The sequence below is a fragment of the Streptomyces sp. NPDC006624 genome (assembly GCF_040611555.1).
Classification (GTDB): domain Bacteria; phylum Actinomycetota; class Actinomycetes; order Streptomycetales; family Streptomycetaceae; genus Streptomyces.
The window spans coordinates 54,510-169,852 of the sequence record NZ_JBEXOM010000015.1; the positions used below are offsets into that span (position 1 = coordinate 54,510).

A 115,343-nucleotide genomic window follows, 5' to 3' on the forward strand; every position below is an offset into this window, starting at 1 on the left:
CACGTACGGGTGATCGCGGCCGTGCTGGGTGATGAGGTGCTGGGTGGCGCGGCGGGCGGCCTGCTGCGCGGCGCGCCACTGCCCGGCGCGCTGGGCTGCTCGGACGGTTGCCAGCAGACCGGTTTCTTCGGGGATGCCCTGGTTCCAGAGCGGGTCGACGACATGGGCGCCGGTGGGCGGGTCCTGGTCGGCGTGGATCGTGCCGTCCTCGGTGATCTGCTGACGCTCGACGTGCCCGTTGGGGTGCCCGATGGACAGCTGGATCGGTCGGTTGTGCTGCGCGGCGGCGGCGCGCAGCGGTCCGCGTACGCGTTCGATGAGGGCCTCGAGCTGGTCGGGCGGGCCGTCGTGCAGGAGCCCTTGGGCATGGATGCCGCCGCGGGGCAGGACGATGAGGGTCTCGTGGATGTCGGTGGTGGGTGACGGGCCCAGGAGCATGGTGTGGCTTCCTCGGTAGGGGGCTGGCGGGGCGTGGGCCGTCAGCGGGAGTCGACCAGGGCGTAGCGGTAGTCGAGGATCTCCGGCTTGCCCTGGCGGGGCAGGTGGACGACGGCTTCACCTTGGAAGCTGTCCACCACCAGGGAACGCGGCGTCTTGTTGTAGACCGACTCCCGCTTGCCGGGGGAGATCTGCAGGCCGGCGTTCGTGACGAGGGACTCCTCCTTGTGGGCGAGAGCAGTGATCGCCAGGACCCCGGAGGAGGTGGTCAGGGTGTACGTCTTGTTGTGGGTCGGCGTGATCGGGAAGAAGTTCACCGTGGCCTTGGACCCGAGGTGGTCGCGGCGTTCCTTGTACGTCTTGAGGATGGCCTTGGCGTTGTCGTTGGCATGGGAGAGTTTGCTGCCGTCCTTGGTGCCGCCGGTGGTGAAGAGGTCTTCGATGGCGTTGGTGACGCCGCTGGGTGCGAGGTTGCCGACCGGGGTGTCCTGGTCGGCGGGGACGGCCAGTCCACCCTTGATCTGCGGAGCTGGAAGCGGTTGCTGCGGGAACAGGGAGATGACCTTCTTCCAGGTGCCGCCGGTGTCGGCGGACTTCTCGAAGATCATGAATGTGTGATTCGTGCCGTTGGTGGAGGCCGCGGCCGCGAACCAGTTGCCGGTGGGCGGGATGTAGAAGGTGCGCCGGGTGAAGTAGAAGGGGGTGCTGTATTCCTTCTTCTCCTTCGCGCTCAGGGTGTCGAACTGCTCGTAGTCGGCCTTGCTGCGGGCGTAGAGCTGGCCGGCCTCCACCGTGGCGAGGAGGCCCGCGTCGCGGGTCTTGTTCGCCTTGTTGTTGACCTCTTGGTAGTGGTCGAGGATCTGGTCGGCCTCGGCGCGGGTCACTGCGCCTCGGGGTGCCGCCGTGGTGGCGGGTGTGCCGGTCGGGCCGTTGTGGGCGCTGGGGCCGCAGGCGCTCAGTGCTGCTGCTGTCGCGGCTGCCGCGGCGAGCAGCAGGGTGGTGCGCTGGGATCGGCGGTGCTTCGGCAGGATGTGGACCATGGCCGGGGTTCCTTCCACGGGTGGTGCGGGTGGGCGGTGTGCGCCCACTGCGTGTTCCGGGGCGGGCTGTTCAGGCGGATGTCGGTCTAGGCAGCACCGGGCAGGCGGCGCACGCCGAGGGCCAGGTCTCGGGCAAGGGTGAGGGCGGCGCGGATGCCGTCGGGTCCCGGGTTGGCCTGGATGTGGCGGAGCAGGGCCGAGCCGACCACGACGCCATCGGCGTACTCAGCGGCCTGGTGTGCCTGTTCGGCATTGGAGATGCCGATGCCGACGCTGATCGGGAGCCGCGTGTATGCGCGCAGCCGGTCGACGAAGGCGGGAAGGTCTGGGGCGAGGGGGCCGGTGTGGCCGGTGACTCCGGAGGTGGCGGGGGCATAGATCATGCCGCTTGCTGCGGCGCAGATCCGGCCGAGGCGTTCATCGCTGGCGGTGGGCGGGGCAAGGGGAACTGCGTGCAGGCCGTGACGGCGGGCGGCGGCGAGCCAGGGACCGGCTTCTTCGAGGGGGAGGTCCGGGATGAGCGCGCCGGCTGCGCCAGCTTCGGCCAGTTCGGCGGCGAACCGGTCGGCCTGGTCGGCGACGGGCTGCCAGTACGTCATCACGAGCACGGCTGCCCTGGTGGCTGTCCGGATGGCGCGCACGGCGGTGAACAGGTCCTTCATACGGAATCCGGCGTCCAGGGCCTGGCGGGTGGCCTGCTGGATGGTCGGGCCGTCGAGGACCGGGTCGCTGAACGGCAGGCCCACTTCGACGACGTCGGCGTGCTGCGCCAAGGCTTGGAGGTTGACGAGGCTCTGCTCGACGGTGGGGAAGCCGACGGGGTAGTACGCCGCGAATGCGGCTCGCCGCGCGGCGCGGGCGGTGCGGAAGGCCCGGTCGAACGCGGCGGGGCCTGGCGTGAGGGTCATGGTGGTGTCCGTTGCTGTGGCGGCGTACGGCGAGTGGTGCGTGGTGTGAAGCGGCTGGGGCCGCGTGGCCGGGCGGGGGGTCTGCCCGGCCACGCGATCAGCGCCGTGCGGTGGGTGCGTCTGTAGAGGCGCGGTGGTTGTTGGCGCGGAGAGCGCTGGCGGTTACGCGAAGCCCCAGAAGTAGGCGCCGTACATCCAGCCGGTCCGGCCGGTGTTGGGGCCGCTGGTGACCTTGACCTGGTACCACTGGTACCGGGACTTGCCGTCCCACCAGAGGCACTTGGACGTGACACGGGTGCCCTTGCCGAGGACCCCGAGGGCCGTCGAGCTGGTGGAGTGGTTCGACCGGAGTTTCACGGCGGCCGTCGTCTTGCCGTTCTGCGTCCAGGAGTTGCACGAGGCCGCCGCCGCTTCCGGAGCGGTGGCCGCGGCCCCTCCCAGGGCGGCGATGGTGACCGCCGCTGCCGCGACGGCACTGCGGATCTTGTTCTTCATCATCTGATGAGCTGCCTTCGTCTTGGGTCATGGGCGGGTAGGGCCGGTTCCGGGGCGTGCGGCGCCCCAGAACCGGGCGGATCTTGGAAGGTCACGGCACCGGGCCGGTGCCGGGTGCGGGCCGGGCCCGCTACTTGGGGATGGGCGGGGTCGGCGCCGGGTTCGTGCCGTAGGGGTTGGCACAGCCGTAGGGCACGTAGCCGCGGATCTTGGCGCCGTCGCTCTTGCGGGTGACGGTGCCGCGCGTGTACCAGGCGCGTTCGCTCTTCTTGTACGCGAACTGGTCGTAGACGATCTTGTCGCCGCGGTAGGCGATGCCGTTGGCGGTGGAGTTCTTCGCCGGCTTCTGCCGGACCTTGGCGGCCTTGCAGCTGATCTTTCCGCGGCTGGAGTCGGCGGCCTGGGCGGCCGGGGCGATGGCCACGCTGGTGCCGAGCAGAGCGGCGCCGACGGCGCCGGCCGCCGCGATGCGGCCGAGGTGTCGCAGGGGGGTCATGTCAGCCTTTCCATCGGTGCTGGGTGGGTGGGGCGGGCGCTGGCCGGAGGGCCTCGGGGTCGCGGTGGATGGGTCATGGCGCCGGTGTCCTCGGCGAGGCGGCCGGGGTGAGGTGCGGGCGCAGGGCGGCGGCGAGCAGCAGGGCGCAGGCCGCGGCGGCGGCTGGGACGAGCCAGGAACCGTCGACCGCTCCGGCGAGGGCGGTCCCGGCGGCGGTTCCGATGCCGAAGGCGCTGACCAGCCAGCCGAAGGACTCGGTGACGGTCCCGGGGGCGGCGAGGACGTCGATGCAGCAGTAGGCGGTGGTCAGCAGCGGTCCGAAGGCCAGGCCGGGGAGCGTGGCGGCCAGCAGCAGGGCAGGCGGTGGTGCGGGCAGTTGGAGGGGCAGCCAGGCGAGGGTGAACGCGGTGGTGAACACGGTGAGTTGGGTGGACAGTGGGGCGGACCAGGCGTGTCGGCTGAACAGGGCACTGCCGGCGAGCGCGCCGAGGGAGAGGGCAGCCGGGACGGCGCCGCTCAGCCACGCAGCTCGATGGTGTTCGGCCGACGCCAGGGCGGCGACGTTCAGGGCGCCGAGTGCGGCGCCGACCGCGGTCATCGACAGCAGCAGGAGACGGATGCCGGACGGGCGCAGGGCTCCTGGCGCACCCGGGGTCCGTACTCCAGCGGGCCGCCAGGTCTTCGACGGCGCGGAGTGCGCGACCAGCAGTGCTCCGGCGAGCCCGGCGGCCGCAGTGACGGCGAGGGCGATGCGGGGATGAGCGAGCGTGGCGGTCAGCGTGGCCAGCAGCGGGCCGGCCACGTAGACGAGTTCCTGGCTTCCGCTGTCGAGCGCGTAGGCGGCGCGCAGGTGCGCGGGCGTGGGCACGATGCGGGGCCACAGGGCTCTGAGTCCGGCTTCCAGGGGCGGCGAGGTCAGTCCGGCGGCGGCCGTGACTGCGGCGGCGAGGGGAAGGTGGCCGGTCCCAGTCACGGCGAGGACGAGCAGAAACGTGGTGCTGACCAGGGTGCTTGCGACGAGGGGGCGGGTCTGTCCCGTCCGGTCGGCGAGTCGTCCCAGCAGCGGCTGGCCGATCGCGACACCGGCCCCGTACAGGGCGGCCAGGGCGGCGCCGGTGCTGTAGCCCAGCCCGTCGGCTCGGGCAGCGAGCAGGATGGCGACGGGCGCCATGCCGTGCGGAAGCCGCCCGGTCAGGGTCGCGGTGAGCAGCCGTGAGCAGTGCGGCAGGCGCAGCACGGACGACCAGGACACGGTCGTGGCCGCCGCTGCGGTGGCGGGTGCGGTCAGGGTGCTCGTCACCGGCTACCCGCCGAGCGGTGGAGGGACGGATGGGCCCAGGGGCCGTGGATGGCGCTGGCCGGCAGGGCCACCATGCGCAGGTCGTCGCCGAGCGTGGCGTGGAACTGGGCGAGGTCGTCGGCGGACGCCGGCGGGTGCGGGGCTCGGGCGGCGGCGGCGTGGAGGGCGGCCTGTGCCTGCTCGTCGAGGCCCAGGCCGGCACCGCACCAGCGCACGGCGAGTACGCCGTCGCCGGTGCGCTCGGGGGGCATCTGTTCCTCGGCCGCGTTGGCCCACAGCGGCATGGGGTCGAGGACCACCAGGGGGAAGGGCAGGCCCAGGCCGTGGCAGGCGGACTGGACCGGCGTGCCGGGCGCGGCCGGTGCGGGGAGAAGGGGTGGTGGCGTCATGCGGGGCTCCCGTACAGGCCGAGGTTTTCGGCGGCGCGGATCACTTGGTGGTCTTGGTTGATGGCGCGGCTGTCGTCAGCCACGAGGAGGAGCCATCCGGCGATCCGGCCCGCGTGTACGGGTGCGGTGGCGGTGAGCTCGCTGGTGGCTGCCACGGTCGGCAGGGTGGTGATGGTGCGCAGCAGTGCTTCGTCCAGGAAGCCGTCGTGCCGGGGCAGCAGGGCGACCTTGGTGACATGGGTGCGCCGGGGCTGGAGGGTTTCGTGGCGTCGGCCGGTGGCCAGCAGCAGGGCGGTGTCGCGGATGGGGTCGTGGTCGGTGGCCCGGCGCAGTACGTCGGAGGCGAAGTCGTCGTAGGGGTCGGTGCGCAGGGACAGCAGGGCCGGTCCGCGGTCGGGGATGTAGGTGACCGTGGCGTGGGCGGAGCCGTAGCGCACGCCCAGGGCGGTGAGGGCCCGCATCGTGTACAGGGCGAGGGCGCGGGCCAGCAGCCCGTGGCGGCTCAGCAGATCGGATCGGCAGACCAGTTGGTCGGCGGTGCGGATCTCGGACCAGATCGCGGTGATGGTGTGGTCGGGAGTGCCGTCGGCTCCGGGTCCGGTCAGGGTGTGGATGCGGTACTGCGTGCCGGCGAGGCCTTCGCGAAGCACGAGGGGTTGGCCGGTGGTGGTCTGGAGGCGGGCCCAGGCGTGGCGGATGTCGTCGGCGGTGCGGCAGAGGTAGGCGGGGTGCGGGTGCGAGGGGTCGGGGTGCTGGACGACGAGGTCGTTGATCTGGGTGAAGGCAGCCCAGGTGAGGGCGTCGGACAGGCGCGGGGTGCGGATGCTGCGCGGGGCGGTGATGCCGGCGTCGAGGAGTGCGGCGCTGGTGAAGGCGATGTCGCGCCGGATGTCCGCGGTGTCGGGGGCGTTGCCGGGCAGGTGGAGGCGGTCGGCGAGGCGGTCGGCGAGTTCGGTGCCGGCGGCTGATCCGGCGATGACGGCCTGGACGCCGAGCTGCTGCAGCTGCGCCGCGGTGCGGCGCAGGCTGCCGCGGTGCGTGATGTGCCGGAGGTAGCCGTCGCCCGGCGAAGTGGCGGCGGGCGTGGTGACTGCGACGGAGGCCCAGCCGTGCCGGGCCAGCACGGGCAGGTACCGGTCGCCGGGGCCGGCCGGGGCGATGATGGCGGCCGTGCCGCTTCTGAGTGCGGGCGGGGCCGCCGCGGGAAGAGGGGCGGCGAGGGCCATGATGCGGGGCTCCTGAGATGGGTCGGGGCGGGCGGGTCAGGCGACGCAGGCGGTGGTGGCGGTGTCGGCCTGGATGTGGATGCCGCTTCGGTCTTCGGCCGTCTGGAGTCGGCGAAGGCAGGTGTCGGGATCAGGGCCGGTGACGACTGCGAGGGCGGTCCGGTCGCGCACGGTGGCGCGGGGCGGGGCAGTGACGTAGCTGCCGGGTGCGGCGGTCCACTCGAAGCGGTCGAGCCAGGAGGCGAAGAGTCCGGTGTGCACGGCCGTGACGTGGCCGGTGACGGCCGGGTAGAGGAAGCGGACGGCAGCGCTTTGACTCTGGCTGGGGAGCAGTTCGGGGTCGGCGCCGACGGCGAGGTCGGCGGCGATCTGCGGCAGGTTGAGGCCGGTGGCCAGGTGGACCAGGTGCGGGATGAGATCGCCGCCGAGGCGGGCGTTGATCTCGACGATGCGCGGCCCCTGCCGGGTAAGGCGCATTTCGACGTGGAGCACGCCGTTGGAGATGCCGACGGTGGTGAGGGCGTCCAGGGCGACTTCCCGGATCCGGGAGTCGGCCAGGAGAGGATCGGTGGCGTCGACGAGGTGGCCGGTCTCCAGGAAGGCGGGCTCGTCACCGAGGAACTTGCGGGTGATCGCCGCGATGTGCACGTTGCCGTGGCCCAGGGCGATGCACTCGACGCTGATCTCGGGGCCGTCCAGGTACTCCTCGATGAGCACGCCGGAGGTTCCGGCGTGCTCCAGGCCGAACAGGCTGGCTGATTTGGCGCGGTGGAAGGCGGCGCGGACCTGTTCGGGGGTATCCGCGCGGTGGACGCCGGCACTGCCGCCCATGGAGCGCGGCTTGAGCACGACCGGCCCGCCGAGCAGTACGGCGTACTCGACGGCGGTCTCGGCGTCGGCCACGAGGTAGGAACGGGCGGAGGGGACGTGGGCGGCCGCGAGCAGGGAGCGGGTGAGGTACTTGTCCCGGCAGGCCTCCACGGCGGCCGGGGTGTTGCCGGGAAGTGCGAAGTGCTGGGCGAGGCGCGCCGCGAGCACGACGTGGTTTTCCGTGTAGGTGAGCACTCCGGCGACGCCGCGATCGACATCGAGGTCGGCTACGGCCTTGGTGACGGCTTCGCCGTTGGACAGGTCGGCGGTGATGGAGACGTCGACGTGCTCCTCGGCCCAGGCGGGCGGCTGGTTGTCGATGAGCGCGACGGGGTGGTGGGCGGCGATGTGCTTCAGTCCGTAGCCGCGGAAGGTGCGGTTGCCGGCGCCCAGGACGACGAGCAGCGGTGATCGTGAGGAGTGTGGTGTGACGGGCACGGGGGTGTCCTGACGTGGTGGGTGGAGACGGGGGGCAGTGGCCGGACTCGGTGGCCGGCCGGCAGCGGGCCGGGTAGTGGTCGTTGAAGACGCGGCAGCTCGGGCTGCAGTCGGGGGCCGGGTGCCGACCTTCACGGTTCAGACGGAGAACCGGTGGTGGTCGTCCTGAGTCGTGCGGGAGGGCGCGCCGGCGGGGTGGTCAGGCCTTGTTCCAGGCGCGGAGCACGTGCTGGTTGAGGCCGGTGTGCAGGGCGCCGAGGCGGCTGATGAGGTGGGGGTTGGGTCGTGTGAGGTAGACCGCGGAGGTCAGGGCGACCGGGAGCATCCCGAGGCGTGCCTTGTAGGCGTAGTTGCCGCGGCCGGCGTCGAGAACGCTCGCCCCGGTGGCGATGGCGTACTGGACGCTCTCGTACATCAGCCAGCCGTAGGTGTGCAGGTCGCTCTCGCGGGCCTGGTGGATGGCGGGGGCCCACAGGTAGAGCGCCGAGCCGTAACGGAAGGCGAAGAAGCCGCCCGCGAGGGTGCCGTCGGCGTGCTCGGCGAGCAGTCCCACGGCGCCGGGGACGCGGGTGAGCGGGGTGAGCATGTCGGTGCCGTACAGGGCCGGCCCGTGGCGTTCGCTGGTCGCGCGGGCCTGGGCGGTGAACTGCGGCAGATACGGCAGGAGCTCGGTGCCACGGGCGACCTTGAGGGTGAGGCCTGCGTCGGTGCCCCGTTGGTGCTGTCGGCGGAATTCTCGGCCGGCCTCGCTCGACGAGGGGAAGTTCGCGATGAACTCCTCGACCGAGGAGCCGACGCGGGCGCGGTGGGCCCAGGACAGGACGACCTCGGCATCGGGGGTGCGGGCCTCGCGCCACAGGCTGCGCTCGGCGGGCGGGATGTTCGCCATGACCAGGGCCTCGGTCCCCAGTTCCCGGGCGAGGTGGCGGCCTCGGTCGACGGTTTCGGCGAGCACGGGCACGGGCGCGCCGGGCAGTCCCCCGTATTCGCCGTAGATCGAGGGTCCGTACAGGACGTCGGCCTCGAAGGTGGGGCGGGTGACGCCGGCGTCACCCTCCATGGCGCGCCACAGCGGGCTGTCGCTGACCTGGTAGAAGGACATGCGGTGCTGGCGCGTGCCGTCCTGGAGGAAGAGGTGGTGACGGCCGCGGACGAGTTCGGTGCGCACCGTCTGCCAGGCAGCGGCCCATTCTCGGCTGTGGAAGGGAGTGGCGGCGCGGTGCACGGCGGGAAGGGCGGCCACCGAGGAGTGCCAGGAGCTTTTCACGGTGCGGGCGTTGGGGCGCAGGGCGGTCAGGGTCATGAGGGTTCTCCGGGCGGTTCAGGACGCGGCGGGCGCGGGGATGCGGGGTGTGCCGAGGGCCGGGCGGCGGGTGAGGCCGATGAGCGGCAGACCGATGGCGGCTCCGAGCGCTCCGGCGGCGAGGGTGGTCAGGGCGGCGAGGCTGTCGCCGCCCGAGGTGAGGGAGGCCGCTGCGAGGACGGGGGCGATGATCACGGCGACGGCGAGCGTGGAGCCCCAGATGCCGGCGTACAGGCCGCGGGCCTCGGGGGGTGAGATCTTGGTGACGATGTCGTTGGCGGCGATGAAGAAGACGATCTCGCCGGGGACAGCGGCCGCCACGGCGATGCTGTAGCCCGCGGTGGTGTCGGCGAGGCCTGCGCCGCCCATGCCGGCGCCCAGCAGGAGGGAGCTGACGGCGAGCAGGCCGGTGGTCGGCTGAGGTCCGTCGCAGCGGCGGCGCAGCCACGGGTTGAGCAGTGGGGTGAGCACGACGACGGCAGCGGCGTTGGCGACCTGTGTCCATCCGTAGGCGTCGGCGGAGAGCCCGTCGTCCTCCATCAGCAGCGGCAGCGCGGTGAACATGCCTGCGGCGCAGGTCAGGGCGGCCACGCTGGCCAGCCACAACAGCCACAGGCGTGTGTCACGGACGGCCGACTGCAGCGGACTCCGATCGGCGGAGGTGCCGGGGACAGCGGCGGTTGGGCTGTCGTCGTCGAGGTAGTGGCGGGCGAGCAATGCGCAGGCAGCGCATGCGGCTGCGTTGAACCAGAACAGCGCCGGGAAGCCGAGCTGCCCGGCCAGGAGGCCCCCGGCTGCGCCCGTGATCGCCGCGCCGATGTTCACCGCCCCGTGGCGCCAACCGTTGACCGCGGCGCGCTGCCCGTCGTCGGTGATGAGGTCCGCGATGGCGGCGGAGACGACCGGCCTCGGCGAGTCGTACACGATGCCGGCGATCAGGGCTCCGGCGCACACGGCGGCGAACGCATGCGCCTGGGCCATCACGGGCAGGCAGACGGCGGCCGTGAGCATGGCCGCCACGAGGGTGCGGCGCCGGCCGAGCCGGTCGGCGGCCCAGCCGGTGAGCAGCTGGCCGACGAGCCAGCCGATGCCGAAGACCGCGAGGGCCTGGCCGACGGCCTGGGTGCTGTAGCCCAGGTCCTTGAGGTGGTAGCTGAGGAAGGGATACGCGAAGCCGAAGCCGCGCGCGACCAAGGTGATGACGAGCAGCGCCCAGATCGCCGGCGGCCAGTGCCGCGGTCCGGACGGTTCGGGGTCCTTGGTGGTGGTGATGGGCAGGGTGGTGGCTGACACAGACGCTCCGGGGCAGGGCTGGGGCGAGACGTTCCTGGTGGGGCGGCCGGCGTCAGCTGGTTCGGGCGCCGGACGGGAGGGTGGGGCGGGCGGGGGCGTCGCCGTGGGCGGACGACGCCCCCGCGGGCAGCCGGCCCGTGCCGGTGCCGGAAGGGCACGGGGTGTCGCCCCAGGGGGATGGGAGCGAGGGGCCGGGCTGCGCCTGATGCCGGACCGTCGGGAGCAGTCCCGTTCGGCCGGGCTGTTCTGTGCGGTTACACCGTCGGGGAGGCGCTGAAGTAGGTGTTGCGGTAGCCCTTGCCGTCGTTGTTCCAGTCCAGCTGGATGAAGCCGTCGGCCAGGTACCGGCCCGAGCCGGCCTTGTACTTGATCGTCCCGGTGGTGTAGCTGCCGTTGCCGGCGGTGTTGCCGTGCTCGAGCTTGTACTCGAGACCGGTGTAGTTCGCCCACTTCACGACCGGGTCGGGTCCGGAGACGGACTTCTTGATCTGGAGGTGAAAGCGAGCGGCGTCGAGTACGTCGGTCTGGTTGACGTAGGAGACGGGCCCTTCGAAGTTCACCTTGGCGTAGGCGTAGATGTAGCCGCCGGAGCGCTTGGCGCAGAGCTTGACGTCGAAGTTGTAGTTGTCGGCCCACGGTCCGGAATAGGCCGGATTGTCGACCGAGGCGCTGCTCGTCTTGCAGCGGTAGTCCGCGGCGGATGCCGTGGTGGCGGTGGCGAGCGTCGTGCCGGATATGACGGCCGCGGTGATCAGCGTGGCTGCCATGGTCCGCTTGGAGCTGGGCATGACGGTGCATTCCTCCGTGCAGGTGTGAGCGGGAAGTTGCCGCTGGTGAAGGCCAGGGAACGGGGCTGCTTCAGGTGCCGGCCGGGGGCGAACAAGGCGCTCCGGCCCATGGGGGCGGCCGGTTACACGGTCGGGGAGGCGGTGAAGTGGATCGGGGCCTTGTAGTCCTTGCCGTCGCCCGACCAGTCGAGCTGGATGTAGCCGTCGGCGAGGTAGCTGGCGGCGGTGGCCTTGGTCTTGATCGTCCCCGTCTGGTACGAGCCGTTGCCCGTGGCGCTGCTGTTCTCGAGCGCGCGCTCGAGACCGGTGTAGTTGGCGTACGCCACGACCGGGTCGGTGCCGCGGACGCTCTTCTTGGTCTGGAGGTGGAACCTGGCCTTGTTGAAGGTGAAGTGGTTGTTCGTGCCGGAGGAGTAGGGGCCGTCCCAGTAGACGGTGGCCGTGGTGTAGATGTAGCCGCCGGATCGCTTGGCGCACAGCTTGACGTCGAACGACCAGTTGTCGGAGTCGGGGCCGTTGTACGACGGGTCGTCGAACGTGGGGCTGCTGCTGGTCTTGCAGTGGTAGCTCGCCGCCGCCGAGGCCGTGGTGGCGGTGGCGAGTGTGGTGCCGACGACGGCGCCGGCGGCGAGCAGGGTGACAGCGGTGCGCTTGAACGCGGGCATGCGGATGTTTCCTTCGGATCGGGAGAGGACGCCGGGCCGCGCGGGGGCCAGGCCGGTGACAGGGCGGACAGCGGTCGCGGGTCAGCCGCCCAGCTGGTAGAGGCCGTCGCTGCGCACCCATCCGCGGGTGCCCTTGGAGAGCCCGGACTTCGACCGCTTGGAGAGCTCGGTGTAGTCCCAGTTGCCTCGGCTGCACAGCAGCTTGACGGTGTCCCCGCGGTAGAGGAGGCCCCGGCTGGCGTAGCCGGTGGACGGGCCGGTGCGCAGGTTCCAGCCGTTCTTCGAGATCGTGCCGGTTTCGCCGTGGGACCAGTTCACGGTGCACTTGGAGTGCTCGCCGACGGCGTGGGCGGCGGGGGCGGCGGTGACGGCGAGCCCTCCGGTCACGGCGAGGGCGAGGGCGGCGGAGGCGGTCAGACGTGCGGGAGCGCGGAGTCGCATGGAAGTCCTTACGTCAAGGAATTGGGCAGGTCGGTGCCGGCGGCGGATGTGCCCAGAGCAGGCATGGGTGTCCGGCGCGGCGGGACTGCGGGAGCCGTGGGCGGCATCGGGCACGCGCGGGGGCCGCGGAGACGGGGATGAAGCCGCCGGGGCGGAGCGTGATGCGCGCGGCCAAGGAGGCGCGGGGGTAACGGGCGCCGAGCGGCGAGCGTCGAGGTATGTGCGGCGCGGCAGGAGCAGCTGCTGGGAGGCCGCCTAGCTCCTGCCGCGCGCCACTTCGCTCGGGGGAAGTGGATCCTTCTTCCCCGGGCGGGGGCCGGCCGCGGATCTGGTAATCCGTGGCTGGCTCGGACGCGCCGTCGGGCGTCGGCGGGTGCTAAGCGCCGGGCCCGGCTGCGCCGAGGTCCTGGATGCGGTCCGACTCCGTCTGGGAGAGGCGGCCGCGGGGAGCCGTCACCGCGGTGCGCGGTGTCGGCCGGTTCGTCAGATACCTGATGATCATGCTGTTCGCCCCGATGACTCAGGGGGCCTTGATGCCAGGACGAAAGCCAGTGGACGCGCTGTTGCAGCGGGCCGTGCTGGTCTATCCTGAGCTCCGCTGACGTGCGCTAACACGTCGGCGAAAGACCCCAGTGGTTCCTCAGATCTGCTGGTGGTGACTCTGCCGAAGAGTCGTTTTGCACAGGCCCGGTGCTCGGGCCTGGTAGTGCACTGGCGAGTGCGGGTGTCCGGCGGGGTGGCTCCACCCACTCCCCCGGCGCCCGCCTCCTGGTGGTCGCGACGGCTGTTGCCCCGTTCGCACCGCGCCTGCTCGCCGCAGGCGTTCTGCCTTCCCCGTCTTCCGAATCCGCCACCCGGCGGCGCTCCCATGGGCGAGAGCGTCCGGCCTGGTATGCGCCGTCGTGCCCGGCTACTGCCGTGCCCTACCCCGGAAGCTGGGTCTGGCTGGGCTTGCACGGGCAACGTTATGCATATGCCGAATGCACCACCATTACGCACATGCACAAACTGACCGGCATGTCCTATAGGTTGTGCACCACATCGGGCGATCACGGCCTTGAGGTGCACATTCCATAGCGATCCCCTATCGGGCATGCACACCGGTCGCACCAGTGGCGAGAAGAGGCTCTTGACATGCAGAGAGCACCAAAGAGTCCCAACCCCCTTATTAGATGCATTAATTGACGATTCGGACTTTGGCACCTCGGGGCGTACGGGGCGGCTACTGCGGTACACAGCACGGAAGTTGACGCTGCACGGCGGCAGCGAGCGGCGCTGCGTGGAGGATCGCCGGAGAGCGTCGCCAGGGCACCAGGACATCTCTCCGGGCGGGATCTGTCCAGTTCCGCCTCGCCCCGATGGCCGGGGCCGGGTAGGCGATGCGTGGGGCCTTCGGCCGGGGTGGCCGTGAAGCGCGGCAGCACCAACCGCGTGCACCGAGGCACCTGCCGGCCTCGAAGTATTACTGCGGCTCTTGCTGGAGCAGGGACGGAGGACGGTGCGGTATTGCACACCGCGGCGGGAGCTGCTCACCGTCGCGAAGGCCGGCGGCGTGCACCGCTCTGCGCTGGGCCCGCGCTGCGGGGCCTTCATGGAGAGAGCCGTCATGGCCGGGCCGAGGCGGCCGGGAGCGACCTCGTCAGGCGGCCGCGCACAGCTGCCGTCCGATGTCGCGGATGTTGGGCTCGCCTGTCACGATGTTCAGGGCGAACTGCAGGTCACGCATGCCGTTCAGTGATGACAGGTCGCGGGCCATGTGCGTTTCCAGAGCCCTGAGGTGAGTGCGGACAGTGACCTCGGACAGGCCCAGTGCGCGCGCAGTCGGTTCCAGGTGAGCGTCGAAGGTGAGCCAGGCCGCGGCTGTGGCGAGCAGGTTGCGGCGGTCTTCGCGGGCGGCGCTCAGCAGCGTCTCGGCCCAGGCCCGGATCTGGGGCGCGGCAAGCAACTGGTGCAGTGTGGGGACTTGGCCGCCGCGCAGGGCTGTCTCGGGAGGTTCCCGGTGGGTGACGAGCTCGAGCGCCAGGCCGACCGCGATCCGGTCCCCGATGGTGGTGAAGTCCATGTCGAGCAGCTGCGCGGCCCGGGCGACCCGGCGGGTGACGGTGTTGCGGTGCAGGTCCAGGCGCCGGGCTGCGACGGTGTAGGGGTAGGCCAGAGCGGTGGGCAGAGTCTCGCGCATCTGCTCCCACTGGACGTCGGACTCCATCAGGGGGTGCAGAAGTTGACGGGCCCAGCGCTGTGCGTCGTGCTGGCACAGCAGGCTGACCAGGTCGGTGTGCTGTACGGACAGGGCTACGGAGTCGGGCTGGTGGAGGGCGAACCGCTGGGCGGTTCCTGCCTCGTTGAGGGCCTCGCCGAGCAGGGACATGGAGTAGACGCCGCTGCCGCCCAGTGAGGAGACCGGTCCGGGTGCGGAGACCAGGCGGACGAGTTCCCCCGGCACGTTCTCGTCGGGCTCGCTTTCACGGACGGGCTGGATGACGACGACTCGGTTGCGCTCGCGCGGGTCTGCGACGGCCAGGGCGCGGCCGGCGGTGGCGGTCTCGCACAGGCGCACAGCGGTGTCCCGGTGGGCAGGTTCGGTCGTGACGACGAACAGACGGGCGGTCTCGGTGTCGAGCAGGCCTGGTGCCATTTGCTCCATGACCCGGCGTGCCTTGTCGACCTCGCCGTCCAGGAGCAGCTGGACGGCGGCGGTACGGACGGCACGAGAGGCGTCGGCCGCCACGTGGTACTCGCGGCGGGCCTGGTCGACGAGCCCGAGGAGCTTGGCGGCGTGCCGCAGCAGGCGGATCTCGGCCTCGTCGAACGGGGTGCGGCGTGCGACGGCGAGGACGGTGTCCGCGCCCGAGGTCGGGGCCAGTGAGATGAGCTGGGTGTGCGGGGCCGAGGGGCTTTCGGGGGCGCCGCCTTCGACGGACTGACGGATGATCGCCTGGGCGAGATGCTCGGCCGCGGTGGGGGGCGAGGCAGCCAGGACTCGGTCCGGCTCGCTGACGAGGACCTGGACGTCGAGGGCACGTGCGAGCCACGACGCGATGCGCTGCATGGCCTTCGGATCGGCAAGTTGCGCAGGCAACTGCTGGACCAGGGCGTTGAGTTGGCTGGCCCGCCGCTCGGCGATGGCGAGGCGCGCCTGCTGGATCGAGGTGTGCACGTCCGCCCAGCGGTCCGCTGAGGCGGTAGTCATCAGCAGCGGGATCTCGAGCAGGTCCGACATGTCGCGCAGGGACTGAGGGAAGGGCTGGGACACGCCTTCGGCCACGGTGACGACGAGCCCGACACATCCGTCGAGGGACATCTGCCGGAGCACCTCTTCGATCGCGACCGCGATGCGGCCCCGGATCCGGAACGGCATCGCGCCGGCCACGAAGATCAAGGCGCCCGCGTCCAGGCGGCGGGGCGCCCCGTTTTCCAGCAGTTCGTCCAGGCGCAGGATGGTCAGCCCGGTGACGCGCTCGCCGTGGTGGGGCACGGTGTTCCGCGGCCAAACGAACGTGAGTTCGAGGTCGGGGTGCTGTGTGGGCAACGAGCCAAGGGTCGGCATGTGCTCTCCTCGTTGCGGGCCCGTCGGCGGGCCGGCCCTGACAGGAAGTGGGAAGTGATCGGGTCCTTCGGGTGCGGCGTCCAGGAGTGAGCCGGGCGCGGGTCAGTGCCCCATGCCCGCACCACCGTCGACGGGGATGACGGCACCGGTGATGTAGGAGGCGCCGGGCGAGGCCAGGAAGGCGACGGTGGCGGCGATCTCTTCGGGCGCGGCCATGCGGCCCAGCGGGATCTGCTCGACAAGGGCGGCACGCTTGCCCTCGTCGAGCTGGCGCACCATGTCGGTGTCGGTGAGGCCCGGGGCGACGACGTTGACGGTGATGCCCCGCGAGCCGTACTCGCGGGCAAGGGACCGGGCGAGGCCGATCAGTCCGGCCTTGGAGGCGGCGTAGTTGCTCTGTCCTGCCTCGCCGCGCAGGGCGACGGCGGAGGCGATGAGGATGATGCGGCCGCCCTTGTTGCGCAGCATGCCCTTCAGGGCGCGCCGCGCGGCGCGGGCCGGTCCCAGCAGATTCGTGTCGACGACCGAGGTGAGGTCGGCGTCGTCCATGCGCATCAGGAGCCCGTCCCGCGTGATGCCGGCGTTGGCGACGAGTACCTCGACGGGGCCGTGCGCCTCTTCGACCTCCTTGAAGGCCCGGTCGACCTGTGCGGTGTCGGTCACGTCACACTGCACGGCGAGAACGCCGTCGGGTGCCTCACCGGTGCGGTGGGTGATGGCCACCCGGTCGTTCTGCTCGGCGAATCGGCGGGCTATGGCCAGCCCGATGCCGCGGTTGCCACCGGTGATAAGTACCGAACGGCTCATATCGTCCCACTTCCCCGTGCCCGAGTTGGTCTGTCGGCCCGCCCCTGGGCCGATCACTCGGCAGATCTCGAACTAATGAACGTGATGCTGTCAGCCAGCCACTTGTATGGTTACTGGCGCGTAGCGGGTCTTGCTGCAGGTCACCGGATACGCCCCGGGAGAGGGACCCCGGTGGCGGCCCGTCTGCAGCCCCCTGCGGAGTACAGGCATGCCGATCCGGTCCGGAGAGAAGGGAGTCTGGCGATGGCACATGGCGTCCAGCCGTTGCGGGCGACCGATCTGCCGCGCTCTTCGCTCTCCAACCGTGCGTCCATGAGGACGTCGTACCCCCTGCCCCGTTCGCGGAAGGAGGGCCCTTGCCGCTCTACCGATCTTTGCGGACCGGCAAGGGCTGATCTACGGCATTTTTTTTGCACAAATTCATGTCCCTCGCAGACCCGGGCGCGTTGCCGGCATCCTCAGGGAGGACATGTGGCGAAGAAGACGAGGAAGCGTGAACATCCTCTGGGACTGCTGCTGGCGCCGAAGCGGCGCTTGATAACTCCGGAATCGGTGGGGCTTCCCAAGCGGGCCAAGGGCCGTCCGGGCCCCAAGGCCGAAGGGCTCACGCAAGCCCACATGGACATCCTGCTCAACCGTGCGGACCGGACGTACAACCGGCTCGAGAGCGGTCGCTGGCCCAACCCTCCGGAGGAGTATCTCGTCGCAGTCGGCCGGCTGCTGAAGCTCACGCCGGACGAGTACCACCTGCTGTGGCTGCACACCCGCGGGCACCGGCCCGCCCATCCTCTCTATCCGGAGGCCGGCGTGCGAGCGGCCGAACTGTGGCAGGAGGCGTGCGACGGGCAACGCCACATGATGTACGTCACGGACCTCGCCTGGAATGTGATCGCGCACAACCCCGCCTTCGCGGCCATGTTCGTGGGCGGCAAGGCGCCGCAGAACACGGCCCGTTGGATGCTCCTGACCGAGGAGGCGCGCACCACGCTGATGGACTGGGAGACCAGCTGGGCTCCGTCACTGTCGTCCCAGTTGCAGGCCGCGCTTGCCGAGAACGCTCACAGTGAGGACCTGCGCGCCATCGACGCGGACGTGCGGGCCGACCCCGTTGCGGGCCCGATCTACACCGCGCCGGGCAGCCCGTCGATAGCGCCTGACGGCGTGGTGCGCCGACTGAACCACCCCTTGTACGGGCCGGGCATCGCGAAGATGGTCGCCTCGGCGCCGTACGCCTCCCCGCACGCGAGGGCGATCATCGTGATCTTCCATCCTGACGACGAAAGAGCGAATGCCTCAATAACAGGCCAAATAGGTCACACCGGCTAGACCACCCCCGGTGGCGTGTGCTCTTCTTCACAACGCAGCGATTCGCGGACCCGCACTGATCACAATGCGCACATGCATATCCCAACTGACCTTGCTGAGATCGATCCTTGTGTCTCCGCGTGGCTCCCTGAATTCCCCGGAACGTGGGGAATGGCGAACTGTGTTCTCGTTGCCTCCGACGAGGGGGCGCTGCTTGTTGACACGCCCTATACGGCAGAACTAACGAGAACCCTGACGGCGGCAGCACATCGCGTGCTGCCGCCGTCTGCTGCGATATCGACGGTCGTCAACACGCACGCCAACGGCGACCACAGCTACGGCAACAGTCTGTTCCCCGACGCGGAAATCGTCTCGACCGCCGCCAACCTCGAGCACCTGTGCGCCGAGCCGGCGCCCGAGCAGATGCAGACGCTGCTGGACCGGTGCCAGGCGGACGATCCGTTCCAGCGTTACCTGCTGGCCCACTTCGGACGCTACGACTACCGCGGGCTGCGCCTGACCCCGCCCACCCGCACCTTCAGCGAAAGGCTCACTCTCCAGGTCGGTTCCACTTCCGTCGAACTGATCGAGGTCGGGCCCGCGCACACGGTCGGCGACCTGATCGTGCACATCCCGGACAGCGGCGTGGTGTGCGCCGGCGATGTGGTCTTCGTCGGGGACGTTCCGGTTCACTGGGCGGGTCCGCTCGGCGGTGTTCTGGACGCCTGCCAGCAGATCCTCGACCTCGCCCCGCAGGTCGTTGTCCCCGGGCACGGTCCCCTCATCGGCCCGGCCGAAGTCCGCAGCTACATGGAGTTCGTCGGTGAGGTGCGCGACCGCATCCACTCGCTGCATGCCAGGGGACTCCCGGTACAGGAGACCGCCCAGGTGCTTCTGCGCGAGCACCGGCGGGCGGACCTGGGCCTGACCGAGCGGCTGGCCGTGCTCGCCATCACGGAGTACCGCCACCTCGACCAGGCGACGGCCCCGTTCCCGCTCGTCGACATGCTCAGCACGGCGGTACGTCTGGCTCCGGGATGCGTCCCGACCTCCATTCCCGAGCGTCACACCCTGCTCACCGACTTCGGCTCGCGCACCTGACCTGCGCCCGCCCCCTTATCCTTCCCGGAGCTTTCATGCCACCCGCGTACGTCAGCCGCCCGACCATCGCGCTGCCGCCGCATCAGGTCACCACCGACGAGATCTGCGAAGACATCCAGCGCGCCCATCCGACCCTCCCCCGTCTCGGCGTCATGCTGCGCTACGCCCGCCGCACCCAGGTCGCCACCCGCCGCTTCACCCGTCCCCTCGCCCACCGGGCGATCTCGGGCAACGCCCCCATCGCCGAACGCAACGAGATCGCGTTCACCGACGCGGCCGGCCTCGCCGTTCAGGCAGCCTGCCAGTCTCTGCAGGCCGCCCGTCTCACTGCGGCTGACGTCGACTGCGTGGTCACCTCGCACACCACCTCCTGGACGGTGCCGGGGCTGGACGTCCATCTCATCGAAGAGCTGGGACTGCGCCCCGACGTGCGCCGGATCCCGATGAGCACGCTGGGCTGCGTCGGCGGCGCCCACGCCCTGGCCCGTGCCGCCGAACACGTCGCGGCCCACCCCGGGAACACGGTCCTCGTCGTCGTCGCCGAGATGCTGAGCACCGTCTACTCCCATCAGGACACCAGCACCGAGTCCATGATCTACAAAACGCTCTTCGGCGACTCCGGTGGCGCGTGCCTGGTCACGAGCGAGCCCCTGGGGCCGGGCCTGCGCATCGACAGCGTGTGGGAGTACGTCCTGCCGGGCAGCCGGCAGCGCTACTCGGGCCGCTTGGACGCGCACGGGCTGCACTTCGACTCCGAGCGGTCGGCCACCGAGGCCGTCAGCGACATCATGCCGGCCCTGCACGGCCACCTGTCCGAACAGCGGCTGGAACAGGTCGAGTTCACCGTGCTGCATCCAGGAGGCCCGAGGATCATCGAAGACGCCGAGCGAGGCCTCGGCATCGATCAGGAGCCAGGCCTGGAGGACAAGGCCAAGGTGACCCGCCACACCTGGTCCACGATGCGCGAGGACGGGAACCTCGGCGGCGTAGGCGTCCTGTCCGTGCTCTGCCGCACCCACGACGACCCTCCTGCTGACGGCGCCCGCGGCCTGCTCCTCGGTGTCGGCCCGGGCTTCGCCGCCACCGCCGCCACCGCCACCTGGCGGACCTGAGCCGACACCGGCCCGCTCCGAGCCCCACCGCTCGCGACGGGGTCGCCCCACAGGCCCCGTCCCTCAACGCCCGACCGGCTCCGGCTCGACCGAGTCCGCGGCCCACGGCCTCCACACGCCGCGCATACAGCCACGCCCGCGCATCCGTGGACCGCCGGGAGAATCGTTCCAGCTCCAGGCAACTATCCGGTGGCTGCCGGAATCTGTGCCAGCTACGGCTGCCCGTGGTGAACGGTCGCGCGAGATAGGGCGGTTTGGGCGATATGGAACACTAGCGCGGCGGAGACAGTCCGGCCTTGTGTCGGTGCCCGGGAAGGAGGGGCGCCGCGGTGGCAGGCCGGGAGTTGCCGCCACGGTGCAGGCACACCCACGGCAGCTTGCGTCGCCGCGCCGGCCAGGCCGCGGGGCCCCTGTCGCCGGGAAGGTTGAGTGTGATGTTTCAGGGCGAGCGGCTCGCCGGCCGGTATGTGCTGCGCGAGGTTCTCGGCGCTGGTGGGATGGGCACGGTGTACCGGGCCGTCGACGAGCGGCTGGAGCGCGAGGTCGCCGTCAAGGTCGTTGCTCTGTCCGCGGCACCCGCGGCCCAGCGGCTCCGCTTCGAGCGAGAGGCTCGGGCGATGGGGCGGCTGCGCAGCGCGCACGTAGTAGCCGTGCACGATGTCGGCGAGGACCTCGTCGGCGGACACCGGATCGGTTTCCTGGTACTGGACCTGCTCCCGGGCGTGCCTCTGAGCACCGTGCTGGCCGGCGGCCTGCCGGCGGTGCAGGACGTGGTGGGGTGGGGACTGCAGCTGTGCCGAGGACTGCGCGACGCCCATGCTGCCGGGGTCGTGCACCGGGACGTAAAGCCGGCCAACGTGATGCTGTCGCCCGAGGGCACGGTCGTGCTTGTCGACTTCGGGATTGCCCGGCTCGACGCTGGCATGCAGACGGTCACGGTGATGGGCACGCCCGCGTACATGGCGCCCGAGCAGCTGCGGGGTGATGCGATCGATGGCCGGTGCGACCTGTATGCACTGGGGTGCCTGCTGTATGAACTACTCACCGGGCAGCCGCCGTTCGGGCGGTGCAGGGTGCGGGCCGAGGGTTCGGAGCCTGTGCCGTTGCGGCGAGTGCGGCCGGGGGTGCCGTCCGCGCTCGAGGAGTTGGTGCTGGACCTGCTGCGCGTAGATCCTGCCCGGCGTCCGGATGCGGTGACCGTCGAGCATCGCCTGGCCGCGGCCCTGGAGCCGGTTCCTCAGGTCGCGGCGGTGACGGAGACCGCCATGTGGGAGATGGTGACGCAGACGGCGCCGCGCCGCGGGAGCGCCGCGGCACCGCCCGCCGTCCCCTTGCCCCGGCCTGCTGCCCCCTCGCCGGGTCCAGCCTCTTCAGCCGCCGCACCACTGCGGCCTGCCGGGCCTGCGCGCGGGATGGGCGGAGGGTGGTCGGCGCTTTCGGGAGCGGCCGGGCTGTGGGGGCAGTTGTCGCTGTTCACCGGGATGCCCGGGTGGGTGGCGGCGGCTCTGGCCGCGGTAGTGGGCGTGACTCTGTGGGCGCTGTGCGGGCCGCATGCCGAGGAGGAGGCCGCCTCGGGCGGAACCGTGCTGATGGCTCTGGCGGCAGACGGCGTGCTGAGCGTGTACCTGGCGTTCTGGTCGCGGGCGCCGTGGTGGGTCGCGCTGACCGTCATGGTGGTCGCGGGCCCGGTGCTGCTCGGCGGGTGCACGCTGATCGGCAGGCTGATCTCCAGGTTGATCGCCGGCCAGCGGGCGCAGGTGGAAGCCGGCGTCACGGCGGGCATGGCCAACGCGGCGGTGCTGGTTGTACTCACGGGGCAGTTCCCGGTGGCCGCAACCGTGACGATGGGTATCGGGGTCTGGCTGCTGATCGCACTTGTCGCCGCGGCCCCGGGACTGCTGCCGCAGCCCGAACGACGAGCTGGACGAAGCAAGGCGGCTTGGCTGTAGAGGCGGCCGCGAGGCCGCGGCGAGGAGTACGACCCGCGAAAAGCACCGCGCCGGCTGCCGGCGATGGAGGTGGCGAAGCGGTATCCGCCGGCCCGAGCATGTGCTCTCTTCCGTCCAGAATCCGCCAAGTACCCAGCGGCAGATGCCCGGCCAAGGAGTGCGTGTCGGGAGGTACGGGGTCAGATGGGGGACACCATCGTGCGCTGCGCGTAATCGCGCAGGCCCGGCAAATCGGGGCGCAGCTCGGCGACCCGGCCGGTCAGCTCGCGCACCGAGGGCCGGCGGGCCTCCAGCGGAGCGGCAAGTTCGACGAGGCGCAGTTGAGCGAAGGCGCCCGCCGTGTCGCCGACGTCGAGCAGGGCGCGGGCGGTGTCGGTGGCAGCGCGGGCGCGGCGCTCGGCGGTGGGCAGACGGTCGGGGCGCAGTAGGCGGCTGTGGGCCAGAGCGGTGTCGAGGTCGCCAAGGTGGCGGTGGATCCCAATGCGGTACAGGGTGCACTGGCCAGCGGTCAGCTCCCGGAGGCGGTCGGCGGTGTGCGGGCGGCGGTCGAGACGGTGGGCGATCTGCTCCGCCTGGGCAGCGAAGTCGCAGGCGGTGGCAGCCCGCTGAGCCTGGGCGGCGGTATAGGCGGCGGTGAGCGCCGTCATGCCTGCCGCCTCCAGCTCGACGACTGTGGGACGGAGGGCGGACGTCAGGTGGGTGTGCGCCTCGTGAAGCAGGAGCAAGGCTTCGTCGGTGCGGCCGGTGCGGCGCAGCGGGGTCGCAGCCGCACGGGCGGCGGCGGCGAGCACCACCGGGTTGCCGGAGCGGCGGGCGGCCGTGCCGGCTTGTTTCGCATAGACACCGGCGGTCGCGGTGCGGCCCTGCTTGACGGCGAGCTGGGAGGCAAGCACCCACACGTCGGCGGCCCGGACGGCACCGGCTGTGCTCTGCTCGATGCTGGGCTCGGCGGCGGCCAGGAGCGACGGCAGCGTCTCGTCAAGCCGTGTATAGGCGCTGGCGGTGAACAGTCGGCGGGCCGCGGCGACGTCGGCGGCGGACAGCCGCGGCGCCGGAGCTGCCACTGCCGACACCGGGGCGGTGAAGAAGCCGGTCCCCAGGGCGACTCCCGCTGCCAGCATGCTCCGTCGCTTCACACCGGACCCCTCTCGTCCTTTGTCGCCGTCGATGGCCGACCGCGGCGTCGTCATGACGCTACGGCCAGAGAGACGGTCCGAGAAGGGCGCACGAGTCGGCCATGTGCGCCCCGTCGAGCCTGTGCGGGGATGGGCGGGGCCAGCCGTGACTAGTCGGTCGGCTCCTCATTGAGCGCTCGCCGCGTCCGGGACCGAGACCTACTCGGGCAGCAGGATCACGGCAGCGAGGGCTTCGGAGGTGAGGGGGATCTCTTCGAGGAGGCACTCGCCGCGGTCGGCCTTCCCCCGCGGTGTCCCACGGGCCGGCCGGCACTGTCGACTCCGGATCTATTGTTCCGGGATTCCGCGACTCGCTGGCCGCCCGGGGGCCGCACCTGCATGCTCGTCGGCAATCACATTTCCGGGGAGGCAACCAGTGCTGCAGATCGACCAGCGTGAAGCGCTCGCACGCTACGAGCAGGAACTTGTCGAGGAGCAGCGCCGCCGGAAGGAGAGGGAACGGGAGCTGTGGGAGCGGATCACCGCCGCGACGCCGTTCGACCTGACTGTGCGGACGGACACCCACTCCAAGCTGGACGCCCCCCTTCGGCACGCCGCAGCAGCCATCGACCTGCTCACCGGCGCCCGCCGACAGCACCCGGCCGGGCGGGCGCTCTGCGAAGGCATCACCCACACGAACCTCATGGCCCTGAGCGAACCCGTCGACGCCCACGCGACGTGCCACCGCTGCGTCCACGCCGCAGCGGTGGCCCGACCCGCCGACGGGCCCGAACCACCGACCAAGAAGGAGCGCCAGGAGCTTGAGAGAGTCGAGGCCGGAGCCGTGTTCACCGTCGAGCACTCCCAGGGGCGCGAGATACGGGACACCAGCGAGCAGAGCCGGAGCCCCGGCGGAGACTATGGTCGGAAGGTGACCGCCGTGATGAAGCGGTTGCACGCCCGAGGCTGGGTCGTGAGTGACGCCGAGACAACTGATTCCCCGTGGGGCGGCCGCGGTTGGCGGTGGAACCTGACGAGTCTCGGAGCTGCCGCACTCGCCATCCCCGCCGTGCCTCGGTGGGTGGAAGCTGCGCCGAGCGCGCCCACCGCAGCATAAGGTTCCCCTACCCCGCTGACACGCGGGTGGCGGTCGACGAGCTCGAGGACGATGCTGCGGATCGCGGGATGGTCCCGTACTTCTCCCGGGCCGACCAGCCTGGTATGCGACCAGCAGGCTTTCGAGCGGTCTACTCGCGCCGGCCCAGCGCGGTGATGCGACAGGCAGCAGCTCGAACAGCAGTTAGCAGCTTGCGGCACAGGGCGGTGGCCGGCGCGGCGGTTACGGCGCTCGCGCCGGGCCACACCGGCTTCCGCATCGGGGTGCGTGCCAAGCGCCCCGTAGAGTGCCGACGTGACTCCCAACGTGTCCCGTATCCAGCGCCTGGCTGGATTCTTGGAAGACGAGTGCCGCCGACGTGGGGTTGACCTTGTTCCCGGACAGGCCGGTCATGTGCTGCGCCATCAGGCCCGGGTGGTGGCTGCCGCACTGCACATCAGCGAATCGTGGGCCCTGCGTTCCTACCTTGATGAGGACGCGGTGCGGGGGCTGGCGGCGAATCTGGTCCGTGAGGTGAATGCCGCTCGCCCTGTGCGGGAGCTGGTGCTGGACGTCTTGGCGAAGGTCGGCGGCTGGGCGAGGGACGATCGCCGGGCACGCGATTGCGCCCACCCGCAGAGGCCGGCGGAGGGCCCTGAACTGGGACCGGCGATCGTCGCGGACCTGCGGGCACTGGCGTCGGTGGCGGCTCAGCAGATGGCGTGGGATCTGTACACGGACGCTGTGCGCCTCGGAGACCAGCCCTACGCCTACTACGCCGACGAGCGGGACGGTGTGCTTCTGCGGCTGCCGCGGGTGTGCGACGGGATGGATGCCAGCTGGCGGCTGCGGTTCGCCGGGATTCTTGAGCAGGTGGCCCGGCAGCTTCGAGCCGGCACCGAATTCGTCCCGGTCTGCCATGCCTCTACGGTGGCGCTCGCTCTCGCGGTGTCCGCGGCTCCCGAGCTGATGGACGACATGGACGACATGGTCGACTCCGAGGCTGCGGAGTCCGTAGGGCTTGGCGAAGGCTGGTCACCTCGGAGTGCGGACCTGCAGATCGGTAGGGCGCTGAGGGCGATCGCCTGGAACAGTCCGGCGTTGATCGCCTACGACCCGGAGATGACCTACAGCCTGGAGCCCTCCACCGATGGCATTCACGGCCGCGATGACCTTCGCCCCGAGGCCTGGTTCACGCCGTTCACCGATCTCGTGCCGGGGCCACCATCACCTCCTGATTGGGTGGTCGATGTCCTGGACGGCGGGCTTCCTGCCCGCGAAGACCCGCCGCCTTTCGGCGCAGACGAGGCGGAGCGTGCGGTGCTGGCCGACCTTGCGACCGGCATCGTCGAGCGGGAGGCCGCATGGGGGCGCCACTGCGACAACGCCGGTGGCGTGGAGGAGGAACCGGTAGAAGCCGTCGTCCTGCTGCGCCCACAGCAGCTGGATTACATGACGCGGAAGAGGGCCCGGTCGGAACAGCAGGCTCTGATTGTCGAGCAGAACGGGCGGCTCGTGGAGTCTGCCGCCGTGCGCTACCAGGTCGAGCACGACCTGGACGACGACCGCGACATGTTCGACCCGCTGTGGTTGCCTGCGGAGCAGGACGCGGCACCGCTGTGGGCGATCACGCTCACGCTGGAGGACTTCTCCGGCACGGCAGCGCTGCTGGAGCGGCTGCCGCGCCAGGGCCTCGGCAGCCCGTATGACGGCGGAAACGACTGGCAGTTCGCTTCTTCGGCCCAGATGGCCGACCGGATCGCGGGCGCCGCCTTCTCCCGGCCGGTCGAAGGCGTCATCGTGCACGCGCCGGAGAGTCACGGAGACAACATCCACGCGGCACAGGCCTGGGGGTTGGTCGTCACCCGCGGCGGCCACACCTTCTGCACAGCCTGCGCTCCGGGGGGAGTCGAGGCGGCCCATCGCGGCCTGATCACCGCGCTGACGCACGCACTGCCGCAGTCCTGAGGGGAACGAGTTGCGTTCGGCGCAATTCGCACCGTCGCGTTGCATCACTTCTGGCGCCCGCGGCCGTACGACGCGCCGCGGGGTTCGCCCCGGTCGAGGAGTCGCCGTACGGGGCGTGTGCCCGAGCCGCTTAGCCCGCGGCCTCCGGTGCTGTCAACTCCTCTTTTTCTTGCGGCAGTCGGCGCTCTACGCTCACGAGGTGACATATATGACCTGGTCGGACCTGCTGCGGCGGGGAACGGCGGACCCCACCTTGACGTTCGCCCGCGCCAAGTGGACGCAGGCGGGCAAATTCGTGTGGGTACAACCCCGGGCCACGGTCACGGCCCCGACCGGGGTCCAGTACCCGCTCTGCGCCACCGTGTACTTCAAGGACGTCGACGACGTCGTCAAGCCGTACTTTCCGAGCATGGACGGGATGACCGAGGCCGACGACTGGTATGTGGGGGTCTCCGGCCGGCCGCCCGAGTAGCCCCTCAAGCCGCCTGCCCCTCACCGGTGCCGCGCGAGTAAGACGCCAAAGGGCCGGACAGTACGGGTCACGTCTCACTAGTCTCGAAGGATGGTTGTTCACCAGCCCGAGCCCTTGTGGTGCTGTCCGCTGGGCCTGGTCGTGGGGGCGGCGTACGAGCGTGCGCGGGCCCGCTACGACGCCGCGGAACAGGCCGGGCGCGACCAGGACGTTCAGGCGGCTTATGCCGCCATGCTGGTCGCCTTGGTCAACTGGTGCGAGCACCAGATCGACGCGCACGACACGGACCCCGGGCCCGTCGAGCAGTGCCCGGACTGCACGCGCTTCGAGGAGGCCGCGCCCGTACAGACGGGATCTGCTGAGTCGCCGATGACTGCGGAGGAGTGGGCGTACGAGCGCCGCGTGCACCAGATCGCGCACCGCCTCGGCCCCCGGGTCGTGACGCCCGTGGGGACCGTCGCCACCGAGCCACCGGGGTCTGCGGCGCTGCGGCGGCACAGCCGGAGGTGAGTGAGTTGTCGACGGCAGCGTGAAACGGGACGGGGAACCCTGGCCGTAATGCCCCAGTCCCTTCGCCATGGTCCGCCCGGTATTCGCCTAGTCTGCCTGGCGGCCATTCACCCGTTCGGGTGTACTCGCCGGTGGAGTGCCGGTCGACGGTGGGCCCTGCGCCCTCATTGTGCCCGCGGCCAAGGCGCGCCACAGGAGGATCAGGAAGGACTCGCCTCTGCTCTAAGTGGGCGGTTCGTGAGCCTTTGAGCGGTTCTGCTGTCGCCTGATGGTGTGGCGGCGGGGCGGAATCCGCCGGTCCACGGGTGCTGATCTGGTGATGTGACCGGGTGAGTGAACGCAAGCCGTATCCGAGTGACTTGTCGGACGAGCAGTGGTCGTTGATCGAGCCGGTGATCACCGCGTGGAAGGACCGGCACCGCTCGGTCAGCGGCCATCAGGGCGCCTATGACATGCGGGAGATCGTGAACGCGATCCTCTACCAGGGGCGGACCGGCTGCCAGTGGGCCTACCTCCCGCACGACCTGCCGCCCAAGAGCGCGACCTACTACTACTTCGCCGCCTGGCGGGATGACGGAACCGATCAGGTCATCCACGAACTCCTGCGCTGCCAGGTCCGCGAACGCGCCCGCCGATTAGAGGACCCGACCCTGGTGGTCCTGGACACCCAGAGTGTCCACGTCGCCGCCGGGGTCCCCGCCACCACGAGCGGCCACGACCCGGCCAAGCGCGTGCCCGGCCGCAAGCGCGGACTGGCCGTGGATGTCCTCGGCCTGGTCATCGCAGTCGTCGTCCTCGCCGCGAACACCCACGACAACGCCGCGGGCATCGTCATGCTGGACCAGGTCGCCGAGCACGCCGGCGGAACCGTCCGCAAAGCGCTGGTCGACCAGGGCTTCAAGAACCAGGTCGTCGACCACGGCGCCGGCCTGGGCATCGACGTCGAGATCGTCGCACGCAACCCGCAGGTCAAGGGGTTCGTGCCGCAGCCGAAACGGTGGAGGGTCGAGCAGACCTACGGGATCCTGATACTGCACCGGCGCCTGGTCCGCGACTACGAGCACCACCCCTCCTCCTCCGCCTCCCGCGTCTACTGGGCGATGACCCACGTCATGACCCGACGCCTGACCGGCGCGAACGCCCCCACCTGGCGCGAGACGCAGACGGCGGCAGCATGAACATCCAGCCCCTGCTCGACGCCCTGGACCTCCAGGAAGACGCCGCCCGGGCCCTGGCCGACGACCTCCGCGCACAGATCGACGACCTGCAGACCCGGCTGCGGGAGGCCGAGACCCACCTCGAACACCTCGCGATCACCCGCACGACCGTCGCCGGCCTCGCCGACCGGCTCCCCGCCGGCCCGCCGGACCTGCCCGAGCACCCGGACTACCCCCGCATCCTCGACGCCTTCAACCACGCGACCGGACCATTACGGGCCAAGGACGTCTGCGAAGCCCTCGGCCACGAACTGCTGCCGAAGAACGTCGAAGGCACCCGCGCCAAGCTGAAACGCCTGGTCAAACTCGGGATCCTCACCGAGGCCGACACCGGCCACTTCACCAGGAAGCAATAACCGACGGAACCTCCACCAGCGGCCTTGCTTCAACCTCAGCCAGAAACGGACACCGCCTTACGAACCGCCCACTAAGGGCGGGGCGTTCGTCGTATTCTCGGCTGCCCGTCGGGGTGAGCTGCACGAGGGTCCGGTCTGGATTCATGGCCAGGAGTCCTAGGTAGGCATAGTCCAGCAGGACCCACGAGACCACCTCGTCGAATTCGATTCGCTCATCGGCGCGCTCCCCGCTGCCCTGGGTCTGCTCGATGGCGCTGGTGCCAGGTGTGGTCGTGTTCCAGAGCATGCCGGCCAGTTCGGAGACGACGAGGGACGTCTGCCGGTTGCGGGACAGTTCTGTCCACAGGGCGGCGAGGCGAACACGTCCGAGATCGGGGTGTTCGGCTTCAGGGGCTAGCGATGCTTGAGCGGAGTGGTGGGCGTTCGCTACGAGGAGGCGGCGGACACCTTCCGCAGTAGCTGCGTGCTGAGCGTACTTTTTGACCGGGATCAGGCGGCCCCGCTGGGTGCGCAGCAGCCCGGCGTCCACGGCCCCGGTCAGCAGGCTCTGAACGCCGGGGAGGTTGCGTGAGGAGGAGAGGCGACGCTGGCCGGCACCCCCATGTAGGTCGTCGCCGGTTCCGAGCAGTTTCACGAGTTCGACGCCGTCAGCCACGCGGAGCTGGCCGGTGATGGTCAGAGTGCGTCCGTTGCCGACCCATTGAACGAGCCGGTGGATGGCCGTGGCCCACGGAGAGATGTCGCCTTCGGTCACCGCGCTCATGATTTCCTCTCGCTGCTGGAGTCGTGCGTACGCGACTCGTTGATCTCGTTGGTCAGGTTGCCTGTTGCGCTGAGCGCAATTCGCGGGCGGCGCGGCGAGGTTGCTTTCAGGGCAGCCTCGGCGGTCTTGCCGTGAGCACCACTGCGGGGTCGGGCTCGGCGAACTGGAAATCCTGTACATCGTTCGGGATTTCCAGCCGGTGCCGTGCGACCGGGCCGCCGGTCAGCTGGGCACCGTGAACGGCTGGGCCGGAAGAAGCGGGCGCTGGTAGGCGGTGGGAAGGGCGGTGGCCTTCTCGGCGAGATCGTGGCGGCTGAAGCTGCGTTCGCCTTGCCCGAACCCGGAGGGGTCCAGACCGACGACAAGATCGTCGCCCTCGCAGCGGACGATGGTGCCGCGGTCGTGTCCGAGGACCAGACGGGTCCCGACGTCCCACTGGTCCGGTGCGGGCCGGCGGGCCGCCGCGTCGGTACGCAGGCGGGTGCCGGTGGTGATCGGGCGGTGAAGGTCGGTGGTCAGGTCGCCCCACCACAGCAGGTGCTGGATCACGGCCCGCACCATGGGCTGGGGCATCTTCTCGTGGGTGAGGCTCTTCTCGACTGCGTGGATGGGCAATTCCGCGTCGGCGCACAGGCCGAGGATGGGTTCGATCAAAGCCTGCTGGACCGGGTGCATGGGCCGGCAGAAGCCCCCCAGGGCCTTGATGTTGGTGTAGTGCTGTGCGTCCTTGGGGCCCGTCCACCACTCGTAGGTCCATCCCCGGGCGTTGACGACTTCCTCGGCCCAGTCCAGCACCCGCTCCGAGGGGCACAGCTCGCCGGCCGTCGGAGAGCTGTCGATGAGGGTGATCGTGCCGTCGCTGCTGATCAGCATCAGGTCGGGAATGTAGCCCGCTCTGCCGGGGCCTTGTGCGGCGCGGAGTTTGAACGGCTGGCCGATCATGGACCGCACGGTGGGGTCGAAGTCCGCCAGTTCCATGCGTTCCCAGATCCCGTCCGTGGCCACCGGATTCTGGCCGGTGCTGATCGCGGCATAGATCCCGAGGTCGAGTTGCTCGCCACGGTAGGTGAGGTGGCGCCGCCAGGGTTGTGCCCGGACCAGGTCGTGGACGTCGACGTCGGTGACGGGCATCCACTGTGCCGGTCGCCCTTCCTCGAACCGCAGTCCGATCTCTACGCCATCGAGCAGTTGGTGGGCCCTCGTTCGTGTCACGTTTTCATGCTGGCAGAGCCGGTTTTGCGCTGTACCGTGCTTTGCGGAATCCACGGTGCAGGGCTCTGCCCTTTCTCGGCCTACGCACGCAGAAGGTGCTTTCAGCGGCCCTAGAATCCGGGCATGAACGCCGAGACCGCCCACACCATCAATCCGTCGGCCGAGGAGGCGTGGCGCCTGGTCGGCCACTACCTGCACCGGCTGTCGCATGAGCTCCCCGAGCAGTGGCGGCTACGCGATCACGAGGCGTCGCAGTGCCGCGAGCGGGTGTGGTCGCTGCCCACCGAGAACGGGAACGACGCGCAGGTCGCGTTGTGGCTGCGGCTGTCCGACACCGAGGTGCCCTGTGACGATCCCGGGTGCGCGGCGCGCGAGATGTACCTGACGAGCGACGGCAGCGACAGTGTGCCGACGTCCGGCCCGCTGCCCGCGTTCGCCCGGCACGACGGATTCGGCTACTTCGAGTACCGGACGCACCCGCACCACAACGGGTGGGCCTGCAACATCGACCCGGTCTCGGTGACATGGATGTCGACGGCGCTGGCCCTGTACGGCGGGTACATGCGCATCAACTGGTTCGACATGGGCGGCGCGGACTCGATGGCAGCGGGGCACTCCCTGTGGGAGGTCTCCGCCCACCAGGTCCGTGAGATCAGCCGCTGGACGGCCATCGCCGGGCCCGACGGCGTCCACGACGAGGGGCCGACCAACCCGGGCACCACGCCCGTCCTCCCACTCCCGCCCGAGGTCGAAGTCAAGCTCAAGGCAGCCGCGGAAGCCCGCCGCTGACGCGTCCCCGGCGGGCGGGAGCGGGCATGTCGAATGGGAGATGCGCGACATCCGGCCTGAGGTGGTGTTCCCGGCCGCGGTGGCGACCGCGGATTTGCGGGACCCGCGATTCGCCACTGCCGTCCCCGCGACCGTGGCGGAGGCGCTCGTCCATGCCCGCCTGACGAGCGAACATGCGGTCACCTACGCCGAGCGCGGGCCACAGACGAGGTCCGGTGGGAGAACGAGCGCCCTCTGGCAGTCAGCACGCCCACTACACCGCGGCGCGTGCTCGCGGGCATGTGCGCGGACAGCGCTCGTGAGCATGTGCAACCCGGCCGCAGAGCCTGGTGCTGCGATGGATACTGCCGGGGTGCTGAACGATCTGAAGAGCGCCCTGGCCGCGCTGGAGGCCCACCGACCTGGCTCTCTGCTCGGCCTGCGCGAGACGCAGTGGCTCGACGCGAAGAGCGGCCCGTACCAGCTGGCGGACCCCAGGGCGGTCGAGGAGCTCACGAAGGACGTCTCGGCGTTCGCCAACGGGGGCGGCGGGGTCATCATCGTCGGCATCGCCACCCGCCTCGAGCACGACGAAGAGGTCCTGGATCACATCGTCGGCCTCGACCCGACCGCGGTGAACGTGGACCAGATCCGCAAGCTGATCCGCCAGCGGATCACCCCCGCTCCCCGCGGCGTGCGCGTCGGATGGTCTGGTGCCGACGGCGAGCGGGTGCTGTTCATCGAGGTCCCCGCGCAGGCTGCCGACACGCTCTTCGTCCTGCCGGCCCCGGTGGGAAAACCCGGTGCACCGCGCCAGGACACCGTCGCGGTGCCGATGCGGGACGGCGACAGCACGCACTGGCTGCCCCGGGCCGAGATTCAGCAGCTGCTCTCCGCCGGCATCCGCGCCTCAGGCATGCCCACCGCCCAAGCCCTCACCGAGCTTGTACGGCAGGCCGTTTCCGAAGCCGGACCCGGTGCTGGGCTGCGCGTCGGCCAAGGGCTGCCCGACCGTGAGCGGGAGATGAGGGCGGCCTACGAGCAGCTCGCCGACGCGGGGCTGGGGGAGCCGACCGGGGAGGCGTGGGCGCAGGGCGCGGCCGCGCTGCAGGATCTGCGGTACAAGGTCGACGGCGAGCCAGGCTGGGTGCTGTGCCTGGTGCCGGGGCGTCCCCCGGTCGCCGTCGCCGAGCCGGTCTGGCAGGCGATCGTCGAAACCGGCCGGCGGGCTCCCGGCGGTCAGGATCCGCTTGCGGCCGTCGGCTTCCCCCGCGCTCCCGCGGGCACGAACGCTCCGTGGGTGATCCCGGCCGACGCCCTGCGCGTGGACCTCGACGGCGGAGCGTGGGGTCCGGGCCTCTTGGCGTGCTCGGGGCGTGGCGTGTGGCGGTGGCAGCCACTCCCCCGCTTCAGCCTGAACCAGGGCCGCTCTGCCGACATCGGCACTGCCGGCCAGACGCCGGCGCTACGCCTGCGGGCGCTGGTGAACCTGCCCTGGGCCGAGGTGAGCACGCTGGAGATCAGCAAGTCCCGGCGTACGCAGCTGGAGCAGATGCTTCCGCACAGTGCGCTGGCGGGTGCGGTGACCCTGCTGTCCCGCCGTCGGGGCGCCGAGCTGCCCGCCGCTCTCTGGGAGCGGGGGCCTTTCGGTAACTCGGGCCGGTCGGCCGGATACACGTGCTCGATCGCCGGGCCCGACGGCGGCGCGGCTGTGAAGGCCTCCGTCATGCTCGCGCTGCCCACCACGATGGAGTCCACCGTCGTCGCCTGCGCGGACGTCCTGATCGAGAGCGCGGAGGCGTGGGCGGCCGCCATCGGACCCGGATGGGACACGCAGTTGGGTCTCGACGAGATCCAGGCCGTGCTGCTCGCCGCATGGGAGACGGCCGCCGAGCTGCTGCCCGAGGCCGTGGGCGACCCGGCCGCGCTGTCGTGGGCCGCCCCTCCCACGACCGAGCTGCGGATCACGTGCGAACAGCCCGATGACAACGGCGTCCGGCCAGCCCTGGACACGCTCGTCGACCTGAAGCCGCTCGGTCCGAACGACGGCGACTCCAGGTCGCAGCTGGCCGTCGCCATCACCGCGGCGCCGGCCATGGACCGCGCCGAGCGGCAGCGTCTGCTGCGGGAGGCACTGGTGCACATGGCCCACGCGTTCGGGTACGTCGACGCCGAGGTGGATCTGCTGTAGAGAGGAAGCCTCGGCCTGGTCTGCCAAGGGTTGTGGCGGAACCGTCCGTCGAATCAGCTGGCTGGGCCGGCCAGCCACAGCACCGGGGCGCGGCCGGTGTCCTGGGCCTTTGCGGGCGGCCAGTCGGCCGCGGGCTCCGCTCCGGCCACGACGGCCGCGTCGAACGGTGTCGTGCGACCGGAGGCCAACCAGTCGGCCGCCGCCACCCAGAAGGCGTTCTTCTGCGCGACCAACCGAGCCGCCTCGTCGACGGCACTGCCCGGTGAAATGTCCGGGAGCGTCTCCGTGCCGAGGACCGTGTCGATCCCTGCCTGGACAGACAGCACGGTTCGTCGGGCGGCCTCCGTCACGGTGCCGCCTTCCAGATGCAGGGGCTGGACGGGGATTCGGTCGAGGGCGGCGGTGGGGGCGACGTCCGGGGCGATGCGCAATTCGGCGCGCTGCTCTCGTTCGTCCCACTCCAGGTGGAGGAAGGCGCCCAAGGCGCCGTTGGGTGCCTCGGAGACGACGTAGAGGCCGTGGAGGGGCCAGCGCTGGGGCAGATCTGCGGGCATCCGGTCGCCCGCCTTCCTCAGCTCGAGGACCGTGGCGTCATGAATGTTGACCATGTGGCGTCCTGCGGCTCGCCATGCTCCGATCGCTTGCAGTCTGGCTGCATCGCCTGCTGCCAGAGCGGCGAGTCCCGGTCCGGTGGCGCCGGGGGCTCGAGTGGTGCGGTGGGGGTAGTGGTCGGTAAGGACCTGCTGAACGTGGGTCACAGGGAGCCAGCACCAGGTCGGGATGGTGTCACCGGCGGTGTCGCGCGCCTGGTCCAGGCGGTCGAAGACGCCGGGGAACTGTCGCTCGGCCTGCCTCTCGAGCTTTTCCAGCCGTGATGCGGCGGCCCGGTACATTTTGGGCACCCATCGGAACTGTTCGGCCAGTTCGCCGTCTCGGCGCTTGGCGAAGTTCTTGGCGTAGGTGTCGCGATCCATCACTGCCCTCGTGCTCGTGGCGGGGCGACGCCGACAACTGCGCCGCCCCGCCACTGTGCCGTACGCCGCTGACACTGGTGGTGGCTTTCTGCCAGGTCGCGGCTGTCAGCCGGAGGCCGGTTCCTAGGATGAGCGGATGACTCGCTTCAGCGTGGACCTCCCGGTCCCCTCGATCGACGGCGAGTGGGCTCCTGAAGCGGCAGCCGCTCTGGTCGGCACACGGTGGCCTCTCAAGGCAACCCTCGTCGAAGGCCAGGTGGTGAGCATCCCCGCGCGCGTGGTCGCTGCGCAGACGTCCCCGGACGGAGTGACGATGCGGCTGGACCTGGAGACGGATGTCTTGATGGAGGGCAACTTGTCCGTCAGCAACATCAGCGTGGACGACGACTGACGCTGCCGTGTCCTCCGTCTTTTGAGCCACGTGGCACCGGGCGGCGCATATGCTGCGCAGTCCTCCTCTCCGGTACGGGCGCGACGTAGGCGGTCGGAGCCCGGTACGTGGGCTGGCTCCGGCAGAGCTGTCCCGCGTGCGGTGGCCGCACGTTGGCGCGGTCCGGCGCCAGGGGGTCTGTTCGTTCGGGTGATGCTTGTGGCACCACGGCGCGGGCAGGCGACGTCTGACCGTAGGGTGCCTTGCATGCCCGACCTGACCGAACAGCAGACGAGTGAGCTGAGGGCGGCTGCCGCGGCCGCGGCCGTGCTCCCGTCCCAGCAGGCGGTGATTCCGGTGGTGTGCCGGATGGCCTCCGTGGACCCGGTGACCGGGCGGAAGGAGAACACCGCGTCGCTGCTGAAGCTCGTGCGGGGCGGTGAGGCGGACATGCGGGCCGCATTCGAGGTGGCCGGCCGGATGCTGGCCGGTGATGCCCGGCCTGATGGTCAGGTCGTACCCGTCGGAAGTGCCGCCGGTGATCCGATGATGACGCTGGCGTGCGACGTCATCCGGATGGGCATGCGCGGGGAGCCGGAGCGTGCATGGGCCCAACTCGAGCAGCAGCATCCCGCCCGGCGGGCGGCGGTCTTCTCCATTCTGATCTCCTTCCTCAACTACCACTTCGCCGGGCTCGACCCGCTCGCCCTGGCGGCTGCGGAGTAGGTCTTGCCGTGTGCGCGGCCGGCTCGGTCCGGGGATCCGCCGGGCGGGCGCGTGCCCGTGCGGGGCAGCCGAGGGTCGGCTGTGCTGAGGCTGTGGACTTTCCGGTGCAGGTGGCTGAGGCGGGGATGGCGAGCGAGCTGCCCGCCGGGGCGGGCTGGGCGTTCGAGTGGAAGTTCGACGGTGACCGGGTGGTCTTGTGGCGCGGAACTTCAGGGGTGCGGTTGCAGTCGCGCAGCGGGCGGGATGTGACGGCGGCGTGGCCGGATCTGGCGGCGGCCGGGATGGCTCTGCGGCCGGGCACGGTGCTGGACGGCGAGTGTGTGATCTGGCGGGGCGGCCGGGTGGATTTCGGTGCGGTGCGCTCGCGGGCGTCGTCCTCGCCTGCGCGGGCGGCCGAGCTGGCCGAGCGGCTGCCGGCGTCGCTGCCGGTCTGGGACGTCCTGATGCATCCGGAGCTCGGGGACGTGCGGGGACGGCCGTGGCGGGAGCGGCGGGCGCTGCTGGTGGATCTGGTGGCGGAGCTGGACGGGCCGCCGATCCAGGCCGTGCCGGTGACCGAGGACGCGTCCACGGCGCGGGAGTGGATCACCGCGCTGCAGCCACGCGGCATCGAGGGCGTGGTGTGTAAGCGGGTGGGATCGCCGTACCGGCCGGGCCGGATCTGGGTCAAGGTCCGGGCCTCAGTGCCGGCGGACGCGGTGATCGTCGGGTATGCGGGGCCGGTGACACGGCCGCGGACGGTCGCACTGCGGCTGCCGAGCGGCGCGGTGCGGTTCTCGCGGCCGCTGACGGCGGCGCTGTCGGCCGAGGTCGCCGCGCACGTCCGGCGGACGGGCGGGGCGCGCGGCCGCCGGGTCCTCGACGGGGTGCCCTACAGCGGGTGCGCGGAACTTGCCGCTGAAGTGGAGGCGGGCGCCACACGGCATCCGACGGTGACGGTGCGCCGAGTCCGCCCCGACCTCCTGTGACACGCCCCGCGCGAGATTTGGCCCCGAAATCGAACACCTGATCCACTAGGGGCATGCGCAACCAGCCGATCCCTGATGATCTTGTACGTACTCAGGTGGAGTGGATGTGCGCGTATCAGGCGCTCGCGCACGGCGAAGGGTCCTACGCCGCGCTGCGGCGCCGGCTGGTCACGCTGTCCGCGCGCCTGGACGCGCATCCGTACTGGGAGGGCCGCACTCCCCCGGCGGGCGCTCGTGCGCAGGTGCGCCGGCTGGCCCGTGAGCGGGTAAGCCCGCCGGCCGGGTTCCGGTCGTGAGGCGACGAGGACTGCCGGGTCGGCGCCGCGGGTTGTCGAGCGGTCGGAAGGTGACCGGCGCTGCTCCGCGTAAGAAGATCTGGCCTGGAGCATTCGCCCGCTGCGTCGCCCCGGCCGGGGTGCTTGCGGCCGGGCGGTCGAGCTGACGGGTTCAGCGGGTTCGGGCTCGGCCGAAGAGCAGCCGGTCGGTGGCGAGCGTGGCATCCAGGTAGGCGTCGATCCGCGCGGCGTCGGCGGTCTGCGGCAGCGGATCCAGCCCCAGAAGCAGGACCGCCTCTGCGTTGCGTGCGACCAGTTCGGTCCAGGGCCGGCGGGTGGGCAGCCGGAGCCGGCGAGAGACCCCGGGCACGTGCAGCAGCACCTGGTCGCCGACGATCTGCAGGCAGCGCTCCAGCTCCGGAATGACCTCCCGGGCGCCGGTCAGGCCTCCCAAGCTGGCGGACAACCGCCGCATCCCGGCCTCGGCCGTCTCGGCGGTGCCCGAGCCGGTCAGGGCGGGAGCGCGGGTGATCAGGATGTGCGCGGCCTCATGCCCGTCCGGGCGGGTGTCGGCCCAGGTCCAGGTGGCAAGGGACACCAGCAGTCGCAGATCAGGGGTTGGCGGCGTGAGCAGGACTGTCATGCTGTCGTGCCTCCCGCGGCCTTGAAGCAGCACCAGACGATCTTTCCGGTCGGGGTGCGGTCCTGGACTCCCCAGCCGTCGGCGAGCGCGGCCACGAGGATCAGGCCGCGTCCGGAGGTGTCGGTGTCGGCGGCCTGCCGGGCCTTGGGGTGCCGGCGGCGGCTGTCGTGCACTTCCATGCGCACGGTTTCCTCCTGGGCGTCGAGCTTGACCAGGAAGCCGTGTCCGGGAACGGTGCCGTGGACCATGGCGTTGGTGGCGAGTTCGGAGACGCAGAGCCGGATGTCTTCGACACGGTCCGGCAGACCCCAGTCGGTCAGGGCCTCGGAGGTGAAGGATCTTGCCTGGCTGATCGACTCGGGGCGGGCCTCGAAGAACTGTTGGGTCGTCAGGGCCATCGTGGTCCTCATGACTCGGCGTCCAGGACGCGGGCGGTGCCGGGGTGGCGGTGGCGGACGGGACCGGTGCGGGCGGCGGCGTGGTGCGTGGTCCGAGGCTTGCGGACCAGCAGCAGCCGTGAGCCGGCCGCCTCGATCCGCCGCCTGCGTTCGGCGGCTATGGCCTTCGGTCCCAGGTGCGACATGGCCGGGGCGATCACGCCGTAGACGTCCGGCAGCGCGAGCACGTCCAGCAGCCCGGTGAACGCCGCCGACGCGGCGCCCGCCGCCGTGTCCCGGTCGGTGAAAACGCCCGACAGCTGCAGTTCGTGACTGCGGCAGTACTCGGCGAGCGAGCCGACCAGCGCCTCCTGCCGCGCCGGGGAGACCCGCACCAGCCGCAGAAGGCCGTACACGACCGGGCCGTTGACCTGGCGCTGCTCGGTGAGGGGTTCCATGCTGGGGACCATCCAGAAGGCTCGACAGAGAAGTGACGCTCTGAGCGTGGCCGCTGTCCAACTTGTCGCCAACCACCCGTCGTTCTACTTCCGTTCCACTTCCGTCCCGCCGGCTGCACGGACCGTGCTTCGATGACGGGTGGAAGGGAGTGACGACGCGTGGCGACGGTGCACCACTGGACCGGCCTGGAGGCCAAGGCCCTGCGGGGCGCTCTGCGCCTGAGCGTGCGGGCCTTCGCCCAGCAGCTCGGCCTGGCCGTCGCGACCGTGTCCAAGTGGGAGAGCAAGCTCACCGACACCGCGCCCCGTCCCGACACCCAGGCCATCTTGGACACCGCCCTCAGCCGCGCGGACGCCGCCGTCCACCTGCGCTTCGAGACGATCCTGTCCGAGATGACCAGCACCGGGCCGAGCGCCGACCGGCCTCGCGTCACCGCTTCTGGTCCCAGAGCCTGGGAGTACGAGAGCTGGGCCGACGACCTCGACCGCGTCGTGGTCGCCCTGTCCAGGCAGAACTTCACCTTCGCCGACAGCCTCCTGAACCGGTGGCTCACCCGGTTCCAGGCGTCCGAGCTGGACGAGAAGGGCCTGTATCTCTTCGCCCGGTCCACCGCTCTGCTCGGCGACCTCAAACGCGACCAGGGCGCCGTCCTCGGCCCGCTCTCCGCCCGCCGCTCCTACGCCGACGCCCGCGCCATCTTCACCCAGCTCGACATCCCCCGCCGCGTCGCCCAGCTCGACCTGTCCCTCGCGGTCGTCACCGAGATGTCCGGCAAGCTGGAGCTCGCCGCCCGCCACTACGAAACCCTCGCCGTCGACGACCGGCTCTCCCGCCGCGACCGCGCCCGCGCGAGGCTGTGGGTGGGCACCTCACTGAGCAAGGACGGCCAGCACGACTACGCGACCCGCGTCATGCAGGCCGCCACCCGCGACTTCGAAGACCTGACCGAACCCGACGACTGGTCGGTCGCCCACCAGAAACTCGCCCTGGCCCGCCGCGGCGCCGGCGACCTCACCCAGGCCCTGCACTTCATCGACATCGCCCGCAGCAGCGGAACCACCGAGTCACCGATGCAACGCGTGCGACTGGACACCGCCCAGGGCCACATCCTGCTCTCCGATCCGGCGACCCGGGATGATGGACACCTCGTCCTCGATCAGGCCGCCAGGCAGGCCGCGCAGTACGGACTCGTGCACCAACTGCGCAGCATCGAGGGCATCAGGGCCATGAGCGAGGGGCCGACCGGCCCCCGGCAACGGTGACCAGGGAGAACACACGCGTGAGCAACGACCAGCAGGCCATCACCGAGGACCAGTGGCGCCGGGCCAAGCTGATCTGGGACTACCACCAGATGCACCACGAGTTGCGGCCCGTCGATGCGGCGATCGGACTGGGCAGCCACGACCTCGGCGTCGCCACGCACTCCGCCGAGCTGTACCGCGCCGGTTTCTTCCCCACCCTGGTGTTCACCGGCGGCAACAGCCCCACCACCGCCAAGGTGTTCCCCCGGGGTGAGGCCGTCCACTTCCGCGAGCACGCCATCGAGCTCGGCGTCCCCGCCGAGGCGATCCTGCTCGAGCCGAACGCGGCGAACACCGGGCAGAACATCACCCTCTCCCGCGAGGTCCTCGCCGCCGCCGGCATCCGCCCCGCGACGGTGCTGCTGGTCTCCAAGCCCTACATGGAACGGCGGTCGTTCGCGACCGCCCGCAAGCTGTGGCCCGACGTCGACATCCGGTGCGCGTCGGAGCCGCTGGAGTTCGACGACTACCTGAAGTCCATCGGCGACGAGAAGCTCGTGCTGGACATGCTCGTCGGCGACCTCCAGCGGGTCATCGAGTATCCGAAGCTCGGCTTCGCCATCGCCCAGGAGGTCCCGGAGGACGTGCATGCCGCGTACGAGTCCCTCATCCGCGACGGCTTCACCAGCCGCCTCATCGCGTGAGCTGCCCGCGCTGGGCGGGCTGTGCGCGATCCATCAGCCGAACATCTTTCCCCGGCTGAGCACGGTGGCCAAGCTGTTCGCGGCGGATACCTGGATCGTCCTGGATGACGTCCAGTTCACCCGCCGCGACTACCAGCACCGGGCCCGTCTCGCCGACCTCGACGACCCGGCCCGCCAGCGGTGGCTGACCATTCCCACCCGCCTGCCCAGCGGTCGCTCCACCCTCATCCGGGACGCGCTGATCGACGATCCAGTTCTCGCACGCCGCAGGACCGAAGGCATGCTGCGCCAGCACTACGGGAACAGCCCCCACTGGCCGGTCCTCGCCCAGGCTCTGGCTCCGGTGCGGGGCGCCTTCGCCACCGAACGGACCGCGGTCGTCGCCGAGACGTCCACCCGTCTCCTGCTTGACCTGCTCGGCTGGCGCGGGCAGGTCCTGACCAGCAGCGACCTGCCCGCCCGGCCGGGCCGCTCCCAGCGGCTCGCCGACCTGGCCGCCGCGACCGGTGCCCGCACGTACCTGTGCGGGACGGGCGGCATGACCTACCTCGACCCCGCGCCGTTCGAGGCACAGGACATCGCCGTCCTCCCGTTCCGGCCGCCGGCGACCGGTATCTGGTCCACCGGCCGGCGGGTCAGCGTCCTGTGGGCGCTGGCGGCGCTCGGTCCGCAGGCCGTGGCCGCCCGCTGCCGCGCACTCGCCGCGGCGCCCGAGGCCATGCTGGAGGTCTGACCCGGCCGCTCCCCTGATCCGAGGCGCGCGGTCCGAGGTGCCGGAGCGTCACCGGCCCCGTCTTTCGCCTGGTCCTGCCGGGGTGGCGTGGTGCCGGGCCGCAGCGGCGGTGATCACCAGCCGTCCGCCGGGTGCCGGGATGCGGCCGAGTGCGCAGAGGAGCGCAGCCTTGTCGATGCCGCCGCCGAGGGCGTTCACGCAGCGAGGTCCGCGGGCGCGGGCGTCGGGCGGGCCGGACTCCTTCAGCTCGGCAGCGGGGCTGTCCCTCACTCCGTCTCGGGGAGGAGCCTGGTTCCCCCCGCGAACATGATGTTGAGCAGCCGTTTGCCCTCAAGTCCAGCAGCCGCGATCGCCTCTTGTTCTGCATGGTCCAGATCGGCATACGGAACGTGGTCACGGACGACCACGATCTGAGGGTCCAGCCCTTCAATGCGGAGTTCGTCCAGCCACTTCCGTATCCGTGGGGAGGGGTGCTTGCGATGGCCGCCAAGGCGTACTCCCAGGGGCTGGACGCTCTGGCCGATGTACCGCGTCTCGTCGGTCCTCGGGTCCACCAGCGCGTACACCCTGCCGGTGCCAGCAGGAGGCCTCGTCCATCGCATAAGGCGATCCTGGTCTCTGCTGTGCGAGCGTGCATGTGTTGTGGGGTGAGGGAGGATTCCGCACTCTCGGCCGCCGGGTGGTGCTCCTGTCAGATCGGGCTCCGGATGCCTCTCCGGTGCGCAAGGATGGGCAGGGCGGTGACAGTCCCGCAGTCCCGCGCTTCTCCTCGTCCGATCTGATGGAGCTGCAGCAGTGGAGATCAGTCCGCGCGACGTCATCGCCTCGACTCTGGCCGGGGAAGTGGACATGTACGTCGACCTGTCCAGCGCGCCCCGGGCAATGCACCGCGATCTGAAGCCCTGGCATGTCGGGTTCGAGGGATGCCACAACGTGGTGGTCGTCGCCGATCCTGGTGACCTCGGCGATGACCCGTCGCTGGAGAGGTTGATCGGGGAGCTCCTTCCCGCGCCAGTACGGACCGTCGAGCGCGTCGGCTGGCGAGTGGAGAAGGGCTTCATCGTCTCTCCCCTGCCGGTGGACCCCGAGCTGGGGCTTGTCGTGCCCGAAGAAGACGATGAGCCGTACAGGTGACGTTGTTGCCGTGGTCCTGCTTCGCGTCGTGTACGAGCCGAACGCTCACACAGGCCGGGTCTCCGCCGGCCCGGGACGGGACGAGGGAAGATCGCCGCGGGCCTGGACATCGTGCAGCCGGGGGCGGCCCGGTCGAGCGGGGCTGCCAGTGTGGACAGCATGACTGCCGTTCCTGTTCGAGAAGCTGCTCGGGTCATCGTTCTCGATGACGACCAGCGTGTGCTGCTGCTGCGGTATGACGAGAATGGTGGTTTTTGGGCAACTCCTGGCGGCGCTGTGACGAGAGGCGAGACCTATGCGGCTGCCGCGGTACGCGAGCTCGGCGAAGAGCTCGGCGTCGCCAAGGAGGCCGTCACCGTGGAGGCGCAGCTCGCGCAGCGCAGCCGGGAGCACATGGTCGGCGGCCGCACGGTCCGCCAGGTCGAGCGCTACTTCCCTGCTCGTCTGACGGCCGGCGACATCAACCCGGACCGCGCCACGCAGCGGGACAACATCCGAGATCACCGCTGGTGGCCGCTGGACGAACTGCGTGCCACCTGTGAAACGGTCTATCCCCGTGGCCTCGCCGCTGTGGTCGAGAAGTTCCTCGAACACGGCGTGCCGGAACGTCCGGTGGTCCTGGAGTGAGCGCGGGGCACCAGCACTGACTTTTCCGTGGCACGGGCGCGACGACCGTTCATGGGCTGTGTAGGGGAACAGAGGCGAACAGGTGTCTGCGCCGCCTCCTGCCGGTGCGGAGTCGATGGTTCGTGGTGACGAGCGGGCGCCGTGGCGGGGCGGGGGTCCTTCTCGCTACCGTCAGCGGATGACCTTTGATGATGAGCCTGCCGCCAACTTACGACCGAGCGAGGCGCCGACCAGCGTGATCGTCAGCGCGCTGCGCTGGGAGATTCTGAACGAGTGGGTCCTGTACCTGAACGACGACAGGCACCCGGACAAGACGGCCGAGATGTCGTACGTCTGGGGCTTCATCAAGCGGGACTTCGGCGGCGACGCGCTGCGGTGCCTGTGGAGCAAGCGCGAGACCGCGTACCCCATGTTCGCCGAGGCGGTGTGGTTGCTGCACCGCGAGTTCAGCGAAGGCGCCGGGCCGGAGCATCACCCTCTGTTCGCCGGCCTTCCGCCGATCCCTGCTGAAATCCTGTTCCAGAAGATCGCGAGCTCGTCCGCAGTGGCCTTCCGGGACCGGGAACTGACCGAGGCCCAGATGCTCGAGATCCTCCGCAAGGCACCGAAGGACTACGCGGCGATGCGGTAGATGCGGCCTCGGACGACGGCGGCTCCGCTCCGGGTATGCCCGATGGGCGGGGCCGTCAGGGACTGGACAGATCACGCTGGTGCGCGGGGGGTCACGCGGGGCGTATCGCGGCCGGTTGTTGAGGCTGGCCGGGCCGAAGCATGGGTCCGGTCGTCGCACGTCAGGGCGCTACCACGGGCCTGACTCCTTCAGGTGGACTTTCCCTGGTTTCGTCAGGTTTCGCGGTTTCGGGGTCGATACTGGCCCGGCCGGGTGTGCGAGCGAGGAGGGCCGGTGGCGGTCCAGCGTGAACTGGCGGACTACGGCACGGCGTTCTGGCCGTCTGATCCGCCGCGCGGCGCCACGGTGTCGTTCTGGCGGCCGCACTCGTCGATGGGCAGGCCCGAGGACCTGAAGGTCCCGCACACCGCGCTGTTGCAGGAGCAGGTCCCGGTGATCCGGATGCGGGGGTCCTTGTGCCGCGGCAGCGTGCGGGGGTGGACGCTGCCGGTGCTGGACGCGCTGCCGGTGCTGGTCAGTGCGCGGCGCCGTGAGCGGGGGCACGAGTCGACGGTGTTCTGGGGTGCGGCGGCGATGTTCGCACTGGATCTGGTGGCGCGCGGCCGGCTGCTGCCCGGGCTGTCGCCGGGCGGCTTCGACGCCTGGGTGGCGGGGCCGTTGTCGGCCGAGGACGAGGCGGTGCTCCAGGCCTTGGTGCAGGCGATGCCTGCTACCGCGTATACACCGGCGCCGGCCGCCAGCGGGCTTGGTCTGCTGGAGCCGGCGCACACCGTGCGGTCGTTCCTGGACGCGGTCGCCGACGCGATGGTGCGCTCCCCCGTTTCCGCGCCGCTCGTCCCCGGCCCGTACACCGACACCGCCGTCCATCATGTGCCGCATCTGGCGGTGTGGACCCGGGACGTGGCCGCGGCCCGCGAAGGGAGAACTCCGCTGTCGCTGCGGGTCGACCTGGACTGGCCGGGCGACGGCAACGACATCGATTCTGGCCCGGCCGTGGACGGCTGCAACCTCGAGGGTGGTGACGGTCTCGACGAGTTCGGCCTGGCCGGGGTGCCGGTGGTGCTGCAGGTCCACGACCCAGACGATCCGACCGTGGTCCGCGACGCGGACCAGCTGTGGCGTTCTGCGCCGCCGTCGGTGCCGTGGGGCAGGGGTGTGGAGGCGGCCCGGGCCGAGGTCCGCGAGGTCCTTGAGCGCGGAGCCCGCGCCTGGCCTCCGCTGCGCCGGCTGGCCCGCGGGCGAGTGCCCGACAAGCTGCTGTGCGACGCGGAGGAACTGCGGGCGCTGATGGGCGACGCCGTCCCGCTGCTGGCGGACGCGGGCATCGCGGTGCACTGGCCCAAGGCCGTCATCAGCGAACTCACCTCCCGGGCCGCGCTCGCACCCCGCCCGCGGCCCTCCACGGCCCGGGGGCCGCTGCTGAGCCTGGGCCAGCTGCTGTCCTTCCGGTACCAGCTCTGCCTGGGCGGCAAAGACCTGTCCGAGCAGGAAATGGACCAGCTCGCCCGTGCGCAGCGTCCGTTGGTGCGCCTTCGGGATCAGTGGGTCCTGCTGGACGCGTCGATGCTGCGGCGTCTGCGCCGCCGGGAGCTGGGCCCGCTGACCGGTGACGAGGCCCTGGCCGCTGCGCTGACCGGCAGCGTCGACCTCGACGGCCACGACGTTCCTGTCACCGTGCACGGCTGGCTCGCGGACGCGCACTCCCTGCTCACCGCTCCCCATCCGGGTCCGGACGACGTGATCGTGCCCGCGGCTCTGAAGGCCACGCTGCGCCCCTACCAGCGGACGGGTCTGGCCTGGCTGGAACGGCTCACGTCGGCGGGCATCGGGGCCTGCCTGGCCGACGACATGGGCCTGGGCAAGACGATCACCCTCATTGCGCTGCATCTGCGCCGGCAGGAGCAGCCGCACCTGGCCGGCCCGACCCTGGTCGTCGCACCGGCCACGTTGTTGGGCACGTGGGCCGGGGAGGCCGCGAAGTTCGCCCCGGATACGCCCGTCCGCCGCTATCACGGTCCCGGGCGCAGCCTCGAACTCCTCCAACGCGACGCGATCGTCGTCACCACCTACGCCACCTTGCGTCAGGACCGCGAACTCCTCGCCGCTGTCGGCTGGTCGCTGATGGCCGCGGACGAGGCCCAGCACATGAAGAACCCCTACTCCTCCACCACCAAGGCGCTGTCCGCCATCGGCGCCCGAGCCCGCGTCGCGCTGACCGGGACGCCCGTCGAGAACAACCTCTCCGAGCTGTGGTCCATCCTCGACTGGGCCGTGCCCGGCCTGTTCGGTCCACTCAAACGCTTCCGCAGCCGCTACGGACGCCCGATCGAGTCGGGCAGCGATCCCCGCGCCGCCGAGCGGCTGGCCGCCGTCGTACGTCCTTTCCTGCTGCGGCGGCGTAAGAGCGATCCGGGCGTCGCTCCCGAGCTCCCGCCGAAGACCGTCAGCGATCACACTGTGGCGCTCACCCGGGAGCAGGCCGGCCTGTATGAGGCGGTCGTCCGCGAGACCCTCGACAAGATCAGCGACAGCAAGGGCGTCAAGCGCCGGAGTCTGATCCTCTCCCTGCTGACCGCCCTCAAGCAGATCTGCAACCACCCCGCCCACTACGGCAAGGAAGACCCCGGATCCGCCCGCCTCCCGGGCCGCTCGGGCAAACTCGCCCTTCTCGACGACCTGTTGGATGTCATCCTCGCCGAGGAGCAGTCCGTCCTCGTCTTCAGCCAGTACGCAGCTATGGCCCGCCTGCTCCAGCACCACCTGGCCCGCCGCGGCGTCCCCGCCCTCTTCCTCCATGGCGCCACCCCGGTGCACCAACGCGACGCCATGGTCACCGACTTCCAGTCCGGTGACGTCCCGGTCTTCCTGCTCTCCCTCAAGGCCGCCGGCACCGGCCTCACCCTGACCCGCGCCGAGCACGTCATCCACTTCGACCGCTGGTGGAACCCCGCCGTCGAAGACCAGGCCAGCGACCGCGCCCACCGCATCGGCCAGACCCGTCCCGTCCAGATCCACCGGCTCACCGCCGAAGGCACCCTCGAGGAGTCGATCCACACCATGCTCCACGCCAAACGAGCCCTCGCCGAGACGGTCCTCGCCCACGGACCAGCCGCCCTGACCGAACTGTCCGACACCGAACTCGCCGACCTCGTGAAGCTCCGATGACCCCCTTCTACGGTCCTGCCCACGTCTTCCGCACCAGCACGCCCCTCGACCCGCAAGGCCCCCACTCCCCCGCCGGCCACGCCTGGGCCGCCGCCGTCGAAGAACTCGCCGACACCCCCGCGGCCCGGGCCCGCCTCACCCGCGGCCGCGCCCACGCCCGCCAAGGCGCCGTCCGCCACCTCACCGTCCGCCCCGGCGACATCGCAGCCGCCCTCCAAGACGGGGCCCTGGAGCGCATCGTCACCATCCACATCACCCCCCTCGCCCCCACCGCCTGGACCACCCTGCGCGCCCTATCCGACGACCGGGCCCACCTCTACCCGGCCCAGACCGCCCAACAGGTCCTCCACGACCTCAACGCCGCCGCCCGGAACGGCGGCATCCACCTGTACCCCTCCGCCGGCGCAGTCAACGCCCACTGCCCCTGCCGCCACACCCACGCCCTGTGCAAGCACACCGCCGCCGTGCTCCACCACTACGCCCACTGCCTCGACACCGAGCCCTTGAACCTCCTCCTGCTCCGCGGCCTGGAACCCACAGCCTTCTTCGACTCCGCCAACACGCCGCCCTGCAGCTCACGCTCCCCCGCTGCGCCGGTCGTCGACGCGCACGCCGTCTACACCCGATCCGGGCCTCCGGCACACCTTCCTGCGCCACCTCCGCCGCATCACGCCACGACGACGAAGTGGCGCAGATTCCCTGGCCCTGAAGGCCTCAACCCGGCAGCCGCGATCCTCCTCGTCAACGAGGCCGGCCAACGAGCCCACACACTGCTCCACGGCCGACGGTCAGCGGGACGAAACGCCCGCTGACCGTCGGCACGGCAAGGGCAGCCGGGGCTTCACCGAACCGGTTCGGCCCGTGATGGGGCGGGACGAGCCGGCACGCGAAGCCTCTCCGGCCAGAGGGCCCCCTGGCGCTCAGGTCTTGGCGGCGAGGAAGTCGCGAGCGCCGCGCAGCGGGATCCGTAGCTTGCGCTGGGTAGCACGGCTGTCGAGACGAACGTCGAGAGCACCGGGAAGCGCCGTGTCAGCCCGCAGGCCCGGAACCAGCCGAGAGGCGTCGAGCCCGTCACGCTGGGCGATGAGCAGCCCAAGGTCGTGCCGGCTGACCGCGTGCGCACCCCCGAGATGATGCACACCACGCTCGTCGGAAGCGGCAAGTTCCAGCAGGGCCGCCGCCAGATCGCCAACGTGGACGGGACAGCGAAAGTCGTCGGTGAAGAGCACGCCGCTCCGACGGCCGGCCACGAGGTCGTGAACGAGGCGGACGTGCTCAGAGCCGATGCCCCCGATGATGAGCGAGGTCCGCCCGATGACCGCGTCGGGCGTCAGGTAGCGGACGCTGGTCTCGGCCGCGGCCTTCGCGGCGCCGTATGGGCTGACCGGGTCGGGATGGCAGATCTCGTCGTAGAGGCCACCACGAGTGCCAGAGAAGACTGCGTCACTACTGACGTGAACCAACCGACAGCCGTACCTCGCCGCTGCCAGTGCCAGACGCGCCGGCCCCTCGGCCGTGACCTCCCAATCCGCCCCTCCGCTGGTCGCATTGATAATCACGCTCGGCACAGCCTCGGCGACCACAGCGTCCGCACGATCGGGGTCGCGCAGGTCCAGGGCGTGCCATGTGACAGGGGAACTACCCGGCCTGGTCGCGTAGGTGGCCGCGACGGTCCGACCGCCTGCCGCCGCCTGGCGCACCAACTCAGCTCCGAGAAACCCGCTGCCACCGACAATCAGGACCGTCATGTTTCGTAACCGTAGACGGCCGGGCCGCATTGCGGAGGCGATTGCAGATGCCTGCGCCTGGCGGCATTTGCTGAGCTGGTTCAGCTCGGCAACCATCACACCCTGCCGCCCTGACTGCGTGCACCGCAGACGACAGCGAGATGTGCTCCGGTGGCGACCTTCGAGGGTGTCGCACCCGTCCGCTGCTCGGTCATCCCTTGCAGAGCTGCATGTTCGAGCGCCGGTGAATGTGTAAGTGAATAAAGATTGCGCCTTTGTGAAGGCCCCGTTGCGCGGTCAGCAGTGCGGATCCTGGCACATCGCTGCCCACTGCAGGATGGAGAACGACGCACCAGCCGAGCCCCGACAGACTCGAGTCTGAGTCGACACCCGCCCTGACCTGCACTTTCACAGAATCACAATCTTTATTCACTTACACATTCACCCAGCAGGAACCATTTGAACCTACCCACCAGCAGAGGGGGAGGTCGGCGAGGAGGGGGGCCGCGCGGTCCGGGGAGTCCAGCATGGAGCTTCGAAGCGAAGGAGCCTGCGCCGCCACCCCTCTAACGGTGCGTGACACGCGTGACCGTCTCCGTGTACCGTGCCCGATGCAACCGAAGGGGTACATGCACGATGAGGACGCTTTCTTCACGAGCACCGACGTGTGCACCCTGACGCATCAGAGATCAGTGGAGGAGCCTTGGACGAGTCCTTGGATGCACCCGTACAGAGGACGCTTGATGACCTACTGGAGCTCGTGAGCTTCACGGACTTGAAGAGTCGTCTGGAGGTAGTGCGACGCTTCCCGGCTCATTACGAAGATGAGCACGATGAGATGCTGGCCGAGGTGGTGCGCCAGATTCGCCCCTACCTTCGGAACGTCATCGGGGTCACCATCGGCAAGGGAGGGCAGGGGAAGACGACCCTCTCTGCGAACATGGCAGGCATGCTCGCTGCAGAGCAGGAGAAGCTTGCGGAGCAGGGAAAGAAGGCACTGCCGATCCTGCATCTCGAGCTCGACCTTCAAGGCGACGGCCTCTCTCACGACTTCGGCCTTGCCCGCTCCAAGTTCAACGACAGGGGTGCGGCCCTCGCAAGTGCTGTCACCAATGACGGGCCCCTCCACGTCATCAAGACTGATCGCCAGTTCCTGCATGTTGTCCCTGCCGGCGCCAACAACGCGCGGATCACTGATGCACTAGGGGCACTTGTTGCCACGCACGGGCGGGCTGCCCACCTCTTGCTCGCTCTCCTGTTGGCTCAGATCAGCCATCTGTACCGCTGGATCGTCATCGACTTCTCGCCTGGCGATCGGAGTCTGCAGCAACTCGGCCTGGCCGCGGCGACGCACCTCACTGCTCCGTTGATGGACTCAGATAACGCGTCTGTCAGCGGTCTTGCGAACCTCGCTGTGTTGGCCAAGAGCACCCGTAAGACCAACCCTGAACTCGGCGTGGCGGCCATGTGCTTCCTGGGCTTCAGGAAGGTACAGGGGAAGCCCACCAGCGACCTGACCATCGTCTGGCAGAAGCTCGGCAGGGCTCTCCAGCAGTACAACGTCTCACCCGATGTCATCCTCGAGGACTATGTTCGCGAAGGCCGCGTACTAGCTAAAGAGGCTCGCAACTCCGGCATGCTCGCCCACGAGTTCGCTCGGGCGGCCGCTGGTCAGTGGATTGACCCGCGAACAGGAGAGGTCGCGGAGCGTCCCAGGGATGAGAACGGACGCCTCATTGACGCCAAGCGGGCCATTGAGCTCGCAAACGACCACGCAGCCATGGCTCGCGCGGTAATCACCAGGGTCCGTGCCCGTAACCAGCAGCTGAAGGAGGCCACCGCATGAGCAGCGGGCCCAGCAAGGATTCGGCCAAGAAGGGCTCGGGGAGGTCACGAGGAGGTTCCGCGACGCAAGGCAAGGGAGCATCCAACCTGAAGATGCCCGACCTCGACTTCGGCGGCTTCGGTGACGTCGACGAAGACGAAGAGCTGACACCGGGTCTGCCCGCAGACGTCTTCGGGGCGGCACCTGTAGCGTCCTCACCGGCTGTCGAGAGCCCGGTCGAGTCGAAACCTCCGCTGGTACCTCACCAGCCCGTCGAAGAGCCGGGGTCTGCCCCCCAAACTCCCGCTGAGCAGGAACTCAAGGCACCAGCTGTCCCCCCGGCCAGCACCGAGATCCCTGCCGACACCCTTCTCGCGGCTCCGGCGGAAGCTGATGTTCGCAGCGAGCTGAAGGCAAGCACGCCCGAGGGCGCTGGCCCAACCACCCAGCCTCCGGTTGCCGAGCCCATCCCGAGCCGGTCAGCTCCGGAAGCAGCTCCGCCCGTCGATTCAATCCCGACGTCGGCCGCCGTGGCGCGTCGAGAGTCGACGCATGCCGTTGCCAGTTGGGGTGCATCCACCGGTCTGCCGGCGCGACGACCGCGTCGCAACAGCTCTAAGCCCTTCACGGCTGACCAGCGGCAAGAGAATCGCGAACAGAGCATGCGGGAACTGTTCGAGAAGGCTCCGCGTTATGCATCCCTTCTGAATACGTACGCGGTGGTGAAGAAGAACGATTCGAAGCCGCGGAACATTCAGCTGTACGGCCTTACGTTTGAGCGAACCGCCACTCAGATCGCCATCGATACGGCGGTCATGGCTCGAGTCACGCCGCGTATGCCGACGCCCCGGCTCATCGCGGGACACTATGTGGACACTGCGCTTCAGGGGGCGCTCTCCGCGCTCAATCCCGCAGAGGCTGACGCGGAACGCATCGAGGACGAGAAGGATGTCGTCTTCGCGTTGGCGGACCGGGCCATCGCCTATCGGAACTACATTGCCGATGACGAGTACGCGTCCCAGCTGCGGCACAGCCGAACCATCTGTCCCCTGACCGAGTCTGGGGACGCGCTCCTGACACGGCTGATGACGCTGCTGCGGACCATGCCGTCTGTGAAGGTCCAGCCCTTCGAGATCGTGAGTGTGGCGGTCTCGGACCTCCTTGACGGCATGGCCCAGGAGCAGGACGCCTTCGAAGGATTCCTCGCGCGCAGCGTGGCAACGAGTATCCAGTAGCCGACGTGGGCATCCGGGCGCGAAAGGTTGTGGCGCCCTCGTAACCGCCGTGGGTTTGATCGCTAGCCGGGGCCCGGCCCCTTCTCTGTGAGGGAGGCCGGGCCTCGGCGCGAGGTAGGTGGAGCCGTCGGCGTTGCACGGCGGCTGTGGGTGAGTGCGAGGGGCGGCCTGCCAATGGCAGCACCTGTGGCTTCAGAGCGGCGCCGACTGGCTTGGTTCACAAGCCCCGGCGCGGGCCAGTGTCGATGGTGGCCGCGCGGCCTGCCGAGACTTGCCTCTTGAGGGCCTGGCCAGCCGCCATGTACGCCCGCTAAGCGCGACGTGCAACACGCTGTGGCTTGCAGCAGGGCAGAAGCAGCAGCCGTGCAGTTACCCAATTACTATGGTCAGAGCGGCACGCAGCGGCTCTGTTACGTTAAGTGACGCTTTCCTTTAATCAGGTGCCAATCGCGTTAAAGGAAAGCGCCCCGAAGGGGGCCCACAGCCCTTCATGGTCGATCGGCAGATTCGACCCCGAGGTCCGGAAAAGACCACTTCGTGTATGTAAGGCGCCTCTCGGCCCCGTTGATGAGGTCGAGTACATCACTGGCCAGGAAGGCTCGCGTGCCCCGTTCGGCGTCTTTCACCTGGACGATGCCAGCACCTGCCAGCTCCTCCAACGCCTTGGACGCGGAGACAAACGATGTCTTGAGCAACGATCCGGCCGCGCGAGCCGTGAGGACCGGGACACCCGGAAGCTGTTCCATCAGCCGCACCACTGCCGCACCCTTCCGCGGGTGAGGCCTCAGTCCACAGCTCTCTCGATAGTTCGCAAGGCGGGCCTGCCACAGGTCCCTCATTTGGCCAAGCTCATCTGTGAAGCGTCGCGCCTCAGCGACGGCGTCACGCGTGGCCGCCAAGAACACTCGGATCCAAGCCTCCGTTCCGTCCATCGCTGCAGCGCTGTCTGCGCTCCCGTTGTATCGGTACGCCTCCAGGCCGGCAATGTACTCACGAGCATGCGCGAGGAGAGACATCGAGATTGGCAGCACGTGCCCTACAGCCAAACCCTGACGTGCAAGCACGGTGTGGATCAAGGCACGCCCCGTCCTCCCGTTACCGTCCGTGTACGGGTGAATGGTCTCGAATTGAGCATGCACGAGCGCAGCTTGAACTAGGGGCAGCGGCTGATCCTCCGAGATGAACGCCGCGAGGTCCTCCATGAGTGGGCCTACCAGTTCCGGGGCGGGCGGAACGTACTCCGCCCCATGAGGGCCGTACGCGTTGCCCCCAACCCAGTTCTGAACCTCACGGAGCTTGCCGGCCAGGTCGTGCTGTTCGGTCTCTACCATGAGGGCGGCCTGCAAACCGTTGATGTCATCAACAGTCACGCATGGGGTGCTGGTCAGTGCTGTGACGGCCTTACGCAGAGCAAGGACGTTGTTCACGACCTCCCGCGCACTATCGCCGATTCCGGCCCGCGGTTCATCGCCGGCCTTGGTCGCGAGCATCAGCTCAAGGTGTGCGATCGCCCTGGCCGATGCGACAACGCCTTCGATCCGCGATGAGGCAACTGCCTCAGACCGCAGAAGGAACCGCGCGAGAGACTCGAGGTGGGGGCTGGTGGGCGCTGAGTCGTTGAACTCTCGAACCAGCTGGTCGACCTCAGAGATTTCTGCCGCGAGTTCCGCCGAGAGACGGACCTGCCGCCCGCGGAGGTAGTCAGGTGTATACGCAGCGTAAGCACGGGGTTGCTGTTCGCTGACGCCAGGGGCGAGGCCAGGCTGTGATTGCCAGCGCCGCTCCGTAAACCTTGCCACCAGACACGCTCCAAAGGTTCAACCTCGGGCCGATCCATTTAAGGATAGTCTGTGCCCGTGATGTTTGGTTTGATGCTAGAGGACGGTGCAGTCGGCGCGGCTTCCGCGCTGGCTGCCATGCCCTCTCCATCTGGCCCGGTGTCACACGCCTCTCGACTTGTGGAAGCGCAGCCACGCCTTCACAGCACCAAGAGGGAGATCCCAGCCAGGGTCACCCAACGAGAGCGCGAAAAAGGCGACCCGCAGGTCGCCTCGTGGGGCGACTCAGCCAAGTCGCCCATCGCCACTGCTCGGGGTGCCACCCCGAGTCTCCACATGTCCATCACATCAGCCCGACGTTGTCGGCCCGACTTGCCGATCCACGGAGCCACCCGTGTTCGGCGAGGGGAGGAAACACTAACGACTTGACCTGACCCAGCCGTCCATGACGGTTACAAACCTCACCCCCGCTGACCAGGCAATTTGATGTCCTAGGCCGAGCGGTCGGTCGTTTTGTGCCTTCATCCCTGTGTTGTTCTGGAGCAGATCATAGCCGCCAGCCGCAGGGCTAGTCCCGTATTGCCAAAAAGAGACTCATGCGAGTCTCCGCCGGACTACGCCCAAACCACACCAAAAAGGCCGCACGAGCCTGATCGAGGCACGCCCGCTGATCGCTGGCCGGTGACCTTGTCCAGCGAATCTGCGGCACCTGCGCTTCGCCAACCGCTGCTGCTCCGAGACAGCATGCGGCAGCGACTCTCGGCCGCCGTTGCGAGCTTGCTCTCAGACCAGTCGCTTCACCGACGTCCTGCGGCTGAGGCCCTGGCAGCTGTAGTGCTGTTGGCGAAGTCACCAGCGGGGGGGTCGCGGCTGGAGCTGTCGGCGGGTGAGCTGGCCCGGTGGCTAGGCGTGTCGGAGTCGCTAGTTGATCACCGGGTCTTGCCGGGCCTGCGTCATTCCGGCGCGGTATCGACCGAAGTGGTGACAAGAACCGTGGACCGGGTACGGCGAGTGGCTGGCCTGCGTTGGGAACTGTTGCCGCTGACGGCCGCGCACTCTCGTCGGGGTCATCCGCTGGGGCTGGAGAAGCGTGAGTTGGCCGTTCTGCTGTCGTTGTGCGAGGCGCTGTTCGCGCCGGGATGGGCGCCGGTGGGCAAGCCCGCGACGCCGGCTGGTCTCCTCGGCGAGCGGCGGGGTCGGGGTGCGGCGCGTGAGCGGCTGGCTCTGTTGCGGCTTGTGCTGGCGGCGCGGCCTAACGGCCGGGTGCGGCTTGTTGGCGGGGCTGTGGCGAGAGGGTTCGACCGTGCTGATGCGACGGTTGCCCGGTTGCTGGGGTGTTCGCTGGCGGAGGCGGCTCAGGTGGTGGACGGGATGGTTCACCAGGGACTGCTGGAGGTTCCTGGCCGGGGGGTGCCTGGGGCTCGGGTGAAGTTGGTGGTCCCGGCGGTCGCGGCCGCGTACGGGCGCGAGCCTGCGAAGACGGTGCGGGCGGTGCCCGGTGGCAATTCAGGCGGGGAGACGCCGGAGGACGAGGTATTCCCCGGTGAGGTGCGGTGCTGCGTGCACTGCACGGAACTTGTCGACGAGCCGGATCCCGGGGAGCCGGGGGAGGGGTGGGTCCAGGAGAGGTTCTTCGAGGTCCTGGACGGCGGTCAGCTTGAGGAGACTGGTGCACTCAGGGGTCAGGAGAGCGCCGAGGGCTCGGAATTTGAGCCCGAGGTTGCGGTTGACCTGCGGAAACGTGAGACCTTGGCGGCATCGGAAGACGAGCTTGGCGGTGCACTACACCACGCCGACCACGCTCCGGTGGTTGCTCAGGGTGGTTCTGGTGCGGCTTCATCTCGCTTTTCCGGCGAAGCCGCATCGGGGTCCTCAACGTTGCCGGGACGCGCGGGCGAGCGCGAGGACCAGCCGGACACGGTCGTCGACGCGGCTGATGCATGCGGTGGGTCCGGTAGCCCGCTGCGCGGGGAACAGCACCAGAAGGTCGGCGGCCAGACCGGTCAGGGAGTAGTGCCTCCGGCGGCTGGCCGGGGAGCGCCGTTGCGGTGGTCGTTGCCGCGGGGGCTGGAGCGGGTGCTGGCGCCGGTGCACTTCGAGTGGGCCCGCATCGGGCGTTCCGGCGGACGGTCCCGTGTCCGGGCGGCGGTAGCAGCCGAGTTGCGTCGCGTCGGCGGGGTCGTCGGGCCGGAGCGGGCCGCGGTGGTGCTGGCCGAGCGGCTCGAGAGGAGGCTGTTTGCCCAGCAGGGTCAGCCGGTGCGGGATCCGGTCGGCTGGTTCCTGGGCCGAGGGCTGCCGCAGCGGGCCGAGTGCTACGCGACCTCGTGCGACGACGGCGTGCGGATGGACACCGGGCTGGTGTGTTCCAGCTGCGAGCTGCTGATCGGCGACCGGAGGGCCTTGCGCCACCAGGTCGCGCGCGCCATCACCGAGGCAGAGCCCCATCTGTCGCCCGAGGAGTTCCGGGCGAAGGTGGAATCGCGGCTGAGCCAGGAGGTCGCGCGGCAAGCGGCTGAGACTGCCGTCCGTCGGGAGCGGGCCGTGGTGGAGCGGGCGCGGCGCGAGGAGGCGTGGGCCCGCCACCGTGACGAGCTGGAAGAGGCCAAGGCGGTGTTGGCAGCGCGCCCGTGCGAGGTGTGCGGGGTGCCGGAGGCCGGCGGGCTGTGCCTGGTGTGCTCACAGGTGCGTACGGCCCGTCAGGCCCTGGAGCGCGCCGCCGAGATCGCGGCCGCGGTCGGTGGCCCCGTTCACGACCTGGGTGAGGTGGCTGGTCGGCTGGCCGACTGCCGCTCCCGGCTCGAGGAGGCGGCCCACCGGGCGGAGCAGCGGGCGCACGAGCTGGGGATGCCGGAGGCTGCAGTGGCCTGGGAAGTCCGAGAGCGGGCCGAGGCGTTGCTGCGCGAGGAACGCGAACGCGCCCTCGCCGTCCTGGCGGTCTCGGCGGAGGCGCAGGCGGAGGCCGAGCGGGTGAGGGCGATCGAGCGGGCCCGGCGGCGTGACGAGCAGCAGGCTGTGGCCGCCGGAGAGGTAGCCCGTCGGCGGTGCGCGGAGGCGCTGCTGACGCAGCAGCTCGGTCACGTGCGCACCGCCGTCCAGGCGCCGAACCCGGAGCCGATCGGTGGCTGGCAGGAGCGGCTGGTCGCGTTGGCGCAGCGTCCCCTCGTTGGTGAGACCGGGATGTTGCCGCAGTACGCCAGCGAGAGCCGGAAGGCGGTGAGCGCGGCGTGAGCCAGGTGCTGGGCCGTGCTTCGGTTTGGAACGCGGGCGCCGGAAGTCCCTGTTCTGGGACTCGACGAGGGTCGGTGGTGTTGGGTGAACGGTGCATGGAGGGCCGCGGTGTTTCGCAGCGGTCCCGCGGTCGGCGGGTGCCGGGGAAGGTGGGCGAGGTGAGTACGGGCGAGGTCGAACCGGTGCGAGTCGCGCGGTGGTTCGCGGGGCGCGGGTATCCGGTCTTCCCGCTGGCGCCGGGCCGGAAGACGCCGATCCGGGGCTGTCGCCGGTGCAGCCAGCACAGCGCCGAGTACGTTCCGCACCCGGCACAGGAGTGCGCGTGCCTGGCGCGGGGCGGTTTGTGCCACGGCTTCTACGCCGCCACTCTGGACCCCGACTTGATCGAGCACTGGTGGACGGTGGGCGACCGCGGCGTCGCGGTGGCGACCGGCCCCGCGAACCTCGTCATCGTCGACGTCGACCGCCACAACAGCACCCCCCCGCAGCAGGCCGTCCAGCTGCTGCCCGGAGTCGACCTGACACCCGCCCAGGTCGCTCAGGTGAAGGACGGGGTCGACGTGCTCCGCCTGCTCGCCCAGAGCAGGAACCAGCCCGACCCGAGCACGGGCGAGCTGACCATGACGGTGCGCACCCCGAGCGGGGGACTGCACCTGTGGTTCCGGGCCCCGGCCCGCACCGCGTGGCGCGGGTCGGCCGGCGGCGATCACCACGGCCCGGTGCTGGGCTGGCAGTTGGACGTACGGGCCCGCGGCGGCTACATCGTGGCACCGGGAACGCGCACCGCGGCTGGCACGTACCGTGTGGTGGGGGAGCGCCGGGAGCCGGTGCTGCTGCCGAGCTGGCTCGCCGGTGAGCTGACCCACACCGGTCACCTCCTGCCCGGCACGGCCGGCGAGCGGGCAGAACCTGCGGTGCCCAACCGGGCCCGGGCGGCGGCGCTCGCGGCCCGGCGGGGAAGTGGCGGCGGGTCAGCGGAGCCGGGGCGGTGGGCGGAGCGGACGGCCGCTACCGTGCTGGACGCCGTCGCCGACTGCGGCCGCGTCCCCGAGGGCGCGGGCTGGTCCGGCGTTCTCAACCGGGCCGCGTTCACCCTCGGCGGCCTGGTCGCCGGCGGCCACATAACCGAGGAGGCGGCGCGCACGGCGCTGCTCGACGCCGCCCTTCGCGCCCGGCCGGCCAAGCAGGCCGCGGCCTTGGGCATCATCCGATCCGGTCTGGCCGCGGGCACGCGGCAGGCCCTGCACCCGAGAGACGAACGATGACGACCACCGATGCGGCCGCGGCCGGGGAGACCGCACCCACCGTGCCGGCCAGCCGCGCGCCCGGCCCCGACACACCGACGGCGGCGCCGCCCGCGTCCGGGCCCAGCGCGGCGGAACCGGAACTGCTGATCCCGCGGTCCCTGACCGACCGGGGCAACGCCGCGCTGTTCCAACGGCTGTACGGCGAGGACTTCCGCTACGTGCCCGGCATCGGCTGGTACCGGTGGGCCGACTACCGGTGGGCGATCGACCTGGAGGCCCGCGCGGTCTCCGAGGCGGCCTTCGAGCTCGGCGAGAACCTCGCCACCCGCGACCCCCAGGAACGCTTCACTCGCCAGCAGCTGCGCCGGCACATCAACCGGACCCTCAACGACCAGGGCAACCAGGCCCTGATCCGGGTCGCGAAGAAGATGCCCGCCTTCCACCTCCCGGCCGACAAACTCGACGCCGACCCGTACGCCCTGTGCACACCGGACGGCGTGGTCGATCTGCGCACTGGCGTGCTCCGCCCGGCCCACCCTAGCCAGTTCCACACCCGGGCCGCACTGTGCGCGCCGCGCGCGATGCCGACCCCGCTGTGGGACAAGTTCCTCACCGACACCTTCGGGCCCGGCCCGAAAGGCGCGGCCCTGGCCGGCTACATGCAGCGCGTCATGGGCTACACGATCACCGGCCTCACCTCCGCGCAGATCCTCCCCTTCCTCCACGGCCAGGGCGGCAACGGCAAGAGCGTGCTCGCCGCCGTCGTGCAACGCCTCCTCGGCGACTACGCCGACACCGCCCCGCACGACTTCCTCATGGCCAAGCCCTACTCCGACCACCCCACCGAACTCGCTGACCTCCAGGGCCGACGGCTGATCGTGTGCAGCGAACTCAACCCCGGAGCCCGCTTCGACCAGGCCCGCATGACCCTGCTCACCGGCAGCGACCGCATCAAGGCGCGCAAGGTCCGCCAGGACTTCTTCAGCTTCTGGCCCACCCACACCCTCTGGCTGCTCGGAAACCACCGCCCCGCGGTCCCCGCCGGCGGCCGCGGATTCTGGCGCCGCCTGCGCCTGGTCCCGTTCGAGTACACCGTCAGCCGCGTCATCACCGACCTCGACGTCCACCTCGTCGAAGCCGAGGGCCCCGGCATCCTCCACTGGATCATCCAGGGCACCCTGAAGTACCTCAACGGCGACGACCCACACCTGAAGAACTCCGACGCCGTCACCGCAGCCACCCGCGACTACGCCCAGGCCGAGGACACCTTCGGCCGCTTCCTGTCCGACTGCTGCAAACTCGGCGACCCCTCCGCCCTGCGCACCGAACAGCGCACCCTGCGCCTCGCCTACGAAGCATGGTGCGAGGACGAAGGCGTCGACCCCATCAAGCCCCGCCACTTCGGCGAGAAGGTCCGCCTGGCCATCCACCACCCACCCGGCACCAACCTGCCCACCTCCAACGGCCGCAAGATCTACAAGGGCATCGAGATCATCAACCCGCCCGCCGGCCTCCAGGGACCGTCATGACCGGGCCCACCGACCACGACGAGAACAGTCCCTGCCCACGAAAGGCCAGGTCACACCCCATGAAACCCCGCGTCCAGGGACCAACAGAGACCAACTTCCACAATGTATCCCCCGCGCAAAACGACGACACCACACCAGCGCCCCACACTTGCGGAAAACAGTCCCTTTCCGTCCCTCACCCACGCCCCGAAGCAGGTCTGACCTGCGAAAACACGGCAGGTACCGACGCAGGTACTCACCAGGGACCGAACGCCATCACGAGTCGCGCCGCGCCCACCACACGCCTGCGTCCCGAGCAGCTGGCCGCCGAGACCGAGATCGTCTGGACCGTGCCGATCGACGACCTCGACTACGTCCGCGAGAGCCTGGACATCACCAAACGACGCTCCGGAAAGCCCCCGTACCACCAGCCCGGCCGCCTCGTCGGATACGCCAACCTCGCCCCTGACACCACCGCCACCCGCGACTCCGGCCGCTACGACCGCCGCACCTTCTGGCTCCTCCCCCGCGACCGCAGCGAATCCGACGACTCGCCCTACACCACCTACGCACCCCTCGAAGCAGTCGACCCCCGCACCGTCGCCCCCGGTCGCCCAGGCCGCCTTACCCGCCGAGCTCTGGGAGGTCCCGTACTGGAACCAGGCCATTCCCCTGCGCCAGATCCCGGCTCGGCCTCCGACGAGCTTGCGCAGTCGTCGCCAGAGCCAGAGGGCCAGGCAGCAGCGTCCCCAGCCGAACGGGAGAAGACCGCCCCGAGCCCCCCAGGGCCTGGTCCGGGCGAGGACCAAGGCGCTGTGCGGCGCCCGCGACACGAAGCAACGGCAGAGGGCTCTGACCTCGCTGAGGAACGGCGCCCATGAAACTCCGGCTGATCCCTCGTCCGCCCACGGCGTTTCAGCAGTCCATCACCGCCGACGCGATCGAGACCATCTGTCAGCGGGCATTCGGCACGCACACAGAGGTGTTGTCCGCGGTCGAACTCGGCACCGGCCTGTACAACACGATCCTCAAGGTCACCGTCGCCGAACGGGAGCGCCCGGCGATTTTGAGAATCGCCCCGGAGCCGGACCGCCAGTTCGTATCGGAACGGGAGCTGATGCGCACCGAGTACGCCAGCCTCCCCTACCTCGCCTCACTCGCGCCCCTCATGCCCCAGGTCATCGCGGTGGACTTCACCCACGAGGTCCTCGGCCGTGACTACATGGTGCAGACGCTGCTCGACGGTACCCCTGCGCCCCAGCATCTGCGCACGTACCCGCCATCGATGTGGTCGGCGTACTACCGTCAGCTCGGAGAGATTACGCGCAGCGTGCACACGGTCCGCGGTCGGAACTTCGGGCCGGTAGCCGGGCCCACGTACCGGACGTGGAGCGAGGCGATCACCGCCTCCCTGGACACCATCGCCGTCGACCTGGAGGCTGCCGGTCTCGGCGCCGACGATGTACGCACGGTCGCCGCAGCAGCAGCCCGCCACCACACTGTCCTCGACGAGATCAACGAACCTCGCCTGCTCGCAGGGGACTTGTGGCTCCCCAACACCCTGCTCCGCAACGATGCACGGGAACCGACCATCACCGGCGTGCACGACCTGGACAGGACCTGGTGGGGCGATCCCGCCAGCGACTGGACCATCCGCATGATCAAGGCCAAGCCTGATCAGCGACAGGCGTTCTGGGAGACCTACGGACGCCCGGACCAGTCCGACGCGGCCATCTGGCGCTCGACGATCTACGAAGCCCGCCACCTCGGCAGCGTCCGCCTCGAACGCCACCGTCTCGGCAATCGGGACGGCGTGCAGAACACCTATGCGTCGATGGCGGCACTCTCTGCCATCGTTGCCTGACTCCCGGCCAGCTTGTGTAGGCCCTCCTGGCACAGGTAGACCGGGCCGGTATCCAGCGCGTAGACCAAGGAGGCCCTGGCATGACCGGCGGACACGATGTGGAAGTACCGCTGGGGGGAGGGCGAATCACCTACGGTGTCGTCCGGGTCGGGGACACCGTGCGCCGACCTGCCTCACGGTCGTCGCCGTTCGTTGCGGAACTGCTGAGGCACCTTGAGCTGCATGGCTTTGCCGGTGCGCCGCGCTACCTGGGCGTCGACGAGGCCGGACGTGACATGTTCAGCTACCTGCCCGGCCACGTGCCGGCCAAGTTCCAGCAGTGGACCGACGCCCAGGTGACCGCAGCTGGCGCACTGCTGTGCTCCCTGCACGGCGCGACCCGCAGCAGCAGGCTCGCAGGACCACATCCGGTCGTGTGCCACAACGATCCTGGACCGAACAACATGGTCTTCCAGGACGGCACGCCGGTGGCCTTCATCGACTTCGACACTGCTGCGCCCGGGGATCCCCTTGAGGATGTCGGGTACGCAGCCTGGACTTGGTGTATCACCTCCAAGGTGACAGCTCCGCCTGTGTCCGAACAGGCTCACCAGGTGAGGGTGCTAGCCGATGGATACGGACTCGGAACCCGCGAGCGCCGACGCCTCGTCGACGCGATCCTGGAACGGCAGAACCGTAACGCCCGGTTCTGGGCCGAGCGGGTTTCTGGGGCTTCCGAGCTCCGTGTCGAGGCGGACGTGATCGCCGCGCGCGTCGAGTGGAGCCGCCGCGAGCACGGCTTCGTCACCGCGCACCGTTCCACGTTCGAGCACGCCTTGCTGTGACCTGCCCCGAGCTGGGTGCGCAGTGGTCAGAGCGTCCGCTGGCGGGACGCTACGCTGCCACGGCATGGACGGTCACCCGCCTCTCACGGACCCCGAGTCGGATCACGGCCTGTGCGGGATCTGCCCCGCCCTGCGGTACCCACGCGAGGGCTTCGTCATCTTCGACCGGCCGTGCCGCGAAGCGCCCTTCAACCCCGTCGACGGCCACCGGTACACCGCGGCCGGTGAGCCGACCTGCGTGCACCCCGACAAGATCGGCCTCGACGCCGACCGCACCGCAGCAACGACCGCACCATCCCCGACCACCACGCCTACAGACACCACACGCCGATGGCGGCCATGGACCCGACGAGAGAGGAAGCCGAGCGCACCCTCGAACGGCTGACGCGATGCCGGTCCACCCCTGCTACAGCGCCTCGCTACGTTCTGGTGCACCTACGATCGAGTGCCACGTGGTCCGTGCCGGACCGTCGAAGATGTCTTCATGCCCTGGGTGAGAGCTGCGCCAGCGAGCGACCTTCGCACGAATGTGGGGTTCCGCGTAGGCCTTATCAGGGTGATCCATGAGGTGTCGAACGCGCGCTCGGGCGCGCATGATGTCGGTGTCCTCCAAGTCACAGGCACCGAGGGTGGCTCGCTCGTCGGAGCTTAAGGAAGGTCTCCCGTAAATCCCGCTCTCGAGGCGTGTTGCGGTGGCGCGGTCCGCTGAGATCTGCATTTCGTACCAGGGGCGAAGCTCCTGGAGCGTCCAGCGGTGATAGCGGCCGGCAAACTCGTTGGGACTCTCCTCCGTGAGGTCCTGCTGGGTCACCCATTGCGCGGTCCGCAGCGCCAGCGCAGTGCCTTGGCCAAGGGTCGGGTTGGTGTGGATCAGCGTGTCACCGACGCCGACGACTCCTGTCACCACTGGACCTGATGCGTCGGCCAACGGTCTCCATCTGTTGTGCAGCCCGCCCATGGCAAGGACGGGGGAGAGAGGTACGGGCCGGTTGGTGAGCCAGGCGTTCATGGCGGGAAACGTCCGTGCTGCGGCTTCGAACGTGCGCGGATCACTGAGGGCGCCTCTGGTTGGGTCTGCGCACGAGAGCACAAAGGAGAGGGCGAAGATCTCGTTGTCGGAGGGGAAGACACCGCCGATGGCGAACGGGGAGGCAGAGCCGTTTCTCACGCCGCTTCCGGGCCGAGGCGCTCCCACGGCGAGTCGGTACCAGCGGCAGTAATAGGCGATGCCGGTCGGGCTGCTCTCGGTCAGGGGCGCTCGGCAACCCGCGCCGGTCAGCCAGCCGGGCACGGGGGAGCGCCGGCCAGCGCAGTCCAGAACCAGGTCCGCCGGGTGATGGCCCTGCTGTGAATGAACGCCGGTGACGTGCGGAAGGTTGCGGATTGAGTCGACGGCGAGTCCTGTGGCCCCATGGCCGACGAGTAGGACTGCTGTGCGTTCGTTCATCAGCGCACGTCGCAGAGCAACCTCCAAAACCAGTCGCCTCGCCTGGATGGTGACCAGGCGCTCATCGCCCGGACGGTACGGAGGGTGCTGGGTGAAGCAGTCGAACTCGTGGCGCTCACGGGCTCCGAGGGCGAGCATGTCTGCATACACGTCGGGGGCCTCGCGCAGCAGGACGTCGCGGACGGGCCCCAGCAGGCCGTGTGGCTGGACTGCCTGAGGGACTCGAGGGCGACGCCAGGCCAGGAAGTCGTCCTCAAGGTTCGCGCTCAGGTGGTGGCCGTCCTGTTCCAGGACGATGACGTGATGTCCCCGCCTGGACAGGAACAGGGCGGAGGCGAGCCCGCTGATGCTGCCTCCGATGACCACGACGCGCGCCATCTCGCCTCTCTACGCCTGTGATGATGCTCCCTCTCATCCTCCGTCGGGATCTTGGCCGAAGCACGGTGGCTGGTTTATAGGGGTGACCGGGTGGACACGTTCAGTGCGGTACGATCCCGTATGGCGTAATGGAAGTTAGCGCCTGTGCAGCACCGTGCGAATTTCGGGTCTGTAGTGCCTTCGCTGCCGATTCGGCCGCGCGTGCGAGCACTGCCCCGCCGGGTGCGCCCGCTCTCAATCTCCGAAGCGGATTCTTCCGATAGTGCGCTACCGGCTGGCGTCGATCCGCAATGACCGCATGAGTCTCGCCGATTTACCGCGATCGGTTTGCAGGCTCCTTTCTGGAGACGACGTGAAAATCCTCCCCGAGATCTCTCGTACGCTGAGCGAGTACCTCCTCATTCCGGGCCTGACCACAGAAGACTGCACGCCGGACAATGTGGATCTCGGGGCGCCGTTGGTGCGTCACCGGGTCGGCGAGGAGTCGGCTATCCGGGTCGCCACCCCCATGGTGAGCGCCATCATGCAGGCGGTATCGTCACCGACGTTGGCAGTGGCCTTGGCACAGGTCGGTGGGTTGTCGTTCATCCACCAGAACCAGCAGATCGAGGACCAGGCCGCGGATGTACTGGCGGTGAAACGGCACAAGGCTGGCTTCCGGACGAGCGACGTCACCGTCGCACCGCTGACTCCTCTCGGTGAGGTCGCCCAGCAGTTGGCCGCGACCGAGCAGGGCGTGGCCGTCGTGACGGAGAGCGGCAAAGCGGACGGCGAGTTCCTGGGCATCATCAGCCTCGACGACTTCCACCTGGAGCGTCACGGAGCCTCCGAGACCGTCCGCAACCGGATGCGAGGGCGTGACGAGCTGGTCACCGCGTCGGCCTCGGTCTCACTCTCCGACGCAAACGAATTGATCTGGCAGCACCACCTGGATGTCCTGCCGGTGCTTGAAGACGGTCGGGTCGTCTCCTTGGTCCTCAAGAAGGACTACCAGGCTCACAAGACATATCACCGTGCGACCGTGGACAATGAAAAGCGTCTGCGGGTGGGAGCCGGGATCAATTCCCGTGACTTCAAGGACCGTATTCCCGCGCTGGTGGAAGCCGGTGCGGATGTGCTGTGCCTGGACTCCTCCGACGGCTATTCCGAATACCAGGCGAAGACTCTCGAATTTGCCCAGGAGCAGTACGGGGACGACGTTTTCGTCGGCGCGGGGAATGTCGTCGACGGGCGGGCCTTCCGCTACCTCGCTGACGCGGGTGCGGCCTTCGTGAAGGTTGGAATCGGCGGCGGGGCCATCTGCACCACCCGGGAACAGAAGGGCATCGGCCGCGGGCAGGCCTCAGCGCTGCTCGACGTGGTCGAGACGCGCGACGCCTACGCCCAGGAGACCGGCGTGTACGTGCCGCTGTGTTGCGACGGCGGCCTGCTCAACGACTCCCACATGGCGATGGCGCTGGCGATGGGGTCGGACTTCATCATGCTGGGCCGCTATTTCGCCCGGCTCGACGAGAGCCCGTCACGCAAGCTGCAGATCGGCGGCCAGTGGTACAAGGAGTACTGGGGTGAGGGCTCGCAGCGCGCACAGAACGCGGCACGCTACGGCCAGCGCGGCCAGATGGTCTTCGAAGAAGGCGTCGACGGCTACGTTCCCTACGCCGGCAGCCTGTACGACAACGTGGAGCGGACCCGCGCGAAGCTGACCTCCACGATGATCAGCTGCGGGGCGACGAACCTGCGCGACTTCCACCGGGACGCGGTGCTGGTTCCCGTGTCCGCGGAGTCGTTCAAGCAGACTGGCGCGGAGATCCAGGTACGCCGACCCGCCATCGATGCGGCAGAGTGACTGACCGTCCAGGCAGCCGCCTGGACAGCGCGGCCCCGAGCGTGCCGGATGACCGTCGGTACGCGCGGGGCCGCGTGGAGCGACTGGGCTGTACACGCCGCTTGAATGTCGGCGCGGGCGGCAGGTTGAGGCTGGGCGATCCCTCTGTTGGTGCTGCCGGGTCAGCCCAGTTGGCTGCGCACCCAGGAGAAGAAGGCGTCCCCGACGGCGGGCTCTTGGTCAGGGAAGCTGCCGAATCCGGTACTCCATTCATCAAGGACGGGCCCTGAATCGGTCAGCAGCCAGTCGACCGAGAGGCACGCTGCCTGAAGACTCGTCGCGATCCTGAGGCACTGCTCTTCTACGTCGTCCCAACCGCGTACGACACTGCCGACTCCTCCCTGGCTGACGTTGGTCATGTAGGCGCCTACTCCGGTGGACCGATGCAGTGCCGCGATGATCACCCCCTCCACCAGGTAGACGCGAGTGTCGGCAGTGTGAGGGAGATAGGGCTGCACGAGGTATCCGACACCGGCCTGGGCGACCATGTCGATGGCGGAGGAGAGCTGCTGGAAGGTGTCGATCTTCTGTACCGCGAACCCCATGCCCATTTCCCGGGGTTTGAGGATGTAGGGGCCTCGGCCCAGGCGGTCTTCGACGAGGGGCAGCACGGATCGGGCGTGGCGGCCGTAAGGAACAGCGATGCTCTCAGGGGTGGGAACTCCGAGTGTTGCTGCGCGCTGAGCGATGGCGAGTTTGTCCGTCGCCAGGTACTCGGGTCCGTCCATGGAGCGGTTCAGCAGCAGGGAGTCGCTCTCCTGAATGGTTCGGTAGATCGCCTTGAGGAAATGCGATGCCTGGGGATCCCAGCTGAAATCGTCCACCTGGAAGCACTGTCTTGTGCTCAGCAGGTCTTCGTCTTGGTACCAGAGTGTGGGGCGGTCGGTCGATGCCGGTACCAGCTCATGGACGGGGATGAGCCTCAAGGTGAAGCCGGCGCGCTCGGCGGCCCCGGCGAGGGTTGGCTTCTTCCGGTTGAGGATCTTGTCTGCGAGGCCGGGAAGGAAGTCGTCAGGCCGGTATACAAGGTTGACGGTTTTTACCAGTTTCGACATGGCGCTCTCTGTCGGCATTCAGATCCGCTGGACGGGGATCTCTGGTGAGGTCTGATGAAGGGCGCTGGCATTTGTGGAGGCTGCATGCTCGGGATCAGTTCTGCGTGTCGGCCGTCGAGCAGCGCGGTGCGGCGGAACATGCAGCCGGTAGCGGCCAGGGCATCGGGGCGCCGTTTCGCAGATGGCCCCTGCCGTGCGGGCAAGGCGGAAGGGCGTCGCTGCCGGGACGTGGCGGCTGTCCGCAAGGGGGCCGGGCAAGCGGATCGGACGTGCACCTTCTCGGCGCAGGCGGTTGGGAGCGTCAGGCGGGCGCCGGGGTGCGGGCGGTGGCGCGGAGCTTGTGATGCCAGCGCCACAGCGTGAGCAGCGGCCACAGCGCTTCTGGGCCGGCGGACGCCGCGTCGGTGGGGATGGTGAACAGGCTGCTGACCAGCGGGTCGTTGTGGAGTTCGGCGCGATGTTCGGTGACCAGCGCGGCTAGTGCTGCCTGGACGGTGCGCATGTCCGGGAAGGGGAAGACGGCCTTGGGCCGGCGGAGGAGGGCGGGGGGAAGGTGGCGGCGCATGGCTGCGGCGAGGTGCAGCTTGCCGCGGCGTGCGGGCGCGTCGATGTGGGTGGCGAAGGGCTGGGTGAAGGCCCACTCGACGAGCGGATGGTCCAGGAACGGGAAGCGTGCTTCGACGCTGGCGCGCATGCCGAGGAAGTCTTCGAACTGCACGACGCGGGTGAGCTGGGTGGTGAACAGCAGGCGATGGGCGCGTTCGACCGGGTCGCCGGGCAGCGAGGCGTGCAGGTCTAGGACTTCCTGGTGGGCACGGTCACGAAGCGCGAGTGCGTGGTGGGACAGACCGGGGATCTGGCGGGAGGCAGCAAACGTGCGTGCCGTGTCGTACGCGGGGTGCCGGACGTCGACGAGGTGACGGATCGTTGAGGGGCGGCCGACGTAGCCGCCCATGATCTCGTCGGCGCCCTGGCCGTTGAGGACGACGCGCAGCCCGAGGTCGTGGACTGTCCGGTAGTTGCGCCAGATCGCCAGGTGCCGGGGGTCGTCGCCGATCGCGGCCAGATCGCAGATCGCGTCCAGGTCCTCCAGGGTGGGCGTGATCGGCTGGGCGACGACGTGGTGGAGGATCCGGCCGTTGAAGCGGTCGGCGAGCAGACGGCTGTGCCGCAGGTCGTCGACGGCTTCCGGTGACGGGGGTGTGGTGTAGGTGGTGGTGATGCAGGGCAGGGGGGCGTGCTGGGCCGCCAGGGCGGTGATGGCGGAGGAGTCCAGGCCGCCGCTGAGGAACGCGGCCACCGTCACGTCGCCCATCAGCATCCCGCTCACGCTCTCCTCCAGGAGCCGGCCGAACTCATCTGCTCGGGTCGCTCGGTTGGTCCTGGGGCACCCGGCTGTGGGGGAGTGGTGCTGGTGGGGGAGGGTCCAGTAGGTGCGGGTGTGCGGCCGCGCGCCCGGTCGCAGGGTCATCACGGTGGCGGGCGGCAGCGCCAGGACTCGGTCGATGGGCGTGCGTGCGGGGTCGGCGGGCAGGGTGGTGGAACACAGCAACTGCCGGGTGAGGGCGTCTAGGTCGGGACGGCGCGGAACGTGTCCGCTGGCCAGGAGGGCTTCGATCTCCGAGGCGAAGATCACGAACCCGTGACCGTGGTGGTAGTACAGCGGCTTGATGCCGATGCGGTCGCGCACCAGTGTCAACTGGCGGGTGCGGGCGTCGAAGACGGCGAAGGCGTACATGCCGCGGAGCTTGTCGAGGGCGCCGGCACCCCAGTGTTGCCAGGCCCGCAACACCACCTCGGTGTCGGTGTGGGAGGTGAAGTTGTAGTGGGCGGCGAGTTCCGTGCGCAGCGCGGGGGCGTTGTAGGCCTCGCCGTTGTAGACGATGGTCAGGTGGTCGCGGGTCATCGGCTGCGCGCCCGCCTCGCCGAGGCCGGTGACGGCCAGCCGCCGGTGACCGAGGATCACGCCGTCGCCTTCCCACAGTCCCTCTCCGTGCGGGCCGCGGTGCGCGAGGGCCTGGGTCATTCGCTGCACCGCCGCCGACCATGTCCGGGCCCTGGCTGGTGGGGGCGCGGTGAGGTGGAAGACGCCGGCGATGCCGCAGCCGGAGAACCTCACCGGTCCGCTCATGACGGCCTCCGAACGCTGTCGCGGTACACGGCGGCCAGGTGGGGCAGGGCGTCGTCGCGGAGCATGGTGTGGTGGTCGCCGGGCACGACGCTGCGCGCGACGGTGCGGCCGTGATCCAGCCATCCGTCGAGGTGGTGTCCGGCCGTCGCGTTGGGCTGGACCAGGTGCAGGTGCGCCACGGTGCCGTGCGGCTGCCAGGTGGCCAGGGCGCGGTGGTGGCGCAGCAGGACGGGAAGGCGCTGCATGGCGAAGGTGTCGGCGGGCTCCGCCAGAGCGAGACGGTCGGCGAGGATGGCGTACTGCGTCTCCGGATGGGCGTCGGTGGCAGCGGCGATGACCGCCTGGATCTGCTCGATGCTGCGGTCGGGCAGCAGCGCGGCGACGTGCCCGGCCAGCACCCCCACCCTTCCTGCGGTGCTGGGACGGGGCGGGGGCGGGTCGAGCAGCACGAGCTTGTCGACGCGTTCGCCGACGTCCTCCAGAGCGCGGGCCATGGCGAAGGCGACCGCGGCGCCGAAGGAGTAGCCGGTGAGCGTGTACGGGCCGGTCGGCTGCACCCGCCTCAGGCGCTCCACGTACTGGGCGGCCAGGGCGTCGATGGTGGTGGCCGCGTCGGGGCCGGTGACCGCAGGCAGGCCGTAGCAGTCCCACCCGGCCGTGTTCAGGGTTTCGGCCAGCGGCCGGTAGCAGTCCACCCGGCCGTCGACGGGGTGCACCAGGAAGTGCGGCCGAGCCCCTGCACCGTCCAGTGGGGGAGCGAGCGGCACCAGGCGCGCGGCTTCCTCCAGCGCGCCCAGCATCCTGGCGGCGGCTTGCTCGGCCGTGCCGGGCGGAAGCAGATGCGGGTCGACGGAGAAGCGCACGCCTAGCACGCCGTCGGTGATGTGGGCGGTGACGTGCACGGCGGTGGGCAGGACGTTGCCCGCGCCGATCCCCTCACCCGCCGCCATGGGAACTCTGTTGGACGTACCGCCGGGGTGCGTGTGGCCGAGGTAGTTGAAGGTGACCTCCGGCATGGCGGTCTTGGCCAGCAGTGTCCCGAGCGGTGAGGCAGGTGCGAGGTAGCGGGCTGCGGCGAACCCGGTGCCTTGGCGCGGCACCGTCTCCAACTGCCGGGTGAACGCCCGCGCGGTGTCCACCAGTCCCCGGTGCCGGCGGCCAGGGACAAGATGCACGGGGTAGATGCTGGTCAGCCAGCCCACGATCTGGTCCGCGGCCGCAACATCGTGCCGGCCGTGGCTTTCGACGAACACGTACAGGCCGTCTCCGCGGGAGAGCGGGGCCAGGGCGTAGTGCAGGGCGGCCAGCAGCAGCCCCGGTACGGAGGCGTCCTCACGCTGGGCGGTCTCGAGGAGATAGGCGGTGGCGTGGTCGGACAGGCCGCCGGTGTAGTGGTCGAGCTTGCCGTACGGGACCCGCTCGCCCCCGCCATTACACAGGCGCGGCGTACGGGAGCCCGCCAGGTCCTCCCAGTAGGCGGCCTCCTCGGCCTGGGGCGGGCGGGCGACGAGGTCGTCGCTGATGCCCGGCGCGACGGGCAAAGCTCCGCTGCCGCGGCGGCAGGCGGTACTGAGGTCGCGGGCCAGGACCTCCCAGGAGACCGCGTCCGTGATCAGGTGGTGGGCGACCAGGTGCAGCCAGCGGCGCCCGTGCACGGGGTCGGTGAACAGCACGGCCCGCCACAGCGGCCCGCGCACGAGGTCGAAGCCTCGGTGGGAGCGGTCGAGAATCTCCGCGTCGGGATCGGAGTCGCCCGGCTGCACCAGGTGCTCCTCCAGTACGGCCGGACCCGTCGACTCCAGCAGGACGGCGCTCCAGGTGCCGTCCGGGCGGCGGGCGAACCGGGTCCGGAAGGCGTCGTGGCGGCCCAGCACCGCATCCAGCACGTCCCGCACGTCTTCTGGCCGAGTGGGCGCGTCATCGGGGAGGGGGAACAGGCGGGCTTGGTTGAAGTGGTCCGGCTCGGCGAAGGACTGCGCGAAGAACCAGGCCTGTGCCCCGGTCAGCGGCAGGACAGTCCCGCCCGGGCGGCGCTCCAGTCCCCCGTCTTCGGCGGGGGCGGCCTCAAGGCGGGCGGCCAGCGCCCGGGGCGTGGCGGCCTGCAGCAGATCGGCCACCGTCACCGGAAGGCCGTTCTCGCGCAGGCAGCCGGTGGCCTGGATGGCCATGAGCGAGTCCCCGCCGAGCGCGAACCACTCCTCATCCAGCCCCAGTTTCTCGCGGCCGAGGATCCGGCTCCACACCGCGAGCACCGTGCGCTGCACCCGGCTGAGCCCGTCGCCCTCCGCGCCATCCGTCTCCCCGCCCTTCAGCCCCGGGGGTTGGGGGGCGGGCAGGGCGGCGCGGTCGACCTTGCCGGCCGCCGTCAGCGGCAGCGCCTCCAGGGCCACGACGTCGGCCGGCACCATGGCCGTGGGCAGCCGCTCGGCCGCCCAGGCCCGCACCTCGGCCGCGAATCCGGGCGGGGCGGCCGGGGCGGCGAGATAGGCGATCAGCTGGCCGGCCGGATCCGCCGTGTGATCGGCGATGACACAGGCATCGGTGGCGGCAGGGTGTGAGGCCAGGCAGCGCTGGACCTCGCCGAGCTCGATCCGGAACCCGCGGATCTTCACCTGGTCGTCCACGCGGCCCACGAGGTCGAACTGCCCGCTGGGCAGCAGCCGTCCGACATCGCCCGTCCGGTACAGACGCACCCCGGCCAGCGGCCCGGCGTGCGGGGTGACGAACCGCTCGGCGGTGAGCTCGGGCTGGTTCAGGTATCCGGCGGCCACTGCGGGCCCGGCCACGCACAGTTCCCCGCGTGCACCGATCGGCACCGGCCGCAGGTTCGGGTCGAGGACGTACAGCTGGTAGCCCGCCAGTGGCCGGCCGACCGTCACCCGCCCGCTGTCGGTGGGCTGTTGGGGGGAGTGGAGGCGGGCGGCCGCGCACCACACGGTTGCCTCGGTGGGCCCGTACTCGTTGTCCAGGACCACGCCCGGCAGCTGGGCGGCGTGGGCTTCGACGAGTTCGCGAGTGCAGCGCTCCCCGCCGATCGCGACGGTGGCGAGCGCTGGCGCCCAGCCGTCCGGCAGAGCGGCCAGGAAGTGCCGGTAGAAGGAGGCCACGAAGTTGACGCGGGTGATGCCGTGGGTGTCGATCAGGCGGCGGACGGCGGCGGGGTCCCGGACATCGTCCCGTGTGTCGGGGAAGGCCAGGGTGCCGCCCGTCCACAGGGTCCAGAAGATCATCGAGGCGGCGACGTCGAACTGCAGCGGCAGCGTCACCAGCGTGCGCGCCGGCTCGGCGCCGGTGAAGGCGGTGCGCGCGGTGAGCGCGGTGACGGCGCCCGCGTGCGTGGCGACGACGGCCTTCGGGCGGCCGGTCGAGCCGGACGTGTACACCAGGTAGGCGGTGTCGCTGGACTGCACGTCGGGACGGCGCAGCGGGGCAGGCGCGGGCGGGGCAGGCTCCTGTCCGGCCACCACCAGGGGGCGTCCGGGGGCGAGGTCGCGGACGCGTGGGGCGGTGCGGGACGTGCAGATGACGGCCGCCGGTTGGGCGTCGGCGAGGATCGCGGCGGCCCGCTCCGCCGGCTCGGCGGGATCCAGGCAGACGTAGGCGGCGCCGCGCCGCAGAACGGCCAGGAGCGCGGCGACGTGCTCCGGGCCGGGCCCGCAGGCCACCGCGACGCGGCCGCCGGGGCCCGCCCCCAGGGCGTCGAGCTGGGCTTCGAGCGTGGTAGCGGCGTGGTCGAGGTCGGCGTAGGTCAGCGTGCGGCCGCCCTGCACCACGGCCGCCGCCTGCGGACACTGCTCGATGCGCGCGCCGACCCCTTCGTGCAGTGTCGCCGGGCACGAGGCGGTGGCGGGGCCGGCGGCCAGGTCGAGAATGCGGGCCGTCTGCGTGGGATCGAGCGCCTCCAGCGCGGTGGCGGGCTGTTGCCACGCCTGCGGGTCGGTGAGGGTGTGCAGGATGCGGACGAAGCAGTCCAGCAGGTGCTGGGCGGTCTGCGGGGTGAACAGGTCCCGGTTGTACTCCCACAGCACCTCCACACCGTCATGCCCGGACGTGGAGCCGGGGGCGGGAGGGCGGGGGACGCAGACGACGTTGATGTCGTTCTTCGCCGACCCGTTGTGGTCGATGTGCAGCCGACCGCGCATCCCGGCCGCGTCGAAGACGGGGCGGGGACTGTCGTGGAAGGCGAACATGACCTGGAATAGCGGGTTTCGGGCCGGGTCCCGGCGGACGCCGAGGTCCTTGATGATCTCGGTCAGTGGGAACTCTTGGTGGTCCTGCGCGCCGAGCAGGACGTCCATCGCGTGGGCGGCCGCTGCCGCGATGGTGTCGCCCTCACGGATCTGCAGCCGCAGCGGAAGGGCGTTGACGAACATGCCCAGCAGATGTTCGGTGTGCTGCTCGCGCCGGTTGGCCAGCGCCGAGCCGATCACCAGGTCGCTGTCGCCGGTGTGGGAGCGCACCAGCAGTGTGAACGCGGTCAGGAACGCCGCGAACCGGGTCGCGCCGTACGGGGCGGCGAGCGCGTCGATGGCGTCGACCGTCGCGGCCGGGACGTCGGCGCGCACGCAGGCGCCGTTGAAGGTCTGCCGGGCCGGACGCGGGAAGTCCTCCGCGAACGTCACCCCCTGTTCCGGGGCGCCCTGGAGGGTGCGCTGCCAGTACGCGCGCTGGCGTGCGTAGTCCCCGGTCGAAGTCCAGGCGTGCTGCCAGGCAGCGAAGTCGCGGTACTGCACCGGAAGATCGGGCAGCTGCGGTGGCCGGCCTGCGGCGAAGGCGGCGTAGGCATCACGGATCTCGCCCAGCAGCCGCACCGCCGACCAGCCGTCGTGCACGAAGTGGTGCTCGGCCTGGAACAGCGTCCACCGCTCGGCGCCGAGGCGGTACAACGTCCAGCGCACCAAAGGCAGCCGGCCGACGTCGAAGATCTGCTGACTGTCGTCGGTGACGTACCGCGCGAGGGCCTCTTCACGGTCCTGCTCGGGCAGGGCGGTGAGGTCGACCGTCTCCAGGCGCACCCGCCACGGCGCGTGGACGCTCTGCACCGGGCCCGTTGGGCGGTCGTGGAAGGTGGTGCGCAGGATCTCGTGCCTTTCCACGATCAGTGACAGCGCCGCCTCGAGCGCCCCGGTGTCCAGCGGGCCGTGAAGGTGCAGGGAGCACTGGGTGTTGTAGGCGAGGGAGTCGGGGGCGAGCTGGCCCAGAAACCAGATCTGCCGCTGTTGGGCGCTCAGCGGTGTCCCGTCAGGGTCGTGGGACGCGGCCACCACGAGCGGGGGCCTGCCGGTGGGCTGGGCGGTGCGCACCTGGTGGGCGATCTGCCGGATCGTGGGGTGGGCGAACAGGGCGCTGACGGGCACGTCGACGCCGAACTCGGCGGTGATGCGGGCGGCGAGCCGGATCAGGACCAGGGAGCTGGCCCCCAGCTGCCGCAGGTCGCACGTCACCCCGGGAGCCTGTCCGCCGAGGAGCTCGGCCGCTGCCGCTGCCAGCGCGCGCTCGATCTCGTCCGCCGGACCGTCACCGTCGCGCCCGCTCCCGGTGCCGGCCGGGGCGGACGGGGCAGGCAGAGCACGTTCGTCGATCTTCCCGGCGGCCGTGCGCGGCAGTTCCTCCAGCACCACCCACGCCCTGGGCACCATCGCCGACGGCAGCCGCTCGGCGGCGAAGGCGCCCACCACCGCGGTGTCGGGCGGCGGGCCGTCCGCCCGCGGGGTGAGATAGGCGGCCAGGACCGAGCCCGCCACCGGGTCGCGGCGGGCGGTCACGTGGGCGAGGCCCACGTGAGGGTGGGCCATGAGGACGGACTCGACGTGGGCCGGTTCGACCCGCTGCCCCTGGACTTTGAGCTGCCGGTCGACGCGACCGGCGAAGACGAACCCGACGCCGTCTTCGGTGAGTTCGACCAGGTCGCCGGTGCGGTAGGCGCGTGCGCCGTCGTCCAGGGTGACGAACCGCTCGGTGGTGAGCTCGGGCTGTGCGAGGTAGCCGATCGCCAGCTGCGCGCCGGTGATGTACAGCTCCCCGCGTTGGCCGGGCTCGCCGACCGGTTGGGCGTCGGCGTCCAGGAGCCGGTAACCCGTCCCGGCGACCGGGCGGCCGATCGTCATCGGCGCGCGCCGGCCGGCGCCGTCCCACACACAGGCGCCGCTGCTCCACACCGCAGTCTCGGTGGGCCCGTACTCGTTGTACAGCTCCACTTCCGGCAGGAGCGCGGCGTGCCGGTCGATCACGCTCTCGCCCCACCGCTCGCTGCCGATCATCACCCGCCGCAGCCCCGCCGGTCGGCCTCCAAGGGTCTGGAGGCAGTCGAGGAGGACGGGGTAGAGGGAGGAGAGGTAGACCAGGTCGGTGATCTCCTCGTCGTGGAGCAGCCGGGCGGTGGCGGGCACATCCCGCAGCCCGGCCGGGGCGATGACCAGGGTGGCGCCCGACAGCAGCGCCCAGAACAGGGTCCCGGTGTACACGTCGACGGCCGGGGAGTGCAGCAGCGGCACCCTGCCCGGGGTGCCGTAGGCGTCGATGCGGGCCGCGGTGGAGTGCAGCAGGGCCGTGTGCGGCAGCAGCACGCCCTTGGGCCGGCCGGTGGAGCCGGAGGTGAACACCGCGTACGCCGGATCCGCGGCGCGCGCCGCCGCACCGTGCTGGGGGGCGCTGCGGTCGCGGCCGCAGGCGGCCAAATCGTCGATGTCCAGCACGGCGGCGGGTACGCAATCGCTCTGTCGGCTGCTGGCGATCAGGGCGTGGGGGCGGGCGTCGGTGAGCACGTCGGCCAGGTAGCCGTCGGGGGCGGCCGGGTCCAGCGGAAGGTAGGGGCAGCCGACGGCGAGCGTGGCCAGGACGGCGGCGACGGCGTCCGTGCCCGGCTCCAGCGCCACCGCGACCAGCCTGTCGCGGGCGGGCGGAGCCGGCAGGGAGGACAGGCCGGCGGCGAGCTCCTCGACCCGGCGGGCGAGCTGCCGGTAGGTCACCGACGTCCCGCGGTCACGGACCGCCACCCGGTCCGGGTGAAGGCGGCAGACCTGTGCGAACGCGGCCGTCAGGTTCGGTGCCTGCCGCACGGTGGTCGCGCTGATGGTCACGGGGATGCCTCCGAGGCGGCGATGGATGCGTGGATGCGCTCGAGGTCGGCGGCGGGGAGCTGGCCGTCGAGGTGGTGCAGCAGGTGCTTGAGGTACTGGGCCCGCTGATCGGGTGGGGTGTCGGCGCGGTCCAGGAACAGCACGTCGTGGCGGGTCAACGCGCGCACGGCGAACATCGGCACCGGGCAGCGCATCACCTCAAGGTCCGGATTGCGCACGCTGGTCACGGTGCTCAGCGGATGGAACTCGCCGATCATCAGGCCGCGCGCCACGAAGTCCATCCGCAGCCGGGCATGCCCGTTGTCGATGAACTCCGTCGCCGCCTCGGGCGGCAGGCCGGGAAAGAACGCCAGTAACGCGCCGGCCCGGAAGGACTCCGAGTCGGGGAACAGCTCCTGGTAGAGACCAGCCAGAGCATGGCCTGTATCTACTGCCTCGCCCAAGGAGCCAGTGACAGTGCGGACGGCCACCAGATGGACGAGGTTGCGACGCAGCGCCGGAGCGAGGCGCGGGCAGACCGCGCCGGGCCGGCCGAGGCCGGGGTGCGGCTGGGTGACGAACTCGTCCAGCCACTCCATCGCCCGGCCGTACGCCGGGTAGCGGTCGTACAGGGACGGTGCGCCTTCGGTGTCGGTCAGTGATCCGGGCTCGAACGGGTAGCCCACAGGGTGCGGGCGCACGGCAACTCACCTCTCAGGACAGCGCAGACAGGCGTGGGTGGTGCCGGGCCGCCGCCATCAGCGGGGCGGCCCGGCAGGCCAGGGAGCGGGTTCTCCGGGACAGTGGCGCCGCCTCGGGACAGGGTCAGGCCGGGCAGGCGGCGAGCTCCCGGCCGGCGGTCTGCGTGGAGGTGAAGCCGTCCGGGCCGACCGGCCGGTCGCCCAGCAGCGTGACCCGGTGCATCACCCGGGGCTCACCGGTGTGGGCGAAGTCGCCCACACCCAGATGGGCGGTGGAGCGGTTGTCCCAGAACGCGACGCTCCCCGGCTCCCAACTGAAACGCACCGTGTACTCGGGCCGGGTGACCTCCTGGAACAGCAGCTCCAGCAGGTGCCGACTCTCCACCGGACTCAGCTCGACGATCCGGCGGACTCGGGCGGGGTTGACGAAGAGCGCCTTGCGCCCGGTTTCGGGATGCACCCGCACCACCGGGTGGACAGCCACCAGCGGCTCGCTGTTGACCCTCTCCAGGATCTGCCGGTCCGTCTCGTCGTACGGGCTCATGTCGTACGCGGCGAAGAAGGTGTGCTCCGCGTGCAGACCGTCCACGAAGTGCTGCAGGTCCTGCGGCAGTCCTTCGTAGGCGGCTTCCAGATTGGTCCACTGGGTGTCGCCGCCGTGCGAGGGCACCGTCTCGGCGCGCAGGACCGAACCCGCCGGCGGATTGACCGCGTGGGACATGTCCGTGTGCCAGGCGCCGATGCCGTGATGCAGCCGGGAGCGGTAGTGCTCCTCGTAGTCCAGCCCGTAGGCGTCGAGGTCGATCTGCGGGGAGATCGTCAGGATCTGCGGGAAGTCGTCGAGCGCCCCGCCGCTCTGCGGCCGGGCTCGCCCGGTCAGCTCCCCGAACCGCGCCGTGAACGCCACCTGCGTGGCGTGGTCGAGGCGCTCCTGTCCGCGGAAGAACAGGACCTTGTGCTCCAGCAGCGCCGCCCGGATCGCGGCGACGACCGGCTCCGGCATGGGAGCGGCCAGGTCCACGTCACTGACGAGGGCGCCGATGTGCCCGGCGACCCGGGCAACCGTGAGTGTTTCCGTGGTGGTGGTCATGCGCGGACTCCCTCGCGGACGGGCAGGGCGGCGAACGGCTTGCCTGCGATGGCACGGGACGGCTCGCCGTCCGGGCCGACCGGGATGTCGCCCAGCAGCGTGACCCGGAAGAGCGTGCGCTTCTCCCCGGGCGGCGCGTCGGCCGGGCCCAGGTGGGCGGTGGAGCGGTTGTCCCAGAACGCGACGTCGCCCGCGCTCCAACGCCAACGGACCGTGAACTCTGGCCGGGTGATCTGCTCGTAGAACAACGCCAGCAGCGCGCGGCTCTGCGCCGGGGTGAAGCCGCAGATCCGGTTGGTGGAGGCGGGGTTGATGAACAGCGCCCGGCGTCCGGTCTCCGGGTGCACCCGCACTACCGGGTGCTCGGACACCAGCGGGTGCTCCTGGGCCAGCTTCAGCACATCGGCGTCCAGCCGGTCGTGCAGCAGCATCTGGCAGCCGGCGAAGAACGCATGCTCCGCCCGCAGTCCGTCGGCCAGCGTGCGCACCGGCTCCGACAGGCGGGCGTAGGCGGCCTCCAGATCTGTCCACTGGGTGTCCCCGCCGAACGCCGTGACCGTCTCCGCCCGCAGGATGGACGCGGCCGGCGGGTTCACTGCCGGGGTCAGGTCGGTGTGCCAGCCCGCGGTGTAGTCCAGCCACCGCTGCCGGTAGTGCTCCTCGAAGTCCACTCCGTAGCGCGGGTCGACCGCCTCAGCGTCGATTTCGAGGATCTCCGGGAAACCGTCCGGAGCGGCGCCCGAGTGCGGGGCCGGGCGGCGGGTCAGCTCCCCGAACTGCCGGGCGAGCGCCACGTGCTCGGCGTGCCCGAACCGCTGGCCCGGGAAGAACACCACTTTGTACTTCAGGACCGCCGCCCAGATCTTGCGGCGGAGGGGCTCGTCCAGAGTCCGCGACAGGTCGACACCGGTGATCTTCGCACCGATGTGACCGGCCAGCGGCGTAATGGTCAGCGTGGACAGCGTGCCAGGAGGATGCACCTCGTGACCCTTTCGGAGATCGGGGCCCAGCCCATCACCTGTCCGTGCCGGACGGCGGCCAGGTGGCGCTGCAGCCCGGGAGGTTCGCTCGGGCCCCGGCAGCACATCGCACGCGGCTGTAGCGGATCCAGACTCGGAAGTGTCGCGGTTCGTCGCGGAATGCGCGCGACATCGCGTCGCGCACTGTCGCGAATCAACGCTTCGCATCCACAGGCAAGTTCGGTCTCGATACGGTGTGGGCCACCACCGTTGCGCCACTCGCACCGGAGAGGAATCCAGAGGTGACCCACCCTCGGCGGCGCCGAAAAAAGCCCCCCAACGCAGCCTTACAAGGCTGGATCAAACGGTCCGGAAGGAGCCTCGGCGAACTGGCCCTTGAGGTAAAGAGCGACCTGCTGATCATGGGCTATATCGACGTCACTCCGCCGCACCGCACGCGCATCGGCCACTGGGCCAGTGACGGCGAGATGCCCAGAGACCCCCGGATTTCGGAGGCCGTCGCCCATACCCTCACGCGCCTGTGCGGCCTCGCTCAGGCTCTGACCCCAGCGGATCTGGGTATGAACCCCAGCGCGGCGTCCGGTCGCGGCTCTGACCATCCCGCGTCGCCTGTCGCGACGCCCGGCGAAGCAGGTGATGATCCCACGAAGCGACGGACCGCCCTCGCACTGATCGGCGGCACGGCTCTGGCTCCGCTCATGACGCCGGGCGCCGCCAGCGCAGACACCGCCCGCGCCTACACCCACCATGCCACCCTCACCCAGCTCGACCCCACCGGCCTCGCGGAACTCGAAAACACCGTCGACCGCTTAGGCACCACCTACTCTTCCAAACCGCCGCGGGAGCTGTGGCCCACGGCCGCCCGCCAGCGGCACCACGTCTTCACCCTCCAGCACGAGCACCGGCACTCCCTGCGCGAAGCACGCGAACTGGCCCGCCACGCCGGCATGCTCTCGGTGATCCTCGCCTGGATCGCACACGACCTTGGCCAAGGCGACCTCGTCCAGGCCTACTGCGACGACGCCTGGACACAGAGCGAGCAGTCGGGCGTTCTTGAGGTCGGCGCCTGGGCCGAAGACGTTCGCAGCACCCATGCCCTGTACGACAACCGGCCCCTGGACGCCCTCGTGGCGGCAACCCGGGGCATGGCCGTCGCCCCCCGCAACGGCAACGCCGCCGTACGGCTATCCGCCCAAGTCGCCCGCGCCTACGCCCGGCTCGGCAAGGCAGATGACTTCGAGCAAGCCGCCGTCCGCGCCCACAACCACCAGCAGCGGCTGCCGCTCCACGGGGCAGGGCTGTTCGCCGTGGACGCAGTGCGGATCACCTCCTACGACGCCTCCAGTTACGTCTGGCTCGGCCACGCCGCCCGGGCGCGCGCCGCCGCCGAGGAGGCCATCGGCCACTACCGGGCCTTCCCGGGCCCCTTTCAGGCCCCGACGCGCCTGGCGATCGCCCAACTGGACCTGGCTCAGGCGCACTCGGCGCTCGGCGAGCCGGACGCCGCCATCGGAATGGCCCGCGAAGCCCTCGCCAGCGGCCGCCTAGTCGACTCCGTCCGGGGCCGCGCCCAGCAACTCGATCGCACCCTGCAGCGGCGCTACCCCCAGCATTCCGCCGTCGCCGAGTTCGGAGAGGAACTGCACGTCCTCCTCGCAGCGTGAACGAAAGGATCACCAACCGGACGTCACGTACGGGCGCACATCGACCGCGTGCATGCCCGCGGCCCGCGCCGCCGCCAGCCCCTCCTCCGCATCCTCGACCACGAGGCAACGCTGCGGCGCCACCTGAAGCCGCCGCGCCGCCTCCAAAAACAAGTCCGGCGCAGGCTTGCCCCGGTCTGCGTCCTCCCGGGTCACCACGGTGTCGAACAGATGAGCCAGCCCCGTGGCAGCTATGCCCGCCCGCACGACAACACCCCCGCCCCCGGACGCCACCGCGCAGGCCAGACCACGCGCACGTGCGCTCTCGACCCACCCGACGACCGTCTCGAATGCCCTCAGGGACGGCAACTCTTGAATGATCAGTTCGCCGCAGCGGTCAAGGACGTCGGCCAGCGGCACCGCGACACCCAGTTCCTCCAACAGGCCGTCCACCGAGGTCCCGAGCCGCTCGCGGTACCAGTCCTCGCGTAAGTCGACAGAATGCGTTTTGAGCGCTCCTGCCAAACTTCGGTAGTTCAGGGGCTGAGAATCGACCAAGGTGCCGTCCCAATCCATGATCAACGCCTCATACCCGTCTAGATCCAGATCCATGAACGAACCCTTCCCATAAGCACGCCGAGCGACCCACAAGCCCGGCCACGTTATGCCCAACTGGCAATGAGCGGCAGGCACCACAGATACGGGTTCAGACCCGCTGCGCGGGAGGAGCAGCTCCGCCAGGACGTGCAGGTATCTCCCCCACGCTGCCGCCCCGAGTGGTGCAAGCCGCGCTCGCGACGGTCCGCGAACTGGCTCATCACCAGCCGGACACCCTGATCCACGCGGACCTGAACCTGCGGAACATCCTCAAGGCCGACCGCGAACCCTGGCTCACGGTCGACCCGAAAGGGCTGGGGCCGGAGACACGGCCCACGACTGCAGCACGACTGACCGGTCGATCCGCCGCACCCCCAGCGTCTTCGCCGAGGCCGCCGAACTCGACCGCGCGGTTCGTGATCTTCGCCGACAAGATCTTTCGCTATCCGCGCAAGCAGGCAGAGGGACGTCAGCAGGCGCAGGATTACGCGCGCTCCATCGGCATCCCCGAATCACAGCTGGACTGGCAGGACTGAGGGTCGGCCCTCGCCTCCCCAGCCGTGAACCCCTCAATCAGCGCGCTGCTGGGCTTCGGCGATGTCCACGGTGGTTTCCCTTGAGGTGCGCTCCGGACTTCCCACGAGACGTCGGGTGACAGCGCAGAAAGACGGTCCCCTGTTCGCGAGGTGCCGGGGGTCAGCGCTCGGGCCTGGCCGGGCGGTGCATCAGCGCGGCCGTGGCCTGGTCGAGCGTGACTGTTCCGCTCAGCAGTGCGGTGATTGCGTCGGTGATCGGCATCTCGACGCCGTGGGCGTGGGCCAGGGCGAGGATCGCCGCTGCGCTTTTGACGCCTTCGGTGGTCTGCCGGGTGGCGGCGGTCGCTGCTGCGACGCTCAGTCCCTTGCCGAGGTTGGTACCGAAGGTGCGGTTGCGGGAGAGCGGTGAGGTGCAGGTGGCGACGAGGTCGCCGAGGCCGGCCAGTCCGGCGAGGGTGGCCGGGTGGGCGCCCATGGCCACGGCCAGCCGGGTGGTCTCGGCCAGGCCGCGCGTGATCAGCATCGCGGCGGCGTTGTCCCCCAGGTCCATGCCGGAGGCGATGCCGACCGCGAGTGCGATGACGTTCTTGACAGCACCGCCGAGTTCGCAGCCGATCACGTCGGTGCTGGTGTAGGGCCGGAAGTAGTTGGTGTGGCACGCCTGCTGCACGCGGAGTGCGGCAGCTTCGTCCGGGCAGGCGACGGTCGCCGCGGCGGGCTGTCCGGTCATGAGCTCCCGCGCGAGGTTCGGTCCCGACAGCACTGCCACCCGCTCCGCCGGGATGCCGGTTACCTCGGTGATGACCTCGCTCGCGCGCTGGCCGGTGTCGCGTTCGATGCCCTTCATCAGCGACACGATCAGGGTGTCGGCCCCGATGTACGGCGCCCAGGCCGCGAGGCCTTCCCGCAGGGCCTGCGCGGGGATGGACAGAACGAGCAGGTCCGCGCCGTCCAGCGCGGCAGCGGGGGAGGTCGTGGCTGTCACGGTGGTGGGCAGTTCGACATCAGGAAAGTAGCCGGGGTTGCGGTGTGTCACGTTGATCGCGTCGGCGACCTCGCTGCGCCTCGCGTGGAGGACCACGTCGGTGCCGGCGTCAGCCATGATCTTGGCGACGGCCGTGCCCCACGATCCGGCAGAGAACACCGCCGCGCGGACCGCGTCGTGCTGGCTCACTTCAAGGGGTCCTTCCGGTGGTCGCCATCCTGCCGCCGCGCTCGCCTTCGGGGCCACGGCGCATCGGGGGCCGGCGTGAGCGTGTGGGTCATCGGCGGATGGGGTCTGCGCTCAGCTCGTCGCGCACCTGGGAAGGCAGTACTCGGTGCGTGGCGAGCGTCTCCTGGACGACCGCGCGCAGGCTGTCGTTGTCGACGCCGGCTGGCGCGGCGCCGCGGATCTCGGTCCACGCACGGACGGTGCGCTGGGCGAGGGCGAGGAGCGTGGTGGGGGAGGACAGGTGGAGGTGGTCGCGGGCGACTTTCACTCCGTCGTCGTCGACCATGCTGCGGGGGGAGGCGATGACGGTGATGCTGCCGGGTGCGGGCTCGTCGAGGCCTTCGTCCGCGGCGAGGAGGTCGAGCTGGGTGTTCGCCTGGCGGATGTACTTCAGGCTGACGCCGCCCTCGGCCTTCTGCTCGCTCTTGGCCTCGATCGTGATCCAGGAGGACGGCCACACCCAGGCGGCGTCGGTGCGTCCCTGACCCTGCGGCTTGTACGAACGGGCGCCGAGGAGGTCGCCCAGGGCGACGAGGGCTTGCTCGTAGCCGGTGGCGTCGGGATCTCCCAGCGCGCGGATCATGTTGTTGACGAGCTCGTTGAACTTCGCGGTGCTCTTCAGGCGCGGCGTCGCCAGGGCGGCGATGACGCCGTCGACGCCCTCGGCGTCCAGGACGTCCAGGTCGCCGGCGGTGGCGCCGGGGCCTTCGATCTCGCGGAGCCAGGTGGTCCGGTTCGCGGCCTGGCGGGCGCGGCGCATCAGCTGTTCGGCGCGTTCGGCGGCGGCCGGCGCGTCGACGGCGAGCAAGGCCCAGGCGCTGCCGAGGTAGGCCCACAGGGCCTGGTAGGGGCGCAGTTCCTGGCCGGTGAGCTGGTTGAGGACCTCGACGGCTTCGCGGGAGGCGCGGTCGAAGTCCTGCTGCCACGCGGCCTGCCAGGCGGCGATCTCCCGGCGCACGCTGCCCGCCAGCTTCCCCGCGTACGGGGGGAGTTCCTTGGTCACCTCGTTGCGCAGCTCGGTGATGTACGGCTCGGCGTCCTCCTGCCAGATGTGGTCGCGGTCCAGGGCGCTTTGGGCGAGCGCGACCAGGTCGTCGGCGGGCACCTCGCTGTTCTCCCGGCCGAAGGCGATCTCCGCCTGCAGCTCGGGAGGCATCCCGGCGCGGACGTCCGTACGGGAGAGGAACCGCTGCAACTCGCGGCCGACGGCGATGACGAGCGCGAAATCACGCGGCCCGCGGGTGCAGCGCCCGGCGCCCTGCACGACCCGGGTCCGTACCCGCTCCAGGGCGACGTTGCTCGCGCCGAGCCGGGTGATGAGGAACCGGTCCTGGAGGTGGACGGCGTCGGGCAGGCCGAGCATCACGATGATGTTGCACGTCTCGTCGGGCAGGTCCATGCCGTCGTAGCGGCTCGCGGCCAGGAGCATGCCCCGCTCGGCGTCGATGAACGGGCGCAGTCCGGTCTTGCTCTCTCCGGGACGGAACCGCTCGGCCGCCGGCACCCCGAGCCTGCGGGCGATGGCCTGCGCCATCCGGTCGTCCGGAGTCAGCAGCACGCTCTTGCCCCGCAGCCCAACCAGCCGCCCGACAAGGCCGCCCTTCTGCCCGGCCGTGCCCTCCGACGCTTCCGTGACCGGCGCGTCCGGCGCCGCTTCCCCGGCCGTCGTGGCCGCCTCGGCGGGCCCGAAGACCGGGCCGTCGGTCTCGGCGAGGTCGGGGAAGACGAAGAAGCGCCGGCCGCTGCCGGTCCGCTCCCACCCCTCCGGCGCGCGGACCCGCGCGATCGGACTGCGGCCGAAAGCCCGCTCGAGCTCCCCGCCCTCGCCCAGGGTCGCGGACAGGTAGACCCGCTGCACGGGGCCGGTGAAGGCGTCGTGGTCGAACGTCGGCGGGATCATCGGCCGGATGTACCAGCCCTGGGAGCTGACGTAGAACAGACACGAGCGCAGCTGCTGCCGGACCATGCTGAACCGGTACTTCGCATCCCCACTCAAGGTGATCAGGACCTTGTCCAGGGCCTCGGTGCGCCTGGCCACCGTCGTCACCGGCAGCAGCCGCACTTCCGACTCCGCGGCCTGCCCATCCGTGAGCCGGGCCACCAGATGCCGGTCCAGGTCCTCCCCGAAGGCGTCGATCAGACCGTTGAACTGGTCTGTGCCGACCGGGATCTCCACCGCCCAGGCGTCGGCGACGTAGGTCTCCGCCGCGTGCGCGTCGTCGAACAGCAGACTCTGGGCGCCGGCGAAGACGGGGTTGGTGTTGAACACGTGGCTGTAGACCGTGATGGCCACGGCCTCGGCGCCCTCATAGCGGGCCAGGTCCCGGTCGTCGAAGTCGCGGGTGCGTCCGACGAACAGGGCAGCCGGAACGCCCTGGGCCTGCGCCGCCTCCCATACCTGGTGAGCGAGCTGCTTGGTCGGGCAGGCGTAGACCGACCGGTGCTTGAAGAACCGGCGCCGCCACTCGGCGATCAGCAGCCCGACCAACGTCTTGCCGGAGCCGGTCGGCAACTCCAGGGCGACATCGGCCTTGTCCCGGAACGCCGCCGAGGAGTAGTCGCGCAGGATGTCCGCCTGATGCGACCACAGCGCGCCGTGCCCGCCGGGCGTGCGCGGCAGCTCCCCGAACAACGCCTCCGGCGTGGAGGGCGCGGGAAGCTCCTTCGCACGGCGCCGGAACCGAGGCCGCTCCTGCTCGCTACTCACTCCACGACCTCCGAGCCCTCCGCCGCGGCCGAGCCCATCCCCTGCCGCCAGAGGACGGATCGTAGTACCTGGCCAGGCATCTCGGAGCCGACACAGTGCCACACGCCCTGAGTGCCGCTCCGGGTGCAGGGTGCGAACGTCTGCGCCACGTTCACGTCCTGACGCGCGCGAAGGCCTGCCCCGCCACGGCGGCCGCCGCCCCGGCCCCGCACCCGACGATGCCCGCTGTCCCGGGGGAGCGCCGGATGCCGTCCGAGAGATACCTCCGTACGATCGAGGCGCACTGGCAGGCTGTCCGCATCCCGGTAGATCCAGCAATCGCGGAGGCGGTGGAACGGCAGACCGCCGCGATGCGGGCGCTGAGCCGCCGGGCCTTCCCCGAGCCCGACATCGCCAGGGCCGATGTGTCGGCCCCGGCTGAGCAGGCCTGCCCACAGCGCCGCCCTGAACCCTCGCGGACTGCGTGCGCGGAGGCGCCACGCACACGGCGGCCTGCGGGACGCCCCCGTCAGGATGTCTGCGCCTCTGCGGGCGCGGGGCCCAGGGAGTCGAGGAGCTGGCCGAAGGTGATCTTCTCGTCGTCGTAGTCGAAGGTCATGGCGGCGGCGAGGGCCTCCCACCGGTCGCTGCTGCACCCGCAGTGGTCCAGCAGAATCTTCAGGGCGACTTCGGGTTCGTGGCGGGCGAGGACCTCGTCGGCGGGGATCTGGCGCAGGTGTTCCAGGGTGCGGTAGCGGGATTTGACGACGGCGCGGTAGACCTCGGAGCGGGAGAGGATCTCACCGGTGGCGGGGGAGTCGAGCCAGGACTGCAGGACAGCCGCTGGGTCGGGGTGCTTGCCGAGTTCGTCGTCGTGCACCAGCCGCACCACACCGTCGTCCTTGTCTTCGGGCACCGGGACGGCGGCCGCCGCAGCCAGGAACCAGTCGGGGCCGCCGGCCTTCTCGGAGATCCAAGCCAGTTCGGCGGGGTGCAGCCCGTTCAGGACGTCCGCGACGGCGGCGTGCTGGGTGTGCGGGTTGGCGGCGAGGACGGTCAGGGCCTGGACCCGGCGGTGCTCGGAGTGGCGTTCCAGGAGCCGGGCCGGGCGGTCGTGGTCCGGGGCGACGTTGTCCAGGACGCGGATCAGGGTCCGGCTCGGCTTGGGGGAGACGAGGGCCGGCGGATCCAGCCGGGCGAGCTGGGCGCAGGCCCCGGCGAGGTGGTCGGGGTTGGCGCTGAGGAGGGCCAGGTCCTCGGCGAGGCGCAGGACGCGGCCGTCGAACTCGTGGTCGCTCTCCTGCTTGTCGGACCAGGTGAGCAGCTGGCCGCGGGTGATGAGAGCGTCGGCGGCCGCGTGCAGCTGGTCGGCGGCGAGTTCGGCCAGGCGCGGGTTGTTGTGGACGCGGTTGGCGATGTGGTGCAGGGTCCGGCGGGCGGTCACCTGCGGGTTGGGCAGGTCGGCCAGTTCGGGCAGGCACAAGGCCGGAAGGCAGGCGAGCAGCAGTTCCTCGCTGAGCGCGGGCACCGGGTCGGCGGGCAGTTCCTCACCTTCGGGGTCGGCGGCGCGGAGCCGGGCGTCCTCGAGGGCCTGCGTCTCGGCCTGGTCCAGCAGCAGGTGCTGGACAGCCGCCCCGAGTACGGGGTGCGCGGTGAGCTGCGCCCACCGCCCGGGGCAGCGGGCCAGCATCGCCCAGCCGTCGCGGCCGCCCAGCTCCAGCGACCAGTCCTTCGAGTGCGCGGACACGGCCTCCCAGCCCTCTTCAGGCTCAGGGTGAAGCAGGTACGCGGCGAGCGGGGTGAGGCAGGCTTCCAGGACGGCGTCGAACAGCTCTGACGGCACGGGCGGGGCCGGCGGAGTGCTCTTGGTGCGGGTGTAGCGGTCGGGGTCCCAGTCCCGGACGACCTGCTCCACCTCATGCTGGGGAAGGCGGGGCAGGAGCGCGATGGCCGCCTCGACCTGGTCGGGGTGGCGTGCCAGTGCGGAGATGAGCCCGGCCCAGGCCCGGCGGTGCCGGAGGATGGCGGGCACGTCGGCGGCGGTCACGGTGCCGTCGGCCGCCAGGGCGGCCAGCGTCTTCTCGTCGGCGTGTACCAGGAGCTGGCCGCGCAGCCGCTTGGCAGAGGTCCGGGCCAGCAGCGCGGGCAGCGCTTCCTTGAGGGCTTCCTCCCGCCACCGGTCGCCCTGGACGTCGAAGCCGTCCGGCGTCATCGCCGGAGCGCACAAGGCCCCGATCACCGTCTTGAGCGCTTCCTTGGGGAGGTCCTCGCTCATCGCGAGATCCCGCCACAGCGGGTACGTACGGGCGTTGACCATCCTCGGATCCCCTCCACTCCTGACCCGGCGTCACCGCCTGGTCGCCATCCGTAGAAGCGACCGTACGGCGCACCCGGGCCCGAGCGGGGGGTGATCCACGAAGTCGCCTCGCCTCCATGCGCTGCGCCCGGTGCCTGCGAGGGCGCGGCAGGTCAGGGGCGCGGGATGAGCGCGCGAGTTCCAACGGTCCGATCGTGAGGCGACTAACCCTCGACTCGCTGGAGCGTGCCGTTTGTCCCGGGCGCGTACTCGCGATGGCTGTTCTTCTCGATCTTGCGGGTGACCTCGTGGGCCAGGTCGACGTTCTGCATCTGGGCGAGGGCGACGAGGTACAAGAACACGTCGGCCAGTTCCTCGCCGGCGTCGGGCAGGCCCTTGCGCCAAGCCGTGAAGGCCTCGCCAACCTCAGCGTTGAGCAGGCCGAACTCAAGTGCGATGTCAGTGGTGTTGAAGCCCTTGGTGAGCTTGTTCTCCCAGGCAAGCCTCTGGGCTTCGGCGATGTCCACGGGGTCCCCTTGACGGTGCTGTGCCACTTCTGGGGAACCTTAGCGAGGCACAGGGCCCTGATATGGGTAGACGGACGGAGTTCAGCCAGTGGACCGCCCCGCTGCGAATGGTCCGACACCCGCCCTCCCTTCCGCTCTGAGGAGGTGCGGGTCGCCGGGCCTGCATGGAGCCAGAGCGAGAAGAGATGCCATGAGTAGTCCCGCACACGGTTTCACCGCGGTGGATACACAGCCCGCACCGGCGACATGGGTAGGCGTACTGGACCGCCTGGGCAGCGAGCCGTTCTACGCCGACTACAAGAAGCGCCTCCATGAACTCCTCCGCCCGAGCGCCGGCGAGAGGCTCCTCGAAGTCGGGGCCGGGACCGGTGAAGCCGCCCGCGCGGCAGAAGCCCGCTACGCGGTTGACGTGGTCGCCGTCGACCGGTCCGTCACCATGGCCGGCGAGTGCCGGGCCCGAGGCACCTCCCGGGTTCTCACGGCGGACGCGCACCGGCTTCCGTTCCGCACCGGACGCTTCTCGGGAGCGTGGGCCGACCGCGTTCTCCAGCACGTCGACGACCCCCACGCGGTCCTCGACGAGATGATTCGCGTCGTGCGCCCCGGTGGACGCATTGCGCTCGCCGACCCCGACTACGACACCCAGGTCCTCGACATCAGCGACCAGGACCTCGCACGCCGTGTTCTGCGTTTCCGCGCCGACCACATGCTGCGCCACGGAACTCTCGCCCACCGACACGCGGGACTCCTTGCCGACCGGCGCCTCACCGACATCACCGTAGAGCCCCGCACACTTGTCGTACGGGATCCCCGGGCGGCCGACCGCGTGATGGGGCTCCGGACGTGGGCGCACACCGCCGCGGACCACGGGCACCTTGAGGTCGGTGAGGCCGACCGGTTCGTCGCCCTGTTCGACGAGGCAGTCAGCCGGGGCAAGTTCCTCTACGCCGTCACGTTCTTCCTCACCGGTGCAACCCGCCCAGACACGCACGCGCCTGCAGCCACCTGACCGACCTGCGCTGGGGACCGGTCGGCGACTGGTGGGTCTGGCATCCTGACCTTCATGGTCACCACTCGCCTGCACTGGTCAGACCTTCCGGCGAAGACGCGGGCCGCGATCGAGGCGACGACCGGCCCCATCCACCGGGCCGAGACCGTGTCGGGCGGGTACAACAGCGAGATCGCCGTACGGCTCGACACCGCCCGTGGAACGCTCTTCGTCAAGGGGCTGCGCAGCGATCACCCGCGCGCCTGGACCCAGGGCCGAGAAGCCGCGGTCGCCCCGCACACCGGCGGCCTGGCTCCGAGCCTGCTGTGGCGGGTGAGAGAGACTGGCTGGGATCTCCTCGGCTTCGAGTTCGTCGCCGAGGGGCGTCATGCCGACTACTCGGCCGGCTCGCCCGACCTTCTGCTCCTGGCCGACGCCCTCACGCGGCTCGCCGAGGCGTCCGTGCCGGACATCGAGCTGAAACGCGCCGAGAAGCGCTGGGCCGCCTACATCCCCGAACCGCGGCACCGCGCCGCGCTGGCCGGCGAGCACCTCGCCCACACGGACTTCAACCCGGAGAACGTGCTGATCGCCCACGAGCGGGCCGTGATGGTCGACTGGGCCTGGGCGACCCGCGCGGCACCCTGGCTCGACCCGGCCCTCGCCTGTATCTGGCTCATCGCCACCGGAAAGCAGGCCCCCGCCCAGGCCGAGCAGTGGGCTGCGCGGATGCCGGCCTGGCACACGGCCCCCCGCGACGCACTGAACGCCTTCGCACAGGCCAACGCGAGGCTCTGGACCGAGATCGCCGACGAGAACCCCGGACCCTGGTCCGCTTCACTGAGGGACGCGGCCGGACGCTACGCCGCCTTCCGCAGCACGACATGGGGCACGAGTGATGAGTGGCCCCGACCGGGGCCGACCGCGACAGGCGCCCCGGCCGCGTGAGGAGCCCGACCTCGGTGCTCGACCCGCTCACGGCGTCCGTCGGCGAGCGCATCATCCCTTCGAGCGCTCTCGCGGGAGACTCAGCGCCAACACCTCAGCGCGGGCCTAGAGTTGTCGCGTCCGCGACGCGCCCACCCGGGAGGAGGTCCCGTTGCATCACCGGTACCGCCCTGCCGCCGCTCCCACCGTGCCGTGCGCCCGGGTCTCTTCCTCATGACCGCGCCCCGCACCCCGCAGTCCTTACGGATCCTGTGGCTCGGCACCTCGATCATGGAACACCGCCAGGCCCACAGCCCCCGTCTGACCGACCCTGCCACCCTCGCCCAGGTCGGCGAGACGGTCCGGATCACGGAGCACCGCTCCACCGGCTACGTCCACCACGTCCACCTGGCGCTCCAGCTCGCCCACCCCCCGCGTCTCCTTCCTCTGCGACAACCGCGGGCAGGGCGGCGCCACCTCCCGTGACCTCGCCACGGCCGCCCACGCACTGCCACCGCACCCGCGCTACGACCTCGCGGTCTACGGCTGCGGCATCAACGACGTCTGGCGCGCCCACCAGGGGCGCACGGCCGAGGCCGTGTCCATCCAGGAGTACGCCGAGCACTACGCCGCCACCCTCGCCGTGCCCGCCGCGTCCTGTGCGTCTCCGAGACCCCGTTCGGCCCGGTCGGCTCCCCGGGCAGCGCCGACTCCATGAACGGCGATCTCAACCGCTACCACCAGGCCGCCGCCCGGACCGCCGCTGCCGCCGGAATCCCGTATATCGACGTCTGGACACCGTTCACCCAGGTCGCCCGCGAATTCGCGCACCAGTCAGGGCGGGAGCAGGCGACGCTGTGGAGCGACGGGGTCCACCTCTCCGACCTCGGCGTCACTCTCCTCGCGCAACACGTGGCAGCGCACCTGCGCGACGAGCGCGTCATCGAGCAGCTCCTGCGGGCACCAGTCGACCCCAGCGAAGGACGGTGACTCCCCGTGCACCGACGGACGTTGATCACGGGCCTGGCGGCCACCACCGCCACAGCCATCACCTCCCCTCTCCCGGGGACCGCCGCACCCGCTCGGATGGACCAGGCCGTCCTCGGCTCGCTGCTTGTTGCCCGCCTGCACGACGCCATGCTCGGGGTCGGCCAGGCGCCGGCGGAGCCGCCGCCCCAGCGCTCGCCGGACCCTTCGCTGGCGCGCTCGCCGACTTCGAAGCCTGCCGCTACGCCCGACTCACCGTCAGCCTGCCCCGCCTCGTCCGCGTCGGCCACGCGCTCACCCTCAGCGGAAGGGACACCGCCCCGTACGCGCTGCTGGCCAAGACCTACCTGCTGGCCACCCGCATGCTCGTCAAACTCGACGAAACCCACCTCGGCTGGATCGCCGCCGCCCGCGCCCGCCAGTTCGCGAACGCGGCCGGCGATGCCCTCGCGGTCGCTGAAGCCGCCCGCCAGGCGGCCGTCCTGGCGAGGAAGGCCGGTCGGCACAACGAGGCGCTGTCCCTCGCCCTGTCCGCCGCGGACCAGCCCGACTTGCGCCGCGTCGGCCGGGCCGGCACCGCGCTGCGCGGCCTCCTGGTCCAGAGCGCCTCGTACACGCTCGCGCGCCGCGGTGACCGTGACGGGATGCGGGAACTGACCGATGAGGCCGCCGCGATCGCCCACGAGATCGGCCGCGTCACGCTGCCAGGCAACCAGGGCGGCTTCAGCCCGCTCACCGTTCAACTCCACCGCATCAGCGCCGAAAATCACGCCGGCGACCCGCGGGCCGCACTCGATGCCGCCCACTCGCTCCCGCTCAACGCCCTGCCCAGCGTCGAACGCCGCTCTCGCGCGCTCGGCGACATCGCCGCCACCTACGACCGCCTCGGCCGACGAACCGACTGCATCCGAACGCTTCTCGCCGCCGAACGGACTGCACCCGAGGAGGCCCACGCCCGCCCGGCGACGAAGGCGCTGATCTCCAGCCTGCTGCGCTCCGGACCGACATCGACGGACCTTCGCGGACTAGCCGAGCGCAGTGGCGTCCTCGCCTGACAGTCGAACTCCGCAGCATCAAACGGAACTTGAAGAGTAGCGGCCCACCGGGCGAACACGAGGTCGGCCAGGTGCAAGGCGACAGCTAGAGTCCGGAGGCATGTCCTCGAAGCGCCCAGATCACCTTGTGAACGCCGCAGCGGCCACGCGTCTTGGGACGTTGCTGCACCTGCGCGGCCCCGAGGGCCGGACAGTGGTCGCCCAGAACATGGCACACGGCAGCTCGTACACCATGCCCGCGGACTGGCGCCGGCTGCCGGCCTCGGAACAGGCCCGGGCACTGGTCAAGGCCGAGGCACGCCGGATCGCCGATGCACGGGTCTACGCCTTCGACGAGTCGGCCGTCAGTGCGCTGCGCGCTGTGGCAGACGACCTCGACGTCCGGATGCCGGTAACGGCTGATCTTGTACCGTCGCCCTCCGGGATGGTCTTCTTCGCCTCGCCCGTCTCCGTATCGGCGGACGAGGGCATCATCACGGCAGCCACCTGGGGCCCTCCCATGGACGGGTTCGGAGACGGCGTCCACCTAACCTGGTGGACGGACACGTTGGCGTTCGTCAAGCGTGAACTCGCTGCCGGCCGGACCAGCACCGCGGACGCCGAGTACCGCAAACGGTTCTTCGGCCCGCTGATGCTCCACGTGGACATGCACCTGCCGTTTGCGCCCCTGGTGGACATCCGGCTGGTGCCGCTGGCCGAGCTCCAGGAGTCGGACCGGGACTCGGCGCCGGCCATCCGCGCGATCGTGGCGGCCTGGTACGCGCTCAGACATGGCCTGGTGCCGGTGCGCGAGGAACGGGCCGATCCCGAGCTCGGCCGGGCGCTGGCGGCGGAGAAGGCCAAGCACCTGGGGGTGCAGGTAGCCCGGGCCGAGAACGCACAGGCCCTCGCCGCGGCGGTCCGCGAGCAGGCACATGTCGCCGCTCAGAAGCTCCCTCAGCAGGCCATGGGAGGACTGAGCAACCCGGACCAGGTCCTTCCCGGCGAGCTCGACGAGACGTTCTCGCCGGGCCGCGATGAGGAACTCGATCCGGGGCTGCGGTGGGTGACCCGCCTGTACCGGGACGCCGCCCAGCCGCTGGCCATCCTCGAAGAAGAGGCGCAGCAGCGTTACCCCGGCATCTTCGACCACCTGGAGGAAGTCCGGGCCCGCGAGTACGGAAGCTGGCCCGAGTGGTGCTGGGTTCCCTACAGCCGGGTCGCCCGCGCCCTCGCCGACCTGGGCTCGGTCAAGGACGTCGACCTGGCGCTCCAGCACGCGGTGGTGATCGCGGGACTCGGCGCCTGGAAGGCCCGCGGGCGCAACGCCGTCGTCCTCGACTGGCTGCCCGACCCGGGGACCCGCACTGATCTCGCTCCAGCAGACGTCCCGGCCGAACTGCCCGTTCACGGTGCGGCGTTGCTCCACACCGACATCGAGGACGGCGTGCCCGTCTACATCGGAGGCATGCTCGCCTTCCTCGACTACAACACCAAGGAGCAACGCGCTGAACTCCTGTGCCTAGACCACAACCGCGGGCCCGGCATGAAGGACGTCTACGAATGGCAGTTGCTGCTGTCCGGCTCCACAGTGCCCGAGGCGGCTGAGGCGACCGCCGCTGTCTCCCTGCTCCCGGCGAAGCCGTCCGGCGAGCAGACCACGCGCGAGGAACTCACTGAGATCATCACCGGCGTGTTCGGCCGGTACTTCCCCTTCCTGGCAACCCTCGCCGATCCCACCGGCAACAACGCCGTGGTCGGCGAGGTCGCAGCAGCGCTCGGCCGCAGGCCCCCCCCCAGGCCTGGCCGCCGACGAGCGGAGGCCGCCACATGACCCTCTGGCTGACCAGACCAGCACCCACGCATTGATCCGGACCCGTGGGCAGGCGGACCGATGCTGAGCCAGCTCGCCCGATACGCCGCGCCCAGTGGACTCTGCGCCGAACTGAAGGACCAGGCCCACACCGACGGCATCCGCGACCTGGTCCCCGCGGCCGTCCTCGTCCACGACGACGCCGCCCTCCGGCGCAGCCCGGACGACTACCGCGCCGGCACCTGGGAGCTTCCCGGCGGCCGCCGCGAGACGGGCGAATCCGTCCTGGACTGCCTCGCCCAGGAGGCCGGCGAGGAGACCGGCCTGACCGTCCGGTCGGTCGACCAGCACCTGGGCCACTTCGACTACACCAACGCCCGCGGCCGCACCAGCCGCTAGTTCGTCTTCGCCCTGACCCCGGACAAGCCCGGACCGATCATCCTCACCGGGCACGACCGCGACCAGTGGATCCGGGTACCGACGAACTACCATCCACTACCTCGGAGTTGCGGGAGTTCCTGGCAAGCAACCGGTCGCGGTGCTGACGGGCAGAATGGGAACCCACCAGCCGTTCAACCACCCGGGGGATGTGTGCCTGACACGCGCGAGATAGCCGAAGCGATGATTCTCGTCGACAGGGCAAGGACAGACGCAGGACGCACCCACCTGCGCAGCCTCTTCCGGGGGAAGGAACCCGATGGTGCGGACGCCCAGCGGCGCGAGGTAGAACGGGACGCCATCGCGGCGGACATGGCGGTGCTGGAACGCTCGCCCACCCGGGCCGACATCGCCCAGGTAACCGCGCGCTACGCGCACGTCCACGCACAAGCGGTCCGCGACGTCGCGGTGGAGCCGCCAGCCGTTGCCCCGCCTGCGGGTGTCGCCGAGGCGGTGCTGCTGGACTGGGCGGGTACGGTGGCGCACCTGGAGAGCACCGACGAATGGCTCTCGGGAGCGCTGGCCGAGGCCGGGATCACCGTTCCGGCACAGGACCGAGCCGCGTGGGCCCGCCAGGCGGAGGCCGCCGGGCTGCCGGGTGGCCGCCGGCCGACCGACCTTTCCCCGCACGACCTGGCAGCGTGGTGGCGGCGAGACCTGGACCCGCAGGCCCACCGGTCCGTGTACGACCGCCTCCTGGAGGAGGCCGGGCTGCCCTGGCCCGAAGCAGCGGGGGCGTTGTACCGAAGGACGATGAGCGCCGACGGATGGCGGATTGACCCGGCCGCGCGCCGGGCGGTGGTGAGACTGCGCCGGGCCGGAGTCCAGCTGGCGGTGGTCAGCAACATCGGCTGGGACCTGCGGCCGGTCCTGCGCCAGCACGACCTGATGCTCTGGATCTCGGACTGCGTGATGTCCTACGACGTCACCGCCAGGAAGCCGGGGCCGACCATCTTCACCGTGGCCTGCCAGCGGCTGGGCGTACAGCCACGGCACGCCGTGATGGTGGGCGACAACCCGGAAGCAGACCAGGGAGGCAAGGCGCTGGGAATCCGAACGATCATCCTGCCCAGGCTCAGCGGCGAGGACCGATGGGAGCCGGTACTCGACGCCGCTCTCGGGTCCAGCGCCGGGACCAGCAGCTGACAGATGTCCTGCCGGACTCAGTGCTCGGAGAGCCTGCCCGGCACGCCGGTCTGCGCACTCGCACGGTGGTCGGATGAACGCGCGGGCTCTCCCAGCCGGAACCCCGCGATGGGCTATTTGCCCTTCCGCTTCCGCTTCGAGGAGCGCTTGGGCTGGTTGCGCACCACGTTGCTGCGGTCCGGCCGGGGAGGGGTGCGCTGCGGGGTTGTTCCTGCCCGGAGGACCGTCTTGATTCGGGCGTCGAGGGCTTGCCGCTGTTCCGGAGTGGTGGCGTCCGCCGGGCACTCCAGGAGGTGCTGTGCTGCGATGGCGACGACATCGTGTTCCCAGACCGTGCGTTCGCGGGGATCGCGCGGGAGGGGGTAGTCGGGCCCGTAGAGCTGTTCGAGGAAGGCGAGCGCCTCCTCGTCGCTGACGGTGATGATTTCGCGATCGGGGACGCGCAGGGCTTTGGCCTCGCTCTCACGGATCTCGTTGAGCAAGTTGAGGCGGGTGCGCTCCTTGGGGAGCGGGAGCCGGCGGTTCTGGGTCAAGCCTGCGGCCATCGCGGCGAACGCTACGAGTCCGGCAGGACTGTTCGCGACGGACTGGTTGAAGTCGACCCCCGGCTCTCCGGCGCCCCTGAGCGCTTGGACCAGTTCGCGCGCGGCTTGTTTGTACTCGTTCGGGGCGTATCGGTCGATCAAGCGGGCGGCGCCGTCGGCGGCTTCACGGTTGGTGATGTGAACGCCTTCCATCTCGCCCAGGCGCAGAAGCTGGTTCGCGAAATCCAGAGCTTGCTGGTTGGGGAACTCGAAGCGGAACTGCGGGGGCGGCGTGCGGCCGGGATCGTCGTCCCAGGTGGCGACCCGGTCGATGACCGCAGCGAGTGTCTCGGCGTCACGGTCGATGTAGGCGAGGATCGCGCGGCGGGAGAACGCGTACATGCGACCGGTCCGCTCGACGACGTCTGCGGGCAGCTCGTCCATGATGGCGCTGACCGCGCTGCGCAGCGCCTCGTCTTCCTTCGTCTCGCCGCGGGCGGCACGTCGTGCCGCCCGTCGGGAGGGGAGGGTACGAACGGCGGCGATGGCCATGGCGAGCTCGAAGCACAGCATGCTCTGGTTGCCGGGCTCCTGATCACGGAACTCGGCGACGGCGTTCTCGATCTGGCGCTCGTCGCCGGTGTGGACGGCCTGCACGGCGCGCAGCCAGAGCCCGACCGGATAGTGGGGGAGCCCGGGGTCGAGGGGAGCGTCCATTTCGTCCAGGAACGCGGTGGACATCATCGAGGCGGCGACCTTCGGCCAGGTGTGCCACAGGTTGACGCCATGCCCGTCGTCGACCAGGCGCGCGATCCTGTCCGAGGCCAGGTTCGACACGGTGGTGTTCCGGGCGTTCTCGGTCAGCGCGCCCACGATCCAGGTGGCACCGGCGACCCACCCGGCCTCCGTGCCGCCTGCGCACCTGCGGTGGAGTGCGGCCGCATCGAGCAGTTCGTCTAGCCCGCCGGCCAGCCGGATCAGCGGGGACACTGCGGTCGCCAGTTGGGCGAGGAGCTTGGCGCGGCCGTCCGGCCCCAGTTCAGTGGCACACCGGCGGGCGGCCTGCTCCAGCAGGCCCACGGCGCCCTGGTCGGCGGTCGCGGCGAGTTCGGCGCCGAGCTTCGCCCACGGCTCGTTGGCGTCAGGGTGCTTGGAGAACAGGGGGACCGAGGTATTGGTGCCGGCGGCGTTGACCTGGGCCCAGGCCGCGAGGATCTGCGCGCTGCGCTCGGCGTCGTACACCACGCCTCCGCTCGCCGCCACGAGCGCGTCCGCTGACCACAGGGCCGCGTCCTCCATGAGCGTCTCGGTCAGGCGCCGTTGGTCGGCCTGTTCAATCAGCATGCGAGCCATGCCCCCCACGTCGTGCCTCGCGCTGACCTCCAGAGCGGGGTGCGCGAGCGGTGATCTCGATGCTCCAGCGTTTCAGTCCCGCCGTGATCGCGGCAAGGCGGCGGGCGGAGTATCAGGGTGCGACACCGTGAAGGGCCTGGGTGATGATGCCGAGCGTGGTCCAGTCGACCGCCGGGGCCTCGGGATGCAGGAGGTGAGCGACGCGTGCCACTTCGACGTGCGTGCGTTCGGTCTCCTCGGCGTTGCCGTGGCCGGCCTGGTCGGATCGGAGTTCGTCGATCTCGGTGTCGCTGAGTTCGACGGCGTAGACAGCCTGGACATGGACGGAAACGGTGCCCGCCGACTGGCGGACTCCGACCGCGTGCAGACGGCGGGGGTCCAGGCGCAGTCCGGTCTCCTCCGCGAACTCGTCCGCCGCCACCTGTCGTGGGTCGCCGGTCTTCGGCGCGGAGCCGCCGGGAAGTTCACGGATGAAGCCATCCGCTGTGCGAGCAGGTGTGCGGAACTCACGGACCAGAACGACTTCGCTGTCCAGCCACTGCGCGGCGGGACGGAAAGCGACGACGGTCGAGAGGTCCGGGCGGCCGAGCACGACTTCGTTGGACTTCTCGCGCTGTTCGGCCGCCACCCACACGCGCGCCGCGTACGCCCAGAACAGCACGTGAGTCCGCGCGGGTCCCACACGGAACGTCCAGGCGATCCGGCCGCCGAGCAGCAGGTTGCCCGCTTCTTCCTGTGCGGCCAGCCATGCGCGGAAGGAAGGAGTGCGCCACAGCAGCAGCGGCACGTCGCGCTGTCCTCCGATGCGGGCGGCGCCGGGGCCGATGCGGTCCAGGGCGAGGGCGACCGTCTTGGCCAACGTGTCCGCGACGGGCGCCTTCAGGTTGTCGGCGAGTGCCTGGAGGAGGCGCACGTGCACGGCGTGCTCCGGGCAGCCCAGGACGGCGCGGCCGCTGTCCATGTCCTCTCCGAACTCAACGTTCGTGGACAGGCCCGGCAGCGTGTCCATCGCGCGCGGAACCCAGTACAGGATCTCGTCGGCACGCTCTCGGTTGACGCGCTCCCAGTCGAGCTGCCCCGTGTAGTCGCTGCCGCGTGCCCCGTCCCGGGCCTCGGGGACGAACACCACGAGCGTGCCGGGCTGCCTCCATTGCATGGTGATCTCACGGAGGGCCTCGGGCCGCCACGAGGGGACCTCGGCGGTGCGCGGAGACGGGCCGGCGAGGAAGATGCTGGCCATGTACGTCTCGGGAGGCTCCTCGCCGGCGAAGACGGGCTGGACGTCACTGGCTGCGAGCATGCTTGTCGTCACTGTCTGTCCTTCATGTCATCCGCGTTTTCCGAGTGTCGGCAGGCCGCCTGACACCGCTCGTACGCTGCGCCCGCGGCGGGCCGACCGCTTCGCAAGCAGCAACTGGCGGGCCAGCGTCCTCCAGTGGGCGGCTTCGTCATCCTGCCCCGACGCCCTCAGCAGCGCTCCGGCCGTGAGCATCGCCGCCCGCGTCCGCCCGTACAAGGTGTCGGCCACCGACGACATCGCGCCGTGGACCCGGACCGCGCCGGGGGCGCCCCGCGCGCACAGCACCAGCCGCCGGCCCGGGTCTTCCTCGTCCAGGCGCGCGGCGTACAGGCCGGCCCGGCTGCTGCCCAGGGCGATCTGCCCGAGCAGGATCAGCAGTGCGGAGTCGTACGGCAGTAGTACCTCCTCGGGCCGAGCCCCGCGGGCAGGAGCGAGCGCGACCAGGACGGCGTGTTCGTCCTCCCGGCGGACCCACATCCGGAGGGTGGGCCAGGCGGCGCCGGGGGAGAGCGCGGGATGGCGGGGGAGCGCGTCCACGAGCCGGCCTCCGAGGTCACGGGTGGTTCTGCGGCGGGGTGACGGACCTGGGCGCCCGGTCAGAGCAGGAGGCCGGTGTGCTGCTCGGCGAGTGCCTTCGCCTCGGACTCGCTCGTGGCGAGGCGACGGACGGGCTGTTCATCGCGCAGGTGTTCCGTGGTGAGCAGTTCCCAGATCTCCGCACGCCCCGCCGGGTCCTTGGCGTATTGGTCGGTCAACTCGTACCAGTGCAGCAGTAGTTGCGCGGTCGCGCGGTGCGGCCGCGGGGCGGCCAGGCGCCTCATGTCGAGGTGATGGTGGCGCCGGGCGCCACGGATGCTGCTCCGCAGGTCCTCGGGTACGGCCTCCGGGTTACTGGCTCCGGCCAGAAGGCGCTCCAGGTCTTCTGCGCAGGACGGCACCGGCGGCAGCGCGGCATGGAGTCCTGGGGGCGGCCCGTCCTTGAGGGCGCCCTCCGGTCGATATGCCCACCGGAGGTCGGTTCCGGGCTGAAGGAGCTCGGCGTCGATCCGCTCGGTGCCCTCGGTGTCGTCCAGGTCGACGACATAGCCCTCGGGACCGGTCACCTGCTGGTTCTCGTCGTCGAAGCTCCAGCCGATGTCCCGCACGTAGCCGCCCTGGCCAGCGAAGCTCCCGCCGTGCACCCGGACCCGCTGATACACGGCAAGGCCGCCCTGCTCGGCGCTGAAGGCGGCGCTGACCGCGGCCGCGGCCCAGTGCGTGCACACCTCGAGCGCGGGGTCCGGCAGAGCCTCGGCGATCCCACGGCTCATCCCTTCCCACCGCGGCTCCGGCAGAGGGCCGTCCGCCGCGTTGCGTCCCCGCTGCATCAGGGCCTCCCAGGGCGGGGGCGGCACGTTGCGGCGCCGGATGGGGGCTTCGGGGTCCCACGTCCGGTTCAGCCACCGCCACCGTGCGAGCAGCGGATCCGACAGCTCGTCAGCCGGTGTGGTGAGGGCCTGGCCTGCGTCCGGGAACGTGTCTTCCACGAGGCGGATGACGTGCTCGTCGTCCCACAGCCACCACAGGACTTTCGACCACGGCACCTCGTCGACCGGCGTCTCGTGGCGCACGTGCAGCGCGTACAGGACCACCGTGATGATGTCGCGGATGGCGACATCGTCCCAGCAGTCCTCCTTCATGCCGCCGGGCCGCTCGCGGTCGGCGACCACCGTCGCGCGGCTCACGGCAGCCTCCCAGGTGCTGGGTGCCGTGGTCGTCTCTGCGGTCACCTTCTCCTCCGGTCTTCTCGGGTCGGCGGCGCGGTGAGGCCAGGTCTCAGAAACGGATGTTGTAGACGGAATGCGGGCCCAGGACTGCGGTGAGGCCCACCAGCAGAGCGGGCTGTCGCTTGTCGCTGTAGGAGTCGACGTCTACCTCGGTGCGCAGATGCTGCCACATCCGGGCGACCGGGTCGTCGCCTGCATCAAGGTCGTGGCCGAGGGCCTGAAGCCGCGCGCCCCAGCGGCGCGTCGTCTCGGCCGCCGCGTCGGCCGTGGCGTCAGTGCCCTCGGGCTCCATCAGGGCGAGGACCTCGTCCCGGCTGATCTGCTCGACGCCGATCTCCCCTTCGCGGGCCAGGAGGTAGAGGGCGACGGTGAGGGCGGCGCAGCCGTCGCTCAGCCGGCCGCCGCGCACCTGGTACTGCTCCAAGCGACGGCCGGCGACCTCGACCGTACGCGCCCACGCGTCCTGCCACACCTGCGGCCCGCCTTCGTCCCGCCACTGCTGCAGCCGCTCCGGGACCGGCTGGCGGCTCGGCGCCCACCGGTCACTCTCCTGCTTCAGGTCGGCCAGGAACGCGTGGACCGCCTGGGCCAGCCGCTGGCCGTCGTCGCTGTCCTGGACCACGGGGGCCGAGAGCGCGTAGATGACCTCAAGAAGGAAGAGCGTGAGGGCGTTGCCGCCGTGCCGCTCAGGCAGCCGCGGGGACAGGACCGCTGCCAGGGCCTGCGCGAGATCGTCCTGCTCCAGGTCGACCGCCTCGGCGAGCGCGACCGTATCGGCCTCGGGACCCAGGTAGGAACGGAAGGAGCGACGGTTCTGCTCACGCTCTTGGAGTTCCGCGAGCGGGGGCATGAGCCGGCGGGCGGCGTAGGCGGGATCGGCTTCGCACAGGATGAGCCTCTGGAGGAGGCAGTGGCCCAGGTCGTCCGGGGCCCCGTCGACGGGGGACATGATCGTGACGCCGCAGCTGCAGTGGAGCGTGAGCGGGTCGCCCCAGCGCCCCTCGACCAGGAAGGACTGCTGATTCTTGCAGGCCGGGCAGGCGAACTGCTCCAGGCCCGTCTCGTGGTCGTAGGGAGGGGTGCCGCTGATGGAGGAGTCCTCGGAGATGCTCTCGTTCCACTGGGCGATGCCGGCGTCCCACCGTGTCAGCAGGATCCGGTCGACGTTGATGTGCCAGATGTGATCGTCGGGGTATCCCTCGGGGGCGCCTTCGGTCGGCCGGTCCTCGCGGTAGCCGATCCGGGGCAGTACGACACGGCGTCCTTCTCCCGGCGCACCCGGAGCGGGGGTGGACACAGGGGTCTGGCTGCCGCCGCTGATCGCCTCCAGCCGGTGGCCGACGGTGCACTCGTGGCCGCTCTCCCGCAGCCCGTACGGGCAGTGCTCGACATGCAGCGCAAGCAGGTGCCGGGCGTGACTGCACAGGTCGGCAAGGAAGGCACCGTCGCGGCGGGCGAGCCGTTTGATCGGCGCGATGATGGCCTCCGTCTCGGGCGGTGCCACGAAGACGCGCAGGATCTCCTCGGTCCGCTCCGGGGCCTTCAGTACCGGCAGCGCGCGGGTGAAGACGAGTTCCCGGATCGTGTCGGTGGTGACCTCGTCGGTGCGGGCCTGATGGTGGAGGACCGCGCCGAGGAGTAGCGCCACCGCGTCGGCGCCGGTGCCTCTCAGTCCGGCCTCACGCTGGCCGAACTGGTACTGCTGCCACGCCTCGGTCAGCTCCCGCTCGGCCATCGGCGCCGCCTGGGACGACCAGCCGATCACCACCGCACCGACTTGGCAGCACAGCTCGGCCAGCGTCTCCGTCTCATCCAGGCCCTCCACAAGGGGGAGATGGCCCATCAACGCGTCAAGCGCGTCTTCGGCCGCGGCCCGCCGCTCCGCGGGCGTCATCTGCTCGCACAGCTCGACCAGCGACTCGCCGGCGGTCACGGCCCGCACCAGGCGCTTCAACTCGGGGGAGGAGGCGCTGAACCTGTCGTCGTCATCGGTCATGTAGCCGGGCAACTCGCCGCGATACACGCGCAAGGCCGTCAGCCGGGAGAAGGTCACCAGCCGCACGAGGCAACCCGCGTCGGCGGCGACCTCATCCAGATGCTCGGCCACGCACTCGCAGCTGTTGAGCACGGCGCCCATCAACGCGCCGAGAGCCTCCTCGTTGACCGCCCGCCCTTCGGAATCCGTGTCCGTCGCAACCCTGGGCAATTCCACCGACCCGTGCTGGTGCGCGCCCATCGGGCCCCCTCCTTCGCCCGCGCCGCTCGGACTGCGGATGCGCGGCCATCTCTCGTCTCAGCAGATCACAGCGTAGGCGCCGCTCGCAGGCCCTTCCAACCGTCAACGACGTTTCAGGAAAGGGCAGATGAACCGCGGTCGATGCCATGCCCAGCATCCCCGCCATCGGCCATGCTCAGCCCACGACATCCGCCCGCGATCTGCCCGTCGTCCAGAACCTCGACCCCAGCACCCCCGCATAAAGGTGCAGCTCTGCGGCGGGAAACCCCTGTGCGACACGCGGCTCCACGCGCACTCATCAGCGATGCGACAGAAACACGGGGGCGCAAACCGCCCCATTCGGAACACTGTCGCCGTCCCGGTCTGACGTGAATTCGCGGATCGGTATGGCAAGGCCCGCCGAATCACAGCATGATCGTGGCGACCCCCGAATCGACATACGCACCCGGGGTGACGCGGCACCGTCCGCGGGGCCGTGAACTGTAGGGGGAGGAGCCGGAGGTGCTGACCAGAACCGGTCGCGCGTGGCAGATATCCGTACTGGCGGCCTGCGGGATCGTCCTGACCGCGGTGCTCGCCGGAACCGGGCTGTCCCTCCGCCTCTCGGCGGCGGCGGGCCTCGTGCTGCTGGCGCTGCTGTGGGCCACCGCCCACGTCATCACCGACCTGGAGCTTGCCTACCCGGTCACCCGGCGCGGCCGCCTGCGAGCAGCTGCCGCGCGCAGTGAGCCCCTCCTCGCGTTCACCGGCGCCGCCCTCGCGGCGCGCAACGCCGCCGGCCGCGCCTGGCACACGGCCCACACCGGTGAGGCCGACCGTCACCAGAAGGCCCAGGCCGATCTCGTGCTGGCCTTGACGGCCCTCGACGAAGAGCTGCCCCGTGTCCTGGGCCTCGGCTTGCCGAAGGCCACGGAGGCCGCCAACCGACTGCACACCGAGCTGCACGCGCTCGGCGCCGGATGCACCCCGTCGGCACTCCAGAGCGACCAGGACCGCCTCGCCGCCCAGAACTCGATCGGCACCCATCTCGATGTCCTCCTCGACCTCACCGAGGAGGCTCAGTCGATCCGCCCCTGAAGCTCCGGCACCGGCCGACGCACGCGGGCGGAGCCGGCCGACAGGACATGACGGGCCGAGGCGGGGCCCACCGTGAGTTCCGCCGACGAAAGGACGACACGACGTGCCTGACCTTCCTGAACCCGAAATGGCCACCGTGCGCATCCCGAAGGCCGCCCAGGAGGCGTTCGCGGCAGCCGTCGCCGCCGAGGTCGTCGCGACCTTCAAGGACGACAGTGGCCTGGACTGGTATTACGCGTGGGGGACGCGCGAGGTCGACCACCTCGAGGTGGCCCTCCTGCCCGGCGGCGACGAGGTCATGCTGCGGATGTCCTCCGACCGGGCCGCGACCATCGTCTGCCCGATCGAGCGCTGGTACGAGCTGGTCGGCCGGATGACTCCGCCCGGGCAGGGCCCGCAGGAGGCGTGACCCGGCGTACGCTGCACAGGCGACGGACATCAGGAGGGGGCGGCGACGATGGGTTGGCGGCTCGGCAGACGACGCGGTGGGGACATACGGCAGGCAGCCCACCGTGCCCAGTGGGCCATCGCGGTCAACACCGGCTACATGGCCTGGACGTCGGCGTGGAGCGAACAGCCCCGACCGTTCCAGGCCGACCCCGCCGAGAGCCCCCGCACCATCACCGGCCCGCTGCTCGCGCACAGCCAGGAGATCGACGAGGCGCTGGGCGCCTTCCTCGCGTGTGCGCCGCCCCCAGAGGTCACCGAACTCGTGGACCGCACACGTCGCTCGCTGAAGCCGCTCCTCGATCTGCAACCGTCCTGGACCGCACACCTCGCCTCCCGCCAGGAGGGCCGCCGGCTCTCCGCGGAGGAGCGGGAGAGCGCGCTGGGCATGGATCTCGACTTCGGCGGCTTTCTCCTCAAGGACTGGCCGCACGAGGAGACCGCGATCAGCGCGGCCCTCGCCGTCGCGCCGCATCTCGATCAGGTGCACGACGCCCTCGTCCCCTACTCGGGTCGGAACTGGACAGCCCCGGTGAACCGTTGACCCCCTGCCCCTCCTGGGCTGGATGATGGAGCCGGGGGATACCCCACGCGGCTCCCGCCACCACCGAGTGCGGCATGCAGACCGTGATCGGCGGAAGCCGGGCGGACATCGACCTGCCGCAGCGGGTCGGCGAACTACAGGAGGCGTTGCGGTGCAGCTGGAGCAACAGTCCGGTCGGCTCTGGGGCGGCGGCGTCGCCGCCCGCATCGACGCTCGCATCACCGCGGACCCAGGAGATGCAGAGAGGGAGTCCGCGCCGGTCTTCCACCTGAGCCGGCATGACCCAGCTCCCGCGCCCGACCCGGACGACACGCTGCTGACCATGTTCCTCACCGCCGTCGACACCGGCACGTCCGAGGACCGGAGCAGAACTGCCGCTTTCGAGCGCTGGGCACTGACGTCGTCGGCGGTCGCCGTACGTGTTCGCGGGGACGAGGCGCCGGAACTCGTCGTGGACCGGATGATGGCAAGCGTAAGCCTGGTCGCGGTGAACACCGCAGGCGCCCTGATCGACGGGCGGACTTGTCGTGTGGGGCTGCGCTCGTCGATCTTCGGGGGGCGGTACAGCCGAGACGGCGTTCTTCTCACCATGACGAGCGAGACGCCCGACGCGCCGGTGGAGCTGTTTCCGTCGCTGCTGTACGCCTGGCTGTCGTGGTGGCGTCAGCGCGACAGGGCGCGGCATGCCCCGCAGGCCCCGCCGCCTCCGCGGCGCGACAGCGCTGACATCAACGACTTCGCGGGGGAGGTCGCCGCGTGGATCGAGCGGGCCGCAGAGGTGAACCGGTCGCGCCCTGCTCCCAAGGCCAACGTGCCGCTGCCGCCGGAGCGCCTTGACCTGATCGAGGACGGGCACCGCTACACCGTGCACCTGAGGGACTTCGAACTCACCACCTGGCCGGACCTGCCTCCCGCGCCGGACCGCGGGCTGTAATTCAGCGACGGGTGCCGGGACACGCAGCACGCTGCCCATGGCAGCGCAGCGCCAACTCTTCGCAGCCCTCGGACCGTTGCTCCGTTGCTGGCCGCCGATCAGCCAGGAAGAATACGGTCCGTTGCTGATCAGTGCGGATCGTGCGCAGATTCCGGTCTGTGGGTGGGGATGAAGTCAGGGAAGTTGTGGCCGCATCGGGCCGAGACAGCCGAGTCCGGATAACTTGGTAATCCGAGGTCCGGTGTGCCGATAGCGTGAGCCGGTGGACGACGATCTCTTGCAGCAGATAGAGAAGGCCCGATTCCCCTCTTCGTGGGTTGGCAGCATTGCCTGGGCACAGGCCCTGATCCGGTGGCATTTCATCCTCTCGGCCAACGCCTGGGCCGAGGCTGAAGAGGACCTCGGTGCCGACCAGGACGAGCTGACCTCGGTCGTCACCGCGGTGCTGGCGGCTGCGCTGCACGCGACGGCGATCAAAGAGGGACTCGATGCTCCGGATGGTGCCCGCCTGCTCCAGGTTCCACTCCAGCCGATGATCGAACTCGTCACCCATCCGGACTGGGACGTCCTGCGACAGGCTGTCCCCGAGGACAACGTCATCTGGCCACAGGCGCCTGAACTCCTCGAGCTCATCCTCACTCCCAAGGACCCGGACGGGCTCGCTGTGCAAGGTGCGGTGACCGCGCTGACAAACCGCGTGATCCGGACTCATGCGTCACACGGTGAGACGGTCGGTGAGCGGCTGCGCACCATCCCCGATCTGCAGCAGGCGATTGAGCGCCTCGAGTCTCTTCCGTATCCGGTGAACGAAAGCGGTGTACCGGCCCTGGCGCAGCCAGTGGGCGGCCTCTCGCTCGATGCCCACCGCCGGGCGGCCGAATCTCTCAAGGCACACCATCGGGTTCAGCAGATCATCGGGGATATGCATCCGGCCCTGAGCCGTGAACTGCTGCTGGTGCGCGCCGCGTTGCTCGACCGGATCGTCCTTGCGTTCGCCGGCTATGCCTCTGCCGAGCAGCAGGACAACGCCCGCGCCACAGCGACCGCTCTGCGGGAGCAGGATGCGAGAAGCGGCCTGTGGCGCGGAGATGTCCCGCCCATGGACATCCGGTGGGACGACGTCCCGCAGCGGTATGTCCGTCAGGAGTTCCTCGCCTACCTGTCCCGCACCACGGCCGGTCGGCAGACCCCCGCGCGCTCCGGGCACGTGACCTCCGTCCACCTGATCGAGGTCCCCGCGCATCACACCCTGCCGGCGCAGTTCAGGAACCACCCCTGTGGGCGGGGTCGGCACCGGCATGATTACCGCATCCGGATTGAGGTCGTCGCCCCGCTCGACGTGCTCACTGAGGATGCCTCGGCGCGGCTGCGCACGACGGCTGCTGCTCTGGAGCGCGCGGAAGGTCCGCTGTGGGACAAGGACCTGGAACGGCTGGACGGAGGCGTGGAGGCAGGAACGGACGAGCGGTGGCTGGCCGGGTGGGTCCACCAGTGGGTGGACGCTCAGCTCCCCCCGGGCCTAGGGGAGCACCTCCTGGTCGAGGTCGAGGCCATCGACCTGGCGTCGATCCCGGCTGTGCACCTCGGCAAGGCACGGTAGGACCTCGCCTTCGGGACACTGGGCCGCTCTGTGAAGGGAAGCGGGTGCTCAAGATCAGCCAATTATCCGGGCCCACCGTTCGAGGGGGACAGTATCGCGGACCGGGGATCAGCGGCACACGGCGGACACCCGCCTGACCGACGGCTCGTGCAGCTACCGGATCGGATCGACGGTGACGGACAACGAGTGACCGGTGGGCAGCAGTGCTCGATAGCGGCGGCCGGGCCGGTGCCAGCGGGACTCCGTGTCGGGGATCAGGCCCTCGAGCAGGCTGTGCGCCGCGTGATCGTTTTCGGTTATCACGTGCACAGTGTGGGAGCGGCTGTGGTCGGTGACCACCAGTTCGTCCATATGAGATTCCGTCGTCCCGGCCCACGCAGTCAGCGCTCTCAGCGCGTCTGCCGTCTCCTGGGTGGTCGTCGTGCGCTCTGGGAGAGCCGGCATTCCGGGGACATGGGGAGCCGCGTTCGTGACGGCGACGACGAGGGTGTTTTCCCACCGCCCGCGGGCCGATGCGCCGTAGCGGCCCATCAGGACCTCACCCACCTTGGGCACTGCGTGCACACGGGCCGCGATCTGGTCCACCGCCATCCGCTGGTCAGCCAGCGGCAGCTGATTCGGCGTTTCAAGAATGACGTATGGGCCCCCGTCGCAGGTGAAGGTGATGGACAGCGGCGGCAACGATCCGACGTCGTCCAAGAGTCGCGCCACGTCCTCCAGTTGCCGCACAAGATCCCGCATACGAACAGCATCCCGTAAGCGGTGGAGCCTGTCACACCGCGGTGATCGCATACCTAGGCTTCCGCACACTCGACGGGCGCCGCTGGAGGCGTAGTTGGCCTCCATCCATCCAGTAGCAGGGGGGAGACCACCGGCGGGTGCCACTCAGCGGGAACAACGGCGCACATTGGCGTGATAGCCCGTGGCGGGGCCCGGGCCAGGGCCGGTTCACCGCTGTGCGGGCGGCCGGTAGGTGGCGATCGCCCGGCTGAAGACCTCGGCGACGCGATCACGTTGTGCCGCTGGGCCCACGACGAAGATGACGTGGTAGCGGCCGCTGATGATGGCGGCCTGGTTGCAGGCGTAGAGCAGGGTCTCTCGGGCGTCGGCGTACGTGTACCGGCCCTCGGCCAGTGCCTGGTCCGCCCCGATCTCGATGCGCCGGACACCGTCTGCGGTGCCGGCGGGGTCGGCTCGGTAGGCGGCGAGTTCCGGTTCTGTTTTCTGGTAGTCGAGTGGGTCCGGGTGGTCGTCGACGGTGTCGCGGCCGGGTACGACGATCAGGGTGAGGTCGTCGCGGGTGAAGCGGACGCGGGACTGAACGGGCTCGGCGTGGCGCTTCCACCCGGTTCCGAGGGCGAGCTGGAAGCCGGCCGGGTCGTCACGGGCCGAGTCGGCGGGCGGCTGGCCCGAGGGAGGGGCGGAGGCGGCGGGCGGGTCTGGGGGATGTGCCGCAGTGGGCGCCTTCGTGGCCGGGGTGTCTGGGGCACCGGCTTGACCTGTCCGGGGCAGGGCGGCGAGGGCTGCGTAGACCGTCGCGCCCAGGGCCAGGGGGACCGCGGTGGCGATAAGGAGAGTGCGTCCCCGTAGGCGCGGCCCCGTCCGTGTACGACGGTGCCGCCCCGACCGCACGGCCACCGGCCCGGCGGGGCGGCGACGGACCAGGTGGCCGCGGAAGCGCAGCACCGGCAGGCGTCTGGCCGGCTCTTCGGCCGGGTCACTGGGGGGTGCGGGTTCACGGGCGGCGCGCAGCAGGGACACCAACCAGCGCTCGGTTTCGTCGATGGACAGCCGCTGCCCGGGGTCCTGGCGCAGCAGGGACTCGATGACGGCACGTATTTCCCCGCAGTCCTCGGCGAAGGCGGGCGGGTCCGCGCACACAAGGTCGACGAGCTCCTCCACATCTTCTTCCGGGTAGGGCGGGTGGCCCTGGATCGCGCGGAAGAGGAGGACGCCGAGCGCCCACAGGTCGACACCCGGCCCGAGCGGCGGCGCGAGCTGCCACGCTTCGGTGACAGGCGCGGCTTGTTCGGGCGCCCACCGTTCGGTGACGGCACCGATGCGTACCATTCGCGCGTCTCGAGCCCGGCGCGCCTGGAGCGCTGTGACCGGACCGGGAAAGTCCTCCGCCGGGTTGCAGGGAGCCGGTGGCGGGACGGCGCGGTCCTGGCTGGACGTGGCCGGATGGCCGGCGGGGCGGGAGGGGCGGGCTGCTGCCTGGCGCTGGGCGTCGGCGCGTAGCGCGGCCGACCCGCCACCGCCGCGTGCGGGCGTGAACCCCGCCGGCAGCCACCCGGGCCAGGGCAGCTGCGTCTGACAACCGGGCTCGGGGGAGGATTCGGGCCGGTGGAGAGGGCTGCGCCGAGCGGTCTCGTCGTCGTGGGGGTGCGGGAGCGGCCGGGGCCGGTGCCCGCACAGGGCCTCCTCGGCGACACTCTGCGCGAGGCCGCCGATGAGGACGCCGCCGTCGTCGCCGATGAACACGGTGTCCGCCGTGATGTTGCGGTGGAGCCAGCCGCGCGCGTGAAGGTGCCGGAGTGCGCGCAGAATCTCGCGCGCGATCTCGGCGGCCCGCAGCGGGGTCAGTGCCGCACGCCGAAGAAGGGCCGACATTGGGTACGCGGATACGCGCTCACTGACGATCCACAACGTACCCTCGATCAGCACGTCGAAGACCTGGGCGAGATGGGGATGGTCGGGCAGCCGGGTGAGGGCACGCACCGCCTCGTATGCGGTGCGCACAGGCTCCCCCGCCTGCGGGCCGTCTGGCGAAGTATCGGTCGGGGCGTTCCCCAGCGGGTCGGTGGTGAGCGTCTCGGGGAGGACGACGCGGGTCAGTATCACCTCGTGCCCGCTGAGCATGTCCACACCGTGCATGGGCGCATCGGCTATCTCCGGCTGGCGATCCGCGGACAGGCGGTACCGCCCACCGAGCATGCGCGTCGAGTCGTCGTTCATCGTCGTCCTTCTCGGCCCCCGGCGCTGCCGCCGCCACGCCCATCGAGGGGACAGCGGCAGCACCCGGGAGCCGCCCTCATCGGCTGGCGCCGAGGTCCTCGTCGTGGTGCACCAGCGGTCGCATCTCGCGCCCGGCCACGATCTCCGCGGCGGCGAAGACCGTGGTGATCTGATAGGTCACCGCCTGGGCCACCGGCACCGGCTCCGGCCGCAAAGCCGCCTGCGCCCGGCGGCACCACGCCCCGAACTCGTTCTCCACCGCCTCGTGTTCGCTGCGCAGGGCACGGTTGCGGGGCTGACTGGCGCAGCGGTCCCGGAGGTGGCGCAGCAGCATGCCGACGGCGCGCAGCGGCACCGTCAGCGTGAGCGGCTGATCCGCGGCCAGGGCGGGGTGCTGGTGCACCTGCCCAATCATGTACGTCATGATCGCGGCCTGGTCACGCACGGCCGCGGTGAAGATGCTCTCTCGGCCGCAGTCGGCCGCCAGCACCCGGTGCAGCGCGTCGTTGACGGCGGCACGGGCCTGGTCCAGGACGGCGATGCTCTCATCCGCGGGCAGGACGAGCGGGCCCGTACGCCACATCGGCACCTCGGGGAAAACGCCCAGGGCGCCGTGCCGGGCGGCGTAGTGGGCGCTGCTCATGCCGGTGGGTTCCCATGCGGCGTCGGGCGGGGCCGGCTGGGGGCGGGGGAGAAGGAACACGCCGTGGCCGGGGCTGTCCCAGCCGGCGCAGTCGCTCGGCGCGGAGGCGACGGGCAGCGCGCTGCGGTCGGCCGCGGCGGCGAGCACGCCCACGAGCTGTGGTTCTCCGGGCGTGATCATGTAGTGGCAGTGGTCCCAGTTGCCGCTGTGCAGGGAGACGAGCAGGCGGGGGCGCACGCTGTCGATGACCGTCATCATGGCCCGCGTCTCGGGCAGCGGGGCGGTGAAGTGCTCGGTGGGAAACGTCCATTCGGGCTGGTCCGCTCCGGCCGGCCGGTAGAGCCCGCGGTGGTAGGACTCCATGGTCGGTGGCCACGACGTCCACCATGCTTCGTTGAGCGCGGTCCCGTCGGGATCGGTGCACGGTATGAAGTGCCAGGTGTATCTCTCGCGGGTCTCGGCATGCCTGCTGACGTACTGGGCGAGGGCCTCGATGGTGGCCAGGCCGAACGGCTCGTCCGGGTGCGGGGCGCCGAGGAGAAGCACATCAACGGGCCCGCCCTGGACGGTGAACAGATCCACCGGCCGGCCGGAACGGGAGCGGCCGACAGTCCGCAGACGGCACGACTGCGGATGCGCGGCGCTCACCGCGCGCAGCCGCAGGACGAGCTCTTCCAGCGTGGGCGGTCGATCACCGATGAGATGAGTCGCGGGATGAAGATCCACGAACAACCCTTCCTCGTAGCTGAGCGGGGTGAGACGGAGGGGCAGGGTCAGCCGCTGGTGATCGCCCTGAGTGCGGTGCGGATCTGCTGGTCGTGGTGCTGGGCGGTCCCCAGAAGGGAGGTGACCAGGGCGCTGTCGGCAAGGGTTGAGCGCGCCAGGTCGGCAGCCTCCTCTTGGTGGCCGACGTGGTGCAGGAGCACCGCGAGGTCGGCCTGCGCCCGCAGGGTGTGCGGGTGCTCGGGCCCCAGCGTTCCGGCACGGTCGGCGGCCAGTTCGCGGACGACGGCGAGGGCCTCGTCGTAGCGCTCCTGCTCCCGCAGCAGCCGCGCCAGCAGATGCCGTGCGGCCAAGGTGGTGCGGTGCCGGACACCGAGCACCCGGGCCAGATCACCGGCCACCGCCCGCAGGACCTCCTCGGTGTCCGGTGCCCCGGTGCGCTGGAGCACCCAGGCCAGGGCCAGCCGCGCGGCCAGGGCTTCCTCGTGCGTCGCCGGCAGTCCCGTCTCAGCGCGATGGACAGCCTCACGGGCCAGCGTCTCTGCCTCCTCCCACCGACCCTGTTCACCGACGGCCTCGGCCAGGCGTGCCATCGCCCCGACCGTCCCGGCCGCCACCGGGCCCGCGAGCTCTTCCCGGCCCTGCACAACTTCCCGCAGCCGGGCTTCCCCGTCGGCCCACCGCCCTTGGCCGTAGCAGACCAGGGCATGATCGTGCAGCGCGGCCAAGTACGGCAGCGTGCCCCCCGCGCCGGACTGCTCCATCACGCTCACCACATGCGCGTACAGAGCGTCCGCGCGTTCGAAGTCTCCGTCGCGGAAGGCGAGTCCGGCCCGCGCCTGAAGGCGCTCCAGGAGACTCCCGCGCCCGCTGTCGCGCTCGGGTGTTGCTGCGCCCGGGGGCGTGGCGGCCCGGGCGGGGCCGGGCGAGCGGCGCAGACGGACGTAGGTGCGGTCGTCGAAACTGGCCGCGCCGGGCTTGACCCCCTTCGTGCCGGGGTTCATGCCGATGCGCAGCGGGTCCTGGGCGATCGCCGCCTGCAGCTCGGCCTCGGCCGTCGTCAGCGTCGCCGCTGGCGACAGGAAGCCGTCACTGGCCAGCACGATCTCCTCCACCTGGTCATCGAACGGAATGACCTCCACGAAGTCGGCCGGCACCGGGGTGCCGTCCAGGACGCCGTAGCCGTACGGGCCCGGCCGGTTGGCCAGCCTGCCCTGTTCCTTCAGGACCGGCAGGATGACCTCGCGGCCCGGGTCCTGCGCCGCGATCTCCTCCTCGGAGCAGCCGCCGGCGATCATGCAGTGCGTGTACGCGGCCCGCGTGCCGGCCAGGACGTCGTCGATCCGCTTCGTCGCGGGCAGGCGGGTCCACGTCGCGCCGCGCCGCAGAGCCACGTGGACATCGCCGACCCGCCAGATGAGACGGAGAGCGGGCACCACAACGGCTGCGGCCGCACTGGGGGCGACCGGGTCGTCGGCCGGAACGTTCCACTGCGTTCGCAGCTTGGCCAGTGCCGTGGTGATCTGGTCCACCGCCCGGTCGGGCGCAGTGTCCGCAGCCATGCGGGCGAGGGTGTCGCGGACACATCGGGCGGCACGCGCGCCGCCGGTCAGCCCTCCGTAGTCCCGTCCGCTCTTGTCCGTGGCACCGTCGACCACGGCCACCAGCCCACCGTCCGCGACGAGCAGTTCGTCCTCGTTCGCAGCAGCCCCCTTGGGGACCGTGACGCGCTCGATCACCTCCCAGGCTCCGCCGCCGGGCTCCGGCCCTGAGGCCGGCCGGGGCGCCGGCACCGTCATGCCGGACACGGGGAGGGGGAGCAGGAGGGTGTTGGTGAAGGCGACCGCGCCGTGCCGGGCGTAGAAGTCGTGCGCGGTGTTGCCGTCGATGACGCTGATCCGCAGGGTCGTGGCGCCGTGGGCCCGGCTGTGGTCGTCGACCGCCTGGAGCAGCCGGCGTCCCAGGCCGCGTCCCCGGGCGTCGGCGGTTATGACCAGGGTCTCCAGGACGCCGACACGGTCGCCGAGTTTCCACGATCCAGCTGCCGCAATGACCCGTACGAAGGCGTACCCGAGGAGCCGGTCGTGGTCGCGGACGGTGAGGATCTTCGCGTGGGGCTCGTCCAACCAGGTGCGGTACTCCGCGCGCCGGATCTGCCATGACTCTTCCGCCGAGCGCACCTCCCCGAGGTCGCCGAGGTGAGGCGCACTGGCCGCATGGTGGTCCAGCAGCTCGCCCCACAGCGGCGCGAGCGCGTCGAGATCATCAGAGGGGTGCTCGGCGAGCACAAGGGTCGTCGCAGGTATCGGTGATGGCGGCATCGCAGTCCTTGTGGTGGGAGGGGTGCCGGGGGCGCGGCGCACTGGCGCCGCGCTCCCGGCGGGTGGTCAAGCGTTCAGGGGGATCACGGCGACGGAGTTCCAGGAGATCTCCCACGCCGTCTTGCCGTTGTCGCGTGGCCGCTCGTCGAAGCCGACCTCGAGCAGGTGCACCTGACTGACGTGGAAGGGGACGTGGCTGGGGGAGATGCGGCGCAGCGCGCTCTGCAGCGGATCGCTGTTGGCCGTGTCCCAGCTGTATCCGAGGGACATGTGGTGGCGGCCTCCGTCGTGCTGGATCACGTCGGGCCCGCGGGCTTCGATCAACGCATCCTGCACGTGTCCCTTGAGGTCGATCAGCGGCTCGTCGGGCGCGAGGTCCAGCAGGGCTCCGGCCTTGTTGGCGATCGGCGAGCCCGCGGTGATCTGGAAGGGCGCCAGGTCACCGATGTGCTTGTGCAGGGCTTCGACGAGGTCCTGACGTTCGGCCGCGCTGATCCGGTCTGCGGTGGTGTCCGCGATCATCTCCACGGTTGTGTGCAGCAGCCCGCCCGTGAGGAGGGTGATCGGATACGGTGCCATCGCCTCGTGACACGATGCGGTGAGCTGGGCGAGCTCGCGGTCCACCGTGAGGTCGGGTAGCAGGTAGACGTGCAGGACCTTCAGCCCGTCGGACCAGGCGCCACCCCGGAACTGCGGCGTGAACTTCTTCACGATGTGGTCTCCTTACTCAACGCCGCCGTCTCAAGGGTGGCTTCACGGGCGCGGGCGCCCGGACCGATTCGCCGATGGTGTTCTTGGGCCCAGACCGGCGCCGGGTCGTTCATGCCGTCGGCCCGAGGTCGATGCACGCCAGGGCCTTGTCGTCGGACACCTTGTAGCGGGGGTGCTTGACGCCGCTCGGGTCGTCGTCGTGCTCGTAGGCGTGGATGGCGTCGACGACCTGCTGGGGTCCGATCGCGGTGCAGGCGTCGGCGAACGCAGCCCAGGACCAGAGCCCGTAGGACTCGATTCCGGCCAGGGCGCCGTCGGTCATGACCCACATGCGCTTGAGGTCCGAGACGGGCCAGGACCGCACCACGGCGTGGCGGGCGGCCGCCGGCGTGGCCTCGGCCACCCAGTACGCCAGCGGGTCACCGACCTGGTTGATGTGCTGCATCTGGTGCTCCCGCAACTGCTGCAGCACCCGGCGGTGTTCGGGCGCGGTGAACCCGCCCCCGGCGCGCAGTTGCTCGGCCATGATGTTCCGGTGGGGGGAGAGCCGGACGAGAGTCTCCAGGCGCTCGTCGCGCAGCACTTCGAAGCCGTCGCGCTGCTCGACGACCACGGGCGTGTCGCAGAGTACGAGTGCGTCGACCATGTGGTCGTGGGGGCGGTGGCGCACGATCGCCGCGGTGGCAGCCGGCGAGGCGCCCGGGACCAGGCCGTGCTCGCCGGCCACAGTGGTGAGGGCCTCGTGGAGCGTGGTGCGCAGGTCAAGGTGCTGGGCGCGCTCGTGTACCGCGATGACCTCCTCGCCGAG

96 protein-coding genes and 2 pseudogenes (2 of these 98 cut by a window edge) are annotated in these 115,343 nt (G+C 70.5%); 49 read left to right on the forward strand and 49 right to left on the reverse strand.

What is annotated here, in order from left to right; translation table 11 throughout:
* The 16 genes from ABZY20_RS25415 to fabG all read right to left on the reverse strand — a co-directional run.
* A protein-coding gene (locus tag ABZY20_RS25415) for a hypothetical protein (protein ID WP_356443971.1) crosses the window boundary here: on the reverse strand, positions 1-438 show its 5' portion. It extends 288 nt beyond the left edge of the window; 438 of the gene's 726 nt are visible here — the first part of the coding sequence; it begins with the start codon at positions 436-438; its stop codon lies off the left edge, out of view.
* 41 nt (positions 439-479) lie between these two features.
* Positions 480-1,478, reverse strand: coding sequence for a hypothetical protein (locus tag ABZY20_RS25420; protein WP_356443973.1), 999 nt, complete (start codon positions 1,476-1,478; stop codon positions 480-482).
* 86 nt (positions 1,479-1,564) lie between these two features.
* On the reverse strand, positions 1,565-2,386 hold the full coding sequence (gene trpA, locus ABZY20_RS25425; protein WP_356443975.1) for a tryptophan synthase subunit alpha: 822 nt from the start codon (positions 2,384-2,386) through the stop codon (positions 1,565-1,567).
* 162 nt (positions 2,387-2,548) lie between these two features.
* Positions 2,549-2,884: an SH3 domain-containing protein gene (locus tag ABZY20_RS25430; protein ID WP_007490423.1), complete on the reverse strand. Its 336-nt coding sequence runs from the start codon at positions 2,882-2,884 to the stop codon at positions 2,549-2,551.
* Between the two features lie 127 nt (positions 2,885-3,011).
* Positions 3,012-3,377: a hypothetical protein gene (locus tag ABZY20_RS25435; RefSeq protein WP_007490425.1), complete on the reverse strand. Its 366-nt coding sequence runs from the start codon at positions 3,375-3,377 to the stop codon at positions 3,012-3,014.
* 73 nt (positions 3,378-3,450) lie between these two features.
* Positions 3,451-4,677, reverse strand: coding sequence for an MFS transporter (locus ABZY20_RS25440; protein WP_356443977.1), 1,227 nt, complete (start codon positions 4,675-4,677; stop codon positions 3,451-3,453).
* A complete protein-coding gene (locus ABZY20_RS25445; protein ID WP_319596140.1) occupies positions 4,674-5,066 on the reverse strand; it encodes a hypothetical protein in 393 nt (130 codons plus the stop codon). The genes ABZY20_RS25440 and ABZY20_RS25445 overlap by 4 nt, the downstream gene beginning before the upstream one ends.
* Positions 5,063-6,292, reverse strand: coding sequence for a glutathione synthetase (locus ABZY20_RS25450; RefSeq protein WP_356443979.1), 1,230 nt, complete (start codon positions 6,290-6,292; stop codon positions 5,063-5,065). Before ABZY20_RS25450 ends, ABZY20_RS25445 begins: the two co-directional genes overlap by 4 nt.
* Positions 6,293-6,328: 36 nt before the next feature.
* Positions 6,329-7,600 carry an ATP-grasp domain-containing protein gene (locus ABZY20_RS25455; protein ID WP_319596138.1) on the reverse strand — a complete coding sequence of 424 codons (1,272 nt, stop codon included), beginning with the start codon at positions 7,598-7,600 and terminating at the stop codon, positions 6,329-6,331.
* Positions 7,601-7,799: 199 nt separating this feature from the next.
* Positions 7,800-8,903 (reverse strand): GNAT family N-acetyltransferase, encoded by a 1,104-nt coding sequence (locus tag ABZY20_RS25460; RefSeq protein ID WP_356443981.1) that lies wholly within the window; start codon positions 8,901-8,903, stop codon positions 7,800-7,802.
* 18 nt (positions 8,904-8,921) lie between these two features.
* Positions 8,922-10,196, reverse strand: coding sequence for an MFS transporter (locus ABZY20_RS25465; RefSeq protein ID WP_007490435.1), 1,275 nt, complete (start codon positions 10,194-10,196; stop codon positions 8,922-8,924).
* 254 nt (positions 10,197-10,450) lie between these two features.
* Complete coding sequence (locus tag ABZY20_RS25470; RefSeq protein WP_319593781.1) at positions 10,451-10,984, reverse strand: hypothetical protein; 534 nt, start codon at positions 10,982-10,984, stop codon at positions 10,451-10,453.
* Between the two features lie 122 nt (positions 10,985-11,106).
* Positions 11,107-11,649, reverse strand: a complete 543-nt coding sequence (locus ABZY20_RS25475) for a hypothetical protein (protein ID WP_007490437.1) — start codon at positions 11,647-11,649, stop codon at positions 11,107-11,109.
* Positions 11,650-11,730: 81 nt separating this feature from the next.
* Positions 11,731-12,090: an SH3 domain-containing protein gene (locus ABZY20_RS25480; protein ID WP_007490438.1), complete on the reverse strand. Its 360-nt coding sequence runs from the start codon at positions 12,088-12,090 to the stop codon at positions 11,731-11,733.
* A 1,639-nt stretch (positions 12,091-13,729) separates the two neighbouring features.
* On the reverse strand, positions 13,730-15,637 hold the full coding sequence (locus ABZY20_RS25485; RefSeq protein WP_356443984.1) for a helix-turn-helix domain-containing protein: 1,908 nt from the start codon (positions 15,635-15,637) through the stop codon (positions 13,730-13,732).
* Positions 15,638-15,739: 102 nt separating this feature from the next.
* A complete protein-coding gene (gene fabG, locus ABZY20_RS25490; RefSeq protein WP_007490441.1) occupies positions 15,740-16,444 on the reverse strand; it encodes a 3-oxoacyl-ACP reductase FabG in 705 nt (234 codons plus the stop codon).
* 471 nt (positions 16,445-16,915) lie between these two features.
* Between fabG and ABZY20_RS25495 the strand changes: the two genes are divergently transcribed.
* The 4 genes from ABZY20_RS25495 (at position 16,916) to ABZY20_RS25510 (ending at position 21,911) form a co-directional block, all read left to right on the forward strand.
* On the forward strand, positions 16,916-17,770 hold the full coding sequence (locus tag ABZY20_RS25495) for an XRE family transcriptional regulator (RefSeq protein WP_319593783.1): 855 nt from the start codon (positions 16,916-16,918) through the stop codon (positions 17,768-17,770).
* A 72-nt stretch (positions 17,771-17,842) separates the two neighbouring features.
* Positions 17,843-18,850: an MBL fold metallo-hydrolase gene (locus tag ABZY20_RS25500; protein ID WP_356443986.1), complete on the forward strand. Its 1,008-nt coding sequence runs from the start codon at positions 17,843-17,845 to the stop codon at positions 18,848-18,850.
* 35 nt (positions 18,851-18,885) lie between these two features.
* Positions 18,886-19,962 (forward strand): PhlD, encoded by a 1,077-nt coding sequence (locus ABZY20_RS25505; RefSeq protein ID WP_356443988.1) that lies wholly within the window; start codon positions 18,886-18,888, stop codon positions 19,960-19,962.
* 434 nt (positions 19,963-20,396) lie between these two features.
* Positions 20,397-21,911 carry a serine/threonine-protein kinase gene (locus ABZY20_RS25510; protein WP_356443990.1) on the forward strand — a complete coding sequence of 505 codons (1,515 nt, stop codon included), beginning with the start codon at positions 20,397-20,399 and terminating at the stop codon, positions 21,909-21,911.
* A gap of 179 nt (positions 21,912-22,090) precedes the next feature.
* Here the strand turns inward: ABZY20_RS25510 and ABZY20_RS25515 are convergent, their stop codons facing one another.
* Positions 22,091-23,032: a transcriptional regulator gene (locus tag ABZY20_RS25515; protein ID WP_356443992.1), complete on the reverse strand. Its 942-nt coding sequence runs from the start codon at positions 23,030-23,032 to the stop codon at positions 22,091-22,093.
* A gap of 430 nt (positions 23,033-23,462) precedes the next feature.
* Here ABZY20_RS25515 and ABZY20_RS25520 point away from each other — a divergent pair, with 430 nt between their 5' ends.
* The 6 genes from ABZY20_RS25520 to ABZY20_RS25545 all read left to right on the forward strand — a co-directional run bounded on the left by ABZY20_RS25520 (position 23,463) and on the right by ABZY20_RS25545 (position 28,645).
* Positions 23,463-24,143 (forward strand): hypothetical protein, encoded by a 681-nt coding sequence (locus ABZY20_RS25520; RefSeq protein WP_356443993.1) that lies wholly within the window; start codon positions 23,463-23,465, stop codon positions 24,141-24,143.
* A 294-nt stretch (positions 24,144-24,437) separates the two neighbouring features.
* Positions 24,438-26,090 (forward strand): hypothetical protein, encoded by a 1,653-nt coding sequence (locus ABZY20_RS25525; protein WP_356443995.1) that lies wholly within the window; start codon positions 24,438-24,440, stop codon positions 26,088-26,090.
* Between the two features lie 208 nt (positions 26,091-26,298).
* Positions 26,299-26,562 carry a hypothetical protein gene (locus tag ABZY20_RS25530; RefSeq protein WP_356444167.1) on the forward strand — a complete coding sequence of 88 codons (264 nt, stop codon included), beginning with the start codon at positions 26,299-26,301 and terminating at the stop codon, positions 26,560-26,562.
* 90 nt (positions 26,563-26,652) lie between these two features.
* Positions 26,653-27,072, forward strand: a complete 420-nt coding sequence (locus ABZY20_RS25535) for a hypothetical protein (RefSeq protein WP_356443997.1) — start codon at positions 26,653-26,655, stop codon at positions 27,070-27,072.
* A 329-nt stretch (positions 27,073-27,401) separates the two neighbouring features.
* Positions 27,402-28,250, forward strand: coding sequence for an IS5 family transposase (locus ABZY20_RS25540; RefSeq protein WP_356443999.1), 849 nt, complete (start codon positions 27,402-27,404; stop codon positions 28,248-28,250).
* Entirely contained in the window at positions 28,247-28,645 is a 399-nt protein-coding gene (locus tag ABZY20_RS25545; protein ID WP_356444001.1) for a hypothetical protein, read from the forward strand. The genes ABZY20_RS25540 and ABZY20_RS25545 overlap by 4 nt, the downstream gene beginning before the upstream one ends.
* Here the strand turns inward: ABZY20_RS25545 and ABZY20_RS25550 are convergent.
* A complete protein-coding gene (locus ABZY20_RS25550) occupies positions 28,629-29,408 on the reverse strand; it encodes a hypothetical protein (protein ID WP_356444003.1) in 780 nt (259 codons plus the stop codon). The genes ABZY20_RS25545 and ABZY20_RS25550 overlap by 17 nt on opposite strands.
* Positions 29,409-29,630: 222 nt before the next feature.
* Positions 29,631-30,620, reverse strand: a complete 990-nt coding sequence (locus ABZY20_RS25555) for a TnsA-like heteromeric transposase endonuclease subunit (RefSeq protein ID WP_356444005.1) — start codon at positions 30,618-30,620, stop codon at positions 29,631-29,633.
* Between the two features lie 123 nt (positions 30,621-30,743).
* Here ABZY20_RS25555 and ABZY20_RS25560 point away from each other — a divergent pair, with 123 nt between their 5' ends.
* Together ABZY20_RS25560 and ABZY20_RS25565 are read left to right on the forward strand one after the other, a co-directional pair.
* Positions 30,744-31,409, forward strand: coding sequence for a hypothetical protein (locus tag ABZY20_RS25560; RefSeq protein ID WP_356444007.1), 666 nt, complete (start codon positions 30,744-30,746; stop codon positions 31,407-31,409).
* Between the two features lie 352 nt (positions 31,410-31,761).
* A complete protein-coding gene (locus ABZY20_RS25565; protein WP_356444009.1) occupies positions 31,762-33,579 on the forward strand; it encodes an RNA-binding domain-containing protein in 1,818 nt (605 codons plus the stop codon).
* Between the two features lie 53 nt (positions 33,580-33,632).
* Here ABZY20_RS25565 and ABZY20_RS25570 read toward each other — a convergent pair whose 3' ends face one another.
* A complete protein-coding gene (locus ABZY20_RS25570) occupies positions 33,633-34,553 on the reverse strand; it encodes a hypothetical protein (RefSeq protein ID WP_356444011.1) in 921 nt (306 codons plus the stop codon).
* Between the two features lie 136 nt (positions 34,554-34,689).
* Here ABZY20_RS25570 and ABZY20_RS25575 point away from each other — a divergent pair, with 136 nt between their 5' ends.
* The 4 genes from ABZY20_RS25575 (at position 34,690) to ABZY20_RS25590 (ending at position 36,913) form a co-directional block, all read left to right on the forward strand.
* Positions 34,690-34,944, forward strand: coding sequence for a hypothetical protein (locus ABZY20_RS25575; RefSeq protein WP_356444013.1), 255 nt, complete (start codon positions 34,690-34,692; stop codon positions 34,942-34,944).
* A gap of 246 nt (positions 34,945-35,190) precedes the next feature.
* Positions 35,191-35,649, forward strand: a complete 459-nt coding sequence (locus ABZY20_RS25580; protein WP_007490475.1) for a hypothetical protein — start codon at positions 35,191-35,193, stop codon at positions 35,647-35,649.
* A gap of 104 nt (positions 35,650-35,753) precedes the next feature.
* The gene (locus tag ABZY20_RS25585; RefSeq protein WP_356444015.1) at positions 35,754-36,617 is read left to right on the forward strand and encodes a DNA ligase; all 864 of its coding nucleotides are present in this window, start codon (positions 35,754-35,756) and stop codon (positions 36,615-36,617) included.
* A 53-nt stretch (positions 36,618-36,670) separates the two neighbouring features.
* Positions 36,671-36,913: a hypothetical protein gene (locus tag ABZY20_RS25590; protein ID WP_356444017.1), complete on the forward strand. Its 243-nt coding sequence runs from the start codon at positions 36,671-36,673 to the stop codon at positions 36,911-36,913.
* Positions 36,914-37,064: 151 nt separating this feature from the next.
* Here the strand turns inward: ABZY20_RS25590 and ABZY20_RS25595 are convergent, their stop codons facing one another.
* The 3 genes from ABZY20_RS25595 to ABZY20_RS25605 are packed head-to-tail and all read right to left on the reverse strand — an operon-like array spanning position 37,065 to position 38,370.
* Positions 37,065-37,535, reverse strand: coding sequence for a hypothetical protein (locus ABZY20_RS25595; RefSeq protein ID WP_356444019.1), 471 nt, complete (start codon positions 37,533-37,535; stop codon positions 37,065-37,067).
* Positions 37,532-37,933: an ATP-binding protein gene (locus tag ABZY20_RS25600; RefSeq protein WP_264923891.1), complete on the reverse strand. Its 402-nt coding sequence runs from the start codon at positions 37,931-37,933 to the stop codon at positions 37,532-37,534. Before ABZY20_RS25600 ends, ABZY20_RS25595 begins: the two co-directional genes overlap by 4 nt.
* An 8-nt stretch (positions 37,934-37,941) precedes the next feature.
* Positions 37,942-38,370 (reverse strand): hypothetical protein, encoded by a 429-nt coding sequence (locus tag ABZY20_RS25605; protein ID WP_356444020.1) that lies wholly within the window; start codon positions 38,368-38,370, stop codon positions 37,942-37,944.
* Positions 38,371-38,529: 159 nt separating this feature from the next.
* Here ABZY20_RS25605 and ABZY20_RS25610 point away from each other — a divergent pair, with 159 nt between their 5' ends.
* The 3 genes from ABZY20_RS25610 (at position 38,530) to ABZY20_RS25620 (ending at position 41,049) form a co-directional block, all read left to right on the forward strand.
* Positions 38,530-39,633, forward strand: coding sequence for a hypothetical protein (locus ABZY20_RS25610; protein WP_356444022.1), 1,104 nt, complete (start codon positions 38,530-38,532; stop codon positions 39,631-39,633).
* 17 nt (positions 39,634-39,650) lie between these two features.
* Positions 39,651-40,316, forward strand: coding sequence for a YdcF family protein (locus ABZY20_RS25615; protein WP_356444024.1), 666 nt, complete (start codon positions 39,651-39,653; stop codon positions 40,314-40,316).
* A gap of 64 nt (positions 40,317-40,380) precedes the next feature.
* The gene (locus tag ABZY20_RS25620) at positions 40,381-41,049 is read left to right on the forward strand and encodes a WbqC family protein (RefSeq protein WP_356444026.1); all 669 of its coding nucleotides are present in this window, start codon (positions 40,381-40,383) and stop codon (positions 41,047-41,049) included.
* 266 nt (positions 41,050-41,315) lie between these two features.
* Here the strand turns inward: ABZY20_RS25620 and ABZY20_RS25625 are convergent, their stop codons facing one another.
* Complete coding sequence (locus ABZY20_RS25625; protein WP_356444027.1) at positions 41,316-41,651, reverse strand: hypothetical protein; 336 nt, start codon at positions 41,649-41,651, stop codon at positions 41,316-41,318.
* 193 nt (positions 41,652-41,844) lie between these two features.
* Between ABZY20_RS25625 and ABZY20_RS25630 the strand changes: the two genes are divergently transcribed.
* The 5 genes from ABZY20_RS25630 (at position 41,845) to ABZY20_RS25650 (ending at position 47,418) form a co-directional block, all read left to right on the forward strand.
* Positions 41,845-42,183 carry a hypothetical protein gene (locus ABZY20_RS25630; protein ID WP_356444029.1) on the forward strand — a complete coding sequence of 113 codons (339 nt, stop codon included), beginning with the start codon at positions 41,845-41,847 and terminating at the stop codon, positions 42,181-42,183.
* A gap of 159 nt (positions 42,184-42,342) precedes the next feature.
* A complete protein-coding gene (locus ABZY20_RS25635; protein WP_356444031.1) occupies positions 42,343-42,810 on the forward strand; it encodes an NUDIX domain-containing protein in 468 nt (155 codons plus the stop codon).
* Between the two features lie 178 nt (positions 42,811-42,988).
* A complete protein-coding gene (locus tag ABZY20_RS25640) occupies positions 42,989-43,441 on the forward strand; it encodes a hypothetical protein (protein ID WP_319593807.1) in 453 nt (150 codons plus the stop codon).
* A 273-nt stretch (positions 43,442-43,714) separates the two neighbouring features.
* Positions 43,715-46,606 (forward strand): DEAD/DEAH box helicase, encoded by a 2,892-nt coding sequence (locus ABZY20_RS25645; RefSeq protein WP_356444033.1) that lies wholly within the window; start codon positions 43,715-43,717, stop codon positions 46,604-46,606.
* On the forward strand, positions 46,603-47,418 hold the full coding sequence (locus ABZY20_RS25650) for a hypothetical protein (RefSeq protein ID WP_356444034.1): 816 nt from the start codon (positions 46,603-46,605) through the stop codon (positions 47,416-47,418). Before ABZY20_RS25645 ends, ABZY20_RS25650 begins: the two co-directional genes overlap by 4 nt.
* A 108-nt stretch (positions 47,419-47,526) precedes the next feature.
* On the opposite strand, the gene ABZY20_RS25655 is transcribed toward ABZY20_RS25650, so the two are convergent.
* On the reverse strand, positions 47,527-48,354 hold the full coding sequence (locus tag ABZY20_RS25655) for a sugar nucleotide-binding protein (protein ID WP_356444035.1): 828 nt from the start codon (positions 48,352-48,354) through the stop codon (positions 47,527-47,529).
* 739 nt (positions 48,355-49,093) lie between these two features.
* Between ABZY20_RS25655 and ABZY20_RS25660 the strand changes: the two genes are divergently transcribed.
* Together ABZY20_RS25660 and ABZY20_RS25665 are read left to right on the forward strand one after the other, a co-directional pair.
* Positions 49,094-50,179 (forward strand): ParA family protein, encoded by a 1,086-nt coding sequence (locus ABZY20_RS25660; RefSeq protein WP_319593811.1) that lies wholly within the window; start codon positions 49,094-49,096, stop codon positions 50,177-50,179.
* Complete coding sequence (locus ABZY20_RS25665) at positions 50,176-51,393, forward strand: hypothetical protein (protein ID WP_356444037.1); 1,218 nt, start codon at positions 50,176-50,178, stop codon at positions 51,391-51,393. The genes ABZY20_RS25660 and ABZY20_RS25665 overlap by 4 nt, the downstream gene beginning before the upstream one ends.
* 488 nt (positions 51,394-51,881) lie before the next feature.
* Here ABZY20_RS25665 and ABZY20_RS25670 read toward each other — a convergent pair whose 3' ends face one another.
* Positions 51,882-53,192 carry a Fic family protein gene (locus tag ABZY20_RS25670; protein WP_356444039.1) on the reverse strand — a complete coding sequence of 437 codons (1,311 nt, stop codon included), beginning with the start codon at positions 53,190-53,192 and terminating at the stop codon, positions 51,882-51,884.
* A gap of 918 nt (positions 53,193-54,110) precedes the next feature.
* On the opposite strand from ABZY20_RS25670, the gene ABZY20_RS25675 reads away from it, so the two are divergent.
* From ABZY20_RS25675 to ABZY20_RS25700, 6 genes are all read left to right on the forward strand, one after another.
* On the forward strand, positions 54,111-56,399 hold the full coding sequence (locus ABZY20_RS25675; RefSeq protein WP_356444041.1) for a hypothetical protein: 2,289 nt from the start codon (positions 54,111-54,113) through the stop codon (positions 56,397-56,399).
* A 158-nt stretch (positions 56,400-56,557) separates the two neighbouring features.
* Positions 56,558-57,664 (forward strand): bifunctional DNA primase/polymerase, encoded by a 1,107-nt coding sequence (locus ABZY20_RS25680; protein WP_356444043.1) that lies wholly within the window; start codon positions 56,558-56,560, stop codon positions 57,662-57,664.
* Positions 57,661-59,175 (forward strand): phage/plasmid primase, P4 family, encoded by a 1,515-nt coding sequence (locus ABZY20_RS25685; RefSeq protein ID WP_356444045.1) that lies wholly within the window; start codon positions 57,661-57,663, stop codon positions 59,173-59,175. Before ABZY20_RS25680 ends, ABZY20_RS25685 begins: the two co-directional genes overlap by 4 nt.
* Before the next feature lie 59 nt (positions 59,176-59,234).
* A complete protein-coding gene (locus ABZY20_RS25690) occupies positions 59,235-60,035 on the forward strand; it encodes a DUF6009 family protein (RefSeq protein ID WP_356444047.1) in 801 nt (266 codons plus the stop codon).
* Complete coding sequence (locus tag ABZY20_RS25695; protein ID WP_356444048.1) at positions 60,032-61,018, forward strand: aminoglycoside phosphotransferase family protein; 987 nt, start codon at positions 60,032-60,034, stop codon at positions 61,016-61,018. Before ABZY20_RS25690 ends, ABZY20_RS25695 begins: the two co-directional genes overlap by 4 nt.
* 80 nt (positions 61,019-61,098) lie before the next feature.
* A complete protein-coding gene (locus ABZY20_RS25700) occupies positions 61,099-61,842 on the forward strand; it encodes an aminoglycoside phosphotransferase family protein (RefSeq protein ID WP_356444050.1) in 744 nt (247 codons plus the stop codon).
* Positions 61,843-62,248: 406 nt separating this feature from the next.
* On the opposite strand, the gene ABZY20_RS25705 is transcribed toward ABZY20_RS25700, so the two are convergent.
* Complete coding sequence (locus ABZY20_RS25705; protein ID WP_356444052.1) at positions 62,249-63,667, reverse strand: NAD(P)-binding protein; 1,419 nt, start codon at positions 63,665-63,667, stop codon at positions 62,249-62,251.
* Positions 63,668-64,019: 352 nt separating this feature from the next.
* Between ABZY20_RS25705 and ABZY20_RS25710 the strand changes: the two genes are divergently transcribed.
* Positions 64,020-65,513, forward strand: a complete 1,494-nt coding sequence (locus ABZY20_RS25710; RefSeq protein WP_356444169.1) for an IMP dehydrogenase — start codon at positions 64,020-64,022, stop codon at positions 65,511-65,513.
* A gap of 161 nt (positions 65,514-65,674) precedes the next feature.
* On the opposite strand, the gene ABZY20_RS25715 is transcribed toward ABZY20_RS25710, so the two are convergent.
* The 6 genes from ABZY20_RS25715 to ABZY20_RS25740 form a co-directional block, all read right to left on the reverse strand.
* Positions 65,675-66,607 (reverse strand): hypothetical protein, encoded by a 933-nt coding sequence (locus tag ABZY20_RS25715; RefSeq protein WP_356444053.1) that lies wholly within the window; start codon positions 66,605-66,607, stop codon positions 65,675-65,677.
* A 301-nt stretch (positions 66,608-66,908) separates the two neighbouring features.
* Entirely contained in the window at positions 66,909-68,738 is a 1,830-nt protein-coding gene (gene asnB, locus ABZY20_RS25720; RefSeq protein WP_356444055.1) for an asparagine synthase (glutamine-hydrolyzing), read from the reverse strand.
* Entirely contained in the window at positions 68,735-75,817 is a 7,083-nt protein-coding gene (locus ABZY20_RS25725; protein ID WP_356444057.1) for an amino acid adenylation domain-containing protein, read from the reverse strand. Before ABZY20_RS25725 ends, asnB begins: the two co-directional genes overlap by 4 nt.
* A complete protein-coding gene (locus tag ABZY20_RS25730; RefSeq protein ID WP_319594966.1) occupies positions 75,814-76,497 on the reverse strand; it encodes a DUF6875 domain-containing protein in 684 nt (227 codons plus the stop codon). Before ABZY20_RS25730 ends, ABZY20_RS25725 begins: the two co-directional genes overlap by 4 nt.
* Before the next feature lie 124 nt (positions 76,498-76,621).
* On the reverse strand, positions 76,622-77,587 hold the full coding sequence (locus ABZY20_RS25735; RefSeq protein WP_356444059.1) for a TauD/TfdA family dioxygenase: 966 nt from the start codon (positions 77,585-77,587) through the stop codon (positions 76,622-76,624).
* The gene (locus ABZY20_RS25740) at positions 77,584-78,567 is read right to left on the reverse strand and encodes a TauD/TfdA family dioxygenase (protein WP_356444061.1); all 984 of its coding nucleotides are present in this window, start codon (positions 78,565-78,567) and stop codon (positions 77,584-77,586) included. Before ABZY20_RS25740 ends, ABZY20_RS25735 begins: the two co-directional genes overlap by 4 nt.
* Positions 78,568-79,265: 698 nt before the next feature.
* Here ABZY20_RS25740 and ABZY20_RS25745 point away from each other — a divergent pair.
* Complete coding sequence (locus tag ABZY20_RS25745; protein ID WP_356444063.1) at positions 79,266-80,231, forward strand: XRE family transcriptional regulator; 966 nt, start codon at positions 79,266-79,268, stop codon at positions 80,229-80,231.
* 9 nt (positions 80,232-80,240) lie between these two features.
* On the opposite strand, the gene ABZY20_RS25750 is transcribed toward ABZY20_RS25745, so the two are convergent.
* A complete protein-coding gene (locus tag ABZY20_RS25750; protein WP_356444065.1) occupies positions 80,241-80,822 on the reverse strand; it encodes an HAD family phosphatase in 582 nt (193 codons plus the stop codon).
* A 167-nt stretch (positions 80,823-80,989) separates the two neighbouring features.
* Between ABZY20_RS25750 and ABZY20_RS25755 the strand changes: the two are divergent.
* Positions 80,990-81,216, forward strand: a pseudogene (locus ABZY20_RS25755) (aminoglycoside phosphotransferase family protein); the annotation flags it as partial.
* A 287-nt stretch (positions 81,217-81,503) separates the two neighbouring features.
* Here ABZY20_RS25755 and ABZY20_RS25760 read toward each other — a convergent pair.
* Positions 81,504-82,517 (reverse strand): NAD(P)H-dependent glycerol-3-phosphate dehydrogenase, encoded by a 1,014-nt coding sequence (locus tag ABZY20_RS25760; RefSeq protein WP_356444067.1) that lies wholly within the window; start codon positions 82,515-82,517, stop codon positions 81,504-81,506.
* A gap of 88 nt (positions 82,518-82,605) precedes the next feature.
* A complete protein-coding gene (locus ABZY20_RS25765) occupies positions 82,606-85,263 on the reverse strand; it encodes a DEAD/DEAH box helicase (RefSeq protein ID WP_356444068.1) in 2,658 nt (885 codons plus the stop codon).
* A 305-nt stretch (positions 85,264-85,568) separates the two neighbouring features.
* Between ABZY20_RS25765 and ABZY20_RS25770 the strand changes: the two are divergent.
* A pseudogene (locus ABZY20_RS25770) lies at positions 85,569-85,850 on the forward strand (hypothetical protein); the annotation flags it as partial.
* On the opposite strand, the gene ABZY20_RS25775 reads toward ABZY20_RS25770, so the two are convergent.
* Together ABZY20_RS25775 and ABZY20_RS25780 are read right to left on the reverse strand one after the other, a co-directional pair.
* A complete protein-coding gene (locus tag ABZY20_RS25775; RefSeq protein ID WP_356444070.1) occupies positions 85,772-87,559 on the reverse strand; it encodes a hypothetical protein in 1,788 nt (595 codons plus the stop codon). The pseudogene ABZY20_RS25770 and the gene ABZY20_RS25775 overlap by 79 nt on opposite strands.
* Before the next feature lie 203 nt (positions 87,560-87,762).
* Entirely contained in the window at positions 87,763-88,065 is a 303-nt protein-coding gene (locus ABZY20_RS25780) for a MazG nucleotide pyrophosphohydrolase domain-containing protein (protein ID WP_356444072.1), read from the reverse strand.
* 190 nt (positions 88,066-88,255) lie between these two features.
* Between ABZY20_RS25780 and ABZY20_RS25785 the strand changes: the two genes are divergently transcribed.
* From ABZY20_RS25785 to ABZY20_RS25820, 8 genes are all read left to right on the forward strand, one after another.
* Positions 88,256-89,074 carry a methyltransferase domain-containing protein gene (locus ABZY20_RS25785; RefSeq protein WP_356444074.1) on the forward strand — a complete coding sequence of 273 codons (819 nt, stop codon included), beginning with the start codon at positions 88,256-88,258 and terminating at the stop codon, positions 89,072-89,074.
* A gap of 54 nt (positions 89,075-89,128) precedes the next feature.
* A complete protein-coding gene (locus ABZY20_RS25790; protein WP_356444076.1) occupies positions 89,129-90,001 on the forward strand; it encodes an aminoglycoside phosphotransferase in 873 nt (290 codons plus the stop codon).
* A 213-nt stretch (positions 90,002-90,214) separates the two neighbouring features.
* Positions 90,215-90,466: a hypothetical protein gene (locus ABZY20_RS25795; protein ID WP_356444078.1), complete on the forward strand. Its 252-nt coding sequence runs from the start codon at positions 90,215-90,217 to the stop codon at positions 90,464-90,466.
* Positions 90,467-90,544: 78 nt separating this feature from the next.
* Entirely contained in the window at positions 90,545-90,970 is a 426-nt protein-coding gene (locus tag ABZY20_RS25800; RefSeq protein ID WP_356444170.1) for a GDSL-type esterase/lipase family protein, read from the forward strand.
* A 359-nt stretch (positions 90,971-91,329) separates the two neighbouring features.
* A complete protein-coding gene (locus tag ABZY20_RS25805; RefSeq protein ID WP_356444079.1) occupies positions 91,330-92,022 on the forward strand; it encodes a hypothetical protein in 693 nt (230 codons plus the stop codon).
* Between the two features lie 100 nt (positions 92,023-92,122).
* On the forward strand, positions 92,123-93,835 hold the full coding sequence (locus tag ABZY20_RS25810) for a hypothetical protein (RefSeq protein WP_356444081.1): 1,713 nt from the start codon (positions 92,123-92,125) through the stop codon (positions 93,833-93,835).
* Between the two features lie 60 nt (positions 93,836-93,895).
* Complete coding sequence (locus ABZY20_RS25815) at positions 93,896-94,213, forward strand: NUDIX domain-containing protein (protein ID WP_356444083.1); 318 nt, start codon at positions 93,896-93,898, stop codon at positions 94,211-94,213.
* Between the two features lie 222 nt (positions 94,214-94,435).
* Positions 94,436-95,398 (forward strand): HAD-IA family hydrolase, encoded by a 963-nt coding sequence (locus ABZY20_RS25820; RefSeq protein WP_356444085.1) that lies wholly within the window; start codon positions 94,436-94,438, stop codon positions 95,396-95,398.
* A gap of 113 nt (positions 95,399-95,511) precedes the next feature.
* Here ABZY20_RS25820 and ABZY20_RS25825 read toward each other — a convergent pair whose 3' ends face one another.
* From ABZY20_RS25825 to ABZY20_RS25845, 5 genes are all read right to left on the reverse strand, one after another.
* On the reverse strand, positions 95,512-97,275 hold the full coding sequence (locus ABZY20_RS25825) for a hypothetical protein (RefSeq protein WP_356444086.1): 1,764 nt from the start codon (positions 97,273-97,275) through the stop codon (positions 95,512-95,514).
* 112 nt (positions 97,276-97,387) lie between these two features.
* Entirely contained in the window at positions 97,388-98,575 is a 1,188-nt protein-coding gene (locus ABZY20_RS25830) for a nucleoside 2-deoxyribosyltransferase domain-containing protein (RefSeq protein WP_356444088.1), read from the reverse strand.
* Positions 98,576-98,602: 27 nt separating this feature from the next.
* Entirely contained in the window at positions 98,603-99,112 is a 510-nt protein-coding gene (locus ABZY20_RS25835; RefSeq protein WP_356444090.1) for a hypothetical protein, read from the reverse strand.
* Between the two features lie 59 nt (positions 99,113-99,171).
* Positions 99,172-100,344, reverse strand: coding sequence for a hypothetical protein (locus tag ABZY20_RS25840; RefSeq protein ID WP_356444091.1), 1,173 nt, complete (start codon positions 100,342-100,344; stop codon positions 99,172-99,174).
* 46 nt (positions 100,345-100,390) lie between these two features.
* The gene (locus ABZY20_RS25845; RefSeq protein ID WP_356444092.1) at positions 100,391-102,577 is read right to left on the reverse strand and encodes a hypothetical protein; all 2,187 of its coding nucleotides are present in this window, start codon (positions 102,575-102,577) and stop codon (positions 100,391-100,393) included.
* A gap of 501 nt (positions 102,578-103,078) precedes the next feature.
* Between ABZY20_RS25845 and ABZY20_RS25850 the strand changes: the two genes are divergently transcribed.
* The 5 genes from ABZY20_RS25850 to ABZY20_RS25870 all read left to right on the forward strand — a co-directional run bounded on the left by ABZY20_RS25850 (position 103,079) and on the right by ABZY20_RS25870 (position 107,179).
* Positions 103,079-103,654: a hypothetical protein gene (locus ABZY20_RS25850; RefSeq protein ID WP_356444094.1), complete on the forward strand. Its 576-nt coding sequence runs from the start codon at positions 103,079-103,081 to the stop codon at positions 103,652-103,654.
* A gap of 103 nt (positions 103,655-103,757) precedes the next feature.
* On the forward strand, positions 103,758-104,063 hold the full coding sequence (locus ABZY20_RS25855) for a hypothetical protein (protein ID WP_356444096.1): 306 nt from the start codon (positions 103,758-103,760) through the stop codon (positions 104,061-104,063).
* Positions 104,064-104,111: 48 nt separating this feature from the next.
* Positions 104,112-104,645: a hypothetical protein gene (locus ABZY20_RS25860; RefSeq protein WP_356444097.1), complete on the forward strand. Its 534-nt coding sequence runs from the start codon at positions 104,112-104,114 to the stop codon at positions 104,643-104,645.
* 151 nt (positions 104,646-104,796) lie between these two features.
* Positions 104,797-105,579, forward strand: a complete 783-nt coding sequence (locus ABZY20_RS25865) for a hypothetical protein (protein ID WP_356444099.1) — start codon at positions 104,797-104,799, stop codon at positions 105,577-105,579.
* Between the two features lie 262 nt (positions 105,580-105,841).
* On the forward strand, positions 105,842-107,179 hold the full coding sequence (locus ABZY20_RS25870) for a hypothetical protein (protein WP_356444100.1): 1,338 nt from the start codon (positions 105,842-105,844) through the stop codon (positions 107,177-107,179).
* Between the two features lie 153 nt (positions 107,180-107,332).
* Here the strand turns inward: ABZY20_RS25870 and ABZY20_RS25875 are convergent, their stop codons facing one another.
* From ABZY20_RS25875 to ABZY20_RS25900, 6 genes are all read right to left on the reverse strand, one after another.
* Positions 107,333-107,920: a hypothetical protein gene (locus ABZY20_RS25875; protein ID WP_356444102.1), complete on the reverse strand. Its 588-nt coding sequence runs from the start codon at positions 107,918-107,920 to the stop codon at positions 107,333-107,335.
* Positions 107,921-108,127: 207 nt separating this feature from the next.
* Positions 108,128-110,137: a protein kinase gene (locus ABZY20_RS25880; protein WP_356444104.1), complete on the reverse strand. Its 2,010-nt coding sequence runs from the start codon at positions 110,135-110,137 to the stop codon at positions 108,128-108,130.
* Positions 110,138-110,213: 76 nt separating this feature from the next.
* A complete protein-coding gene (locus ABZY20_RS25885) occupies positions 110,214-111,506 on the reverse strand; it encodes a M14 family zinc carboxypeptidase (RefSeq protein WP_356444106.1) in 1,293 nt (430 codons plus the stop codon).
* Between the two features lie 47 nt (positions 111,507-111,553).
* The gene (locus ABZY20_RS25890) at positions 111,554-113,824 is read right to left on the reverse strand and encodes a tetratricopeptide repeat protein (RefSeq protein WP_356444108.1); all 2,271 of its coding nucleotides are present in this window, start codon (positions 113,822-113,824) and stop codon (positions 111,554-111,556) included.
* Between the two features lie 66 nt (positions 113,825-113,890).
* Positions 113,891-114,535 (reverse strand): hypothetical protein, encoded by a 645-nt coding sequence (locus ABZY20_RS25895; RefSeq protein ID WP_007490609.1) that lies wholly within the window; start codon positions 114,533-114,535, stop codon positions 113,891-113,893.
* 109 nt (positions 114,536-114,644) lie between these two features.
* On the reverse strand, positions 114,645-115,343 hold the 3' portion of the coding sequence (locus tag ABZY20_RS25900; protein WP_356444110.1) for a hypothetical protein. It continues 165 nt past the right edge of the window; only the last 699 of its 864 coding nucleotides appear in the window; its start codon lies off the right edge, out of view; its stop codon occupies positions 114,645-114,647.

Excerpts from the sequence above, each read along its gene's own strand:
- ABZY20_RS25420 (WP_356443973.1), bottom strand. The coding sequence starts at position 1,478 with ATGGTCCACATCCTGCCGAAGCACCGCCGATCCCAGCGCACCACCCTG.
- trpA (WP_356443975.1), bottom strand. The coding sequence starts at position 2,386 with ATGACCCTCACGCCAGGCCCCGCCGCGTTCGACCGGGCCTTCCGCACC.
- ABZY20_RS25430 (WP_007490423.1), bottom strand. The coding sequence starts at position 2,884 with ATGATGAAGAACAAGATCCGCAGTGCCGTCGCGGCAGCGGCGGTCACC.
- ABZY20_RS25435 (WP_007490425.1), bottom strand. The coding sequence starts at position 3,377 with ATGACCCCCCTGCGACACCTCGGCCGCATCGCGGCGGCCGGCGCCGTC.
- ABZY20_RS25445 (WP_319596140.1), bottom strand. The coding sequence starts at position 5,066 with ATGACGCCACCACCCCTTCTCCCCGCACCGGCCGCGCCCGGCACGCCG.
- ABZY20_RS25450 (WP_356443979.1), bottom strand. The coding sequence starts at position 6,292 with ATGGCCCTCGCCGCCCCTCTTCCCGCGGCGGCCCCGCCCGCACTCAGA.
- ABZY20_RS25460 (WP_356443981.1), bottom strand. The coding sequence starts at position 8,903 with ATGACCCTGACCGCCCTGCGCCCCAACGCCCGCACCGTGAAAAGCTCC.
- ABZY20_RS25470 (WP_319593781.1), bottom strand. The coding sequence starts at position 10,984 with ATGCCCAGCTCCAAGCGGACCATGGCAGCCACGCTGATCACCGCGGCC.
- ABZY20_RS25475 (WP_007490437.1), bottom strand. The coding sequence starts at position 11,649 with ATGCCCGCGTTCAAGCGCACCGCTGTCACCCTGCTCGCCGCCGGCGCC.
- ABZY20_RS25480 (WP_007490438.1), bottom strand. The coding sequence starts at position 12,090 with ATGCGACTCCGCGCTCCCGCACGTCTGACCGCCTCCGCCGCCCTCGCC.
- ABZY20_RS25485 (WP_356443984.1), bottom strand. The coding sequence starts at position 15,637 with ATGCCGACCCTTGGCTCGTTGCCCACACAGCACCCCGACCTCGAACTC.
- fabG (WP_007490441.1), bottom strand. The coding sequence starts at position 16,444 with ATGAGCCGTTCGGTACTTATCACCGGTGGCAACCGCGGCATCGGGCTG.
- ABZY20_RS25500 (WP_356443986.1), top strand. The coding sequence starts at position 17,843 with ATGCATATCCCAACTGACCTTGCTGAGATCGATCCTTGTGTCTCCGCG.
- ABZY20_RS25505 (WP_356443988.1), top strand. The coding sequence starts at position 18,886 with ATGCCACCCGCGTACGTCAGCCGCCCGACCATCGCGCTGCCGCCGCAT.
- ABZY20_RS25510 (WP_356443990.1), top strand. The coding sequence starts at position 20,397 with ATGTTTCAGGGCGAGCGGCTCGCCGGCCGGTATGTGCTGCGCGAGGTT.
- ABZY20_RS25515 (WP_356443992.1), bottom strand. The coding sequence starts at position 23,032 with ATGCTGGCAGCGGGAGTCGCCCTGGGGACCGGCTTCTTCACCGCCCCG.
- ABZY20_RS25530 (WP_356444167.1), top strand. The coding sequence starts at position 26,299 with ATGACCTGGTCGGACCTGCTGCGGCGGGGAACGGCGGACCCCACCTTG.
- ABZY20_RS25535 (WP_356443997.1), top strand. The coding sequence starts at position 26,653 with ATGGTTGTTCACCAGCCCGAGCCCTTGTGGTGCTGTCCGCTGGGCCTG.
- ABZY20_RS25545 (WP_356444001.1), top strand. The coding sequence starts at position 28,247 with ATGAACATCCAGCCCCTGCTCGACGCCCTGGACCTCCAGGAAGACGCC.
- ABZY20_RS25550 (WP_356444003.1), bottom strand. The coding sequence starts at position 29,408 with ATGAGCGCGGTGACCGAAGGCGACATCTCTCCGTGGGCCACGGCCATC.
- ABZY20_RS25560 (WP_356444007.1), top strand. The coding sequence starts at position 30,744 with ATGAACGCCGAGACCGCCCACACCATCAATCCGTCGGCCGAGGAGGCG.
- ABZY20_RS25570 (WP_356444011.1), bottom strand. The coding sequence starts at position 34,553 with ATGGATCGCGACACCTACGCCAAGAACTTCGCCAAGCGCCGAGACGGC.
- ABZY20_RS25575 (WP_356444013.1), top strand. The coding sequence starts at position 34,690 with ATGACTCGCTTCAGCGTGGACCTCCCGGTCCCCTCGATCGACGGCGAG.
- ABZY20_RS25580 (WP_007490475.1), top strand. The coding sequence starts at position 35,191 with ATGCCCGACCTGACCGAACAGCAGACGAGTGAGCTGAGGGCGGCTGCC.
- ABZY20_RS25590 (WP_356444017.1), top strand. The coding sequence starts at position 36,671 with ATGCGCAACCAGCCGATCCCTGATGATCTTGTACGTACTCAGGTGGAG.
- ABZY20_RS25595 (WP_356444019.1), bottom strand. The coding sequence starts at position 37,535 with ATGACAGTCCTGCTCACGCCGCCAACCCCTGATCTGCGACTGCTGGTG.
- ABZY20_RS25600 (WP_264923891.1), bottom strand. The coding sequence starts at position 37,933 with ATGGCCCTGACGACCCAACAGTTCTTCGAGGCCCGCCCCGAGTCGATC.
- ABZY20_RS25605 (WP_356444020.1), bottom strand. The coding sequence starts at position 38,370 with ATGGAACCCCTCACCGAGCAGCGCCAGGTCAACGGCCCGGTCGTGTAC.
- ABZY20_RS25625 (WP_356444027.1), bottom strand. The coding sequence starts at position 41,651 with ATGCGATGGACGAGGCCTCCTGCTGGCACCGGCAGGGTGTACGCGCTG.
- ABZY20_RS25635 (WP_356444031.1), top strand. The coding sequence starts at position 42,343 with ATGACTGCCGTTCCTGTTCGAGAAGCTGCTCGGGTCATCGTTCTCGAT.
- ABZY20_RS25640 (WP_319593807.1), top strand. The coding sequence starts at position 42,989 with ATGACCTTTGATGATGAGCCTGCCGCCAACTTACGACCGAGCGAGGCG.
- ABZY20_RS25650 (WP_356444034.1), top strand. The coding sequence starts at position 46,603 with ATGACCCCCTTCTACGGTCCTGCCCACGTCTTCCGCACCAGCACGCCC.
- ABZY20_RS25655 (WP_356444035.1), bottom strand. The coding sequence starts at position 48,354 with ATGACGGTCCTGATTGTCGGTGGCAGCGGGTTTCTCGGAGCTGAGTTG.
- ABZY20_RS25665 (WP_356444037.1), top strand. The coding sequence starts at position 50,176 with ATGAGCAGCGGGCCCAGCAAGGATTCGGCCAAGAAGGGCTCGGGGAGG.
- ABZY20_RS25685 (WP_356444045.1), top strand. The coding sequence starts at position 57,661 with ATGACGACCACCGATGCGGCCGCGGCCGGGGAGACCGCACCCACCGTG.
- ABZY20_RS25690 (WP_356444047.1), top strand. The coding sequence starts at position 59,235 with ATGAAACCCCGCGTCCAGGGACCAACAGAGACCAACTTCCACAATGTA.
- ABZY20_RS25695 (WP_356444048.1), top strand. The coding sequence starts at position 60,032 with ATGAAACTCCGGCTGATCCCTCGTCCGCCCACGGCGTTTCAGCAGTCC.
- ABZY20_RS25700 (WP_356444050.1), top strand. The coding sequence starts at position 61,099 with ATGACCGGCGGACACGATGTGGAAGTACCGCTGGGGGGAGGGCGAATC.
- ABZY20_RS25705 (WP_356444052.1), bottom strand. The coding sequence starts at position 63,667 with ATGGCGCGCGTCGTGGTCATCGGAGGCAGCATCAGCGGGCTCGCCTCC.
- ABZY20_RS25715 (WP_356444053.1), bottom strand. The coding sequence starts at position 66,607 with ATGTCGAAACTGGTAAAAACCGTCAACCTTGTATACCGGCCTGACGAC.
- asnB (WP_356444055.1), bottom strand. The coding sequence starts at position 68,738 with ATGAGCGGACCGGTGAGGTTCTCCGGCTGCGGCATCGCCGGCGTCTTC.
- ABZY20_RS25735 (WP_356444059.1), bottom strand. The coding sequence starts at position 77,587 with ATGACCACCACCACGGAAACACTCACGGTTGCCCGGGTCGCCGGGCAC.
- ABZY20_RS25745 (WP_356444063.1), top strand. The coding sequence starts at position 79,266 with ATGACGCCGGGCGCCGCCAGCGCAGACACCGCCCGCGCCTACACCCAC.
- ABZY20_RS25750 (WP_356444065.1), bottom strand. The coding sequence starts at position 80,822 with ATGGATCTGGATCTAGACGGGTATGAGGCGTTGATCATGGATTGGGAC.
- ABZY20_RS25775 (WP_356444070.1), bottom strand. The coding sequence starts at position 87,559 with ATGGTCAACGCCCGTACGTACCCGCTGTGGCGGGATCTCGCGATGAGC.
- ABZY20_RS25785 (WP_356444074.1), top strand. The coding sequence starts at position 88,256 with ATGAGTAGTCCCGCACACGGTTTCACCGCGGTGGATACACAGCCCGCA.
- ABZY20_RS25790 (WP_356444076.1), top strand. The coding sequence starts at position 89,129 with ATGGTCACCACTCGCCTGCACTGGTCAGACCTTCCGGCGAAGACGCGG.
- ABZY20_RS25795 (WP_356444078.1), top strand. The coding sequence starts at position 90,215 with ATGACCGCGCCCCGCACCCCGCAGTCCTTACGGATCCTGTGGCTCGGC.
- ABZY20_RS25805 (WP_356444079.1), top strand. The coding sequence starts at position 91,330 with ATGCTCGTCAAACTCGACGAAACCCACCTCGGCTGGATCGCCGCCGCC.
- ABZY20_RS25810 (WP_356444081.1), top strand. The coding sequence starts at position 92,123 with ATGTCCTCGAAGCGCCCAGATCACCTTGTGAACGCCGCAGCGGCCACG.
- ABZY20_RS25815 (WP_356444083.1), top strand. The coding sequence starts at position 93,896 with ATGCTGAGCCAGCTCGCCCGATACGCCGCGCCCAGTGGACTCTGCGCC.
- ABZY20_RS25820 (WP_356444085.1), top strand. The coding sequence starts at position 94,436 with ATGATTCTCGTCGACAGGGCAAGGACAGACGCAGGACGCACCCACCTG.
- ABZY20_RS25825 (WP_356444086.1), bottom strand. The coding sequence starts at position 97,275 with ATGGCTCGCATGCTGATTGAACAGGCCGACCAACGGCGCCTGACCGAG.
- ABZY20_RS25830 (WP_356444088.1), bottom strand. The coding sequence starts at position 98,575 with ATGCTCGCAGCCAGTGACGTCCAGCCCGTCTTCGCCGGCGAGGAGCCT.
- ABZY20_RS25845 (WP_356444092.1), bottom strand. The coding sequence starts at position 102,577 with ATGGGCGCGCACCAGCACGGGTCGGTGGAATTGCCCAGGGTTGCGACG.
- ABZY20_RS25860 (WP_356444097.1), top strand. The coding sequence starts at position 104,112 with ATGGGTTGGCGGCTCGGCAGACGACGCGGTGGGGACATACGGCAGGCA.
- ABZY20_RS25875 (WP_356444102.1), bottom strand. The coding sequence starts at position 107,920 with ATGCGGGATCTTGTGCGGCAACTGGAGGACGTGGCGCGACTCTTGGAC.
- ABZY20_RS25880 (WP_356444104.1), bottom strand. The coding sequence starts at position 110,137 with ATGAACGACGACTCGACGCGCATGCTCGGTGGGCGGTACCGCCTGTCC.
- ABZY20_RS25890 (WP_356444108.1), bottom strand. The coding sequence starts at position 113,824 with ATGCCGCCATCACCGATACCTGCGACGACCCTTGTGCTCGCCGAGCAC.